Source organism: Roseococcus sp. SYP-B2431 (assembly GCF_004336745.1).
Taxonomy (GTDB): Bacteria; Pseudomonadota; Alphaproteobacteria; order Acetobacterales; family Acetobacteraceae; genus Roseococcus.
On sequence record NZ_SJXD01000025.1, the window covers coordinates 1 to 110,468 of the forward strand.

The 110,468-nt window shown below is 70.9% G+C and carries 109 protein-coding genes and 1 tRNA gene (1 of these 110 running past the window's edge); 50 read left to right on the plus strand and 60 right to left on the minus strand.

From position 1 onward, the window contains the following. From EJV46_RS22805 to folP, 7 genes are all read left to right on the plus strand, one after another. A partial coding sequence (locus tag EJV46_RS22805; RefSeq protein ID WP_165585483.1) for a cell envelope integrity protein TolA occupies positions 1–712 on the plus strand: 712 nt, incomplete at its 5' end. Between the two features lie 128 nt (positions 713–840). Beyond that, on the plus strand, positions 841–2,166 hold the full coding sequence (tolB, locus tag EJV46_RS11290; protein WP_131549325.1) for a Tol-Pal system beta propeller repeat protein TolB: 1,326 nt from the start codon (positions 841–843) through the stop codon (positions 2,164–2,166). 211 nt (positions 2,167–2,377) lie between these two features. After that, positions 2,378–2,857 (plus strand): peptidoglycan-associated lipoprotein Pal, encoded by a 480-nt coding sequence (pal, locus tag EJV46_RS11295; RefSeq protein ID WP_131548766.1) that lies wholly within the window; start codon positions 2,378–2,380, stop codon positions 2,855–2,857. A gap of 12 nt (positions 2,858–2,869) precedes the next feature. After that, positions 2,870–3,706, plus strand: a complete 837-nt coding sequence (locus tag EJV46_RS11300) for a hypothetical protein (protein ID WP_131548767.1) — start codon at positions 2,870–2,872, stop codon at positions 3,704–3,706. A 1-nt stretch (position 3,707) separates the two neighbouring features. Continuing rightward, positions 3,708–4,895: a tRNA lysidine(34) synthetase TilS gene (gene tilS / locus EJV46_RS11305; protein WP_131548768.1), complete on the plus strand. Its 1,188-nt coding sequence runs from the start codon at positions 3,708–3,710 to the stop codon at positions 4,893–4,895. Between the two features lie 91 nt (positions 4,896–4,986). Then, complete coding sequence (ftsH, locus tag EJV46_RS11310; protein ID WP_131548769.1) at positions 4,987–6,909, plus strand: ATP-dependent zinc metalloprotease FtsH; 1,923 nt, start codon at positions 4,987–4,989, stop codon at positions 6,907–6,909. Between the two features lie 77 nt (positions 6,910–6,986). Then, positions 6,987–8,012 (plus strand): dihydropteroate synthase, encoded by a 1,026-nt coding sequence (gene folP, locus EJV46_RS11315; RefSeq protein WP_131548770.1) that lies wholly within the window; start codon positions 6,987–6,989, stop codon positions 8,010–8,012. 11 nt (positions 8,013–8,023) lie between these two features. Here folP and EJV46_RS11320 read toward each other — a convergent pair whose 3' ends face one another. Both EJV46_RS11320 and EJV46_RS11325 read right to left on the minus strand, forming a co-directional pair. Continuing rightward, entirely contained in the window at positions 8,024–8,710 is a 687-nt protein-coding gene (locus EJV46_RS11320) for a bifunctional 2-polyprenyl-6-hydroxyphenol methylase/3-demethylubiquinol 3-O-methyltransferase UbiG (RefSeq protein ID WP_131548771.1), read from the minus strand. 41 nt (positions 8,711–8,751) lie between these two features. Then, the gene (locus tag EJV46_RS11325) at positions 8,752–9,186 is read right to left on the minus strand and encodes a cupin (RefSeq protein WP_131548772.1); all 435 of its coding nucleotides are present in this window, start codon (positions 9,184–9,186) and stop codon (positions 8,752–8,754) included. A 318-nt stretch (positions 9,187–9,504) separates the two neighbouring features. Here EJV46_RS11325 and EJV46_RS11330 point away from each other — a divergent pair, with 318 nt between their 5' ends. Then, entirely contained in the window at positions 9,505–11,091 is a 1,587-nt protein-coding gene (locus tag EJV46_RS11330) for an ABC transporter substrate-binding protein (protein ID WP_131548773.1), read from the plus strand. Positions 11,092–11,178: 87 nt separating this feature from the next. Here EJV46_RS11330 and EJV46_RS11335 read toward each other — a convergent pair whose 3' ends face one another. Together EJV46_RS11335 and EJV46_RS11340 are read right to left on the minus strand one after the other, a co-directional pair. Next, complete coding sequence (locus EJV46_RS11335; RefSeq protein WP_131548774.1) at positions 11,179–11,673, minus strand: cupin domain-containing protein; 495 nt, start codon at positions 11,671–11,673, stop codon at positions 11,179–11,181. Positions 11,674–11,781: 108 nt separating this feature from the next. Then, on the minus strand, positions 11,782–13,023 hold the full coding sequence (locus EJV46_RS11340) for a CaiB/BaiF CoA-transferase family protein (RefSeq protein WP_131549326.1): 1,242 nt from the start codon (positions 13,021–13,023) through the stop codon (positions 11,782–11,784). A gap of 210 nt (positions 13,024–13,233) precedes the next feature. On the opposite strand from EJV46_RS11340, the gene EJV46_RS11345 reads away from it, so the two are divergent. Beyond that, the gene (locus EJV46_RS11345; protein ID WP_131548775.1) at positions 13,234–16,704 is read left to right on the plus strand and encodes a PAS-domain containing protein; all 3,471 of its coding nucleotides are present in this window, start codon (positions 13,234–13,236) and stop codon (positions 16,702–16,704) included. A gap of 137 nt (positions 16,705–16,841) precedes the next feature. Here the strand turns inward: EJV46_RS11345 and EJV46_RS11350 are convergent, their stop codons facing one another. After that, positions 16,842–17,555 (minus strand): winged helix-turn-helix domain-containing protein, encoded by a 714-nt coding sequence (locus tag EJV46_RS11350; protein ID WP_131548776.1) that lies wholly within the window; start codon positions 17,553–17,555, stop codon positions 16,842–16,844. Positions 17,556–17,717: 162 nt separating this feature from the next. After that, a complete protein-coding gene (locus EJV46_RS11355) occupies positions 17,718–18,956 on the minus strand; it encodes an Hsp70 family protein (RefSeq protein WP_206020783.1) in 1,239 nt (412 codons plus the stop codon). A 253-nt stretch (positions 18,957–19,209) separates the two neighbouring features. Here EJV46_RS11355 and EJV46_RS11360 point away from each other — a divergent pair, with 253 nt between their 5' ends. Genes EJV46_RS11360 through EJV46_RS11370 form a run of 3 tightly spaced genes read left to right on the plus strand, consistent with a single transcriptional unit; the run spans position 19,210 to position 22,312 of the window. Further along, positions 19,210–20,202 carry a tripartite tricarboxylate transporter substrate binding protein gene (locus EJV46_RS11360; RefSeq protein WP_165585484.1) on the plus strand — a complete coding sequence of 331 codons (993 nt, stop codon included), beginning with the start codon at positions 19,210–19,212 and terminating at the stop codon, positions 20,200–20,202. A 26-nt stretch (positions 20,203–20,228) separates the two neighbouring features. Next, entirely contained in the window at positions 20,229–21,923 is a 1,695-nt protein-coding gene (locus EJV46_RS11365; RefSeq protein ID WP_131548779.1) for an FAD-binding protein, read from the plus strand. Further along, on the plus strand, positions 21,923–22,312 hold the full coding sequence (locus tag EJV46_RS11370) for a 2Fe-2S iron-sulfur cluster-binding protein (protein ID WP_240782517.1): 390 nt from the start codon (positions 21,923–21,925) through the stop codon (positions 22,310–22,312). The genes EJV46_RS11365 and EJV46_RS11370 overlap by 1 nt, the downstream gene beginning before the upstream one ends. 63 nt (positions 22,313–22,375) lie before the next feature. Here EJV46_RS11370 and EJV46_RS11375 read toward each other — a convergent pair whose 3' ends face one another. The 14 genes from EJV46_RS11375 to EJV46_RS11440 form a co-directional block, all read right to left on the minus strand. Then, complete coding sequence (locus EJV46_RS11375; RefSeq protein WP_131548780.1) at positions 22,376–23,290, minus strand: polysaccharide deacetylase family protein; 915 nt, start codon at positions 23,288–23,290, stop codon at positions 22,376–22,378. Positions 23,291–23,341: 51 nt separating this feature from the next. Then, positions 23,342–24,028: a response regulator gene (locus tag EJV46_RS11380; protein ID WP_131548781.1), complete on the minus strand. Its 687-nt coding sequence runs from the start codon at positions 24,026–24,028 to the stop codon at positions 23,342–23,344. Beyond that, entirely contained in the window at positions 24,025–26,709 is a 2,685-nt protein-coding gene (locus EJV46_RS11385; protein ID WP_131548782.1) for a sensor histidine kinase KdpD, read from the minus strand. Before EJV46_RS11385 ends, EJV46_RS11380 begins: the two co-directional genes overlap by 4 nt. 25 nt (positions 26,710–26,734) lie before the next feature. After that, positions 26,735–27,274 carry a potassium-transporting ATPase subunit KdpC gene (gene kdpC, locus EJV46_RS11390; RefSeq protein WP_131548783.1) on the minus strand — a complete coding sequence of 180 codons (540 nt, stop codon included), beginning with the start codon at positions 27,272–27,274 and terminating at the stop codon, positions 26,735–26,737. A 2-nt stretch (positions 27,275–27,276) separates the two neighbouring features. Continuing rightward, entirely contained in the window at positions 27,277–29,310 is a 2,034-nt protein-coding gene (kdpB, locus tag EJV46_RS11395; RefSeq protein WP_131548784.1) for a potassium-transporting ATPase subunit KdpB, read from the minus strand. 5 nt (positions 29,311–29,315) lie between these two features. Next, a complete protein-coding gene (gene kdpA / locus EJV46_RS11400; protein ID WP_131548785.1) occupies positions 29,316–31,010 on the minus strand; it encodes a potassium-transporting ATPase subunit KdpA in 1,695 nt (564 codons plus the stop codon). A gap of 1 nt (position 31,011) precedes the next feature. Further along, complete coding sequence (kdpF, locus tag EJV46_RS11405; protein ID WP_131548786.1) at positions 31,012–31,101, minus strand: K(+)-transporting ATPase subunit F; 90 nt, start codon at positions 31,099–31,101, stop codon at positions 31,012–31,014. 238 nt (positions 31,102–31,339) lie between these two features. Then, positions 31,340–32,308, minus strand: a complete 969-nt coding sequence (locus tag EJV46_RS11410) for a tripartite tricarboxylate transporter substrate binding protein (RefSeq protein ID WP_131548787.1) — start codon at positions 32,306–32,308, stop codon at positions 31,340–31,342. Next, a complete protein-coding gene (locus EJV46_RS11415; RefSeq protein ID WP_131548788.1) occupies positions 32,305–33,201 on the minus strand; it encodes an NAD(P)-dependent oxidoreductase in 897 nt (298 codons plus the stop codon). Before EJV46_RS11415 ends, EJV46_RS11410 begins: the two co-directional genes overlap by 4 nt. Before the next feature lie 118 nt (positions 33,202–33,319). Next, complete coding sequence (locus EJV46_RS11420) at positions 33,320–34,339, minus strand: LacI family DNA-binding transcriptional regulator (protein WP_131548789.1); 1,020 nt, start codon at positions 34,337–34,339, stop codon at positions 33,320–33,322. A 13-nt stretch (positions 34,340–34,352) separates the two neighbouring features. After that, positions 34,353–35,117 carry an SDR family oxidoreductase gene (locus EJV46_RS11425; RefSeq protein WP_131548790.1) on the minus strand — a complete coding sequence of 255 codons (765 nt, stop codon included), beginning with the start codon at positions 35,115–35,117 and terminating at the stop codon, positions 34,353–34,355. Next, entirely contained in the window at positions 35,118–36,077 is a 960-nt protein-coding gene (locus EJV46_RS11430) for a tripartite tricarboxylate transporter substrate binding protein (protein WP_165585485.1), read from the minus strand. A gap of 50 nt (positions 36,078–36,127) precedes the next feature. After that, a complete protein-coding gene (locus EJV46_RS11435) occupies positions 36,128–37,087 on the minus strand; it encodes a tripartite tricarboxylate transporter substrate binding protein (protein WP_165585486.1) in 960 nt (319 codons plus the stop codon). Positions 37,088–37,115: 28 nt separating this feature from the next. Beyond that, positions 37,116–37,907: an SDR family NAD(P)-dependent oxidoreductase gene (locus EJV46_RS11440; protein ID WP_131549328.1), complete on the minus strand. Its 792-nt coding sequence runs from the start codon at positions 37,905–37,907 to the stop codon at positions 37,116–37,118. Between the two features lie 149 nt (positions 37,908–38,056). On the opposite strand from EJV46_RS11440, the gene EJV46_RS11445 reads away from it, so the two are divergent. Together EJV46_RS11445 and EJV46_RS11450 are read left to right on the plus strand one after the other, a co-directional pair. Then, positions 38,057–39,016 (plus strand): tripartite tricarboxylate transporter substrate binding protein, encoded by a 960-nt coding sequence (locus tag EJV46_RS11445; RefSeq protein ID WP_165585487.1) that lies wholly within the window; start codon positions 38,057–38,059, stop codon positions 39,014–39,016. Positions 39,017–39,028: 12 nt separating this feature from the next. Further along, positions 39,029–40,366: an MmgE/PrpD family protein gene (locus EJV46_RS11450; protein ID WP_131548794.1), complete on the plus strand. Its 1,338-nt coding sequence runs from the start codon at positions 39,029–39,031 to the stop codon at positions 40,364–40,366. A gap of 13 nt (positions 40,367–40,379) precedes the next feature. On the opposite strand, the gene modC is transcribed toward EJV46_RS11450, so the two are convergent. From modC to EJV46_RS11470, 4 genes are read right to left on the minus strand one after another with little or no spacing between them, the layout of a single operon-like run. After that, positions 40,380–41,468 carry a molybdenum ABC transporter ATP-binding protein gene (gene modC / locus EJV46_RS11455; RefSeq protein WP_131548795.1) on the minus strand — a complete coding sequence of 363 codons (1,089 nt, stop codon included), beginning with the start codon at positions 41,466–41,468 and terminating at the stop codon, positions 40,380–40,382. Continuing rightward, entirely contained in the window at positions 41,468–42,163 is a 696-nt protein-coding gene (modB, locus tag EJV46_RS11460; RefSeq protein ID WP_131548796.1) for a molybdate ABC transporter permease subunit, read from the minus strand. The genes modC and modB overlap by 1 nt, the downstream gene beginning before the upstream one ends. 54 nt (positions 42,164–42,217) lie before the next feature. After that, positions 42,218–42,973, minus strand: coding sequence for a sulfite exporter TauE/SafE family protein (locus EJV46_RS11465; protein WP_240782518.1), 756 nt, complete (start codon positions 42,971–42,973; stop codon positions 42,218–42,220). Next, complete coding sequence (locus EJV46_RS11470) at positions 42,970–43,116, minus strand: DUF3553 domain-containing protein (RefSeq protein WP_131549330.1); 147 nt, start codon at positions 43,114–43,116, stop codon at positions 42,970–42,972. The genes EJV46_RS11465 and EJV46_RS11470 overlap by 4 nt, the downstream gene beginning before the upstream one ends. A gap of 255 nt (positions 43,117–43,371) precedes the next feature. Here EJV46_RS11470 and EJV46_RS11475 point away from each other — a divergent pair, with 255 nt between their 5' ends. The 6 genes from EJV46_RS11475 (at position 43,372) to EJV46_RS11500 (ending at position 49,421) form a co-directional block, all read left to right on the plus strand. Continuing rightward, positions 43,372–43,968, plus strand: coding sequence for a histidine phosphotransferase family protein (locus EJV46_RS11475; protein ID WP_165585488.1), 597 nt, complete (start codon positions 43,372–43,374; stop codon positions 43,966–43,968). Positions 43,969–44,091: 123 nt separating this feature from the next. Beyond that, positions 44,092–46,629: a chemotaxis protein CheW gene (locus EJV46_RS11480; protein ID WP_131548798.1), complete on the plus strand. Its 2,538-nt coding sequence runs from the start codon at positions 44,092–44,094 to the stop codon at positions 46,627–46,629. Between the two features lie 14 nt (positions 46,630–46,643). Continuing rightward, a complete protein-coding gene (locus tag EJV46_RS11485) occupies positions 46,644–47,129 on the plus strand; it encodes a chemotaxis protein CheW (protein WP_131548799.1) in 486 nt (161 codons plus the stop codon). 11 nt (positions 47,130–47,140) lie between these two features. Further along, positions 47,141–47,518, plus strand: coding sequence for a PleD family two-component system response regulator (locus EJV46_RS11490; RefSeq protein WP_131548800.1), 378 nt, complete (start codon positions 47,141–47,143; stop codon positions 47,516–47,518). Next, complete coding sequence (cheB, locus tag EJV46_RS11495) at positions 47,515–48,588, plus strand: chemotaxis-specific protein-glutamate methyltransferase CheB (RefSeq protein ID WP_240782519.1); 1,074 nt, start codon at positions 47,515–47,517, stop codon at positions 48,586–48,588. The genes EJV46_RS11490 and cheB overlap by 4 nt, the downstream gene beginning before the upstream one ends. Then, positions 48,585–49,421: a protein-glutamate O-methyltransferase CheR gene (locus EJV46_RS11500; RefSeq protein WP_131548801.1), complete on the plus strand. Its 837-nt coding sequence runs from the start codon at positions 48,585–48,587 to the stop codon at positions 49,419–49,421. Before cheB ends, EJV46_RS11500 begins: the two co-directional genes overlap by 4 nt. A gap of 44 nt (positions 49,422–49,465) precedes the next feature. Here the strand turns inward: EJV46_RS11500 and EJV46_RS11505 are convergent, their stop codons facing one another. The 3 genes from EJV46_RS11505 to EJV46_RS11515 all read right to left on the minus strand — a co-directional run bounded on the left by EJV46_RS11505 (position 49,466) and on the right by EJV46_RS11515 (position 51,659). Then, positions 49,466–50,308 carry a LysR family transcriptional regulator gene (locus tag EJV46_RS11505; protein ID WP_131548802.1) on the minus strand — a complete coding sequence of 281 codons (843 nt, stop codon included), beginning with the start codon at positions 50,306–50,308 and terminating at the stop codon, positions 49,466–49,468. A gap of 66 nt (positions 50,309–50,374) precedes the next feature. Further along, positions 50,375–51,133: a DUF2076 family protein gene (locus EJV46_RS11510; protein ID WP_131548803.1), complete on the minus strand. Its 759-nt coding sequence runs from the start codon at positions 51,131–51,133 to the stop codon at positions 50,375–50,377. Positions 51,134–51,242: 109 nt separating this feature from the next. After that, positions 51,243–51,659, minus strand: a complete 417-nt coding sequence (locus EJV46_RS11515; protein WP_131548804.1) for a CoA-binding protein — start codon at positions 51,657–51,659, stop codon at positions 51,243–51,245. Between the two features lie 48 nt (positions 51,660–51,707). Here EJV46_RS11515 and EJV46_RS11520 point away from each other — a divergent pair, with 48 nt between their 5' ends. Then, complete coding sequence (locus EJV46_RS11520) at positions 51,708–52,538, plus strand: S49 family peptidase (RefSeq protein WP_131548805.1); 831 nt, start codon at positions 51,708–51,710, stop codon at positions 52,536–52,538. Here the strand turns inward: EJV46_RS11520 and EJV46_RS11525 are convergent, their stop codons facing one another. Together EJV46_RS11525 and EJV46_RS11530 are read right to left on the minus strand one after the other, a co-directional pair. Further along, positions 52,539–52,949 carry a ketosteroid isomerase-related protein gene (locus tag EJV46_RS11525; protein WP_131548806.1) on the minus strand — a complete coding sequence of 137 codons (411 nt, stop codon included), beginning with the start codon at positions 52,947–52,949 and terminating at the stop codon, positions 52,539–52,541. Next, positions 52,946–53,617 (minus strand): aspartate/glutamate racemase family protein, encoded by a 672-nt coding sequence (locus EJV46_RS11530; RefSeq protein ID WP_131548807.1) that lies wholly within the window; start codon positions 53,615–53,617, stop codon positions 52,946–52,948. Before EJV46_RS11530 ends, EJV46_RS11525 begins: the two co-directional genes overlap by 4 nt. A 70-nt stretch (positions 53,618–53,687) precedes the next feature. Between EJV46_RS11530 and EJV46_RS11535 the strand changes: the two genes are divergently transcribed. From EJV46_RS11535 to mtnA, 3 genes are all read left to right on the plus strand, one after another. After that, positions 53,688–54,107, plus strand: coding sequence for a DUF983 domain-containing protein (locus tag EJV46_RS11535; RefSeq protein WP_131548808.1), 420 nt, complete (start codon positions 53,688–53,690; stop codon positions 54,105–54,107). A gap of 4 nt (positions 54,108–54,111) precedes the next feature. Continuing rightward, positions 54,112–54,582 (plus strand): UPF0262 family protein, encoded by a 471-nt coding sequence (locus EJV46_RS11540; RefSeq protein ID WP_131548809.1) that lies wholly within the window; start codon positions 54,112–54,114, stop codon positions 54,580–54,582. Positions 54,583–54,734: 152 nt separating this feature from the next. Continuing rightward, positions 54,735–55,814, plus strand: coding sequence for an S-methyl-5-thioribose-1-phosphate isomerase (gene mtnA / locus EJV46_RS11545; protein ID WP_131548810.1), 1,080 nt, complete (start codon positions 54,735–54,737; stop codon positions 55,812–55,814). Here mtnA and EJV46_RS11550 read toward each other — a convergent pair. Further along, positions 55,796–56,020: a hypothetical protein gene (locus tag EJV46_RS11550; RefSeq protein ID WP_165585489.1), complete on the minus strand. Its 225-nt coding sequence runs from the start codon at positions 56,018–56,020 to the stop codon at positions 55,796–55,798. The two genes, mtnA and EJV46_RS11550, sit on opposite strands and share 19 nt — an antisense overlap. A 159-nt stretch (positions 56,021–56,179) precedes the next feature. Between EJV46_RS11550 and EJV46_RS11555 the strand changes: the two genes are divergently transcribed. The 3 genes from EJV46_RS11555 to EJV46_RS11565 all read left to right on the plus strand — a co-directional run bounded on the left by EJV46_RS11555 (position 56,180) and on the right by EJV46_RS11565 (position 58,484). Beyond that, a complete protein-coding gene (locus EJV46_RS11555) occupies positions 56,180–57,019 on the plus strand; it encodes a transporter substrate-binding domain-containing protein (protein WP_131548812.1) in 840 nt (279 codons plus the stop codon). Positions 57,020–57,056: 37 nt separating this feature from the next. Then, the gene (locus tag EJV46_RS11560) at positions 57,057–57,737 is read left to right on the plus strand and encodes an amino acid ABC transporter permease (protein ID WP_131548813.1); all 681 of its coding nucleotides are present in this window, start codon (positions 57,057–57,059) and stop codon (positions 57,735–57,737) included. 72 nt (positions 57,738–57,809) lie between these two features. After that, positions 57,810–58,484: an amino acid ABC transporter permease gene (locus EJV46_RS11565; RefSeq protein ID WP_131548814.1), complete on the plus strand. Its 675-nt coding sequence runs from the start codon at positions 57,810–57,812 to the stop codon at positions 58,482–58,484. On the opposite strand, the gene EJV46_RS11570 is transcribed toward EJV46_RS11565, so the two are convergent. From EJV46_RS11570 to EJV46_RS11580, 3 genes are all read right to left on the minus strand, one after another. After that, positions 58,471–59,325: a MaoC family dehydratase gene (locus EJV46_RS11570; RefSeq protein ID WP_131548815.1), complete on the minus strand. Its 855-nt coding sequence runs from the start codon at positions 59,323–59,325 to the stop codon at positions 58,471–58,473. The genes EJV46_RS11565 and EJV46_RS11570 overlap by 14 nt on opposite strands. Beyond that, entirely contained in the window at positions 59,322–61,418 is a 2,097-nt protein-coding gene (locus tag EJV46_RS11575) for an acetate--CoA ligase family protein (protein WP_131548816.1), read from the minus strand. Before EJV46_RS11575 ends, EJV46_RS11570 begins: the two co-directional genes overlap by 4 nt. A gap of 95 nt (positions 61,419–61,513) precedes the next feature. Continuing rightward, a complete protein-coding gene (locus EJV46_RS11580; protein WP_131548817.1) occupies positions 61,514–62,593 on the minus strand; it encodes a M20/M25/M40 family metallo-hydrolase in 1,080 nt (359 codons plus the stop codon). 12 nt (positions 62,594–62,605) lie between these two features. Between EJV46_RS11580 and EJV46_RS11585 the strand changes: the two genes are divergently transcribed. Genes EJV46_RS11585 through EJV46_RS11605 form a run of 5 tightly spaced genes read left to right on the plus strand, consistent with a single transcriptional unit; the run spans position 62,606 to position 67,587 of the window. Beyond that, the gene (locus EJV46_RS11585) at positions 62,606–63,760 is read left to right on the plus strand and encodes a pyridoxal-phosphate dependent enzyme (protein WP_240782520.1); all 1,155 of its coding nucleotides are present in this window, start codon (positions 62,606–62,608) and stop codon (positions 63,758–63,760) included. Continuing rightward, positions 63,757–65,256, plus strand: coding sequence for a M81 family metallopeptidase (locus tag EJV46_RS11590; RefSeq protein ID WP_131548818.1), 1,500 nt, complete (start codon positions 63,757–63,759; stop codon positions 65,254–65,256). Before EJV46_RS11585 ends, EJV46_RS11590 begins: the two co-directional genes overlap by 4 nt. Next, positions 65,253–66,344, plus strand: a complete 1,092-nt coding sequence (locus EJV46_RS11595; protein ID WP_131548819.1) for an alanine racemase — start codon at positions 65,253–65,255, stop codon at positions 66,342–66,344. Before EJV46_RS11590 ends, EJV46_RS11595 begins: the two co-directional genes overlap by 4 nt. Beyond that, entirely contained in the window at positions 66,341–66,751 is a 411-nt protein-coding gene (locus EJV46_RS11600; protein ID WP_131548820.1) for a (Fe-S)-binding protein, read from the plus strand. Before EJV46_RS11595 ends, EJV46_RS11600 begins: the two co-directional genes overlap by 4 nt. Next, on the plus strand, positions 66,748–67,587 hold the full coding sequence (locus EJV46_RS11605) for a heterodisulfide reductase-related iron-sulfur binding cluster (protein WP_131548821.1): 840 nt from the start codon (positions 66,748–66,750) through the stop codon (positions 67,585–67,587). The genes EJV46_RS11600 and EJV46_RS11605 overlap by 4 nt, the downstream gene beginning before the upstream one ends. A gap of 230 nt (positions 67,588–67,817) precedes the next feature. Here EJV46_RS11605 and EJV46_RS11610 read toward each other — a convergent pair whose 3' ends face one another. Both EJV46_RS11610 and trxB read right to left on the minus strand, forming a co-directional pair. Next, the gene (locus EJV46_RS11610) at positions 67,818–68,711 is read right to left on the minus strand and encodes a LysR family transcriptional regulator (RefSeq protein WP_131548822.1); all 894 of its coding nucleotides are present in this window, start codon (positions 68,709–68,711) and stop codon (positions 67,818–67,820) included. Then, positions 68,711–69,718: a thioredoxin-disulfide reductase gene (gene trxB, locus EJV46_RS11615; protein WP_131548823.1), complete on the minus strand. Its 1,008-nt coding sequence runs from the start codon at positions 69,716–69,718 to the stop codon at positions 68,711–68,713. The genes EJV46_RS11610 and trxB overlap by 1 nt, the downstream gene beginning before the upstream one ends. A gap of 123 nt (positions 69,719–69,841) precedes the next feature. Between trxB and EJV46_RS11620 the strand changes: the two genes are divergently transcribed. The 4 genes from EJV46_RS11620 to EJV46_RS11635 all read left to right on the plus strand — a co-directional run bounded on the left by EJV46_RS11620 (position 69,842) and on the right by EJV46_RS11635 (position 73,304). Beyond that, positions 69,842–70,300, plus strand: coding sequence for an Lrp/AsnC family transcriptional regulator (locus tag EJV46_RS11620; RefSeq protein WP_131548824.1), 459 nt, complete (start codon positions 69,842–69,844; stop codon positions 70,298–70,300). Between the two features lie 99 nt (positions 70,301–70,399). After that, positions 70,400–71,392, plus strand: coding sequence for a TRAP transporter substrate-binding protein (locus EJV46_RS11625; protein WP_131548825.1), 993 nt, complete (start codon positions 70,400–70,402; stop codon positions 71,390–71,392). 83 nt (positions 71,393–71,475) lie between these two features. Then, entirely contained in the window at positions 71,476–71,985 is a 510-nt protein-coding gene (locus EJV46_RS11630) for a TRAP transporter small permease (RefSeq protein ID WP_131548826.1), read from the plus strand. Beyond that, complete coding sequence (locus EJV46_RS11635; RefSeq protein ID WP_131548827.1) at positions 71,985–73,304, plus strand: TRAP transporter large permease; 1,320 nt, start codon at positions 71,985–71,987, stop codon at positions 73,302–73,304. The genes EJV46_RS11630 and EJV46_RS11635 overlap by 1 nt, the downstream gene beginning before the upstream one ends. A 12-nt stretch (positions 73,305–73,316) precedes the next feature. Here the strand turns inward: EJV46_RS11635 and EJV46_RS11640 are convergent, their stop codons facing one another. From EJV46_RS11640 to carA, 9 genes are all read right to left on the minus strand, one after another. After that, entirely contained in the window at positions 73,317–74,519 is a 1,203-nt protein-coding gene (locus EJV46_RS11640; RefSeq protein ID WP_131548828.1) for a threonine ammonia-lyase, read from the minus strand. A gap of 4 nt (positions 74,520–74,523) precedes the next feature. Then, positions 74,524–74,994, minus strand: coding sequence for a transcription elongation factor GreA (greA, locus tag EJV46_RS11645; protein WP_131548829.1), 471 nt, complete (start codon positions 74,992–74,994; stop codon positions 74,524–74,526). Positions 74,995–75,099: 105 nt separating this feature from the next. Continuing rightward, positions 75,100–78,357 (minus strand): carbamoyl-phosphate synthase large subunit, encoded by a 3,258-nt coding sequence (gene carB, locus EJV46_RS11650; RefSeq protein ID WP_131548830.1) that lies wholly within the window; start codon positions 78,355–78,357, stop codon positions 75,100–75,102. A gap of 5 nt (positions 78,358–78,362) precedes the next feature. Continuing rightward, positions 78,363–78,659 carry a hypothetical protein gene (locus EJV46_RS11655; protein WP_131548831.1) on the minus strand — a complete coding sequence of 99 codons (297 nt, stop codon included), beginning with the start codon at positions 78,657–78,659 and terminating at the stop codon, positions 78,363–78,365. Next, positions 78,656–78,913, minus strand: coding sequence for a hypothetical protein (locus EJV46_RS11660; RefSeq protein ID WP_131548832.1), 258 nt, complete (start codon positions 78,911–78,913; stop codon positions 78,656–78,658). Before EJV46_RS11660 ends, EJV46_RS11655 begins: the two co-directional genes overlap by 4 nt. Beyond that, positions 78,913–79,560 (minus strand): LysE family translocator, encoded by a 648-nt coding sequence (locus EJV46_RS11665; protein WP_131548833.1) that lies wholly within the window; start codon positions 79,558–79,560, stop codon positions 78,913–78,915. The genes EJV46_RS11660 and EJV46_RS11665 overlap by 1 nt, the downstream gene beginning before the upstream one ends. Then, positions 79,560–80,189 (minus strand): LysE family translocator, encoded by a 630-nt coding sequence (locus EJV46_RS11670; protein WP_131548834.1) that lies wholly within the window; start codon positions 80,187–80,189, stop codon positions 79,560–79,562. The genes EJV46_RS11665 and EJV46_RS11670 overlap by 1 nt, the downstream gene beginning before the upstream one ends. Before the next feature lies 1 nt (position 80,190). Continuing rightward, on the minus strand, positions 80,191–80,940 hold the full coding sequence (locus tag EJV46_RS11675; protein ID WP_131548835.1) for an SDR family NAD(P)-dependent oxidoreductase: 750 nt from the start codon (positions 80,938–80,940) through the stop codon (positions 80,191–80,193). Between the two features lie 16 nt (positions 80,941–80,956). Further along, positions 80,957–82,318: a glutamine-hydrolyzing carbamoyl-phosphate synthase small subunit gene (gene carA, locus EJV46_RS11680; protein WP_131548836.1), complete on the minus strand. Its 1,362-nt coding sequence runs from the start codon at positions 82,316–82,318 to the stop codon at positions 80,957–80,959. A 95-nt stretch (positions 82,319–82,413) separates the two neighbouring features. Between carA and EJV46_RS11685 the strand changes: the two genes are divergently transcribed. Continuing rightward, positions 82,414–82,866 carry a GatB/YqeY domain-containing protein gene (locus EJV46_RS11685; protein ID WP_131548837.1) on the plus strand — a complete coding sequence of 151 codons (453 nt, stop codon included), beginning with the start codon at positions 82,414–82,416 and terminating at the stop codon, positions 82,864–82,866. Position 82,867: 1 nt separating this feature from the next. Here the strand turns inward: EJV46_RS11685 and EJV46_RS11690 are convergent, their stop codons facing one another. Continuing rightward, positions 82,868–83,083 (minus strand): DUF3126 family protein, encoded by a 216-nt coding sequence (locus tag EJV46_RS11690; RefSeq protein ID WP_131548838.1) that lies wholly within the window; start codon positions 83,081–83,083, stop codon positions 82,868–82,870. Between the two features lie 121 nt (positions 83,084–83,204). On the opposite strand from EJV46_RS11690, the gene EJV46_RS23430 reads away from it, so the two are divergent. Beyond that, on the plus strand, positions 83,205–83,339 hold the full coding sequence (locus EJV46_RS23430; RefSeq protein ID WP_255466040.1) for a hypothetical protein: 135 nt from the start codon (positions 83,205–83,207) through the stop codon (positions 83,337–83,339). On the opposite strand, the gene EJV46_RS11695 is transcribed toward EJV46_RS23430, so the two are convergent. The 3 genes from EJV46_RS11695 to EJV46_RS11705 are packed head-to-tail and all read right to left on the minus strand — an operon-like array spanning position 83,340 to position 86,331. After that, complete coding sequence (locus EJV46_RS11695; RefSeq protein WP_165585490.1) at positions 83,340–83,972, minus strand: DUF2459 domain-containing protein; 633 nt, start codon at positions 83,970–83,972, stop codon at positions 83,340–83,342. Next, positions 83,969–84,979, minus strand: coding sequence for a cytochrome d ubiquinol oxidase subunit II (locus EJV46_RS11700; protein ID WP_131548840.1), 1,011 nt, complete (start codon positions 84,977–84,979; stop codon positions 83,969–83,971). The genes EJV46_RS11695 and EJV46_RS11700 overlap by 4 nt, the downstream gene beginning before the upstream one ends. Positions 84,980–84,984: 5 nt before the next feature. Then, a complete protein-coding gene (locus EJV46_RS11705; protein ID WP_131548841.1) occupies positions 84,985–86,331 on the minus strand; it encodes a cytochrome ubiquinol oxidase subunit I in 1,347 nt (448 codons plus the stop codon). Positions 86,332–86,521: 190 nt separating this feature from the next. On the opposite strand from EJV46_RS11705, the gene dnaG reads away from it, so the two are divergent. From dnaG to EJV46_RS11720, 3 genes are all read left to right on the plus strand, one after another. Beyond that, complete coding sequence (gene dnaG / locus EJV46_RS11710) at positions 86,522–88,306, plus strand: DNA primase (protein ID WP_131548842.1); 1,785 nt, start codon at positions 86,522–86,524, stop codon at positions 88,304–88,306. A gap of 70 nt (positions 88,307–88,376) precedes the next feature. After that, a complete protein-coding gene (rpoD, locus tag EJV46_RS11715) occupies positions 88,377–90,290 on the plus strand; it encodes an RNA polymerase sigma factor RpoD (RefSeq protein ID WP_131548843.1) in 1,914 nt (637 codons plus the stop codon). Then, positions 90,287–90,859: a GNAT family N-acetyltransferase gene (locus EJV46_RS11720; RefSeq protein WP_131548844.1), complete on the plus strand. Its 573-nt coding sequence runs from the start codon at positions 90,287–90,289 to the stop codon at positions 90,857–90,859. Before rpoD ends, EJV46_RS11720 begins: the two co-directional genes overlap by 4 nt. A 10-nt stretch (positions 90,860–90,869) precedes the next feature. Here EJV46_RS11720 and EJV46_RS22810 read toward each other — a convergent pair whose 3' ends face one another. The 4 genes from EJV46_RS22810 to ppa all read right to left on the minus strand — a co-directional run bounded on the left by EJV46_RS22810 (position 90,870) and on the right by ppa (position 92,140). Further along, positions 90,870–91,040 (minus strand): hypothetical protein, encoded by a 171-nt coding sequence (locus EJV46_RS22810; protein WP_165585491.1) that lies wholly within the window; start codon positions 91,038–91,040, stop codon positions 90,870–90,872. A 148-nt stretch (positions 91,041–91,188) separates the two neighbouring features. Then, positions 91,189–91,374 carry a hypothetical protein gene (locus EJV46_RS11725; protein ID WP_131548845.1) on the minus strand — a complete coding sequence of 62 codons (186 nt, stop codon included), beginning with the start codon at positions 91,372–91,374 and terminating at the stop codon, positions 91,189–91,191. Positions 91,375–91,481: 107 nt separating this feature from the next. Further along, a tRNA-Ile gene (locus EJV46_RS11730) sits at positions 91,482–91,555 on the minus strand. A gap of 51 nt (positions 91,556–91,606) precedes the next feature. Further along, positions 91,607–92,140, minus strand: coding sequence for an inorganic diphosphatase (ppa, locus tag EJV46_RS11735; RefSeq protein WP_131548846.1), 534 nt, complete (start codon positions 92,138–92,140; stop codon positions 91,607–91,609). Between the two features lie 169 nt (positions 92,141–92,309). Here ppa and EJV46_RS11740 point away from each other — a divergent pair, with 169 nt between their 5' ends. After that, the gene (locus EJV46_RS11740) at positions 92,310–94,424 is read left to right on the plus strand and encodes a sodium-translocating pyrophosphatase (protein ID WP_206020818.1); all 2,115 of its coding nucleotides are present in this window, start codon (positions 92,310–92,312) and stop codon (positions 94,422–94,424) included. 132 nt (positions 94,425–94,556) lie between these two features. Here the strand turns inward: EJV46_RS11740 and EJV46_RS11745 are convergent, their stop codons facing one another. After that, the gene (locus tag EJV46_RS11745) at positions 94,557–95,729 is read right to left on the minus strand and encodes an OmpA family protein (protein ID WP_131548847.1); all 1,173 of its coding nucleotides are present in this window, start codon (positions 95,727–95,729) and stop codon (positions 94,557–94,559) included. 172 nt (positions 95,730–95,901) lie between these two features. On the opposite strand from EJV46_RS11745, the gene EJV46_RS11750 reads away from it, so the two are divergent. The 4 genes from EJV46_RS11750 (at position 95,902) to EJV46_RS11765 (ending at position 101,152) form a co-directional block, all read left to right on the plus strand. After that, on the plus strand, positions 95,902–97,956 hold the full coding sequence (locus tag EJV46_RS11750; RefSeq protein WP_131548848.1) for a protein-disulfide reductase DsbD: 2,055 nt from the start codon (positions 95,902–95,904) through the stop codon (positions 97,954–97,956). Positions 97,957–98,054: 98 nt separating this feature from the next. Next, positions 98,055–98,690, plus strand: coding sequence for a redoxin domain-containing protein (locus EJV46_RS11755; RefSeq protein WP_131548849.1), 636 nt, complete (start codon positions 98,055–98,057; stop codon positions 98,688–98,690). Between the two features lie 245 nt (positions 98,691–98,935). Then, a complete protein-coding gene (gene ettA, locus EJV46_RS11760) occupies positions 98,936–100,615 on the plus strand; it encodes an energy-dependent translational throttle protein EttA (RefSeq protein WP_131548850.1) in 1,680 nt (559 codons plus the stop codon). Between the two features lie 15 nt (positions 100,616–100,630). Beyond that, positions 100,631–101,152 carry a GNAT family N-acetyltransferase gene (locus tag EJV46_RS11765; RefSeq protein WP_131548851.1) on the plus strand — a complete coding sequence of 174 codons (522 nt, stop codon included), beginning with the start codon at positions 100,631–100,633 and terminating at the stop codon, positions 101,150–101,152. Position 101,153: 1 nt separating this feature from the next. On the opposite strand, the gene EJV46_RS11770 is transcribed toward EJV46_RS11765, so the two are convergent. The 6 genes from EJV46_RS11770 to EJV46_RS11795 form a co-directional block, all read right to left on the minus strand. Then, entirely contained in the window at positions 101,154–101,609 is a 456-nt protein-coding gene (locus tag EJV46_RS11770; RefSeq protein WP_131548852.1) for a hypothetical protein, read from the minus strand. Between the two features lie 187 nt (positions 101,610–101,796). Continuing rightward, positions 101,797–103,740 carry a DNA/RNA helicase domain-containing protein gene (locus EJV46_RS11775; RefSeq protein ID WP_240782522.1) on the minus strand — a complete coding sequence of 648 codons (1,944 nt, stop codon included), beginning with the start codon at positions 103,738–103,740 and terminating at the stop codon, positions 101,797–101,799. Further along, complete coding sequence (locus EJV46_RS11780) at positions 103,737–104,603, minus strand: DMT family transporter (protein WP_131548853.1); 867 nt, start codon at positions 104,601–104,603, stop codon at positions 103,737–103,739. Before EJV46_RS11780 ends, EJV46_RS11775 begins: the two co-directional genes overlap by 4 nt. A 9-nt stretch (positions 104,604–104,612) precedes the next feature. Beyond that, the gene (locus tag EJV46_RS11785) at positions 104,613–105,761 is read right to left on the minus strand and encodes a GNAT family N-acetyltransferase (RefSeq protein WP_131548854.1); all 1,149 of its coding nucleotides are present in this window, start codon (positions 105,759–105,761) and stop codon (positions 104,613–104,615) included. A 99-nt stretch (positions 105,762–105,860) separates the two neighbouring features. Continuing rightward, the gene (locus tag EJV46_RS11790; protein WP_131548855.1) at positions 105,861–106,325 is read right to left on the minus strand and encodes a RidA family protein; all 465 of its coding nucleotides are present in this window, start codon (positions 106,323–106,325) and stop codon (positions 105,861–105,863) included. A gap of 11 nt (positions 106,326–106,336) precedes the next feature. Then, complete coding sequence (locus EJV46_RS11795) at positions 106,337–107,836, minus strand: TSCPD domain-containing protein (protein ID WP_131548856.1); 1,500 nt, start codon at positions 107,834–107,836, stop codon at positions 106,337–106,339. A 137-nt stretch (positions 107,837–107,973) separates the two neighbouring features. On the opposite strand from EJV46_RS11795, the gene EJV46_RS11800 reads away from it, so the two are divergent. From EJV46_RS11800 to EJV46_RS11815, 4 genes are read left to right on the plus strand one after another with little or no spacing between them, the layout of a single operon-like run. After that, entirely contained in the window at positions 107,974–108,327 is a 354-nt protein-coding gene (locus tag EJV46_RS11800; RefSeq protein WP_131548857.1) for an NADH-ubiquinone oxidoreductase subunit NDUFA12 family protein, read from the plus strand. A 52-nt stretch (positions 108,328–108,379) separates the two neighbouring features. After that, on the plus strand, positions 108,380–108,901 hold the full coding sequence (gene mlaD, locus EJV46_RS11805; RefSeq protein WP_131548858.1) for an outer membrane lipid asymmetry maintenance protein MlaD: 522 nt from the start codon (positions 108,380–108,382) through the stop codon (positions 108,899–108,901). Beyond that, positions 108,898–109,110, plus strand: coding sequence for a hypothetical protein (locus EJV46_RS11810; RefSeq protein ID WP_131548859.1), 213 nt, complete (start codon positions 108,898–108,900; stop codon positions 109,108–109,110). Before mlaD ends, EJV46_RS11810 begins: the two co-directional genes overlap by 4 nt. After that, positions 109,107–109,469, plus strand: coding sequence for a DUF2155 domain-containing protein (locus tag EJV46_RS11815; protein WP_131548860.1), 363 nt, complete (start codon positions 109,107–109,109; stop codon positions 109,467–109,469). The genes EJV46_RS11810 and EJV46_RS11815 overlap by 4 nt, the downstream gene beginning before the upstream one ends. A gap of 38 nt (positions 109,470–109,507) precedes the next feature. Here EJV46_RS11815 and EJV46_RS11820 read toward each other — a convergent pair whose 3' ends face one another. Further along, positions 109,508–110,468, minus strand: partial view of a tripartite tricarboxylate transporter substrate binding protein gene (locus EJV46_RS11820; RefSeq protein ID WP_131548861.1) — the 3' portion only. It continues 11 nt past the right edge of the window; 961 of the gene's 972 nt are visible here — the last part of the coding sequence; its start codon lies off the right edge, out of view; its stop codon occupies positions 109,508–109,510.

Below are 110,468 nucleotides of genomic sequence, written 5' to 3' on the forward strand. Positions count from 1 at the left end.
GGCCGCGCCGCCGGCCCCGCAGCCGCCGCGCCCCACGGCCGCGGCGCCGCCGCCCGAGCCCGCGCCCTCGCCCGTTCCCGTACCGCCGCGCCCGCAGCAGCAGGCCCAGGCGCCGACGCCGCCCACCCCGGCCGCGCCCACGCCGGCGCCCCAGCGCCCGACGCCGCCTTTGCCGCTGCCGCCGCCCCCGGTGCCGCCGCCGCCCGAGCCCTCGCAGGCGCCCGGCACCGGCCGGACCCCGCCGGTCGCCCGGCCGCAGGAGCGCAGCCAGTCGGTCCTGAACACGCTCGAGCGCCTGCGCCAGGCGCAGCAGCAGCAACAGCCGCCGACGGCGCGGGCCAATCCACGCGCGGCCAGCGCGCCCGACCGGACCGGCGGCACGCCCACCGGCGTCGCGAACCTGACCGCCGCCGAACGCACCGGCCTCGCCGACAAGATCGGCGAGTGCTGGGCCGTGGACGCCGGCGCGCCCAATATCGCGAGCATCGTGGTCGAGCTGCGGGTCCAGGTGGATGCCGGCGGCGTGGTGCGGCAGGTGACGCCGAATGGCGGCTCGCCGCCCAGCGAGCCGCGGGCCCGCATGGTCTACGAGGCGGCCCGCCGCGCGCTGCTCGACCCCCGATGCAACCCGCTGCCGCTGTCGCGCGATAGGCTGGAGGCACTGCGCAACACTGTCTTCCGCTTCAACCCGCGCGAGCTGGGGCTGCGGTGAGGCTTCCACCCTTGACCCGGCCCTCGCAAAGGCCAAGGTGCGCCCCGGAGGGGCCCAGGTAACCGGAGAATCCGATCGTGACGCTCAACGTGAATCGCCGCTCGCTGCTGGCCGGCGGCGCCGCCGCCATGGTGGCGCCCGGCATCTGGACCACCCCGCTTCCGGCCGCGGCCCAGGGGACGGGGGGCGGCAATCCGCCGACCATCGTGGACATCACACGTGCGCGGACAGAGCCCATCCCCATCGCCATCCCCGACATGGCGGGCACGGGCGGCGAGGGCGCGCGGCTCGGCCAGCAGATCTCGCGCGTCATCACCAACAACCTGCGCAATTCCGGCCTGTTCCGTCCCGTGGACCGGCAGGCCTTCATCCAGACGGCCGAATCCGCGGCCGCGACGCCGCGCTTCCAGGACTGGCGCGTCATCGGCGCCGTGGCGCTCGTGACCGGGCGGGTGGACGGCAGCGGCGACCGGCTGCGCGTGGAATTCCGCCTCTGGGACATCCTGCCGGAGCAGCAGGCGCTCGGCACGGCCTACAACGCCACCAGCAGCAACTGGCGGCAGATCGCCCACATCATCTCCGACGACATCTACAAGCGCATGCTGGGCGAGACCGGCTACTTCAACACGCGGATCGCCTATATCGCAGAGACCGGCCCGCGCGACCGGCGCGTCCGCCGCCTCGCCATCATGGACCAGGACAGCGAGAACAACCGCTTCCTGACCGACGGCCAGTTCGCCGCGCTGACGCCGCGCTTCCATCCGGACGCGACCCGCATCGCCTTCATGTCCTACCAGCGCAACGAGCCGCGCGTGTACCTGTTCAACCTGGACAGCGGGCGGCAGGAGGTGCTGGGCAATTTCGGCGGCATGACGCTCTCGCCGCGCTTCTCGCCGGACGGGCGCTCGGTGGTGCTCTCGGCCGTTCGCGGCGGCGACGCCAACATCTACTCCGTGGACCTGGGCTCGCGGCGCGAGCGGCAGCTCACCAGCGGCGCCGGCCTCGACGTCTCGCCCTGCTACTCGCCGGACGGCACGCAGATCGTCTTCAATTCCGACCGGGGCGGCGACCAGCAGCTCTATGTCATGGATGCGGGCGGCGGCGGCGCGCGGCGCATCAGCTTCGGCAACGGGCGCTACGCCACGCCGGTCTGGTCGCCGCGCGGCGACCTGATCGCCTTCACCCGCATCGGACGCGGCCAGTTCGCCATCGGGGTGATGCGGCCGGACGGCTCGGGCGAGCGCATCCTCTCCGAGGGCTGGGGCATGGAGGGGCCGACCTTTGCGCCCAATGGCCGCGTGCTCATGTTCTATCGGGAGTCCCCGGCGCGGGACAATCGGGGCGGCGGCTATTCGGCCCGCATCTCGTCCATCGACATCGCCGGCTTCAACGAGCGGCCGATTGTGACGGCGACGGATGCAACCGACCCGAGTTGGTCGCCGTTGATCAGCTGACGCGGCGGCGGGTCGTTTCGGCAGGCTATCGACTTGTGCCCGAATTCGGCCTTTCGCCGGTAGAGTATAGAATAGTCGCTCTGCAAATGGCGCGTGGCGCTACGCCTTGATTGCGCCATGTGGGAGAGTTAGTCGTGAGCCGTGATGCTGCGCCGCGAAGACGCGGGGCAGCCGCAAAGATGAACAGATCCCAAGGCAGTAGGAGAACACCATGGCCGCCACGAAGACCTTCCTAGCTGCCGTCGCGGCCGCAGGGCTGCTCGCCGCCTGCTCGTCCGATCCGGAAACCACGGCCAGCACGGGCGGCGCCGGCGCCGGCAGCGGGTCCGTCCGCCCCGGCAGCCAGGAAGACCTGGTCGCCAATGTCGGCGACCGCGTGTTCTTCGATACCGCCCTCAACGGCATCCGCCCCGACCAGCGGCCGGTGCTGGTGCGCCAGGCCCAGTGGCTGGGCCAGTACCCGCAGAACCAGGTCATGGTCGAGGGGCATGCCGACGAGCGCGGCACGCGCGAGTACAACCTCGCCCTCGGCCAGCGCCGCGCCAATTCCGCGCGCGACGTGCTGGTGGCCAGCGGCGTGGCCGGCTCGCGCATCCAGACCATCAGCTACGGCAAGGACCGTCCGGACGCGCTGGGCTCCAACGAGGACGCCTGGGCGCGCAACCGCCGCGCCGTGACCGTCGTCCGCTAAGCGGCCCGCACCGTGCGGCGCATCGCGCTCCTGCTCGGCCTGACGCTGCTGGCGGCACAGCCCGCCGGCGCCCAGATGGACAGCCGCGAGGGCATCGCGCTGCAGAACCAGATCCTGCAGCTGCGGCAGGAGATGGAGCAGCTGCGCCGCGGCGGAGGCGGAAGCCTGCCACCGCCCGCTCCCTCGCGCGGCGGTTCCGGCGGCGGCAGCGAGCTCATGGGCTCCCTGCTCGACCGCGTGAACACGCTCCAGGACGAGGTCAGCCGCCTGCGCGGCCGGGTGGACGTGCTGGAGAACCAGAACCGCCGCCTCCGGGAGGAGTTCGAGAAGTACCAGGGCGACATGGAATTCCGGCTCGGCCAGGGTGGAGGCGGGGGCGCTCCGGCATCCGCTCCGGCCCGCGCCCCTGCGCCCGTCGCGCCGCCGCTCGCGCCGCCCGCGACCAGCACCGGCGCGGCGCCGCCCCGCACGCCCGACCGGGCCCTGGCGGAGGGCAATGCCGCGCTCGGGCGGCGAGACTATGCCACCGCGGAGACCGCGGCCCGTGAGGTGCTCGCCAGCCGTTCCGGTGCGAATGCGGTGGCCGGCCAGATGCTGCTGGCCGATGCCCTGGCCGGCAGGCGCGACTTCGGCAATGCGGCGATCGCCTATAACGATGCCTTCAGCCGCGCCCGCACCGGGCCGCGCGCGCCCGAGGCGCTGATCGGCCTCGCCAACTCCTTCCAGGGCCTCGGCAACAAGCGCGAGGCCTGCGACACGCTGAACGACCTGCGCAGCCAGTTCCCCAACCTGCGCCCGCCGCTGGCGGCCCAGGCCGCGGCGGCGCGGCAGCGCTCGCAGTGCAGGTAGCTTGACCGGCGCCCTGCCGGTCGCCGGAGCGGAATTCGCCGCGCTCATGGCCCCACTGGGGCCTTTCACCGATCTGATCGCGGTGGGCTGCTCCGGCGGCCCGGATTCGCTGGCGCTGACGCGGCTCGCCGACGGCTGGGCGCGCGGGCGCGGCGGCTCGGTGCTGGCGCTGATCGTCGAGCACGGGCTGCGCGCGGAAAGTGCGGCGGAGGCCGCGGCGCTGGCGGCGGGGCTGGCCGCCCTGGGCATCACGGCGCGCATCCTGCCGCTCGGGCTGCCCTCCGGCCCCGGCCTGCAGGAGCGGGCGCGGCGGGCCCGCCGGGCGGCGCTCCTCGCGGCGTGCCGGGAGGCGGGCGCCCCGCACCTGCTGCTCGGCCATCATGCGGAGGACCAGGCGGAGACGGTGCTGTTCCGGGCGCTGCGCGGCAGCGGCGATGCGGGCCTGGCGGGAATGGCGCCGCTGGCCGTCGCGCCCGAGGCGCTGATCCTCCGGCCCCTGCTGGCCATCCCCAGGGCGCGGCTGGCCGCCAGCCTCGAGGGCTGGCCCCTCCGGCCCGTCCAGGACCCTTCCAACGCCGACCCGCGCTTCGCCCGGGCGCGGCTGCGCGCGGCCGGCGGCACGGTCGCGGCCGGGGGCTTCTCCCGCCGCCGCGCCCGGATGGCCGCGCGCGTGGCCGCGCGGCTGGCGGCTTCCGTCCGCCTCCTGCCCGAGGGCTGCGCGGAGATCGCGCCGGAGCGGCTGGGGCGCGACGCAGTGGCGCGCCAGCTCATGGCCGCGCTCATCCGCGCCGTGGGCGGCGGCGAGCACGCGCCGGCCGCATCGGCCGTGGCCGCCCTGCTGGCGCGCGGCTCCGGCTCGCTGGGCGGCGCCACCTGGCTGCGCGGGGGCCGCTGGCTGGTCCCGGAGGCCGGCGCCGGGCTGCGCCGCTTCCGCTTCGCCGTGCCGGAGGGCTTCGCCGCCGGCCCCCTCGGTCCGGACCTGGCGGCCCTCCGGTCCCGGGCGCGGCACCTCCCCGCCGCGGCCCTGGCGGCGCTTCCGACCCTTCGTCGGTCCGCGGACGGCATGCTGGTCCCGCCGCCGCACTTGGCCTATCTTCTTCCTGAAATGGCGGTAAGTTTCCCGCCGGCCTTCGCTCCGATCTTCGTTCCCTTGGGCGGTCCCGTCACCGAATGTCACTTCGCGGGATGAATTCTCTTCGGCTCCCGGGATTTTTTGGGGCGATGGACACCCTATGTTCACCAAGCGCCGGCTCAATGGCAGGCGAAGGGGATATCGCGACGTGAGCAATTTCGGCCGGAACCTGGCCCTGTGGGTGATCGTGGCGCTGCTGCTGGTGGCGCTGTTCAACCTGTTCCAGCCCTCGGGCACGGGCAGCCGGGCCCAGACGCAGGTCGCCTACAGCGATTTCGTCAACGAGGTGAACGCCGGGCACGTCCGCGACGTGGTGATCCAGGGCCGCACGGTCTCCGGCCAGCTCACGGACGGCCGGTCCTTCAGCACCTATACCCCCGAGGATCCGCAGCTCGTCTCGCGCCTGACCGAGAAGGGCGTGCGCGTGGTGGCGCGTCCGGAGGAGAGCGAGGTGAATCCGCTCTTCCAGATCCTCATCTCCTGGTTCCCGATGCTGCTGCTGATCGGCGTCTGGATCTTCTTCATGCGCCAGATGCAGGGCGGCGGCGGGCGCGCCATGGGCTTCGGCAAGTCCAAGGCCAAGCTGCTGACGGAAAAGCATGGCCGCGTGACCTTCGAGGACGTGGCCGGCATCGACGAGGCCAAGGCCGAGCTCGAGGAGATCGTGGACTTCCTGCGCGATCCCGCGAAGTTCCAGAAGCTGGGCGGCAAGATTCCCAAGGGCGTGCTGCTGGTCGGTCCTCCCGGCACCGGCAAGACGCTGCTGGCGCGCTCCATCGCGGGCGAGGCGAACGTGCCCTTCTTCACCATCTCGGGTTCCGACTTCGTCGAGATGTTCGTGGGCGTCGGCGCCAGCCGCGTGCGCGACATGTTCGAGCAGGGCAAGAAGAACGCGCCCTGCCTGATCTTCATCGACGAGATCGACGCCGTCGGCCGCCATCGTGGCGCGGGCCTGGGCGGCGGCAATGACGAGCGCGAGCAGACGCTGAACCAGATGCTGGTCGAGATGGACGGCTTCGAGTCCAACGAGGGCGTCATCATCATCGCGGCCACCAACCGGCCCGACGTGCTCGACCCCGCGCTGCTGCGTCCCGGCCGCTTCGACCGCCAGGTCGTGGTGCCGAACCCCGACGTGAACGGCCGCGAGAAGATCCTGCGCGTGCACATGCGCAAGGTGCCGCTGGCCTCCGACGTCGATCCGAAGACGATCGCGCGCGGCACGCCGGGCTTCTCCGGCGCCGACCTCGCCAACCTCGTGAACGAGGCCGCGCTGCTGGCCGCGCGCACGGGCCGCCGCACCGTCGGCATGGCCGAGTTCGAGGCCGCCAAGGACAAGGTGATGATGGGCGCCGAGCGCCGCAGCCTCGTCATGTCCGACGACGAGAAGCGGATGACCGCCTATCACGAGGCGGGCCATGCCCTCGTCGCCATGCACGAGGAGGAGTGCGATCCCGTGCACAAGGCGACTATCATTCCGCGCGGCCGCGCGCTGGGCCTGGTGATGAGCCTGCCGGCCGGCGACCGCTACTCCAAGCACAAGTCCAAGATGCAGGCCGAGCTCGCCATGGCGATGGGCGGCCGCGTCGCGGAGGAGATCGTCTTCGGGCGCGACAAGGTGAGCAACGGCGCCTCGGGCGACATCAAGATGGCCACGAACATGGCCCGCATGATGGTCACCGAATGGGGCATGAGCGACAAGATCGGCATGGTCGCCTACGGCGAGAACAGCCAGGAGGTCTTCCTGGGCCACTCCGTCACGCAGTCGAAGAACCTCTCCGAGGAGACGGCGCGGATCATCGACAGCGAGGTGCGCAGCATCATCGATGTCGCCTATGCCCGCGCCACCCAGCTTCTCACCGACAACCGCGACGAGCTGGAGCGGCTCGCCAAGGGGCTGCTGGAATACGAGACGCTGTCCGGCGACGAGATCCGCACCGTGCTGCGCGGCGAGCCGGTGGTGCGCAGCCGCCCCGACGAGCCGGCTTCCGCGGGCCGCGGCAGCGTGCCCACCTCGGGCCGCACGCCCCGGCCGGACACCGGCGGCGGCCTGAACCCGCAGCCCGCGGGCTGATGGCCACTGCGTCGCTCCATGGATGAGGAATCCGGCCGCGAGGCGGCCGGCGCCGCCGCCCCGGGCCTGAGGGCCCAATGACTCCTGAATGGCTGGAGCCGCTGGGCCTGCTGAATGGCCCGGCGGCTTTCGCCGCCATCCGTGACGGGCTCGCCCTGCCGCTGCAGGGCGGGCCCATCGCGTTCTCGCTAGTGCGGGGGCCGGAAGGCTCGATCCTGCCGCCGCCGGAGGATCACCCGGCGCTGGAACGGCTGACGCGGACCCTGCCGGACTTCGCCGGCATCGCGCGGCATCGCGCGCGGCCGCTGGTCATGGGGATCGTGAACTGCACGCCGGACAGCTTCTCCGGCGACGGGCTGGGCGAGGGCCATGCGGCGGCGATCGCGCGGGGGCACGCCATGCTGGAGGCCGGCGCCGACATCCTGGACATCGGCGGCGAGAGCACGCGTCCCCATGCCGCGCCCGTGACGGTGGAGGAGGAGATGGCGCGCGTGCTGCCGGTGATCCGCGCGCTCGCCACCTCCGCGCCGGTCAGCATCGACACGCGCAACGCCCGCACCATGGCCGCGGCCCTGGAGGCGGGCGCCGAGATCGTCAACGACGTGAGCGGGCTGCGGCACGATGCCGCGGCGCTGCGGGTCGTCACGCAGGCGCGCTGCCCCGTGGTCCTCATGCACGCGCTCACCACCGATCCGCGCACCATGCAGCGCGACATCCGCTACGAGGATGCCGCCATGGAGGTGGCCCGCTTCCTGGAGGCGCGGGTGGAGACGCTGGAACGGCTGGGAATCCCGCGCAGCCGCATCGCGGTGGATCCCGGGATCGGCTTCGGCAAGCGGGCGCGGGACAATCTGGAGCTGGTGGCGAGGCTGCCGCTGCTGGCGAATATCGGCTGCACCATCCTGCTCGGCGCCTCGCGCAAGGCCTTCATCGGGCGCGTCACTGGCGTGGAGGAGCCTGGTCAGCGCGTGGCGGGAAGCCTCGCCGTCGCGCTCGCGGGGGCGGCGAACGGCGCGCATATCCTGCGCGTGCACGACGTGGCCGAGACCGTGCGGGCGCTGCGGATGGCCGAGGCGCTGGCCGCCGGCTTCGAGGAGGACTGAGCCTCGCGAGGCTACCAGGCGGTCATGGCGGTGGCCGTCGGGAATTCGACATGGTTGATCGTCACCTGCTCGAATCCCGCGCGCAGGACATAGGTCCAGACATCGGCGCCGAACTCCGTCTCGACCCGGAAGTCGTGCAGGTCGTCGCCGGGCGCGCCGTGATAGCTGGGCGGCAATCCCTCGCGGCTTCGGGACAGGCGCTGGACGACCGTGGGCACGGTGAAGCAGAGGCGCCCGCCCGCTGCCAGCACGCGCCGGCACTGCTCCAGGGCGACGATGGGCCGGGGGATGTGCTCCAGCGTGTCGGAATGGATCACGAGATCGAAGCTGCCGCCCGGATAGGGCAGGGCCTGGGCATCGACCTCAGGGTAGTCGGCGCGCCGGTAGAAGGGCAGGGCCTGCATGGCCTGCGAGATTCCCTCCACCCCGTTCAGGTCCAGCACGCGGAGGGTCTGCGTGGCCGGATCCGCGACCATCTCGCGCAGCGTGCCCTTGTGGCCGCAGGCGGCGAGAACGGCGCGGCCGAGCGCGACGATCCGGAGGTTGGCGCCGCAGGCCGTGCAGATCCTGCCCTGCTGGCGGTCGATATAGGCGGCCTCCTCCTTACTGAGCCCCCATTCCGCGATCAGGGCCGGCCAGATGACCGGGACATCCTTGAAGGCGTCTCCGCCGCAGACCGAGCAGGTCAATTGGGTCATGTGCCGCGAATCCTCAGCATGGCGGGACTCGCCGGCCCGCCTCACGGCCGACCCATATAGCGGGGCCCGGCGGCAGGCGAGAGGCCCGCCGGCGCTAAGGCAGGATCGTAGCTGTGGCACTCGTAGAGGATGCAGCCGCCCTCGCTGCGGAAGGGGCCATGCCAGGCGCCGGGCGGGCGCGAGGCATAGGTCATCGGCCCGAATTTCTCGCCGCCCCTGCCCTGCGCGTCGTTGCCGACCCAAAGGTCGCCGCTGACCAGGAAGACCTCCTCCCAATAGTCGTGCACGAAGGGCGCGGTGGTGAAGGCGCCCGGCTGGAAGCGCAGCAGCCGCGTGCGGCAGCCGCGCCCGTTCGCCTCGTCCAGCTCGCCGGCCAGGATCTTCTGCTGGATGCCGGCGGGGTAGCCGGCCGGGGTCTCCCAGCCCGTGTCGAGGTCCAGCGCGTGGAATTCGAGATGGGCCTTGTTGATCGCCACGTGCTGCTCCTCCTCGGCTGCCTGTACCCCCGGCCGCGGAAGGCCGCCGCGGCCGCCGGACGGCAGGCGCGAGCCGGAAACATCGGCCTGGGACAGCCGGGTAGTTAAACCGGCCCGCCGGGAAGGCAAGGCGGAATCGCCGGTCCCGGGGGCGCGAGCCGGCGCCGGCTGCCCCGCCCGGGCCACGCATGAAGTGAAAACCGGGCTTGCGGCGCCAGGCGCCGCAAGCCATCCTATGTCCGGTTGAGGAGACAAAATCTCGCATGGATCGGCCGGCCCCCTTGGTGCCGGCCCTAGTGTCGTTCCAGGAGAATCCCGATGTCGATTGCCCGCCGTCACCTCGCCGCCGCGCTCGCGGCTCCCGGCTTCCTCAGCGCCGCCACGCGCGAGGCCATGGCCCAGGATCGCCGCAAGGTGATCCGCTCCGTCCCGATCGGGGACCTTCGCTCGCTCGATCCGATCTGGACCACCGCCTATCTCGTGCGCAACCACGGCTACCTGGTCTTCGACACGCTCTTCGCGCTCGACGCCGCGAACAAGCCGCAGCCCCAGATGGTGGGCGCCTACGAGGAAAGCGGCGACGGCCGGAACTGGACCTTCCAGCTGCGCGAGGGTCTGCGCTGGCATGACGGTGCGCCGGTCACGGCGGCGGATTGCGTGGCCTCGATCCGGCGCTGGGGCGCCCGCGACACCATGGGCCGCGCGCTGATGTCCGTCACCGAGGCGCTGGAGGCGCGCGACGCCCGGACCTTCGTGCTGACGCTCCGCCGGCCGGTGGGCTTCGTGCTGGAGGCGCTCGGCAAGATCGACAGCAACGTGCCCTTCATGATGCCGGAGCGCCTCGCCCGCACCGATCCCAACACCGCGGTGACCGAGATGGTCGGCTCGGGTCCCTTCCGCTTCCTGCGCGATCAATGGGTGCCGGGGGCGCGCACCGTCTATGAGCGTTTCGCCGACTACGTTCCGCGCAGCGAGCCGGCCAGCCAGGCGGCCGGCGGCAAGGTCGTGAAGTTCGACCGGCTGGAATCCGTCTACACGCCGGATTCGGCGACCGCCGCCGCTGGCCTCACCACGGGCGAGTTCGACCTGCTGGAAAGCCCCGCGCCCGACCTGATCCATCGTCTCTCGCGCACACGCGACGTCGTCGTCACGCCGAACGATCCGCTGGGCTACACGCTGTTCTGCGTGCTGAACCACCTGCACCCGCCCTTCGACAAGGTCGAGGCTCGGCGCGCGCTGATGACGATCATCAAGCAGTCGGACATGATGAACGCGACCGTCGGTGACCGCACGCCGTGGCGGGAATGCGGCGCGCCCTTCGGCTGTTCGGGCAACGAGGAGCCGCAGTTCCAGCAACTCGGCTGGCCGCGGCAGGACGACGCGGCCGCGCGCGAGCTCTTCCGCGCCTCGGGCTATGACGGGCGCCCCGTCGTGGTGATGGATCCGGCCGACAATGCGACCCTGCATCCGCCTGCGCTGGTGCTGGCGGACGCGCTGCGACGGCTGGGCGCCAACGTCGATCTCGTCTCGATGGACTGGGCCACGCTCGTGCAGCGACGTGCCTCCCGGAATCCACCAGGGCAGGGCGGCTGGAACTGCTTCATCACCAACGCCACCATCACAGGTACGCAGAACCCCCTGCTCAACAGCTTCGTGACGCATTGCGAAGGTGCCTATTTCGGCTGGCCCTGCGACCGCCGCGTGCCGGAGATGACCACGGCCTGGGCCGCGGAGACGGACGCGGCGAAGCGGGGCGAGATCCTGAAGCAGCTCGAGCGCGTGCATGTGGAAAGCGTGACCAATATCCCGCTCGGCCAGTACCGCAGCGTGATCGCGCATCGGCGCAACCTGCGCGGGCTGATCCCGGCCCCGGCGCTGTTCTACTGGAACATCGAGCGGGTTTAGAGCACGATCCGCTGAGGCGGAATCGCCGAAGCGGTGAATCGTCCTCTCAGGCGCGATGACGAGGCGCGCAGATATGAATCGCGCGCCTCAACGCCCCGGCGGGAGGGCGCCGAACACGGTCTCCGCCTCGATCTGCAGCACGTCGGCGGGGCGGGGGAAGGGGGCGGGCTGCGCGTCGTCCTCCTGACGCGCGCGGCCGATGCGCTCGAAGAAGATGTCGAGCCCGCCCGGCATCATCAGCCACAGGAAGACCAGGGGGGCCTCCGGCGCCGCCTCGAAGCGGTGCAGACGCCCCTTGCCCAGGAAGAAGCAGGCGCCCCTCTCCATCGGGTGCCGCGTCGCGCCGTCGAGCAGCGCCTCGCCGCGCCCCTCGAGGACGAAGATGACCTCCTCGTTGTCGGGATGCCGATGCTCACGCACGAAGCAGCCGGGATCGACCGTCTGCGTGCCCATGGCGAAGGGGGTTTCGGCGCCGATCTCCTGCGCGGCGAGCAGGCAGCGCACGAAGCCGTTGGCCGGCACGGGCTGCCAGAAGGAACGGCCGCCCTCGGGCGGCACGACGACGAGCGGGGCTTGCGGCATGGCGTCGATCCTCCGCGACGGGAGGCCGGCGATGCAAGCGTCAAAGGGGCGGCCCGGGGGGAATTCCGGCTTGCGCCGCGCGCGCAGGCGACAGGCCCGGCTCCGCCCTCAGGCGGCGGCTGCGCCGTGCAGGATCACGCCCTCGGCGCGCAGCCGGGCCAGCTCCTTGCCGCCGAGCAGCGGCAGCAGCAGCGCGTCGTTGTCCTCGCCAAGGGCGGGGGCGGGGTTGCGCAGGATGCCGGGCGTCCTGGACAGGCGCGGGATCTCCCCATGCATGGGGAGCCAGCCGCCGGGCATCTCCTCGTCCGGCACCTCGATCAGCGCCTCGCGCTCGGCGACGTAGCGGTCCTCGTCCAGCCCGGCGACATCCATGATCGGGCCGATGGTCACGCCGTCGCGATCGAACTGCTCCAGGGCTTCGGCGAGGGTGATGCCGGCGATGTAGTCGCGCACCACGCCGTCGATCTCGTCGAGGTGGCGGATGCGGTCCGAATTGGTGCGGAAGCGCGGATCCTCGAGGAGCTCCGGCCGGCCGAGGCTCTTCATCAGCTTCGCGAACATCGCCTGGGTGGAGCTGGAGAGGCCCACCCAGCCGCCGTCCTTCGTCCGGTAGGCGTTGCGCGGCGCGGTATTGGTGCTGCGGCTGCCCGTCCGCGGCTTCTTCTTTCCGGAGATGCGGTAGTTGGCCATCTGCGGCTCGAGCATCGCGAAGATGGGCTCGAAGAGCGAGACGTCGATCACCTGGCCCTCGCCGGTGGCCCTGGCGTGGTGCAGCGCGATCATCGCGGCCGAGGCGCCGTAGAGCCCGGCATAGGCGTCGGCCATGAACATGGGCGGCAACACCGGCTCGCGGTCGGCGAAGCCGTTGATGGCGGCGAAGCCCGAATAGCCCTCGACCAGCGTGCCGAAGCCCGGCTTGTGCGAGAAGGGCCCGGTCTGCCCCCAGCCGGAGATGCGGACCACCACCAGCGCGGGATTCAGCGCCAGGAGCACGTCGGGCGCCAGGCCCATCTCCTCCAGCACGCCGGGCCGGAAGCTCTCGACGAAGATGTCGGCGGTCGCGGCCAGCTTCCGCACCACCTCGATGGCAGCGGGATTACGCAGCTCCAGGCAGAGGCTGCGCTTGTTGCGGCAGAGCGTCTTCCAGGAGGTCTCGACGCCGCCGGTCTTCCAGGCGCGGAGGGAATCCCCGGCCGGGGGCTCCACCTTGATCACCTCGGCGCCGTGGTCGCCCAGCACCTTGGTCAGGACATTACCGGCCACCAGGCGCGAGAGGTCCACCACGCGGAGGGCGTCCAGGGCCCCCTTCGCCTGCGCGTCGAAGGGGCGCCGGCGCAGCTTCGCAGTCATCGTCACAAACCCTTCCCAGGGCGCAGACGCTATGGGCCGGGGCGGGGCGGGTCAATGCGGGCGCGGAACGCGCCGGGGGGCTGCGGGCTTTGGCCTCGTCCATGGCATCGGTCAGCAAGACCGACGCCACCGGCCGCGCGACAGACGCGACAGAAGCCCCGGCCCGTCCTATGGCACGCTTCCTCCAGACATGTCCCCTCGTGAGACTCCGTGAACGAAGACGCCAATCTCCTGGCTTGCCTCCTGGACCAGATGCCCTCCGGCCTGCTGCATGCCGGTCCCGATGGGAGGGTGCGGCGGGCGAACGCCAGGCTCGGCGAGATCTTCGGCACCGCGCCGCCGCGCGAGGGCAGCGCGGTGTCCGACTGGCTCGATCGCGTGGCGGCCGCGGGGCGCCTGTACCCTCCGTCCGACCGTGCCGCGATGGAGGCGCCCTTCGCCGGCCCCGCCGGCAAGGCGCGCTGGCCGCTCGCGGGCGGCGGCATGCTGGAGCTCTCGGTGCAGGCGCTGCCCGACGGCGGTCGCCTCTGCCTCTGGACCGATGCTCCCACCGACGAGGCGCTGACCGAAGAGCGCGCGCGGATGGCGCATATGCTGGAGAACATCACCGACAGCGTGGTGCTGATGGATGCCGACGGCCGGATCCTGCAGAACTCCAGGAACAGCGGCGAGCTGCTGGACATGCCGGACCACCTGGCCCAGGCCGGCAGCACGCATCAGGAGATTCTCCGCTTCCTCTACCGCCGCGGCGATTTCGGCTTCGCGCAGGACGAGGAGAGCTTCATCGCCGAGCGCCGCGCTCGCATCCAGGCCGCCGGCCGCCTCACCTATTCCGAGCGCATCCCCAACGGCCGCTGGGCCGAGTACAACTTCCGGCCGCTGCCCAATGGCGAGCTGCTGGTCATGGTCCGCGACGTCACCGAGCTACGGGAGGCGCTCTCCCGGCTGGAGGCCGAGCGCGCCGACCGCGAGGAGGACCGCCGCCGCGCCAACCTCCTGCTGGAGAACACGCGCGACATCGTGATCCTGACCGGCGGCGACGGGCGGATCCTCGAGAGCTCCAGCCGCAGCAACGCCATGTTCGGCCTGCCGCCCGAGCTCTTCGCCCCCGGCGCCCATCGCCGCGACATCCTGCGCGCGCTCTACCGCCGCGGCGATTTCGGCTTCGAGATGGGCGAGGAGGAGTTCATCCAGGACGTGCGCGAACAGCTCGCCGCGCCCACCCCGCTGCAACGCACGCGCCAGATGCCGGACGGGCGCTGGGCCGAGTTCAACCTCATCACGCGCGAGGACGGCATGTTCGTCATCAGCGTGCGCGACGTGACGGAGCTGAAGGAGGCGCAGCTCGCGCTGGAGCGCGAGCAGGAAAAGCTGCGCCTGGTCGTGGACAACATGTCCGACGGCGTGATGCTCTTCGATTCCGACATGTGCTGGCGCATGCTCAGCCGGCCGCTGATGAAGTTCCTCGACCTGCCGGAGAAGTTCTACCGGCTGGGCACGAGCGCGCGCGAGGTCATCGGCTGGCAGATGCGGCGCGGCGATTTCGGCCCGCCGCCGGAGGACCCGGAGGAGTTCGACGAGGCGCTGGATTCGCGCATCGCGAACCTCCGGCGGCTCGACGGCGTGCAGTACATCCGCAAGACCCATGCGGGCTACTGGCTCGACGTTCGGATGCAGCAGCTGCCCAATGGCGGCATGCTGGCCTTCTACCGCGACGTCACCGGCCTCAAGCGGCAGGAGGAGCAGACCGAGGCCGAGCGCTCCCTGCTGCGCGAGGTGCTGAACAGCATGGAGGAGATGGTCGTCCTGCTCGACCCCGAGGCGCGGATCCTCCTCTCCAACGGCTGGGGCCGGAACCTGCTCGACCTGCCGGAATCGCTGGTGCAGCCCGGCGCCATGATGGCCGACGCGATGGCGCATATGTACCGCCGCGGCGATTTCGGCTTCGAGCTGACCGAGGAGCAGGTCGTGCAGGGCCGGGTGGGGGACGTGCTGACCGGCCCGCTCCATCTCACGCGCCGCACCACCTCGGGCAAATGGCTGGAGTTCAACTACACGCCGATCTCCGGCGGCCGCGTCGTGACCGTGGGCCGCGACGTGACCTCGCTCAAGGAGAGCGAGCAGGCGGCCCTGGCCGCGCGCGACGCGGCCGAGGCCGGCGCGCGGGCCAAGGCGAACTTCCTCGCGGCCATGAGCCACGAGATCCGCACGCCGATGAACGGCGTGCTGGGCATGCTGGAGATCCTCTCGCGCAGCGAGCTCAGGCCCGATCAGGCGCGCAGCGTGCAGGTGATGCGCGAGAGCGCCGAGGGGCTGCTGCGCATCGTCGACGACGTGCTGGACTTCTCCAAGATCGAGGCCGGGCGGCTGGAGATCGAGGAGCTGCCCTTCTCGCTGCGCGGCCTGATCGAGGGGACGGTGGAGACGCTGGCGCCGGCGGCGGCCACGCGGGGCCTGAAGCTCTTCGCGGACCCGCCAGCGCCGGGGCCGGACTGGCTCTCGGGCGACCCCACACGCGTGCGGCAGATCCTGTTCAACCTGATCGGCAATGCGCTGAAGTTCACCGAGCGCGGCTATGTGCGCATCTCGGCCGAGACGCGGGTCGAGGGGGGCGCCGCCCTCATGACCCTCCAGGTCGAGGACAGCGGGATCGGCATGGATCCCGGCACGCTGGCGCGGCTGTTCCAGCCCTTCACCCAGGCCGACAGCTCGACCACGCGCCGCTTCGGCGGCACCGGCCTCGGCCTTTCCATCGTGCGGCGGCTCGCGGAGCTGATGGAGGGCGAGGTGAGCGCCGAGAGCGAGCTCGGTCGCGGCAGCCGCTTCACCGTGACGCTGCGGCTCGGCCTCGCCTCGCAGAGCGCGAAGGCGGAGCGGCCCCGGGGCGGGGACACGGACGAGGCGCCCGGCGCGGCGCCGCGCGCCGGGGCGCCGGGCGGCCAGGACGGCGTGCTGGTGGTGGACGACCATCCGGTGAACCGCGAGGTCATCGGCCGGCAGCTGGAGCTCATCGGGCTGCAATCCGACATGGCGCAGGGCGGCGCCCAGGCGCTCGAGCTCTGGCGCGCGCGGGGGCACGGCATCGTGCTGCTCGACATCCACATGCCGGGCATGGACGGCTTCGATCTGGCGCGGGCGATCCGCCAGGAGGAGCAGGCCCGCGACCTGCCCCGCACCACGCTGGTCGCGGTCACGGCGAATGCGCTGAAGGGGGAGGCGGAGCGCTGCTACGCCGCCGGGATGGACGGCTTTCTCGCCAAGCCGGTGACGCTGGACGGGCTGTCGCGCATGCTGGCGCGCTGGCTCCCCGGCCTGCCCGGGGCGCATCAGGGCGGCACGCTCTTCGACCCGGAGGCGCTGCGCAGCCTCTTCGGCCAGGATCGCGAGCGGCTGTCCACCATCCTCGAGAACTTCTCCCAGACCGCGGCGCGGGATCTGGCGTCGCTGCAGGCGGCCCAGGGGCTGGAGATCGTCGTGGAGATCGCGCACCGGCTGAAGGGCGCGGCGCGCATGGTGGGCGCGCGGCTGCTGGCCGAACAGGCGCAGGGCGTGGAGCATGCGGCGCGGGCCGGCGGGCTGGGCGCGGCGCAGGCGGCGGCGTCGCAACTGCCGGCGCTGCTGGAGGAGACGATGCGGGTGGCGAAGCCGGCGCTGGCGCCGGCCGAAGAGGCGCCGCCCTAGAGACTTCGCCGTTCGCGAGGGCTCACTGCAAAGTCTCTAGCCGTTTGCTTTTCGAGCATCTTTATCCGACCAGACGATTCCGTCTGGTCGGATGATGCTCTCGATCAGGACCTTGCCGGGCCTTCGATCGGCTCGCTTCAATCCGCGGGGGGCACGAAGATATAGCCCACGCCGCGCACCGAGCGGATCGCTTCCGGCTTGGACGGATCCGCCTCCACCTTGCGCCGCAGGCGCATGATGCGGTTGTCGATCGCGCGGTCGAAGACCTCGGCCTCGCGATGGGCCGCCGTCTCCAGGAGCCATTCGCGGGTGAGCGGGCGGTTGGGGTGCTTCACCAGCAGTTGCAGCAGGTCGAACTCGCTGGCCGAGAGCTGGTCCTCGCTGCCGTCGGCCATGATGAGGACGCGCCGCTCCAGGTTGAGCCGGGCGGTCCCGACCCGGATCTCGGTCAGCAGCGGCGGGGGCGGGCGCGACTCGGAGGCGCGGCGGAGCAGGGCCTTGATGCGGGCCAGCAGCTCGCGCGGCTCGAAGGGCTTGGTGACGTAGTCGTCGGCGCCGGATTCCAGCCCCACCACGCGGTCCACCGTGTCGCCGGCGGCGGTGAGCATGATGATGCCGATCCGGCTGGAGCGCGAGCGTGCCCAGCGGGCCAGCGCGAAGCCGTCCTCCACCTCGTTCAGGTGAACGTCGAAGAGCGCGAGATCGGGCAGGGACTGCGCATGGGCGCGCTTGAAGTCGGCGCCGGAGGCATAGGGCTGCGGCCGCAATCCATGCTGTGCGAGGTATTCCGAGACGATGCGCCGCTGGATCGGATCATCCTCAACGAGCGCAAGGCGAAGCGGGCCGCTCATCTGCGACTTCCCTGCAACGGCTCTCCTGCGACTCGCCCTCTCGACATGGCGCGCAGGATGACAAGCGCGAGCGGGATTGCAAGTATTGAGGTGAAATTCCGGCGGGGTGTTGTTCCGCCGCTGCGCGTCCGGCCCGGGAGCGCGACGATCCGGCCCGCTTCCTCAGTGCTGCCCCATCAGCGCCAGGCCCTCGGCCACCGAGACGAACTCGCCGCCGGCCACCACGCGCTCCGCCCCGAAGCGGTCCTCGAAAAGCCGGCGGACGGCGGGGACCAGCGAGGATCCGCCGGTGAGGAAGACGCGGTCCACCTCCCGCGGTGCCAGGGCGGCATCGCGCAGGGCCGCGTCCACGGCGCCGGCGATGGCGGCGAGCTCGGGCGCGATCCAGGCCTCGAAATCTGCGCGGGCGATGTCGGTCTCCACGCTGAAGCCGGCGTGGCGGAAGCTGAGGCGGGCCTGGTCGGCGCCGGAGAGCGCGGCCTTCACGCCCGAGACGGCGCGGTAGAGGGCATAGCCGGCCTCGTCCTCGATGAGCGTGACGAGATGCGCGAGGCGTTCCGGCTCGGCCGCGGTCCGGGCGACATCGGCGATGTCGCGCAGGGTCTTCGGCGCGCGCATGAGCGAGAGCAGGTGCCAGCGCGCGAAGGCGATGTACCAGCCGGGCGGGATGGGCAGGTCGTTGCCCCAGGGCCGGTAGGTGCCGCCCTTGCCCAGCAGCGGCGAGACCACGTGGTCCATGATGCGGAAGTCGAAGGCGTCGCCGGCGATTCCCACGCCGGAATGGCCGAGCGGCGTGACGCGGCGCGGCGGCCCCGGATCGAAGCGCAGGACGGAGAAGTCGCTGGTGCCGCCGCCGAAATCGGCGACGAGGACGGTGGCCGGCGCGTCGAGGGACTGCGCGAAGCGGTGGCCGGCGGCCGCGGGCTCGAAGGCGAGCTGGACCTCCGGCAGGCCGGCGGCGGCGAAGGCGTCGGTGAGGCGCCGGTGGCCGAAGGCGTCGTCGGCCGTCTCGCCGACGAAGCGCACGGGACGGCCGACGACGACCTGCGCGCCGGCGAGCTCGTCCTGGAAGGGGGCCAGCAGATGGCCCAGGAAGGCCGCGATCAGCCTCTCCAGGTTCCAGGATCGGCCGAGGATGCGCGTCTCGGAGAAGCTGCGCTGCGCGAGGTAGCTCTTCATGGACATGATGAGGCGCGCGTCGAAGGGATCGTCGAGATAGGCTTCGATGGCGCGCGGGCCCGCGGCATTCCGCGGGCGGCCCTCGGCATCCTGCCAGAAGCAGAGGACGGACCGGAACACCTCGGCGGTGTCATGCTGGAGCACGGCGACGCTGCCGTCGGCGCGCCGGGCGGCGACCACGCTGTTCGTGGTGCCGAAATCGATGCCGATGACGGAGGACATGGGTTCAACCGGAAGGAGAGGGGCGCGCCTTGAAGCCTGGGCGCGCCCGCTTGGCAACCCTACCGGCCCACGAGGCCCCGATCGCGTCATCCGGAGCGCCGGAGCGGGGCCGTCACGGAAGCGAATGGCCGGGCTCCCATCGCGCGGAATCGATCATCGCGAGAGGCTCTATCGCCATCCGGCTTCCTCTGCTCATATCCCGCCGGGAGAACAAAACGCTGGCCTTATACTCATTGGAGGAAAGATGCCTGTTTTGTTCCGTCGATCCCTGGCCAGGCTCGCCTGCTGCCTCTCCGCCTCGGGTCTCGCCACCTCGGGCCTCGCCGCGCCAGCGCTCGCCCAGTCGCCGCTGCCTTCCGGCACGGTACGCCTGGTCGTGCCCTACAATCCGGGCGGGATCACCGACATCCTCGCGCGCGGACTCATGCAGCCGATGACGGCGACGCTCGGCAACTCCGTCGTCGTCGAGAACCGTCCGGGCGCCAATGGCAGCATCGGCGCGACGCTGGTCGCGCGCTCGCCGGCGGATGGGCTGACCATGCTGGTCGGCGTCACCGATACCCACGCCGTCAATCCGGCGGCGATGCGCAACCTGCCCTATGTGCCGGAGCGCGACTTCGTCCCAGTCAACCTCATCACCCGCGTGCCGCTGGCGCTGGCCGTGGGGCCGGCGCAGCGGGGCATCCAGGACCTGCGCGCCTTCGTCGCGGCGGCCAAGGCGCGGCCGGGCGGGCTGACGCATTCCAGCTGGGGCGTGGGCAGCACCTCGCAGATCGCCATGCTGCGGATCGGCGAGACGGCGGGGATCGAACTGCTGCACGTGCCCTTCACCGGCGCCGCGCCGGCGGCCCAGGCGCTGGCCGCGGGCCAGGTGGATTCGATGATCCTGCCCGCCGGCGCGGCCGAGGCGCTGGCGCGCGACGGCAATGTCCGCGTGCTCGCGGTGCTCTCGCCCGAGCGGCTGCCGCTGCTGTCCGGCGCGCCGACGATGAAGGAGCAGGGCGTGGACCTCTCGGTCAGCATCTTCCAGGCGATCTTCGCGCCCGCCCGCACGCCGGCGCCGGTCGTGGCGCTGCTCAACCAGGCCGTGGCGCGCGGACTGCAGGACCCGCAGATGCTGGAGATCCTGCGCGGCCAGGCCTCGGTGGGCGAGCCGATGACGACCCCGCAGCTCGCCGAGCTCGTGAAGCAGGAGCAGGAGGCCTGGGGCCGCGTGGTGCGTGGCGCGAATATCCGTCTCGACTAGGCACGCGCAGGGGCAGGGCTATGAACATGACGACGAAAAGCGCCGCCGATGCGCGGCATCTGGAAGCCGACGTGCTCGTCATCGGCGCGGGCGGCGCGGGCATGTATGCCGCCATCGAGGCGGCGCGGCGCGGCGCCGGCCGCGTGCTACTGCTGGACCGCAGCCTGATCGGCCGCGGCGGCGCAACGGTGATGGCGCAGATGACCGTTGCCGCCGCGGTTGGACCGGACGACCATTGGGAGCACCACCTCGCCGACACGCTCGCGGCGGGGCGCGGGCTTTCCGATCCGAAGCTCGCGGCGCTGCTCTGCGAGGTGGGCGCCGATTGCATCCTGGAGATGGATGCCTGGAAGGTCGGCTGGGCGCGCAGCGGTGACGGCTTCGCCGCGGTGCAGGCGCCGGGGCACGACCGGCCACGCTGCGTCTATGTGGACTTCCTCTCGACCGGACCGGCGGTCTCCCGCGCCCTGCGCGCGCAGGTGCAGCGCGTGGGCCCGGCGATCCGCCGCATCGGGGAGGTCGCGGTGACCGACCTCGTGGTGCAGGACGGCGCGGTGACCGGCGCGGCCGCGCTGCATGTGGCCACGGGCGAGGCGCTGACCATCGGCGCCGCCGCCACCATCGTCGCGACGGGCGGCCTCACGCGGCTCTACGCGCGCAACAGCGCCAGCCTCAACATGTCCGGCGATGGCTATGCCCTGGCGCTGCGCGCGGGGGCGGTTCTGCAGGACATGGAGTTCGTGCAGTTCTTCCCGATCGGGCATCTGGCACCGCGGCTGATCGGCATGGACCCGATCATGTGGGATCCCTTCCGCTACAAGCTCGGAGGGCGGCTGCTGAACGGCGCGATGGAAGACTTCCTCGGCCGCTGGGGCGGCGATGCGGAGAACGGCAGGTACAGCACCACGCGCGATCTCGCGACTTACGCCATCACCAAGGAGGCCGAGGCGGGACGCGGCTCGCCCTCCGGCGGCGCCTGGCTCAGCTTCACCCACGTGCCGGAAGCCGAGCTGCGCGGCGCCTTCGGTCCGGTGATCGACCGGCTGGCGGCCAATGGCATCGACCTGACGCGCGATGCCGTCGAGGTCTCCCCCATCGCGCATTACCACATGGGCGGCGTGCGCGTGGACACGGCGATGCGCACCAACGTTCCGGGCCTGCTCGCGGCGGGCGAGGCGGTGGGCGGCGCGAACGGCGCGAACCGGCTTTCCGGCAATGCGATCACCGAGGCGCTGGCCTATGGGCGCATCGCCGGGGCGGAGGCGGCGCGCATCGCCGCCTCGGGCGAGACGCCGGCCTTCTCGCCGGCGGCCGCGTCGGAGGCCGTCGCTCGGCTTGTGGCGAGCTCCAGGCCCATGAACACGGCCGGGATGGTCGCGCGGCTGCAACGGCTGATGTCCCGGGATGTCGGCCCCTTCCGCACCGCGGCCGGGCTGGCGCGGGCCTCGCAGGCGCTGGGAGCGCTGCGCGCCGAGGTCGGCGAGGCGCCGCCGGGCGCTCCCGGCGTGGCGCACGACCTCGCCCGGCTCGACTGGTTCGACCTGCGCCAGATGATCCCGGTGGCCGAGGCGGTGGTGCAGGCGGCGACGGCGCGCACCGAGAGCCGCGGCGCGCATCAGCGCGAGGATTTTCCGGAGACGGACGAGGCCTGGCGCCTCAACCAGCTCCTGGAGCTGCGCGGCGAGACGACCACCCTGTCGCGCCTGCCGGTGGCCGCCTGATGCCGATAGCGACGCTCTCCATCCACCGCGGCGGCCTCGGCGAGGCCCCGCGGCGCGACGCCTTCGAGATCGGCTTCGAGCCGGGCGAATCCATCCTCGACGCCCTCCGGCGCCTGCGCGTCGACCGCGACCCGACGCTGGCCTTCCGCTATGCCTGCCTCAACGCGAATGCGTGCAAGGAGTGCATGATGCTGCTGGACGGCAAGGTCGTCTACGCCTGCACCGCCCGCCTCGAGCCGCGCGAGATGCGGCTGGACCCGCTGCCCAACAAGGCCCTGCTGCGCGACCTCGCCACCGTCATCGCGCCGCCCGACGAGAGGCTGGCCGAGGGAGGATCGGCCAGGGAGGGATTGGCCAGGGAGGGATTGGCCAGGGAGGGATTGAAATGAGCACGCTTCCCGGATCGGGACGTGGCGCTGGAGCGCGGACCGTTTCCGGCCCGCGCCGTGCAATCACTTCGCCTGGTAGGGGTGCGTCGCCACCCAGTGCTTCGCGATGTCCACCCGCCGCGTGATCCAAACATCGGGCTTGCTGGCCATGTGGTCCAGCAGCCGCTGCAGTCCCATCGCGCGCGCCGGGTGGCCGATCAGCCGCATGTGCAGGCCCACCGACATCATCTTCGGCTGGCCCTTCGCCCCCTCGTCATAAAGCATGTCGAAGGCGTCGCGGATGTAGGAGAACCACTGGTCGGAAGTCCCCATCCAGCCCGCATACTTGCCGTCGTTGTTGGTCAGCGAATAGGGCACGACGAGATGCGGCCTGCCATCCACGGTCAGCCAGAGCGGCAGCTCCTCGCCGTAATAGTCGCTGTCGTAGAGGAAACCGCCCTCCTCGACGACGAGGCGGCGCGTGTTCACCGAGGGCCCGTAGCGGCAGTACCACCCGTCCGGGCGGTGGCCGACGGTCTTCCGCAGGCTCTCGACGGCGAGGCGGATATGCTCGCGCTCCTCCTCCTCGCCGAGCTCGAAATGCTTCACCCAGCGCCAGCCATGCGAGCAGACGTCGAAGCCGGCGGCGCGGATCGCGGCTGCGGCCAGCGGGTTGCGCTCCAGCGCCATCGCGCAGCCGAAGACCGTGAGCGGCAGGTTGCGTTCCTGGAAGAGGCGCAGCAGCCGCCAGAAGCCCACGCGGCTGCCGTATTCGAACATGCCCTCGCCGGCGAGGTCGCGCCCGGACTTCACCTGGCTGCCGCCGAGCGCTTCCGTCAGGCCCACCTCCGTGACGCCGTCGCCATGCTCGAAGGAAAGCTCCGAGCCCTCCTCGTAATTGATCACGAAATTGACGGCGAGCTTCGCGCCGGCTGGCCATTGCGGATCGGGCGGGTTCCCGCCGTAGCCGATGAAATCGCGCTGAACCTCGTAGGGCATGGAACCTCGTCCGGATGAAGCGGGGATTAATCCCGGCAATCCCGGATGGGTTCAAGCCTCCTCCAGCAGCCGGTAGCCCACCCCCGGCTCGGTGCGCAGCAGCCGCGCCGCCTCGCCGAGCTTCTGCCGCAGCTGGCCGACATAGACGCGCAGGTATTGCGTGTCCTCGGCATGGGCGGGGCCCCAGACCTCGGTGAGCAGACGCCGCTGCGTCACCACCTTGCCGAGGTCGCGCGCCAGCGCGGCCAGCAGCTCCCATTCGCGCGGCGTGACGGCGATCTCCTGGCCCTCCACCCGCACCATGCGATGCTCCAGATCCACCCGCAGCGGGCCGGTGGCGACGGTCGGCGCAGGCGTCTCGGTCAGCAGGGCCCTGCGCGTGGCGGCGCGCAGCCGGGCGAGCAGCTCCGCCAGTCCGAAGGGCTTCTCGACATAGTCGTCCGCGCCGGCGTCGAGCGCCGCCACCTTCTCCGCCTCGCGGTCGCGCGCGCTGACGACGATGACCGGGATCTGGCTGAAGGCGCGCAGCCGCTCCAGCACCTCCTTGCCGTCCAGGTCCGGCAGGCCGAGGTCGAGCAGGATGCAGGCCGGCCCGCGCGCGGCGGCCAGGCGGAGCCCCTCGCGCGCATTGTCCGCGCGCAGCGGCGCATAGCCGGCGGCCTCCAGCGCGGGGCCGAGGAAGCGGTGGATCTGCGGCTCGTCGTCGATGACGAGGATGGCGGGCGGGGCAGGGCTCATATCGGGAATCGCAAGGTGATGCGGGTGCCGCGGCCCGCGGCGCCGGGACTTGCGACAATCGGGCTTTCCGCGGCGATGCGGCCGCCCATGGCGCCGACCAGCCCCTTGCAGATGGAGAGGCCGAGGCCGGAGCCGGCGGCGACGCTGTCGCTGCGGTTGGCGCGGAAGAAGGCGTCGAAGATGCGCGGCAGGTCGGCCGGCGGAATGCCGGGGCCCTCATCCTCCACGGCGAGCACGACCTGCGCGCCGTCCTGCCGCGCGCCGAGGCGGATCGCGCCGCTGGAATACTTCAGAGCATTGTCCACGAGATTCTCCAGCACGCGGTCGAGCAGCGAGGCATCGAGGCCCGGCCACGGCAGACGCTCGGGGATATCGAGCGTGATGCGGCGGCCGGGATGGAGCTTTTCCGCGCGTGCCGCCGCGTTTTCCAGCGCCACGCCCAGGTCCACCGGCTCGCGCCGGGGCGTGAGCTGGCCGGTCTCTAGCCGCACGATGTCGAGGATGGCCGACATCCAGCGTGCGAGACGCGTCGCCTCCTCCTCGATGCTGGCCAGGAGATCGGCGCGCGTGGCCTCCGGCAAGGTCGAGATGCGTAGCGTCTCCGCCGCGCCGCGGATGACGGTGAGCGGCGTGCGCAGGTCGTGCCCCAGGCTCGTCAGCAGCGCGGTGCGCAGCGCCTCCGTCTCGCCGCGGGCCCGGTCGCGGGCGGCGGCGTCGGCGAGGCGCGCGCGCTCCAGCGCGACGGCGACCTGATCCACCAGCGCCTCCAGCGCGCGATGGGCCTCGGGATCGGGACGGTCCTGCTCGGGCCGGATGCCGAGCAGGCCCAGCATCACCGCCTCGCCGTCGCGCAGGGCGGTGAGGGGGAGGAAGCGCCAGGCGCTGTTGGGCAGCGTCGCCGTGCCGCGCCCGGCTTCGCGCCGGTTGGCCATGGCCCAGCGGGCCGAGGCCATGGCGCTGTCGTCCAGCGTGGCGTGGCCGGGCGTGATGGCGCGCAGCACGGGCTCGTCGGTGGCCGCGTCGCGCGCGAACTGGCCGGGAAGCGCGGCGGCCAGCGCGTCGTCCAGGGGCAGCAGCAGGCAGGCCGGGCCGCCGGCGATGCGCGAGGCCTCCTCGACCACGGCGGTCTGCAATTCCGGCAGGGTGGCCTGGGCGTTCAGCCGCCGCGAGAGCGCCGCCAGACGGCGCAGGGCGGCCAGGCGCGAGGCCGCCATCCGCACGTTGCGGCCGAGGCGGCCCGTGGTCCCGGTCAGCAGCGCGGCGACAGCGCCGAAGATGACGGCGCCCAGCACGTCCTGCGCGGAATCGATGGTCAGCGTGTAGCGCGGCGGCAGGAACAGGTAGTTCCAGGCGAGGAAGGAGAGCGCGGCGCCGAGGCTGGCCTGGGTCGGCCCGGTGATCGCGGCGATCGCCACGATGGCCGCGAGGTAGACCATGCCCAGCCCCGCATCGGGCACGCGGCCGTCCAGCGCGTCGCAGATCAGCGTGGCGGCGCCGACCAGCAGCGGGATGGCGAACCAGCTCGTCCAGGCCGGCCAGGGCCGCTCGGGCGCGGCAGGCCGCGGGGCCGCGTTCGGCACGACATGCAGCGTGAACTCGGTCGCGCGGCGGGCCAGCGCCAGGATCAGCGTGCGGCCGAGCCAGCGCCGCCAGAGCGGCGGGTGCCCACGGCCGACGATGATGTGCGTGGCGTTGCGCATCCGCGCATGGGCGAGGATCGCGGCGGGCAGGTCGCTGGCCGTCGTCACCTCGGTCTCGGCGCCGAGCTGCTGCGCCAGCGCGAGCCCTGGGCCGGGGTCGCCGGACTGTCCCGGCTGCTCCACATGCAGCGCCAGTAGCGGCGCGCGCAGCGCCACGGCGATGCGCTTGGCCTGGTGCAGCACCGCATCCGCCGGCCCCTGGCCGGGCACCAGGGCCAGCACGCGGTCGCCCACCGGCCAGGGACCGGTGACCGCGTTGCGGCGCATCCAGCCGGTGACGTCGGCATCCACGCGATCGGCGGTGCGGCGCAGCGCCAGCTCGCGCAGCGCGGTGAGCGCGCCCTCCTTGAAGAAGCCGCGCATGGCGCGCTCGGCCTGCTCGGGCCGGTAGATTTTTCCCGCACGCATGCGTTCGAGAAGTTCCGCCGGCGGGATGTCCACCAGCTCCACGGCGTCCGCGCCGGCGAGCACGCTGTCCGGCACCGTCTCGACCACGCGGATGCCGGTGACGCGCGCCACGGCCTCGGCGCTGCTCTCCAGGTGCTGGACATTCATGGTCGTCCAGATCTCGATGCCCGCGTCGCGCAGCTCCTCGACATCCTGCCAGCGCTTGGGGTGGCGGCTGCCGGGCGCGTTGCTGTGCGCGAGCTCGTCGAGGAGCAGGATGGCCGGGTGGCGTGCCAGGGCCGCGTCGAGGTCGAACTCCTGGAGCACCTGGCCGCGATAGGCGATGGCGCGCAGCGGCAATAGCGGAAGCGGCGCGACCGCCGCCTCGGTCTCGGCGCGGCCATGCGTCTCGACGAGGCCCACCAGAACGTCGCGCCCGGCGGCCAGGAGGCGCTTGCCCTCGGCCAGCATCTCGACGGTCTTGCCCACGCCGGGGGCGGCGCCGAGGAAGACCTTGAGGCGGCCACGCCCCTCGCGCGCCGCGAGCTCGGCCAATGCGTCGGGGTCGGCTCGGGCGGATTCGGTCTCGGGCATCCGCCCGACTATAGCGCCAACACGGCTAGCGGAGCTGCCGCAGCGCCAGGTTGAGGCGCAGCACGTTCACGCGGGGCTCGCCGAGCAGGCCGAGCTCGCGCCCCTCGACGGAGCGCTCGACGAGCGCCGCCACCTGAGTCGCCGGCAGATTCCTCGCGGTGGCGACGCGCTGGACCTGGGCTCGCGCGTTCTCCGGGCTGATATGAGGATCCAGGCCCGAGCCGCTGGCGGTCACGGCATCGGCCGGCACGTTCCTGCTGTCGCCGAGCCGCTCCCTGATCGCGTTCAGCAAGGTTTCGCTGGTCGGACCCTGTTGCGACGCGGCCGAGGAGGAGGCGTCGTAGGGCGCCGTCGAGGTCGCCGAGGGGCGCGGGTGGAACCACTCGTCGCCCTCGAAGTTCTGACCGATCAGGGCCGAGCCGAGGACGCGGTCGCCCTGGCGGATGAGGCTCCCGCCGGCCTGCTCGGGCATCACGCGGCCGGCGACGGCGGTGACCGCCAGCGGCGCCGCGACGCCCAGCAGCAGCGTGGAGCCGAGCAGCAGCGAGAGAAGGGGGCGCAACATGTTCAGGCAACTCCCAGGAGGGTAAGGATCACGTCGATGATCTTGATGCCCACGAAGGGCGCGACGATCCCGCCGACGCCATAGATCAGCAGGTTCCGCCGCAGCAGCGACGCCGCGCCGACGGGCGCGTAGGACACGCCGCGCAGCGCGAGCGGCACCAGGCTCACGATGATCAACGCATTGAAGATGACGGCGGAGAGGATGGCGCTCTGCGGGCTCGTGAGGTGCATCACGTTCAGCGCCATCAGCCCCGGATACTGCGCGACGAAGATGGCCGGCAGGATCGCGAAGTACTTCGCGACGTCGTTGGCGATGGAGAAGGTCGTCAGCGCGCCGCGCGTGATGAGCAGCTGCTTGCCGATCTCCACCACCTCGATGAGCTTGGTGGGGTCGCTGTCGAGGTCGACCATGTTGCCGGCCTCGCGCGCGGCCTGGGTGCCGGTCTGCATGGCCAGGCCGACATCGGCCTGGGCGAGGGCGGGCGCGTCGTTGGTGCCGTCGCCGGCCATGGCGACGAGGCGGCCTTCGGACTGCTGGGCGCGGATGTAGTCCAGCTTGTCCTGCGGCTTGGCCTCGGCCAGGAAGTCGTCGACCCCCGCTTCCGCCGCGATGGCAGCCGCCGTGAGCCGGTTGTCACCCGTGACCATGACGGTCCGGATGCCCATCCGGCGCAATTCGAGAAATCGCTCGCGGATGCCGGGCTTCACGATGTCCTTCAGCTCGATCGCGCCCAGGATCCGGCCGTCCTTCGCGACGGCCAGCGGCGTGGCGCCGGCGCGGGCGATGCGGTCGATGCCGGCGGCGAGCGCCGGCGTCACAGCCTGCTTCAGCGCCGCCGCCAGGCTGTCCACGGCGCCCTTGCGGTAGGAGCCCTGCGGCAGGTCCATGCCCGAGAGCCGGGTCTGCGCGGTGAAGGGCACGAGGCGCGCCTCGGCCGGCATCGGCGGGGCCACGACGCCGTGCTTGTCCCGCGCGAAGGCGACGATGCTGCGGCCTTCCGGCGTCTCGTCGGCGAGGCTGGCTAGCACGGCGGCCTCGGCCACCTCCTGGATGTTCACGCCGGGCGCCACGATGAAGGAGGCCGCGGCGCGGTTGCCGAAGGTGATGGTGCCGGTCTTGTCCAGCAGCAGCACGTCCACGTCGCCCGCGGCCTCGACGGCGCGGCCGGAGGTGGCCAGCACGTTGAAGCGCACCAGCCGGTCCATGCCGGCGATGCCGATGGCCGAGAGCAGACCGCCGATCGTCGTCGGGATCAGCGTCACCAGCAGGGCCGAGAGCACGACCACGGAGGCCGCGGCGCCGCTATAGGCCGAGAAGCCGACCAGCGTGGCCACGGCGATCAGGAAGACGATCGCCATGCCCGCCAGCAGGATGTCCAGCGCGATCTCGTTCGGCGTCTTCTGGCGCGAGGCGCCCTCCACCATCGCGATCATGCGGTCGAGGAAGGTGCTGCCGGGCTCGGCGGTGATGCGGACGAGGATGCGGTCGCTCACCACCAGGGTGCCGCCGGTGACGGCGCTGCGGTCGCCGCCGGCCTCGCGGATGACGGGCGCGCTCTCGCCGGTGACGGCGCTCTCGTTCACGCTGGCGATGCCCTGCACCACCTCGCCGTCCGAGGGGATGATCTCGCCCGCCGCGACCAGCACGTGGTCGCCGCGGCGCAGCTCCGAGGCCGTGCGCGGCGCCGTGATGGCGAGGTCGGCCGGGTTCGGGACCCAGCGCGCCACCGTCTCGCCGCGCGAGGCGCGGAGCGAGGCGGCGCGGGCCTTGCCGCGGCCCTCGGCGACCGCCTCCGCGAAAGTCGCGAAGAGCACGGTCAGCCAGAGCCAGAGCGCGACGCCGGCCTGGAAGCCCCAGGCCTGGCCGAGCGCGGCGTCGCGGATGGCGAGCAGCGTGACGAGGATGGAGACCACCTCCGTCACGAAGATCACCGGGTTTCGGATGAGGTGCGGCGGGTTGAGCTTTTTGAATGCGTCCCAAACGGCGGCCCGGATGATGGGCCCGTCCAGAAGAGCGGGTGCGGTTGTCATCGTCATGGCTTTCAGAAGGTCGTGCCGGCGATCATCGCGAAGTGTTCCGCGATGGGGCCGAGGGCGAGGGCGGGCAGGTACTGGAGCCCGCCGAGGATCAGGATCACGCCGGCCAGCAGCCCGGCGAAGAGCGGCCCATGGGTGGGCAGCGTGCCCGGGCCTTCCGGCGCGCGCGGCTTGGCCGCCAGGCTGCCGGCGATGGCGAGCACCGGGATCGCATAGGCGAAGCGGCCGAGCATCATCGCGATGCCGAGCGTCGTATTCAGCCAGGGCGTGTCCGCCGTCAGCCCGCCGAAGGCCGAGCCGTTGTTGCCTGCCGCGGAGGTGTAGGCGTAGAGCATCTCGGTCAGGCCGTGCGGGCCGGCATTCGCCAGCGAGGAGGAGCCGATCGCGATGTTCAGCGCGGCGGCGGAAAAGCCCAGGATCACCGCCGGCAGCACCAGCACCGCCAACATGGCGAGCTTGATCTCACGCGCCTGGACCTTCTTGCCGAGATATTCCGGCGTGCGGCCGACCATCAGCCCGGCCACGAAGACGCTCAGCAGCGAGAAGATCACCATGCCGTAGAGGCCCGAGCCCACGCCGCCCGGCACGATCTCGCCGAGCTGGATGAGGAAGAGCGGAATCGCGCCGCCCAGCGGCGTGAAGCTGTCCAGCATCGCGTTCACCGCGCCGCAGGAGGCGCCGGTGGTGGTCGCGGTGAAGAGCGCGGCCAGGGCCTGGCCGAAGCGGACGTCCTTGCCCTCCATGTTGCCGAGCTCGGGCGCGACGCCGGCCGCGAGGTGCAGCGGGTTGCCGCCCGCCTCGGCCGCGTAGATGCCGAGCGTCGCGACCAGCACGAAGCCCACCATCACGGCGAGCAGCGCGCGGCCCTGCCTGACGTCGCCGACGATGCGGCCGAAGGCGACGCAGAGCCCGAAGGGGATCACCACCTGGAGAATGATCTGGAACGCGGTGGCGAGCGCCGAGGGGCCCTCGAAGGGATGCAGCGAGTTCACGCCGAAGAAGCCGCCGCCATTGGTGCCCAGATGCTTGATGGCGAGCTGGAAGCCGACGGGGCCGAGCGGGATGGTCTGCCCGGCGCCGCCCAGTGTCGTCGCCGTGACGCCGGCGTCCAGCGTCTGCGGCACGCCCATCGCGACGAAGGCGAGGCCGGCGACCAGGGCGACCGGCAGCAGCACGTAGAGCGTGACGCGCGTCATGTCCGCCCAGAAATTGCCGAGCTGCTGAAGTCCGCCCCGCACGAAGGCCCGCGCCACTGCGAAGGCGAGCGCAATGCCGGTCGCGGCCGACAGGAAGTTCTGCACCGCGAGGCCGGCCATCTGGCTGAAATGCGACATCGCCGCCTCGCCGGAATAGGCCTGCCAGTTGGTGTTGGTGACGAAGGAGATCGCCGTGTTGAAGGCCAGGAAGGGCGGCACGCCGGCGAAGCCCTGCGGGTTCAGCGGCAGCACGTCCTGCAGCCGCAGGATGGCGTAGAGCAGCGCGAAGCCAGCCGCGTTGAAGGCGAGCATGGCGAGCAGGTAGCGCTGCCAGCTCTGGCCCGCGGGATCCACGCCCGCCGCCCGCAGCAGCGCGCGGTCGAAGGTGGCGAGGAAGCCCAGGCGCCCCTCGGCGATGGCGGCGAGCCATCGCCCGATGGGCACCGCCGCGATCACGGCGATGCCCAGCACGAGCGCGATCTGCGCCCAACCGATGAGGGTCATGTCAGAGACTTTCAGGCCGCAGCAGGGCCCAGAGGAGATAGACGAGCAGGCCGAATGCGACGGCGCCGCCGAGCCACAATTCGAGCGTCATGGTCACACGCGCTCGCAGGCATGAACGTAGAGGGCGAGCACGGCGAAGAGGCCGAGCCCGCCCGAAAGAAGCAGGATGTCCAGCATGGCTGTCCCTATGGGTTCAGGGCGCAGAACATGCCGCCGCGGCGCGTAGCACCGCGATATGGAAGGCGGGGCCGCCGTGTAAGGGCGGCGTAAAGCCAGCGTCCGATCGCTTCAGGCGTCTTCCGCCTGGAGCGTGAATCGGCCGCCAGCGATCACTCGATCTTGATGTCGAGCGCCCGCACCGGCTCTTCCCAGCGCGCGCGGTCTTCGGCGATGAAGCGACCGAAGGCTTCGGGCGCATTGGTGCTGAGCACCGCTGCCTGGGCCCGGAACACCTCCATCACGGCCGGCACGCGCGTGGCCTCCGCGATGGATTGGGCGAGCTTGTTGGCCGCCTCCATCGGCGTCCGCGCCGGGGCGAGCAGGCCGAACCAGTTGCCGCCCTCGACGGCGACTCCGGCCTCGCGCAGCGTCGGCACCTCGGGCAGCAGCGGCACGCGCTCCGCCGAGGAGACCGCCAGGAGCTTCACGCGCCCGTCGCGCGCGGCGGCCTCGGCGCCGCCGGCGGTGAGGAACATGCTGTCCACCTGGCCCGCGATGACGGCCGTGATGCCCGGCGCCTGCCCAGTAAAGGGCGCGTGCAGCGCCTCCAGGCGGGCGGAGCGGAGCAGCAGCTCCATCGTGAGGTGCGAGGTGCTGCCCACGCCCCAGGAGGCGAAGGAGACGCGGCCGGGCTGCGCGCGCAGCTTCGCGAGGAAGCCCGCGAGGTCGGTCACGCCCAGCCCCTGGTTCACCGCCAGCGCGAAGGGCGCGCGGGCGAAGAGGCTGACGGGCTGGAAGTCCGCCGGATTGTAGGCCAGCCGGCGATAGACGAGCGGGTTGATCGCATGGGTCTCGGCATTGCCGAGGATGAGCGTGTGCCCGTCCGGCGCCGAGCGCGCGACGAATTCCGTGCCCAGCGCGCCGGTCGCCCCCGGCCGGTTCTCCACCACGACGGGCTGGCCGAGCGAGCCCGGCATGTGCTGGGCCAGGGCGCGCATGACGACATCGGCCAGGGCGCCCGGCGGCCAGGGCACGATGATGCGCACGGGCCGGTCCGGGAAGGCGGCCAGCGCGGGCGCGGCGAGCGCGGTCGTGCCGGCCATCGTCAGCAGCGCGCGGCGGTTGATGTTCGTGCTCATGGCTTCCTGATCTCCACCCCTGCCCAGTTTTCCAGGATCTTCGCGACGGACGTGAAGTCGCTCTCCTTGCCGTAGGTGGCCGCGGTGACGCCCAGCATCTGGAGCACCGCGCTGCCCACCAGCATCGGGACGCCCATCCCCTCGGCCTCGCTCACGCAGAGGCCGACATCCTTCATCGAGAGGCCCGTGGTGAAGCCGAAATCGAAGCTGCGGGGGATGACGGCGCGCGGGAACTTGTCCTGCGTCGCGGAGTTGCGGCCGCTGCTGGCGTTGATGACCTCGCACATCAGCGCGGGGTCGAGCCCGGCCTTCACGCCCATGGCGATGGCCTCCGACGAGGCGACCAGCGCCGTGGCGGCGAGCATGTTGTTGCAGAGCTTCATCACCTGCGCCGAGCCCGGCTTCTCGCCGCAGAAGAAGGGCTTGCCGAAGACCTTCAGCACCGGCTCCAGCGCGTCGTATTCGCCGCGTGGCCCCGAGACCATCAGCGCCAGCGTGCCGGCGGCCGCGCCGGATTTTCCGCCGCTCACCGGGCAGTCGAAGGTGGTGCGGCCCGCCTCGGCGAAGCCGGCGGCGACCTCGCCGGCGACGCGCGGGCCGGTGGTGGAGAGGTCCACGAAGCAGCGGGCCCGCTGGCCGGCGATCACGCCGTCCGGGCCCAGGGCCACGTCGCGCAGGATGGCCGGGGTGGGGAGGCTGGCAAAGACGAGGTCCGCGCGGTCGCCCACCTCGCGCGGGCTGGCCGCTTCGGTGGCGCCCTTTGCCACCAGCTCGGCGACGATGCCGGGCACCCGGTCGCAGACGACGACCTTGTGGCCGGCCTCGAGCAGCCGGGCCGCCATGCGGCTGCCCATCTGGCCGAGGCCGATGAAACCCAGAACTTCGTCCGTCACGCGCGGCTCTCCCTTTTAGCGATCCTTGGACGGCAGGGCTCTTCAAGCGGACCCGTGCGTCTGTTCACCTTGAAATGATACCGATACCATAAACGCGGCGCGGGTCCTGTCCAGCCTGTCAGGTGCTGCCGCGATGGATGATCTCGAAGCGCAGATCCACCGATATGGCCGCGGAGGAGCGGCCCTGGATGCGGTCCAGCAGCACCTCGGCGCTACGCCGGCCGATCTCGAGCCGCGGCAGCTTGAGCGTGGTGACGGGCGGCACGAGATGGCCGAGCAGGTCGAAATTGTCGAAGGCCGCGATGGCGACCTTGCCGGGCACCGGCCAGCCGCGCCGCGCGCATTCCAGCGAGGCGCCCATGGCCAGCACGTCGCCGGCGAAGAAGATCGCGTCCGGATGGCCGCCGCCCTCCATCAGCCGCAGCAGCGCTTCTGCCCCGGAGGCGAGGCCGGGCGGCATCTCCAGCATCAGCCGCGGGTCGAAGCCGTGGCCCAGCTCCTCCAGGGCCGCCTTGTAGCCGCGCTGGCGGTCGCGGCTGCGCTGGTTTGCGGAAGCGGGCAGGCTGACGAAGGCGATGCGCTGATAACCGAGCCGCGCCAGGTGCTGCGTCATGGCCCGGGACGCGTCGTGGTTCGAGTAGCTCACCACCATGTCGAGCGGCTCCGGCGTCAGCGTGCCGTTCTCCACCACCGGCACGCCGGAGCGCCGGATCATGCTCACCGCGTCGGGCGTGTGCGTGGTGTCGTGCAGGATGAGGCCCGCCACGCGCTGCTCCAGGAAGGCGCGGATCGCGGCTTCCTCGGCCTCGGCGCTGTAGCCGGAATCGGCGATCATGAGCTGGTGGTCATGCCGCCGCAGCACGTCGGAGATGCCCTGGATCGTGCTGGCGAAGAGGGAGTTCTCGATGCTCGGCACCACCAGCCCGATCACCTTGGACCGGCTGGAAGAAAGGCTGCCCGCGACCTTATTGGGCACGTAGCCCACGGCGGCCACCGCCTCGGCGACGCGGGCGCGAACCTCCGGCGAGACCTTGCCCGGATCCATCAGCGCGCGCGAGACGGTCATGGTCGAGACCTGCGCCACGCGCGCCACGTCGCGCATGCGGGCCGCGCCCCTGCGGGTATCGTCGAGGGCCATCGGCAAGGCGCCGTCAGACGGCGCGGACCCAGCCGCCGTCCACGTCCAGGATCGCGCCCTGGACGTAGCTGGCGCCAGGCCCGGCCAGGAAGGCGACGATCTCCGCGATTTCCTCCGGCTCGCCGAAGCGCGCGACGCCGGTGTCGGCGGCCAGTGCCGCGGCGGCCTGCCCGGCGTCGAGGCCACGCTCCTTCATCACCGTCTCGATGCGGCCCGTCAGGCGATCGGTGCGGATGCTGCCCGGGTTCACGCAATTCACGCGCACGCCGTCCCGCACGCCGCGATCGGCCATGGCCTTGGTGAAGTTCATCAGCGCGGCATTGACCGATCCGCCGATGGTGAAGTCCGCGCTGGTGACGCGGCCGCCGACGCCCGCGATCAGCACGGCATTGCCCTGCGCCTTCACCAGATGCGGCCAGGCCGCGCGCAGCAGCCGCACCGCGCCGAAGAGCTTCAGCGCGTAGCCATCCTCCCAGGCGTCGTCGCCCAGCTTGAGGAAATCCCCCCGCTGCGTGGCCCCGGCGCTATGCGCGAAGATGTCGAGTTGGCCGAGCCGCGCGACGGTCTCTTCCACCGCCTTCGCGCAGGATTCCGCGTCGCGCAGGTCGGCCGCGATGGCGATGGCGCCGCGCAGCTTCGCCGCCTCCGCCTGCAGCGCCTCGGCCGAGCGCGCGACCAGCGCCACCTGCGCGCCGCCCGCCGCCAGCCGCCGCGCGATCGCAAGCCCGATGCCGCGGCTCGCGCCGCTGACCAGCGCCACCTTTCCCGAAAGCGCCATCTATTCCATCCGGATATCGGCGGCCCGCACGACGCGGCCGATTTTGTCCACCTCCTCGCGCATGAAGCGCGCGAAGTCGTCGGCGCTGCCCGCGACCACCTCGGCGCCCATGTCGAGCAGCCGCGCGCGCTCGGCGGGCTGGGTGACGATGCTGTTCAGCCCCGCATTCAGCCGCTCCACGATGGGCCGAGGGATCCCGGCGGGGCCGACGAAGGCGTACCACTCGTCGATCACCACGCCCGGCAGCCCGGATTCGGCGACGGTCGGCACGTTCGGCAGATAGGGCGCGCGCTGAGCCGAGGTCACCGCGATGGCCCGGAGCTGGCCGTCCCGCACGAAGGGCAGGGTGGAGCTGGCATTGCCGAACATGAGGTTGAGGTGCCCGCTCACCAGGTCGGTCAGCGCGGGTCCGCCGCCGCGATAGGGCACATGCGTCATCTCCACCCCGGCGGCCAGGGCGAACATGGCGCCCGCGATGTGCACGGAGGTGCCGATGCCCGGCGAGCCGTAGGTGAGGCCGGGATTGCGCTTCGCATGCTCGACCAGGTCGCTCACCGTGCGGATCGGCGAGGACATGGGCACCACCAGGATATCCGCCACCCGGGCCAGCAGCTGGATGGGCGTGAGGTCGCGCAGGGCGTCATAGGGCTGGCGGGAGATCAGCGTGGAGGAGATGACCGTGCTGATCACCATGCCGAAGGTGTGCCCGTCCGGTGCCGAGCGCGCGATCTCGACGGTGCCGATGGCGCCCGAGGCGCCGCTGCGGTTCTCGACCACCACGGGCTGGCCGAAGAGCTCGGACATCTTGGGCTGCAACTGGCGGGCCAGGATGTCGGTGGTGCCGCCCGGCGGGAAGGTCACGACGAGCCGTATGGGCCGCGAAGGAAATCCCTGCGCCGAGGCGAGGGGCGGCGCCGCCAGCGCCAGCCCGCTGCCCAGGAGGCCGCGTCTTCTCATCATTCTGTGCTTCCCTTTCGTTGACGGCCTCCCGCCTCCGGCGGGTTCGGCCGTCATTCCACCCGGATCCGCGCCTCGCGTACCACGCGGCCGATCTTCTCGACATCCTGGGCCATGAAGCTGGCGCAGTCCTCGGCCGTGCCGCCCACCACCTCGACGCCGAGGTCGAGCAGCCGCGCGCGCTCGGCGGGCTGGCCGACGATGCCCATCAGGGCCGAGTTCAGCTTCTCGACCGCCGGCGCCGGCATGCCCGCGGGGCCGAGGCAGGCGTACCACTCGTCGATGGCGAAGCCGGGCAGGCCGGATTCCGCGACGGTCGGCACGTCCGGCAGATAGGGCGCGCGTTGCGCCGAGGTGACGGCGATGGCCCGGAGTGAGCCGTTGCGCACAAAGGGCAGGGTGGAGCCGGCATTGCCGAACATGGTGTGGACATGGCCGGCGACCAGATCCGCCGTGGCCGGCCCGCCGCCGCGATAGGGCACGTGCACCATGTCCACATGGGCCATCAGCTTGAACATCTCGCCGGAGATATGCACGGCCGAGCCGAGGCCCGGCGATGCGAAGGTCAGCGCGCCGGGGCGCCGCTTCGCCGTGTCGATCAGGTCTTGCACCGATCGAATCGGCGAGGAGACGGGCACGGCGAGGATGTTCGCCACGCGCGCGATCAGCAGCAGCGGCGTGAAGTCGCGCAGCGGATCATAGGGCTGCCGAGTGAGCAGCGCGGCGGAGATCACCGTGCTCGTCACCATGCCGAAGACGTGGCCGTCATTGGGCGCGCGGGCGATCTCCGTCGCGCCGATGGCGCCCGAGGCGCCGCCGCGGTTCTCGACGACGACCGGCTGGCCCAGCGCGGCGGAGAGCGGCGGCTGGAGCTGGCGCGCGAGGATGTCCGTCGTGCCGCCCGGCGGCCAGGTCACGATCAGCCGCACGGGCCGGGAGGGAAAGCCTTGCGCCGAGGCCACCGCCGGCATCGCCAGCGCCAGTCCGGCGCCCAGGACGTCACGTCTTTTCATTGTTGCTGTCCTCCCGTGTTGCGTTCTTCTAGCTGGCCGACCAGCCGCCATCCATCGGGATCACGGAGCCGGTGATGTCGCGTCCCGCCTCGCCGCAGAGGAGCGCAGCCATGGCGCCTATCGCCTCGGCCGTGACGAAGCGGCCGCTGGGCTGCTTGCCGGCGAGGAAGCGGGCGCTGGCCGCCTCATGGTCGATGCCGGCGGAGTCCATCGTCGCGCGGATGCGGCTCTCGATATTGGGCGTAAGGGTGGAGCCGGCGCAGATGGCGTTGCAGGTGACGCCGCTCTGCGCCGTCTCCAGCGCGACGGCGCGCGTCAGGCCGATCAGCGCGGTCTTGGTGACGACGTAGCCGACGCGGCCGGTCGCGCCGATCAGCCCGTAGATCGAGGACATGTTGACGATGCGCCCCCAGCCGCGCGCCTTCATGCCGGGCAGGGCGAGGCGGCAGAGGTGGAAGGGCGCGGAGAGGTTGACCGCGAGGTCCTTCTCCCAATCCGCCCGCGGCGTCTCCTCGACGAGGCCGAAATGCCGGATGGCGGCGTTGTTCACGAGGATGTCGACGGGGCCGAGGCGCGCCATCATGGCCTCGATGCCGGCGGGATCGGCGAGATCGGTGGCGTCGAAGCGCGCCTGGACGCCCTGGCGCTCGATGCCGGCCAGGGACGGCGCGGCCTCCCCGGCGGAGGCGAGACCATGCAGGATCACGTCGCAGCCCTGGCTGGCGAGCGCCGTGGCGACCGCGAGGCCGATGCCGCCGACCGAGCCCGTGACGAGGGCGACGCGGCCGCGCAGGCCACTTCCGACCCGCGAGGACGCCATTTCTGTGACCGATACCATCCATGGAAGCTAATCTGCGCAAAGGCTTTGCCGCAAGGCCGGTGCGGACGGGTTTACTGGGCAGAGGGTCTGCGTTACCGATACCAGGAATGGCGCGGCCCCGAGCCCGCGCGCTTCGGGAAGGGATCTCCATGCTCGCCTCACGCCGATCGCTGGCCCTGGGCGCCGCGGTGCTCGCCGCTCCGGCCCTGGCCCAATCCTGGCCGCAACGCCCCGCGCGCCTCATCGTGCCCTATGCGCCCGGTGGCGGCACCGACGTCTTCGCGCGCGCCCTGGCCGAGGGGCTTCGGCCGCTGCTCGGCCAGCCGGTGCTGGTCGAGAACCGCGCTGGCGCGAGCGGCATCGTGGGCTCCGAGGTGGTGGCCCGCGCCGAGCCGGACGGCCAGGTCTTCCTCGTCGACACCGGCAGCCACGCGCTCAACCCCCATGTGATGCCGAGCCTGCCCTACAACACGCAGCGCGACTTCACGCCCGTCGCGCTGCTCTCGCGCTTTCCCATGCTGCTCGCGGCCGGCGCGACCCAGCCCTTCCGGACGGCGATGGAGCTCGTCGCGGCGGCGAAGGCGGCGCCCGGCACCATCGGCTTCGGCACCTCGGACGCGGCGATCTCCTATGCGGGGAACCTCTTCGCGCGGCTCGCGGGCATCCAGATGGTGGAGGTCTCCTACCGCGGCGCCGGACCCATGCTGAACGACCTGATCGCGGGCCATCTGCCGACGAGCTGGAACAGCACCGTCGCGGCCCTGCCGCATATCCAGTCCGGCCGGATCCGCGCGCTCGGCGTCTCGACCAGGGAGCGGACGGCGCTGCTGCCCGAGGTGCCCACCCTCGCGGAGGCGGGAATCGCCGGCTACGAGTTCGCCGGCTGGTACGGGATGCTGGGCCCCGCGAACCTGCCCACTTCTATCGCCGCACGGATGGGCGCCGCCATCGAGGAGGCGCTGCGCGACCCCGCCATCCGCCAGCGCCTGCTGGGCATCGGCGCCGACCTCAAGCCGCTGGGGCCCGACGAGTTCCGCACCTTCCTCGGCGAGGAGGAGGCCCGCTGGTCAAGGGCCGCGCGCGAGGGTCTGATCGTCCGCGCGCAATAGGAGGGAATCGACATGAGCACGGGTTTCGCCAGCGAGGTGCTGGGCCGCTTCGTCGCGGAGTCGCGGTGGGACGACATCGCGCCCGTGCTGCGGCAGGAGGCGAAGCGCTCCATCCTGAACAATCTGGGCTGCGGGCTCGGCGTGGCGAAGGATCCGGCGGTGACGACGGCGCTCGCCGTGATGCGCAACTTTTCCGGCGCGCCGGTCGCCACCGTGATCGGGCAGGGCGTGAAGCTCGACCCGATGGCGGCGTCCTTCGTGAACGCCATCGCCTGCAACCTGCTGGATTACGACGACACGCATCTCCAGACGGTCATCCACCCGACCGCGCCCGTGGCGCCGGCGCTTCTCGCGCTGGCCGAGCAGCGCGGCTTCCCGGGCGCGGCCGTGCTGCACGCCTTCCTGCTGGGCGGCGAGGTGGAGTGCCGCATCGGCAACGCCGTCTCGCCGGGGCATTACGCGCGCGGCTGGCATATCACCTCCACCTGCGGGACCTTCGGGGCGGCGGCGGGCTGCGCGAAGCTGCTCGGGCTTTCGGCCGAGCAGACGGCGCATGCCATCGGCATCGCGGCCTCGCAGGCGGCGGGCCTCGTCGAGAACCTGCCGACGGCGGCGAAGAATGTCGGCGTCGGCAATGCGCCGCGCAACGGCATCCTGGCCGCGCTGCTGGCCGAGCAGGGCTACAAGGCCGCGCCGGCCTCCATCGAGGGGCCGCTCGGCTTCGCGCGCGCCACGGGCGACGCGCCGGACCTTGCGCAGATCACGGAGGGGCTCGGCGCCCGCTGGGAGATCGCGCGGAACACCTACAAGCCCTATCCGGCCGGCATCGTCTTCCATGCCGTCATCGATGCCGCCCTCGCACTCCGCGAGGAGCTGAGCGCCGCGCCGGATTCCATCGCCTCCGTCACCGTCGCCGGCGATGCGCTGCTGCTGGCCCGGGGCGACCGCGTGGTGAACAACGAGCGTGACGCGCGTGTGAGCATCCACCACGGCGCCGCGCTCGGGCTGGTGCGCGGTCGCGCCGGTGTGGCGGATTTCGAGATGCCGGCGGTGACCGATCCCGCCCTGGCCGCCTTCCGCGCCAAGGTGGCGGCGAAGCTGGACGAATCCCTGCCGCGCGGCGCCGCGAGGGTCACGCTGCGCCTCGCGGACGGCCGCGAGTTCCAGCGCACGGTCCTCCATCCGCGCGGCAGCTTCGAGCGGCCGATGAGCGATGCGGAGCTGGAGGGGAAGTTCCGCGACAATGCGGCGATCGGCGGCTTCCACGCCCGCGCGGATGCGGGCATCGCGGCGCTCTCGGGTCTGGACGGCGCGCCCGACGTGACCCGGCTCATGGCCAGCCTGGCTTAGGCGGGCAGGGCGGCTAAGCGCCGCCTCTCGCGTGGTCGAAGGTCACGGATTTGACCATCGCCCAGAGGCCGAGCCCCGGCGTGAGTCCGAGGCGCTCCATCGCGTCCCGCGTGACGCGCGCCAGAAGTGCAGTCTCGCCGATCGCGAGGTGAAGAAAGACCTCGTGCGGCGACCCCGTGGGCGTGATGGAGCGCAGCACCGCCGGCAGCACGTTCTGCATCGAGATGCCCTCCGGCGGCGTGAGCGCCACCGAGACGTCGCGCGCGCGCAGCCGCAGCCGCAGCCGCGTGCCCACCGGCTCGGGATTCAGCGGCGCGAGCAGGCTGCCCCCGGCGAAGTCGAAGCGCGTCAGGCCACGTGCCGCGTCCTGCGCCGCGATGGTGCAGGGGATCACCACGCCCGCGTCGCGCCGCGCGGCGAGCGGCAGGTCGGTGCGGGCGGTCAGCTCCTCGACGCTGCCGGCCGCGAGGACGCGGCCCGCCTCCATCAGCACGAGGCGGTCGGCCAGCGCATCCACCTCGTCCAGCGCATGGGTGACGTAGAGGATCGGCAGCCGCGCCGCCTCGCGCAGCCGGGCGAGGAAGGGGAGGATCTCGGCGCGGCGCGCGGCGTCCAGCGCAGCCAGCGGCTCGTCCATCAGCAGCAGCCGGGGCCGCATGAGCAGCGCGCGGCCCAACGCCACGCGCTGGCGCTCGCCGCCGGAGAGCCGGGCCGGGCGGCGGTCCAGCAGGGGCGCGATGCCGAGCAGGTCCAGCACCTCCTCGAAGCCGGGGCCGGCGGCTCCGGCCGGCGCGCGGCGCAGGCCGTAGCGCAGGTTGCCCGCCACGCTCATATGCGGAAACAGCCGCGCGTCCTGGAAGACCAGCCCGCAGCGGCGGCGCTCGGGCGGCAGCATGAGGCCGCGCGCCGTGTCGAGCAGCTTCTCGCCGTCGAGGAGGATGCGTCCCTCCTGCGGCCGCAGCAACCCGGCGACGGCGTTGAGCACGGTGCTCTTGCCGCAGCCCGAGGGGCCGAACAGCGCGGTCACGCCTTCCGGCGCGGCCGTGAAGGCCATGTCGAGCGCGAAGCCGCGGAAGCCATGCCGCAGCGCGACCTCCAGCATCAGAAGCGTCCCAGCAGACGGTGCATGCGCCGGGCGATGAGCTCGGCCAGCATCAGGCCGGCGAGCGCCAGCGCGAAGGAGATCAGCGCGAGCCGCGCCGCCACGGGCTCCCCGCCGGGAGTCTGCGTGGCCGCATAGATGGCGAGCGGCAGGGTCTGCGTCTCGCCGGGGATGTTCGAGGCGAAGGTGATGACGGCGCCGAACTCGCCGAGCCCGGCCGCGAAGGCCGTCACCGCGCCGGCCAGGATGCCGGGCGACATCAGCGGCAGGGTGACGGTGAGGAAGCGGTCGACGGGTCGCGCGCCGAGCGTGCTCGCCGCCGCCTCCAGGCCGGGATCGACCTGCTCCAGCCCGAGCCGCACCGCGCGCACGATCAGCGGGAAGGACATGACGGCCGTGGCGAGCGCGGCGCCGCCGGTCGTGAAGACGAGGCGGATGCCGAACCACTCCATCAGCGGCGCGCCGATCGGTCCCCGGACGCCGAAGAGCAGCAGCAGCGCCCAGCCCACCACCACCGGCGGCACGACAAGCGGCAGGTGGACGAGGGCGTCGAGCAGGAAGCGGCCCGGAAAGCGCCCGCGCGTCAGCAGCCAGGCGATGCCGATCGCGGGCAGCAGCGAGACCAGCACGGAGCGGGAGGCGACGTCGAGGCTGAGGCGAACGGCCTGCCATTCCTCGGCGCTGAGCTGGATCATGTAACCGTTATAGTCGGCCAAAAATATCGGGGGCAAGCGCCCGCCGCCCGGGCGCTAAACCAACAAGGCGAAGCTGCCGCTCGCGAGCAGCACGGCCATGGCGAAGGGCTTGTAGAGGCGGATCGGGACCACGTGGAACAGCCCCGCGCCGATGCGGACGCAGAGCATCTGGATGGGCAGGATCCAGACGACCTTCGCCAGCACCGCCCAGGTGAAGAGCCCGCCCAGGGCAGGGCCCAGCACCGAGACGATGGCGATCAGCCCGAAGAAGAGGATCAGGTTCGCGCGGTGCTGCCGGGCCTCCTCGGGGCCGGAAAGGAGATAGAGGATCACCGGCGGCCCGCTCATGCCCGTGGCGCCCTTCAGCAGGCCCGCCGAGGTGCCGACGGCGACGTTCAGCGGCAGCGGGCGGGTCCCGTGGTAGCGCCAGCCGGACATCAGCAAAGCCCCGAAGACCAGCACGAAGCCGCCGATGAAGCGGCGCAGCAGGTCGGGATCGGCGGCGAGCAGGACGAAGGTGCCGATGGGCGTCGCCAGGCAGGCGGCGCCGCCGATCGGCAGGATCACCCGGCGGTCCGCATCCTTGAAGGCGCGCGGGAGGAGCTGGATCGAGACCACCAGCTCCAGCAGCAGCAGCACGGGCACGCCGGCGCGCGGCTCCCAGAGCGCGGAATAGACGGGGGCGAGGATGATCGCAGTGCCGAAGCCGGCATAGCCGCGCATCAGCCCGGCAATGGCGGTGGCGAAGAGGGCCGCCCAGAGCTGCCAGCTGCCGGGCAGGGCCAGGACGGCGGCCAGGAAGTCGCTCAATCCCCGACAGGCTCCAGCGTGACCACCGCGAGGTTCAGCAGAAGCTTTCCGGCGTGCTCGAAATTCACGGTGACGCGGTTGCCGATCACGGACTGCACCTGGCCGAGGCCCCAATCCGGCCGGTCGGGCTGGCGCACGCGCATCCCCGGCTCGATCTCGCTCACCTGGCGTCCTCCGCTTCTCCCTCCCTTGAACTGCAATCGGGGCGCCGTGGGAAGATGCCCGCCCGAAAGGGCGGTGACGGGCCATCCTGGAGCCTAAAGAATCCGGCAACCCTCGCGGTGCTAGGGGAGGTGAGGCACGGTCACGGGTGCCGGCCGGTTCTGGCCTGGATCTTGCGCGGGAATGCTTTGCTTGGGCCACCCCCGGGGCCCGTTCAGATGGAAGAGAACCTTTTCATGTCGACCGACCCGCGCCTCGCCGAGCTGCTCGCCTCGCGGATCTGCCACGACCTCGGATCGCCGGTTGCCAGCATCACGGCCCTGCTGCCCCAGGCGGCCGATCCCGCCGCGCACGAGATCCTGGCCGAGACGACGGTGGAGCTCGGGGCGCGGCTGAAGCTCTTCTCCGCGGCCTTCGGCGCCAGCGACGAGCTGGCCTGGGGCGATCTGGCGCCGCTGCTGCTGGGTGCGCCGATGGCCCACCGCGTGCGGTTCGAGGTGGCGGAAGCCGTGGGACAGCTGCAGCCCGGGCGCGTCCGGCTGCTGCTGGCGGCCGCGCTCCTGGCCGCCGAGGCGCTGCCGCGGGGCGGCGCCGTGCGGATCTCCCGCGATCCGGACGGCTCCGTGGCGCTCCTGCCCGAGGGACGGGACGCTCAATGGTCGCCCACGCTGGTCCGGCTGCTCTCCGGCGGCAGCATGGAGATGGCAATCGCCGAAGGGCCGCGTCGCGTCCTGGCGCCCTGGGTTGTGGCCCAGGCCGCCGCCGAGGGGGCCGAGCTGGGCTTGGCCCTGTCGGCCGCCATCGCGATGCCGCCGCTGCTGATCGGCGGCTGATTCTCGGCCTGCCTCGCAAATTGCAGCGCGAATTCCGGCGCCGCCTTTACCCTTTCTTCGGAACCCGCGGCCCATCCTTCGAGCCGACGCCCCCGGTCGGGCGCCGCATCGAAGGGACCGCCGATGGACGACCTGCTCGCCGATTTCCTGACCGAGACGAACGAGGGACTCGCCAGCCTGGACGCGGCGCTGCTGCAGCTGGAGCGGAACCCGGCGAACAGCGCCGTCCTTTCGGAGGTCTTCCGGACGGTCCACACCATCAAGGGCACCTGCGGCTTCCTCGGCCTGCCGCGCCTCGAGGGCGTCGCGCATGCCGCCGAGAACGTGCTTGGCCTGTGGCGCGACGGGACCCTGCCGGTCACCCGGGGCGGAGTCACGCTGATCCTCTCCGCGGCGGACCGCATCAAGCAGATCGTGGCCGGGCTCGAGGCCATGGGCAGCGAGCCCGCCGGCGACGACGCGCCGCTGAAGGCCGCACTGGACGCGGCTGCCGCGGGTGAGGCGCCCCCCAAGGCGGCCGTCCAGGCGGAGGCGCGGGCGCCCGTGGCGATGGAGGCGCTGATCGCTGCCGAGGCGCCAGCCGCTGCGCCGCCCGACGCGGCACCCGAGATTTCCGCGGGTGGCGTCAATGCGCCGCAGACCATCCGCGTCGCCGTGGACGTGCTGGAGGATCTGATGGTCCTGGTCAGCGAGCTGGTGCTGACGCGCAACCAGCTCCTGCAGCTCGCCCGCTCCGAGGAGAACGCGGCCTTCGCCGTGCCGCTGCAGCGCCTGTCGCAGATCACCTCGGATCTGCAGGACGGCGTGATGAAGACGCGCATGCAGCCCATCGGCAATGCCTGGGCGAAGCTGCCGCGCCTCGTGCGCGACCTTTCCAACGACCTGGGCAAGCGCATCGAGCTCGACATGCGCGGCGCCGACACCGAGCTGGATCGCCAGGTGATGGAACTCATCAAGGACCCGCTGACGCATATGGTCCGCAACAGCGCCGATCACGGGCTGGAGACGCCCGAGCAGCGCCGCGCCGGGGGCAAGAGCGAGACCGGCCGCATCCTGCTCAACGCCTTCCACGAGGGGGGCCATATCGTGCTGGAGATCGGCGACGATGGGCGCGGGCTGAACACCGAGCGGATCAAGGCGAAGGTGGTGGCGCAGGGCCTCGCGACCGAGGCCGAGCTCGCCACCATGAGCGACCGCGAGATCCATCGCTTCATCTTCCGCGCCGGCTTCTCGACGGCGGCCGAGGTCACCTCGGTCTCGGGCCGCGGCGTCGGCATGGATGTGGTGAAGACCAATATCGAGCGCATCGGCGGCATCGTGGATCTCCGCTCGCGCGAGCACCGCGGCACCACCTTCACCATCAAGATCCCGCTCACCCTGGCCATCGCGGCGGCGCTGATCGTCGAGGCGGGCGGCGAGCGCTTCGCCATCCCGCAGGCGGGCGTGCTGGAGCTGGTGCGCGTGGGCTCCGGCGACGGGCCGAAGGTGGAGCTGATCAAGGAGGCGCCGGTGCTGCGCCTGCGCGACCAGCTCCTGCCGCTCATCCCGTTGAAGCGCCTGCTGCGCCTCGAGACGGAGGCGGAAAAGCCCGATGCCGAGAGCTTCGTGGTCGTGACGCAGCTGGGCTCGCAGCTCTTCGGCATCGTCGTGGACCGGGTCTTCGACACGGAGGAGATCGTGGTGAAGCCGGTGGCGCCGATCCTGCGGCACATCACCATCTTCTCGGGGAACACGATCCTGGGCGACGGCAGCGTGATCATGATCCTCGATCCCAGCGGAATCGCGCGCGCCACCGGCCTCGGCGTCGAGACCGCCGCGGACAATGGCGCGATGCAGGCCCAGAGCAGCCGCCATCTGGGCCGCCACACTTCGCTGCTGCTTTTCCGGGCCGGGGAGGGGGCGCCCAAGGCGGTGCCGCTCTCGCTGGTGGCGCGGCTGGAGAACCTGGAGGCTGCGCGCATCGAGCGCGCGGGCGACAGCCTGGTGGTGCAGTATCGCGGCAGCCTGATGCCGCTGGTGCCGCTGCACGGCCTCATGGCGCTGCCGGAAGCCGGCAGCCAGGCCGTCCTGGTCTTCGGCGACGGCGTGCGCGCCATGGGCCTGATGGTGGATGAGATCCTCGACGTGGTGGACGCGTCGCTGGACATGGACACGGCCGGCGTCCGGCCGGGCTTCCTCGGCAGCTGCGTGGTGGCCGGCAAGGTCACGGAGATTCTCGACACCGCCTTCTGGCTCAAGCGGGGCCAGGCGGACTGGTTCGAGCCGGCCACGGCCGGCGGCGGCCGGCCGAGCGTGCTGATCGTCGAGGACAGCGGCTTCTTCCGCAACCTGATCGTGCCCTCGGTGATCGCGGCTGGCTTCGACGTCACGACGGTCGTGAACGGCCGCGAGGCGCTGCGCCTGCGCGATGCGGGCGAGCGCTTCGACGTCATCGTCTCCGACATCAACATGCCGGAGCTCGACGGCTTCGGCCTGGCCCGCGCGGTGCGCGAGGGCGGGATCTGGGCCGACCTGCCGATGATCGCGCTCTCCGGCCGGTCCGAGCCGCGCGATGTGGAGCGCGGCCGCGCCGCCGGCTTCAGCGACTACATCGCCAAGTTCGACCGCGAAGCGCTGCTCACCAGCCTGCAGCAATGCCTGCAGCCGGCGCTCGTGCGCTGACCGGAGGAACATCCATGCCAGCCAGTCCGTCGCCCTCCCTCGAAACCCGTCCGGCGGGGGCCTTCAGCGCCGACGCCGCCGGCATGATGCTGACGCTGACCGTCGCGGGGCAGCTCTGCGGCGTCCAAGTTCTCTCGGTGCGCGACGTGCTGGGCGTGCAGGTGATCACGCGCATCCCACTGGCGCCGCGCGAGGTGGCGGGCAGCCTGAACCTGCGCGGCCGGATCGTGACGGCCGTCGACCTGCGCAGCCGCCTCGGCCTGTCGCCGCGCGAGGCCGGCAAGGGCGCGATGTCCGTCGTGGTCGAGGTCGGCGGCGAGCTCTACAGCCTGCTGGCCGATCAGGTGGGCGAGGTGCTTTCGCTCGATGCCGGGGAGCGGTCCCCCAATCCGCCGACGCTCGATGTCTCCTGGCGGGAATTCTCGCTCGGCGTGCACCGGCAGGGCGACAGGCTCCTCGTCCTGTTGGATGTCGAGCGGCTGCTCGAACTCGGCGCGTGAGGGCGGACCCGATGGCCAACGGCACCTGCCTGGTGGTGGATGACAGCGGTGTGGTGCGCAAGGTCGCGCGCCGCATCCTGGAGCGGCACGGCTTCACCGTGCGCGAGGCGGAGGACGGCCGGCAGGCGCTGGAGGCCTGTCGCCGCGAGATGCCGCGCGCGGTCCTGCTCGACCGCAACATGCCGGTGCTGGACGGCATCGGCTTCCTGCGCGCTCTGCGGGCGGAGTTCGGACCGGACGAGCCGGTGGTCGTGATGTGCACCACCGAATCCGGGGCGGAGCGGATCCTCGAGGGGCTGGAGGCCGGCGCGCAGGAATATGTGATGAAGCCCTTCGACGAGGAGATTCTCTGCGGCAAGCTCGCCCAGGTCGGGCTGCTCGCGGCATGAGCCTCATGTCGTCCTCCAAGCTGCGGGTGATGCTCTGCGACGACAGCTCCACCGTGCGCTCGGCGCTCGGGCGGCTGCTGGAGAGCGACCCCGGCATCCACGTCGTCGCGCGCGTCGGCGACGGCGCGCAGGCGCTCGCGGCGCTGGACCATGCATCCCCGTCGGAGCGCGCCGAAGTCGTGCTGCTGGACCTCGAGATGCCGGTCATGGATGGGATGACGGCGCTGCCGCTGATCCTGAAGCGCGAGCCGCGGCCTGTCGTCATCGTCGCGAGCGCCCTGACCCAGCGCGGGGCGGGGGCCACCATGGCCGCGCTGCGCGCCGGCGCCTCGGACTACATCCCGAAGCCAGGGGCGGCGGGCGGCGGCCTGGCGGACCCGCATTTCCGCGGCGAGCTGCTGGCCAAGGTGAAGGGCTGGGCGCGGCTCCGGCAGCAGCCGGCCCCGGCGCGGCCGCCTGCCGCCGTGGCGCGGCCCGCGCAGCGCGGCGCCGTGCCGAAGGCGGTCTGCATCGGCAGCTCCACCGGCGGGCCGCAGGCATTGGCCGCGCTGGTGCGGCGGCTGCCGCGGCAGATCGCGGTGCCCATGGTCATCGTGCAGCACATGCCGGCGGGCTTCACCGCGATGCTCGCGCAGCATCTCGACACGCTCGGCGGGCCGCGCGTGGCCGAGGCCCGGGATGGTGACGTGCTGGAGGCCGGACGCATCTTTCTCGCGCCCGGGGACCGGCATCTCCTGGCGAAGCCGGAGGGCGACCGGGTCGCCCTGCATCTCTCCGACGCACCGCCGGAGAATTTCTGCCGGCCCGCGGTGGATCCCACGCTGCGCAGCCTCGTCGGCGCCTATGGGCGCGCCGTCCTGGCCGTGATCCTCACCGGCATGGGGCATGACGGGCTGGCCGGCTGCCGCGCCGTGGCGGAGGCGGGCGGCCTGGCCTGGGCGCAGGACGAGGCCTCCTCCGTGGTCTGGGGCATGCCCGGCGCCATCGCGCGCGCGGGCCTCGCCTCTGAGCAGGGCACGCCCGAAGCCCTGGGCGACGCCCTGGCCGGCCTCTGCGGGAGGCGTCCTTGATCGCTTCGACCTTCGAGTTCCTCGCCGGCATCGTGAAGGCGCGCTCCGGCGGCATCATCGGCCCGGATCAGCACTACATGCTGGAGACGCGGCTCGCGCCGCTGCTGAAGCGGGAGGCCATGCGCGACCTCGACGCCCTGGCGGCGCGGCTGAAGGCGCCGCGCGGCGAGGCCCTGGCGCAGGAGGTGACCGAGCTCCTCACGACCAACGAGAGCAGCTTCTTCCGCGACGGAAAGCCCTTCGAGCATCTGCGGACGCTGCTGCCGGCGCTGCACGCGGCGCGCCCACCGGGCCAGCCGCTGCGCATCTGGTCGGCGGCCTGCTCGACGGGGCAGGAGGCCTATTCCATCGCGATCATCGTCGCCGAGCTCGGCGAGGCCGATCCGGGGTTCCGGGCGCGGCGCGTGGAGATTATCGGGACCGACATCACCACCGCCGTGCTGGAGCGGGCGCGCGCCGGGATCTTCACTCAGTTCGAGGTGCAGCGCGGCCTGCCGATCCGCACGCTGATGAAGCGCTTCACGCAGGAGGAGGCGCGGTGGCGCATCAGGCCGGAGGTGGCGGCGCCCTGCCGCTTCGAGAAGGCCAATCTGATGGGCGACCTGCGCGGTCTCGGCCGCTTCGACGTGATCTTCTGCCGCAACGTGCTCATCTATTTCGACGTGCCGACCAAGGCGCGCGTGCTGCGCGCCCTCGCGCAGCAGCTGACGGCGGATGGCTCGCTGTTTCTCGGCGCGGCGGAGACGGCCATCGGCATCACCGACGTCCTCGCGCCGCGAGGCGCGGAGCGCGGCGTCTATGGGCTGGCCGAGCCTCAGCGCCTCTCGGCCTGAGGGGACGCGGGCGCCAGCGGAGGCCGGCCGTGCCGCCCGCGGCGTCAGCTCACGGCCCGCAGGTCGCTCAGCAGCGGCTCCACCAGCGGCGACTGGCCGGCCGCGTCGCCGAACAGGCACATCTCCGCCGTGCCGAGCGGCGGCAACCCTTCCAGCTCCACCAGCCCGTCCGGCAGGCCGGTGCGGCCGATGACCGTCACCGCGAAGCCCGCCTGCGCCGCCGCCGCGATGCCCATCAGGCTCGGCGAGGTATAGACCACCTCGTAGCCGATCCCGGCCCGGGCCAGCGCCGCCAGGGCGCGGTCGCGGAACATGCAGCCCTGCGGCAGCATGGCCAGCGGCAGCGGCCGGTCGCGCGGGACGAGAAAGTCCGGCCCAGCCGCCCAGACCACCGCCTCGGTGAAGATGACCCGGCCTTCCGTCTCGCCGTCGCGGCGCTTGCCGAGCACCAGGTCCAGCTCCTCCCGGGCGAGCGAGGCCCGCAGCTCGTGGCTGCGGCCCACCTCCACCTCGATGCGGACTTCGGGCCAGGTGCGGGCGAAGCGCGCCAGCGTCGGCGCCAGGTGCCGCGGCACGAAATGGTCGGCGACGCCGAGGCGCAGCCGGCCCGAGACCGGCGGCGCCACGAACTGCCGCACCGCCTCCTCGTTCAGGGCCAGCATGCGGCGGGCATAGGCCAGCAGGGATTCGCCCTCGCGCGTCAGGGCCACCTGCTTGGCGCCGCGCGTGAAGACCGGCTTGCCGAGCAGCTCCTCCAGCCGCTTCACCTTCAGGCTGATCGCCGATTGCGTGAGGCCCAGCGCCTGGCCGGCCAGGGTGAAGCCGCCGCGCTCGGCCACGGTGACGAAGCCGCGCAGCAGGTCGAGATCGAGATCGGGAACGCGCATCGGGCTGTTATCGGCCTCCCGCCGCGCAAAAAAAAGGGCGGCCGGAGCCGCCCTTTCCTTCAGGCCTCAGGCCTGGTCGTCGTAGCCGCCGCCATCGTCGTAGCCGCCGGAGGCGTCGTTGTCGTAGCCCGCGTCCATCGCCCCGTTATCCGTGTTCGCGCCGTCGTAGCCGGCGCCCGTGGCGTCCTGCGTGCCCCAGCCGGAGGAGGCGGCCGCCGCGCCCGGATCGGTCCAGGCGGAGGAGGCCGGCACCGCCTCGTTGCCGAAGCTGCCGGCGGCGCCGGTGGCGGCCGAGGCGGCGCCATGGCTGCCGCTGAAGGCGTTCATCAGCATGTTGCCCACCACGAGGCCGCCCGCGACGCCGGCCGCCGTGGTCAGCGCGGTGCCGAGGAAGCCCGAGCCCTGCCGGCCCTGGATGGCCTGCGGATTGTAGTTCGGCGGATACTGCGGCTGCGGCGGCGGCGGCATCGGCGCCGGGCGCGAGCCGCCCATGCCGAAGAAGCCGCGATTCTGCGCGGCCTGGGCCTGGCGCGTCTGGTTCTCCAGCTCCCATTCGAGTTGCTGGATCCGGTTCTGCGCTTCGACCAGCGCGTGCTCCTGCACGAAGGCGGTCTGCGTGATGCGGAACCGCGCCTCGGGGTAGCGGTTGAACAGCTCGGTGATCAGCGCATCGGCCTCAGCCTCGACGGGCGGCAGGGGGGCCTGCTGCGGGCCGGTCTGCGGGACGCGGCCTCCCCAGGGGCCGCTGGACGCCGGCGCCGCCCGGGATGCACCGGCAACGCGGGTGACGTATTCCGTGATGATCCGGCGTTCTTCTTCCGTCATGGGATCCTTGCCTCCGAAGGGGCGATGCAGGCGGCCCCTCTCCGGGATGAGACGTGGCCCGATTCGACGCCGAATTCAAGAAGTGTGCTATCCGTAATCCATTCTCCACCTAGCCGACCCGCGCCGGCAGGCCGAGCCGGCCCCATTCTATGGCCGGGCAGCGGTCCATCACCACCTCGACGCCCTTGGCGCGGGCGCGTCCGGCGGCCGGCTCGTTCACCACGCCGAGCTGCAGCCAGACGGCGCGCGCCCCCAGCGTGACGGCCTCGTCCATGACCTTGCCGGCCTCCTCGCTGCGGCGGAAGACGTCCACCAGGTCGAGCGGGCCGGCCTCGGCGAGCTTGCCCACCACCTTGCGGCCATGGATCTCCTGGCCCTCGAGGGTCGGGTTCACGGGGGTCACGTCATAGCCGCGGTTCAACAGGAACTTCATGACGCCATAGGAAGGGCGGTCCGGCCGGTCGGAGGCGCCGACCAGCGCGATGCGCCTCGTGGTCAGGAGCAGGTCCTTGATGTCCATCGTCATTCCTCCTGGGTCTTGTGCCGTCGCGGCGGGTCCGCATGTCTTGCCACCATGTGGTATCCCTTCCGCCCCCGCCCACCCCTCGTCGCGCTCGTCCGGCTGGAGGGGGTGATCGCGGCCCGCGCCGGCCCCTTCGCGGGTCTGAACGCCGCTGGCGTGAACCCCATCCTGGAGCGTGCCTTCGGGCTGAAGCGCCTGAAGGCCGTGTTCCTCGCCATCAACTCGCCGGGCGGCTCGCCGGTGCAGTCTTCGCTGATCGCGCGCCGCATCCGGCAACTCGCCGAGGAGAAGAAGGTGCCGGTGATCGCCGTGGCCGAGGACGCGGCGGCCTCGGGCGGCTACTGGATCGCCTGCGCGGCGGACGAGATCATCGCCGATCCGGCCTCCATCCTGGGCTCGGTCGGCGTGATCTCGGCCGGCTTCGGCTTCCAGGAGGCGATCGGGCGCCTCGGCATCGAGCGGCGGGTTCGGACGGCGGGGACGCAGAAATCCCTCAATGATCCCTTCCGGCCGCAGGCGCCGGAGGACACCGCACGCCTGGAGGAGCTGCTCGTCCAGCTTCATGTCGAGTTCAAGGACTGGGTGCGGAGCCGGCGCGGCGCGCAGCTGAAGGCGCCGGAGGACGAGCTCTTCACCGGCCGCTTCTGGATCGGCCGCCGCGCCCTGGAGCTGGGCCTTTGCGATGGGCTCGGCGATGCGCAGGGCGAGGCCAGGCGCCGCTTCGGCGACAAGGTCCGGGTGGTGACGGTCGGTGCCCGCCGCCGGCGCTTCCCGATGAGCCTGCTGCCGGGCGCCGGCGCCATGGTGGATGCGGGGAGGCTGGCCGCGGGGGCGCTGGAGGCGGCGGAGGAGCGGGCGGCCTGGGGCCGGCTCGGGCTGTAGCTACTCCCGCAGGGGAATCCGCACCTGGGCCAGCCAGTTCTCCAGGTTGTAGTAATTGGTCACCCGCGAGATCTTGCCGTCCCGGATGGCGAAGAAGGCGCCGACCGGCAGCACGTAGCTCTGGCCTTCCGCCCGCGGCAGCCCGTCATCGGCGGCGAGATAGGTGCCGCGGATGGTGAACTCGGCGGCGGCGCGGTGGCCGTCGGGCGTCGCCATTACGACGAGATCCTCGACGCGCTCGCGGTAGCTGCGCTCCATCCGGACGAGGAAGGCGCGGAAGGCCTCCACGCCATGCTCGCGCCTGCCCTGGTTGATGTCGTGCACCACGTCCTCGGTCAGGCATTCCAGCATGCCCGCCCAGTCGCCCGCGTCGAAGGCGGTGTAGTAGCGGCGGACCAGGGCCTCGCTCATACGGAGACGGTCGCCGGCACGCGGGCGCCCATCACGGCCAGGATCGCGGCCACCGCAGCGGCCTGGCAGGGTTCGATGACCGGCAGGCCGCTCGCCTCGGCCGCCACGCCCACATGCCCTGCCATGCCGGCGCAGCCCAGGACGATGACCTCCGCCCCCTGCGCCTTCAGCTCGCGCGCCGCCGCGGCGATGCGGGCCTGCGGCGCCACCGGGTCGGTCAGGACCTCCATCGGCAGGTCCAGCGGGATCCAGGCGGCCATCTGCCCCTCGACGCCGAGGCTTTGCAGCGCCCGGCGCTGGCGCGGCAGGGACTTCTGCGTGAAGCCGATGACGCCGAAGCGCTCGGCCCGCGTCAGCGCCGCGGTCACGGCGCAGCGGAACATGCCGAGCACCGGCTTGTCGGTCACGGTGCGGACGGCCTCCAGCCCGGGGTCGCTGACGCAGCCGATGACATAGGCATCCGCCGCCTCGCGCTCGACCTCGCGGCAGAGCGGCTCGGCCACGCCGAACCAGTCGCGCCAGGTGACGATGGCCGGCGGCCCCTCGGCCAGCCGGGTCACGTCGATTCGCGGCAGCCCGGGGCCGGCGAAGGGGGCGACGGCCTCCACGATCCCGTCGGTGCAGGAGCGGGAGGAATTGGGATTGATGATCAGGATGCGGCTATGCATTTCGGGAGCATGGCAGAAAGCGGTTTTTGTTGCCATCTTGGAGCTCGCAACAGCATTAGTGCGGTGCACCATGCCCGATATCGCCCCCTCCGCCTGGGAACCGGATCGCCGTGCTCCCGAGGCGCTTTACGCCGCTCCTCCGCTGAAGACGGCGCTGTGGCGCGGCATGCGCAACCGCTGCCCGATCTGCGGCGAGGGCAAGGTGTTCAAGGGCTTCCTTCGCGTGGTGGACCAGTGCGAGAACTGCGCCGCCCCCCTCGGCAGCCTCCGCGCCGACGACGCGCCGCCCTATTTCACGATCTTCATCGCGGGCCATCTCTTCATCCCCCCGGTGCTCATGATCGAGCGGCACTTCTCGCCGCCGATGTGGATCCAGATGGTGGTCTGGGTGCCGCTCTTCGCGATCGCGACCACCCTGCTGCTGCGTCCGGTCAAGGGCGCGACGGTCGGGCTGATGAGCCGCTTTGGTTTCAACCAGCCGCGAAGCTGACGCCGTGGGCGAGCGCCGGCTGATCCGGATCGAGCTGCCTGACGCCCCGCCTCCGCCCTCCACCTATGCCGAGGCCGACCGGCGCCAGGCCATCGACGACCTGCTGCGCGGCAACAGCTTCGCGCCCGCCGGGCTGGGCCCCGGCCCCTTCTCGCTGCATCTGATGGTGCGCGAAGGGCGGCTGGTCTTCGACATCCGCGATGCCGACGACCGGCCCTTGCGGGCCATCATCCTGGTGCTCGGGCCCTTCCGGCGTCTGATCAAGGACTATCTGATGCTGGTCGCGAATCATGAGGAGGCGGTGACCACGGGCGCCATGGACGCCCGGGTCCAGGCCATCGACATGGGCCGGCGCGGCCTCCACAACGAGGCGGCAGAGCTGCTGACGCTCCGCCTCGAGGGCAGGATCGACGTGGATTTCGAGACGGCGCGGCGGCTCTTCACGCTGGTCGCCGCCCTGCATCAGAGGGTTTGAGCGGGTGGCCGACCTTTCCCCGAGGGGCGGCCTCACGCAGGATCCGGCCGGGACTGCGGCCGGCGCTGCCCAACCGAGTTTCCACCCGGCGCGCTCGTCGCGCAGCGAAGCCGGACGCGCGGCGCGCGCGCCCGGCGTTTGAGGGCAAATGCATGAAGATCAACGGCGTCTCCTATCGTAGCGTCTGGCTGGATTCCGACGGCTGGTCCGTGAACATCTTCGACCAGACGAAGCTCCCCTGGCAGGTGGAGGTGATCCGCCTCACCGGTTGGGAGCAGGCCGCCCACGCGATCCGCTCCATGCAGGTGCGGGGCGCGCCGCTGATCGGCGCCGTCGCGGCCTATGGCGTGGCCCTGGCCATGCGCGAGGACCCCGCGAAGCTCGACGAGATCCTGGAGGCGCTGAACGAGACGCGCCCCACCGCGATCAACCTGCGCTGGGCGCTCGACCGCCAGCGCGCCCGGCTGCACAACCTGCCGCTGGAGGCCCGCGCCGCCGAGGCCTATGCCGAGGCGGCCGCCATCGCCGACGACGATGCCGAGACCTGCCGCCGCATCGGCGAGAACGGCCTGCCGCTGCTCGCCGCCATCGCGGAGAAGAAGGGGCGGGTGAACGTGCTCACCCATTGCAACGCCGGCTGGCTCGCGACGGTGGACTGGGGCACCGCCCTCTCGCCCATCTACCAGGCGCATGATGCCGGCATCGACGTGAGGGTCTGGGTGGACGAGACCCGCCCGCGCAACCAGGGCGCGGCGCTCACCGCCTTCGAGCTCGGCGCGCATGGCGTGAAGCATACGGTGATCGCCGACAACGCCGGCGGCCACTACATGCAGCATGGCGAGGTGGACATCGTCATCGTCGGCACCGACCGCGTGACCCGCACCGGCGACGTGGCCAACAAGATCGGCACCTATCTCAAGGCCCTGGCCGCCAAGGACAATGGCGTGCCCTTCTGGGTCGCGCTGCCCCATTCCACCCTCGACATGCGGGTGCGCGACGGCGTCGCGGAAATCCCCATCGAGGAGCGCAGCGACGCCGAGGTGACGGACATGACCGGCCGCACCGCGGATGGGCGCATCGAGACGGTGCGGGTGGTCTCGGCCGGCAGCCCGGCCGCGAACCCGGCCTTCGACGTGACGCCGGCGCGGCTGGTCACCGGCCTCATCACCGAGCGCGGCCGCTGCGCCGCGACCGAGCAGGCGCTGCTGGAGCTCTACCCCGAGAAGGGCTGAGACCCGCCGAGGCGGTGGATGTCCGTCCGGCCGCGCTCGAGGAACTGCAGGCCCAGGACGATGAGCACGCCGCCCGCCGCCGCGGCGACCGCGGCCGAGCCCGGCGCGACCCGGCCCGGCGCCATGCCGTCGGTCAGCAATATGCCGACGACGCCCAAAATCAGGGCGAGGCCGAAGAGGACGAGGCTGAAACCGAAGCGCTGCATGGTGGTGATCTCCTGAGCTTCCTTCTCGCTCCGGTCCGGGGCGGCAAGACGGAGGAAGCAGGGCATTTTCGGGGCAGCGCTGCTTACCCCGAAGGCAAGTTGCGTCGCGGCGCGAAGCCATGGAAGCTGGCGCCGCAAGTTTCAGAAGGTCACCCCCTCATGCGACGTTTCCTCCTCGCCGCAGCCCTGGCGGCCACGGTCTCGGCTCCCGCTCTGGCGCAGTCCCAGCCGCCCCTGCGATGCGGCGTGGACGGCACCTTCGCGCCCCACGCCTTCCCCTCGCTGCAGGGCGGCGTGCAGGGCTTCCAGATCGACCTCTTCCGCGAGGTCGCGCGCCGGATGGGCCGGGAGATCGTGATCGACAGCGCGAGCTTCTCGGGCCTCATCCCCGCGCTCAACGCCGGCCGCTACGACTTCCTCTGCGCGCCGACGACCGTGACGCCCGAGCGCGCGGCGGCGCTGCTCTTCACCGAGGGCTATATCTGGACCGAGCTGCAGTTCGGCATCCGTCGCGGCACGTCTCCCATCCGCTCCGAGGAGGATCTGCGCGGCAAGACCATCAGCGTGAACAAGGGCACGCCCTACGAGGCCTGGGTGCGCAACAACGCCGAGCGGCTGAACCTGACGCTGCTTGCCTTCGACACCCAGCCCGACGCGGTGCAGGCCGTCATCCAGGGCCGGGCCTATGCCAACCTCTCCGGCAACACCGTCATCCGCTACAGCGCGAGCCGCACGCCGCAGTTCATCGCCGACTTCGCGCTGCCGGGCACGCGCTTCCACTGGGGCACGCCCTTCCGGCAGGATTCCGGCGCGCTGCGCAACCAGGTCGAGGACGTGATCGTCTGCATGAAGCGCGACGGCACCATCGCCCGGATGAGCGAGAAGTGGTTCGGCAGCCGGCCGGGGCCCGACCAGGCGGAGGTGATCACCTTCCCCGGCTACGGGCCGCCCGATCTGCCGGGCTACGACCCGACGCCCCAGAACCCCACTTGCGGTTGAGGGCAGGCGAGGGGCGCCGCCCCTCGACTCCGTTTCCATGAGCAACTGGGACAAGTTCACCGACAGCTTCTTCAACGCGCGCGTGGCCTGGGAATACGCGCCGAAGATCCTGGACGGGCTCTGGCTGACCATCCTGCTGGCGGCCTGCATCATCATCGCCGGCGTTCTCGCCGGGCTGGTGCTGGCCGTGATTCGCGCCATGGGCGTCCGGCCGCTGAACTGGCTCATCATCTTCACGGTGGACCTGTTCCGGGCCCTGCCGCCGCTGGTCATCATCGTGCTGATCTTCTTCGGGCTGCCCGCGGCCGGCATCTCCATGTCCGGCTTCGTCGCGGCCTGGCTGGCGCTATCGCTCGTGCTGATGGCCTTCTCCGAGGAGATCTTCTGGGCCGGCATCACCGCCGTGCCGACGGGCCAGTGGGAGGCCTCGCGCAGCCTGGGCCTGCCCTTTCTCGTGACCTTCGTGCTGGTCATCCTGCCGCAGGCGGTCCGCATGGTGATCCCGCCGCTGGTGAACCGCACCATCTCCATCACCAAGGGCACGGCGCTGGCCTCGGTGGTGGCGGTGCCGGACATCCTGGGCGCGGCGCAGGCCGGCGTCTCCTTCTCCTTCAATCCGACGCCGCTCACGCTGGGCGCCGTGGCCTATCTGATCCTCTTCCTCCCTGTCGTGATCGTCGGCCGGTGGGTCGAGGCGCGCTTCGCGTGGAAGCGCTAGCGCCATGCGATCTTGGAGCGCCGGAGCGCGTGAGCCCGAGGAGCGGAGCGTGAACCGCCTGGTCCAAAGCTGATGCAGGACTTCATCGAGGCCTTCTTCAACTTCGGGATCCTGGCCGAGGCCTGGCCGATCCTGCTCGACGGGCTGTTGCAGACCCTGCTGATCTCCGCCCTCGTCGTGCCGCTCGGCATCCTCGGCGGGCTGATCCTGGCCCTGCTCTCCACCGCGAAGACGCGCTGGATCCGCTGGCCGCTGATGGCCTGGGTGGACGTGTTCCGCTCCCTGCCGCCGCTGGTGCTGCTGGTCTTCATCTATGCCGGCCTGCCCTTCGCCGGCTTCGAGGTCTCGGCCTTCACCGCGGTCGCGATCGGCTTCTTCCTCAACACCGGCGCCTATTACGGCGAGATCATGCGTGCCGGCATCCAGAGCGTGCCGGCCGGACAGATGGAGGCGGCGCGCTCGCTGGGGCTTTCCCGCGCGCAGGGGATGCGGCTGGTGGTTCTGCCGCAGGCCTTCCGCAACGTGCTGCCCGACCTCATCTCCAACACGCTGGAGGTGGTGAAGCTCACCTCCATCGCGGCGGTGGTGGCGCTGCCGGAACTGCTCTTCCAGGCGCGCCAGGCGCAGAGCGTGACCTTCAACGCGACGCCGATCATGGCGGCCGCGGTCGCCTATTTCATCCTGCTCTGGCCGGTCGTCCGGCTGCTGTCGAAGCTGGAGAACCGGCAGCTCGCTAGGCGAACTTGAAGAGGCCGTTGCTCACCACGACCACGGCGCGCTCGACCACGCGCGCCCGGAAGGACGCGCCGCCGGCCTCGCGCCAGATCTCCGTGCGGATGGTCTCGCCCGGATAGACCGGCGAGGAGAAGCGCAGGTCCATCCGGCCGAATTTTTCCGGACTGTAGTCGCAGAGTTCGCGCATCAGGGCGTGGCACACCACGCCGAAGGTGCAGAGCCCGTGCAGGATGGGCGCCTTGAAGCCGGCCGCGCTGGCCACGCCGGGATCGATGTGCAGCGGGTTGTGGTCGCCGTTCAGGCGGTAATAGGCGGCCTGCTCGGGCCGGGTCGCGAGGTCGAGCGTGATGTCCGGCGTGCCCTCCGGCTCCGGATGCGGCTTCTTCACCGGGCCGGGCTGGCCGCCGAAGCCGCCGTCGCCGCGGGCGAAGGTGGTCTGCTCCAGCGTCGCGAGCTTCTCGCCGGTCGCGGCGTCCACCACCACGCGCTCGGAGTAGATCATGGCGCCCTTGCCGGGGCCCCGATCCACGATGCCGGTGACCTTCGTCGTGCCCAGGATCTCGCCGGAGGCGGGCAGGGGCTTGTGCAGGATCAGCGACTGCTCGCCATGCACGACCTTCACCCAGTCCACGCCGGTCGCCGGGTCCTTCACCCAGAAGCCGGGATAGCCGAGCACCACGGCCATGGAGGGCATGGCGCGCAGCTCCGGCTCATAGGTGAAGGGCAGCTGGCGCAGGTCCAGCGGGTCCTGGCCGAGGCCGATGGAGAGGTTGTAGAGCGCCGTGTCCTGCCAGCGGATCGTGCTGCGGATCTCCGGGATGGGGTGGGCGAGGAGCTTCTTCTCGTCGATCACTTGGAGGAGATCTCCAGCACGGCATCGGCGGCGAAGGCGCCCTCGCCCTCCGGCAGCACCAGCAGGGGGTTGATGTCGATGGAGGCGAGCTGCGGCCCCGCCGCCGCGGCGAAGGTGGAGAGATTGGCCAGCGCCTGCGCCAGCGCCTTCACGTCCGCCTTCTTGCGGCCCCGCACGCCGTCGAGGAGGGGAAAGCCCTTGAGGCCGCGGATCATGACCTCGGCCTCGGCGGCATCGAAGGGGCAGCGGCGGAAGGTCACGTCCTTCAGCACCTCGATGAAGATGCCGCCCAGCCCGACCATGGCCACCGGGCCAAAGACGGGGTCGCGCACCATGCCGAGCGCCATCTCGACCGCACCCTTGATCTGCTTCGCGACCAGCACGCCTTCCAGACGCGCGCTGGGGGCCCGCTTCGCGGCGCGGTCCAGCAGCGTGGCGAAACCCTCGCGCACGGCGGCCTCACTGTCGATGTCGAGCAGCACGCCGCCGATCTCGCTCTTGTGGAGGATGTCGGGGCTCAGGATCTTCAGCACGACGGGGAAGCCGAACTTCTTGGCCGCCGCCAGCGCGGATTGGACATCGGCGCAGGCGCGCTCCGGCACGGCGGGGACGCCGGCGGCGGACAGGATGCGCTTGCTTTCCGCCTCCGAGGGCGTGTCGCTCGGCAGCGTCACCTGGGGCAGCAGCCCGGCCACGGTCTGGGCCTTGGCGAAGGCGTCGCCGAAGCGGCCCATGGCATGCAGCGCGTTCACCGCACGGGTGGGATCCTCGAAGACCAGGAAGCCGTCCGCCTCCCATTCGCGGACCATGTCGGGCGGCGCGATGATGGAGAGTGCCCAGAGCCGGTCCGGATGCTCGGCCATCACCGCCTTGAGCTGCGCGCGGATCTTCGGCGCCACGGTGCGCGAGCCGCCCACCTGCGAGAAGAAGATCAGGCAGGACTTGTACTGGCCGTCGATCACCATGCTGCGGGTGAACTCGCCCACCATCTCGATCTGGTTGATGGCCTGGGCGGTGCAGTCCACCGGGTTCCGCGGCGCGCAGAAGGAGATGAGGCTGCGCAGCTTGTCCTGCGCGTCCTGCGGCATGGGCGGCATGGGCAGGCCCACCGCATCCGCCGCGTCGGAGATGAGCACGCCGGCGCCGCCCGAGACGGTCATCACGCCCAGCGTGTTGCTCGCGGGATAGATGCGCTTGGTCGCCGCATAGGCGATGTCCAGCAGCTCCTCCGTGTTGCGCGCGCGGATGACGCCGAATTCCTGCAGCACGGCGTCGGTGATGGCGTCGTCGCCGGCGATGGAGGCGGTGTGCGACTGGGCGGCGGCGCCGCCGAGCTCGCTGCGGCCCACCTTCATCATCACGATGGGCTTGCCCTTCTCCCGCGCCAGCTTCAGCGCGGCGAGGAACTTCTCGCTCTCGCGGATGCCCTCGGCATAGGCGCAGATCACGTCGATATCGGGCGACTGCGCCATCCATCCCAGCACGTCGCCCAGCGCGACCTCGGCCTCGTTGCCGGTGGTGACGACGATGTTCGCGCCGATGTTGCGGTCGCGCGCCAGCGAGAAGAGGTGCGTGCCATAGGCGCCGGATTGGCTGGCGATGCCGATGCGCCCGCCGGGGACGGGCCAGCCGCTGTCGAAGGAGGCGGTGAAGGTGGCGTAGAAGCCGATGGCGTCGTTGAACAGGCCGAGGCAGTTGGGGCCGAGCAGGCGCATGCCGTGCTTCTTCGCGGCGGCGACCAGACGGTCCTGCTCGGCGGCGCCGGCATCGTCCACCTCGGCATAGCCGGCGGTGAAGACGACCACGGCCTTGCAGCCCTTTGCGCCCAGCGCCTCGATGGCGTCCAGCGCGGCCGCGCCGGGCACGGCGACGATGCCGACATCGGGCACGGCGGGCAGGCTCGCCACGTCGGGATAGGCGGTCAGGCCCTGAACGGTCGGGCGCTTCGGGTTCACCGGATAGATGGCGCCCTTGAAGCCGCGCTCCTTCATATAGGCGATGGGCCGGCCGCCGATGCGGGTGGGCTCGTCGGAAGCGCCGATGATCGCGATCGAGCGGGGGCTGATGACCGGATCGAGCGAAGAGAAGTCCATGATGATGCCGTTTCCTCCGAGGCGCCAACCGATCGGTCGGGCTCGTGAGCATGATGGCCGAAGGCGTTGCCGCCGTCGACCTCAGGCCCCTGGATTCAGGCGTCCAGCATGCGCCGGAACACGCCGACCGCCTGCGCGAGCTGGTCGAGCGGAACCTGCTCGCGCGGCGTATGCGCATACTCGATGCTGCCGGGGCCGAGGATGACGCAGGGCGCCACGGCCTGGAGCTCCGAGGCGTCGGTGCCGTAGGGCGCGGTGCGCGGCGCCTGGCCGGTGATCTCGGCGGCCAGCCGGATCAGCGGATGATCCGCCGGCAGCTCGGGCGGGCGTCCCTCGCGCATCTCCTCCAGGGTGAGGCCATTGGCCTTCGCGGATTCCCGCATGGCGGCGACCACGGGCGCCGGATCGATGCGATGGCTGTAGCGGAACTTGATGCGCGCGGTGGCCTTGGCCGCCGTCACGTTCACGGCCGTGCCGTGATTGTCGATGACGAGGTTGAAGTCGCTGAAGGGCGGGTCGTAGGCCGGGTCCTGCAGCGAGGTGTCGTGGCGCAGCCGCTCGAACATGGCCTTCACCTCGACCAGGAAGGGGATGAGCGCCCAGTTGGCGTTCAGCCCCTTGCCGGTGGAGGAATGCGCCTGCACGCCCTCGGCCGTCGCGGTGAAGGCGATATGGGCGCGATGGCCGCGCACCGGGATCAGGCTGGTCGGCTCGGCGACGATGGTGCCGCGCAGCCCGGCGCGCTGCGCGAGCTTCGAATGCTCGGCGATGGTGCGGGCGCCCTGCTTGGTCGTCTCCTCGTCGGTGGTGATGAGCAGCGTGGCGCGCTTCGCGGCCCTGGCCGCCATGATGCAGGCGGCGACATTGGCCTTCATGTCCACAGAGCCGAGCCCGTGCAGGATGCCGCCGGCGACGCGGCCGCTCCAGGGGTCGTCCGTCCAGCCGGTGTCGGGCACCGTGTCCATGTGGCCGGAGAGGGCGAGGCCCCCAGGGCCGCCGCGATGCGCCACCAGGCAGCGCTTCGCGACCCCGGCGGCGTCCGTGTAGTCGAGCCGCTCGATCTCGAAGCCGTCCAGCTCGGCCTCGATCCGGTCGGCGACGGGAATGTTCGAAAGGGGGCTGCGGCTGTCGATCCGCACCAGATCGACGGCGAGACGAACGAGGTCATTTTCCATGGCGGCCCAGGCTTGCCCGAAGCGGGCGCGCGCGCAACCCTGGCCGGCATGGCTTCCTATATCGACCCGCGCTCCGGCCGCCTCTATCCTATTGAAATCCCACGCTGGTGCGGCGAGGACGGCGCACCGCTGCTGGTGAGCGACCTGCCCGGCATCGGGCGGGACGACATCGAGCGGGGCCTCCGCAGCATCTGGCGCTACGCCGCCGCGCTGCCCTTCCTGCCCGTACGGCCCATCACCATGGGGGAGGGCTGCACGCCCCTGGTGGAGCATGAGGTCGGGGGCACGACGACCCTGCTGAAATGCGAATGGTTCATGCCGACCGGCAGCTTCAAGGACCGCGGCGCCTCGGTGATGCTGTCCCTCCTGCGGGAGCAGGGCGTCACGGCCGTGCTGGAGGACAGTTCCGGCAATGGCGGCGCGGCGGTTTCGGCCTATGCGGCGGCGGGCGGCATGGCCGCGACGATCTTCGTCCCCGCCAGCACCAGCCCGGCAAAGACGGTGCAAAGCCGGGCGGCGGGGGCCGCGATCACCCTGGTCCCTGGCTCGCGGCAGGATTGCGCGGATGCGGCGGAGCGCGAGGCGGAGAAGATCTTCTATGCCAGCCACAACTGGCAGCCCTTCTTCCTCCAGGGCACCAAGACGCTGGCCTATGAGCTTTGGGAAGACCTGAACTTCACCGCGCCCGACAATGTGGTCGTGCCCTGCGGCGCGGGCTCCAACGTGCTGGGCGCCTATATCGGCTTTTCGGAGCTGCTGCGGGCGGGGCAGATCGCGAAGCTGCCGCGCATCTTCGCCGCCCAGCCGGCCCATTGCGCGCCGATCGCCCGCGCCGCCCTGGGCCTCGATCCCGTGGAGGCGAAGCCCACCATTGCCGAGGGCACCGCGATCTCCAAGCCGCTGCGCACGGCCGAATGCCTGCGCGCCATGCGCGAGAGCGGCGGCGGCGCGGTGATGCTGAGCGAGGAGGAGATCGCCGCGGCCGCGCTGAACCTGGCGAAGCGCGGCGTCTATGTGGAGCCGACCTCGGCCCAGGCGGCGGCCGCCGTGCCGAAGCTCATCGCCTCGGGCAAGATCGCTGCGCGCGAGACGACGGTGGCGGTGCTGACCGGCACCGGCCTCAAATCCACGCCGCGCTATGCCGAGATGCTGGGGGTCGCGATATGAAGAACCCGCGCATCGCGCTGCTGGGCTTTTCCATCGAGTGCAACCGCTTCGCGCCGGTCGCGACGGAGGCCGACTTCGCCTATCGCTGCCTGCTGCGCGGCGAGGCCATCGTCACGGACTCCCGCAGCGCCTCGCCCCAGGCGTTGGGCGAGATGCCCGGCTTCGTCACCGACATGGACGCGGCGGGGCGCTGGCAGCCGCGCCCCGTCCTGCTCGCCATGGCCGAGCCGAACGGCCCGGTGGACCACGCCTTCTTCGAGACGCTGATGGCCGAATGGCAGGCCGGGCTGCGCGCGCTGCGCGGACAGGTGGACGGCGTCTTCTGCGTCATGCACGGCGCGGGTCTGACGACGGTGCTCGACGATCCGGAGGGCGCCGTTCAGGCACTGGTCCGCGCCGAGCTGGGCGAGCTGCCCTTCATCTGCAGCTACGACCTGCATGCCAATGTCTCCGACGCCAATGTCGCGCTGAACGACGCCTATGTCGGCTACCTCACGAACCCGCATATGGACATGCGCGAGCGCGGTGCCGAGAGCGCCCAGCTCATGCGCCGCCTCCTGGCCGGCGAGCGCTTTTGCCGCGCGCATCGGCGCCTGCCCATCGTCGCGCCCACGGTGTCTCTTCTCACCGCTCAGGGGCCCTATGCCGAGGTGATCAACCTCGGCCAGGAGCGCCGCGCCGCCGATCCGCGCATCGCCAATGTCTCCGTCATGGCCGGCTTCGCCTATGGCGACACACCCTTCAACGGGATGACGGCCGTCGTCACCGGCACGCATCAGGGCGCGGTGGATCGCCTGGCCGATGAGCTGGCGGCGGCCGCCTGGGCGCGGCGCGATCGCTTCGTCGCCAAGCTCACCAGTCTGGAAGAAGCGACGCAGCGCGCACTGACCAGCGAGACCCCGCTCGCCTTCGCCGATGTCGCCGACAATCCCGGCGGCGGCGGGAGCGGCAACACCATGTGGCTGCTGGAATCCTTCCATCGCGCGGGCGTGCAGGGCGCCGTCTTCGGCGTGATCCACGATCCGGCGCTGGCGGCCGAGGCGCATGGCCTGGGCGTCGGGCAGAGTTTCGAGGCCCGCTTCAACCGCGCCGCCGAGCAGGACCCCTTCCGCCGCCCCTTCGCGGCGCAGGCCAAGGTGATGGCCCTCTCGGACGGCAAGGTCGCCGGCCGTCGCGGCATCTTCGCCGGGACCGCGATGCAGCTGGGCGAGACCGCCTGGATCCAGATCGACGGCATCGCCGTCGTCGTCATCAGCCAGCGCACCCAATGCGCCGACCCCGCCTTCCTCGAGCATCTCGGCATCGACGTGCGCAAGGCCCGCGCCGTGGTGGTGAAGTCGCGCGGGCATTTCCGCGGCGGCTTCGACGAGTTCTTCCAGCACGAGCAGATCGTCGAGGTGGACGCCCCCGGCCTGACCTCGCCCATTCTCACCCGTTTCGACTGGCAGAAGCTGCCGCGGCCCGTATTGCCGATCGACCAGGACACCGACCGATGAACCTCGACGACATTCAGACGCCCGCCCTCGTGCTCGACCTTGGCGTGCTGAGGCGCAACCTGAAGCTGATGACGGACGCGCTGGCGCGCCACCCCGGCGTGGTGCTGCGCCCGCATATGAAGACGTCGAAGTCCGCCGAGGTGGCGAAGCTGGCCGCGCCCGATTTCGGGCCCATCACCGTCTCAACCCTGGCGGAGGCCGAGTATTTCGCGAAGGCCGGCTGGATCGACCAGATCTACGCGGTCGGCATCACGCCGCAGAAGCTGGAGCGGGTCGCTGCCCTGAACGCGGCGGGCGCCCGCATCAAGATCATCACCGACGACGTGGAGATGGCGGGGAAGATCGCGGAGCATCCCGGCCTGCTGGCTGCGCTGGTCGAGGTCGATAGCGGCGAGCATCGCGGCGGCATCGTCCCTGAGAGCGCCATGGAGGTGGCGAAGGCGCTCGGCGGAAAAATGCTCGGCACCTTCACCCATGGCGGCCATTCCTATGCGGGCCGCTCCCAGGCCGAGATGGAAGAGGTCGCGGAGGCCGAGCGCAAGGCCGTGGCCGACACCGCCCAGGCGATGCGAGGCGCCGGGCTGAAGGTGAAGATCGTGTCCATGGGCTCTTCGCCCACGGCGCTCTACGCGAAGAGCCTGGAGGGCGTCACCGAGGTGCGCGCCGGCGTCTATATGTTCGGCGACCTCTTCCAGGGCCAGATCGGCACGCATCCGCTGCGGGACATCGCCGTGACCGTGCTGGCCAGCGTCATCGGCAAGCGCCCCGATCGCGGCACGGTGCTGCTGGATGCCGGCGCAATGGCCATGAGCAAGGACCGCAGCACCGAGGCGGCGCCGAAGGATTACGGCTTCGGCCTGATGCTCGATATCGATGGCCAACCGACCTTCGGCGATGCCATCATGCGGCGGGCCTATCAGGAGCATGGCGAGGTGCTGGTGCCCGGCGGCAAGACCTTCCGGATCGGCGACAAGGTGCGCGTCGCGCCGAACCACACCTGCATGACCGTTGCGGCCCACACGCAGTACCACGTGGTGGATGGCGGCCGGAAGGTGATCGGCGTTTGGGACAGGGTGAACCACTGGTGACACCACGGCACGCCGACCTGCTGGCCCTGCGGGAAAGCGAGACGGCGCGCATGCTCGCCGCCTGCTCGCATTGCGGCGCCTGCTTCGAGGCGTGCCCGATGGTCCCCTACGCCCCGGACGCGAAGGGCGCGGAAAAATCCGAGACGGTGCGCGGCGTGCTCGACGTGCTGACGGGCGGGCAGGGGGATGCCGCGGCCCGCGCCTGGATCGCCGTCTGCACCCGCAGCGCGAGCTGCAACGAGGCCTGCCCGGAGGCGGTGAATCCCATGCTGATGCTGCGCCTCGCCAAATGGCGCGCCAATGAGACGGGCGTGCTGCCCAAGCGCGACGCGGCGGAAACCATGTCGCGCGTGAAGGTCTTCGCGCGGCTTTCCTTCTCCGAGGACGAGCAGAGGGACTGGCTATGACCGAAGTTCGGAAGAGCGTCTTCTGGTACGGCTGCAACATGACGCGGCACGGCGAGATCATCCGCCTGAGCGAGCGCATCCTCCAGGCCGTCGGCGTCGAGGCCGCGCCGGTGGGCGGGCCCAGCGCCTGCTGCGGCAGCCCCAAGGAGAGCACCCCCAGGATCGCCGAGGGCATGGGCGACCGCACCATGAAGACCTTCAACGCGAGCGGCACGCCCCGGGTCATCACCTGGTGCCCCTCCTGCCACATGAACCTCGACGACTTCATGGGGCAGACGAACGACCGGAACTTCGACAGCCGGCACCTTTGCGAGGCGCTGCACGAGCAGCGCGACCGGCTGGCACCGCTGCTGACGCAGACGGTGGAGGCGCGCTTCTTCGTGGACCGCCATGTGGGCTTCCACGGCCGGGTGCCGGTGAACGACATCATCCCGCAACTGCTGTCGATGATCCCTGGCGCGACCTTCGCGGACCACTCGTTCCGCGCGCCGAGCTACATGTGCTTCGGTCTCGCCCCGATCCCCGGCGCCCTGGCCGACGCCCAGCGCGCCACCCTGGCGGCGATGCGCGAGACGGGGGCGGACACGCTCGTCACCATCTTCCACTCCTGCCACCGCGAGATGATCGGGCTGGAGCGGGACCATGGCATCCGGGTGGTGAACTGGGTCCACCTGCTCGCGGAGGCGATGGGGATCCCCTACGAGGACGAGTACAAGGCCTGGCGCAACGCCGGGGACCCGCTGGCCGCCATCGGCCCCGAGCGCGTCGCGGCCGCCGGCGAGGTCGCCGTGCAGAAGCTGGTGCTGCCGGAGCTGACGCGGCCGCGGCTGGTCTGAAAGACACGCACATGCTTAGATTGTGGATGCCTGCCTGCCCGGACAAAAAGAAGCCCCGCGAGGCTTTCGCCAGGCGGGGCAGTCATACAGGGAGACTTCACGTCTGAAAGACGCAGGATCGGGAGACCCTATCGACGCCAAAGCGCCGATGCCCCTGAATTTAGGGGTTTTGCTGCCATGCGAAAGATAGCTTTGCTAGCATCAGCATTGCAGGAAACGCATGCGCCGGCCTAATGCGAATTGGAGGCCAGTTCCGTGACGAGGAAATCGCGGAAGACGGAAACCCGCTTCGAGGACCGCATCTCCTCCGGATAGACGAAATAGGCGTTGATCTTCGGCGCCTTCAGCTCCGGAAGCACCGTCACCAGCCCCTCCAGCTCATGCCCCATGTAGTCCGGCATCGCGGCCAGGCCGAGGCCCGACTGCACCGCGCGCAGCATGCCGGTGAGGCTGTTCACCTCCACCGTGCCGCGCCGCGCCTGGCCGGGCCGGCGGCCCACCTCGGCGAGCCAGTTGATTTCCTCCACCGGCGGCCGGTAGTCGCCCCAGATGATCAGGCGGTGCGCGTCGAGATCCTCCGGCCGCTGCGGGATGCCGTGCTTCTTGAGGTAGTCGGCGCTGCCCACGATCCGCCAGCCGAAGGTCGCGATGTGGCGCTGGATCAGGTCCGGCTGGCGAGGCGGGTGCATGCGGATGGCGACGTCGGCCTCGCGCATGGCGAGGTCGAGATCGGCGTCGTCCAGCACCACGGAGACGTTGATCTCCGGATAGGTTTCCAGGAAGCGGTGCAATCGGGGCGAGAGCCAGGAGGCGCCGAAGCCCGTCGTGGTCGTGACCTTGAGCCGGCCGGCCGGGCGTTCGCGCCCCTCGGTCAGCAGCGCCTCGGTCATGGCGAGCTTGGCGAAGACCTCGCGGACGGTGCGGTTCAGCGTCTCGCCGGCCTCGGTGAGGATCAGGCCGCGCGCGTGGCGGTGGAAGAGCGGCACCGAAAGGGCCTCCTCCAGCGCCTGTATCTGCCGCGAGACGGCCGATTGCGAGAGCGCCAGCGTCTCGCCCGCATGGGTGAAGCTTCCAGCCTCGGCAACGGCGTGGAAAACCCGGAGCTTGTCCCAGTCCAATGGCATCAGGCTGCGGCCTTCTCTTGGGCATGTTCCTGTTCGGCCAGGAATTCTTCGGCGTCGAGGGCTGCCATGCAGCCGGTGCCCGCGGCCGTGACGGCCTGGCGGTAGATCTTGTCCGCAACGTCTCCGGCGGCGAAGACGCCTGTGACATTGGTGCGCGTGCCGCCCGGCTCGACGACCAGATAGCCGCTCTGGTCCATGTCGAGCTGGCCGCGGAACAGGCTGGTCGCGGGGTCATGGCCGATCGCCACGAAGATGCCGTCCACCGGCAGCTCCCGGCGCTCGCCGGTCTTCATGTGGCGCAGGGCCAGGGCGCGGGCGACGGGGCGGGCGGCCTCCGTGCCGATCATCGCCTCGGTCGCCATGTCCCAGAGCACGGTGATGTTCTCCCTGGCGAAGAGGCGCTGCTGCAGGATGCGCTCGGCCCGCAGCGTGTCGCGGCGATGCACCAGAGTGACGTGCTTCGCGAGATTCGCGAGGTAAAGCGCTTCCTCCACGGCGGAGTTGCCGCCGCCGATGACCGCGACCTCCTTGCCGCGGAAGAAGAAGCCGTCGCAGGTCGCGCAGGCGGAGACGCCGAAGCCCGAGAGCTCCTGCTCGCCCGGGATGCCGAGCCAGCGCGCCTGGGCGCCGGTCGCGACGATCAGCGCCTCGGCGAGGTAGACGTCGCCGCTGTCGCACTCGGCGCGGAACGGGCGGCGGGACAGGTCGACCCTGGTGACGATGTCGTATTTCAGCTCGGTGCCCACATGCTCGGCCTGGGCGCGCATCTGCTCCATGAGCTCCGGGCCCATGATGCCCTTGGCGAAGCCCGGGTAGTTTTCGACATCGGTCGTGATGGTGAGCTGCCCTCCCGGCTGCATCCCTGCGACCAGAACGGGCCTGAGCCCGGCCCGGGCAGCATAGATGGCGGCCGTGTAACCGGCGGGACCAGCGCCGATGATCAGAAGGCGGGTCGGAAGGGTAGTGGGCACGGGCAAAATCCAAGCGACGGCGTGTGTTGGACGCATATCTGCCCATCTTGCCCTGCGGGACAAGACTGCCGCTTGCATATCCTTGCTTCCGCAATGATATTGCGCCGCAGCTTAAAATCGGGCAACGAATCAACGCGCCGCAAACCAACTTGGGGACACATGGCAGAGCTGGACGCGATCGATCTGCGGATTCTCGCGGAACTACAGGCAGATGGGCGAATCACCAATGTGGAGCTCGCGAGTCGCGTCGGCCTCTCGGCGCCGCCCTGCCTGCGCAGGGTCCGGCGGCTCGAGGAGGCCGGCGTGCTGCGGGGCTACCACGCCGATGTGGAGCCGGGGGCTCTCGGCTTCGAGGTCACCTTCTTCGCCATCGTCGGGCTGGAGAGCCAGAAGCAATCCATCCTCGACGCCTTCGAGGCGGAGGTCATCGCCTGGCCGGAGGTGCGCGAATGCCACATGATCCGCGGCGGCGGCGATTTTCTTCTCCGCCTGGTCGCGCGGAGCACGCCGCATGAGAACGAGCTGACCAGCCGGCTCACCGGCGCCGCCAATGTGCTGAAGGTGCAGACCCTGCAGACGATCCGAACGGCCAAGAACGCGGCCGGCGTGCCGTTCTGAGGCGGCGGAGAACAGAATTCTTCCCTTTCGTGACGCGAGCGTCATAGGCTCGGCCCCCTAGGGCGCGAGACAGCGCCCGGGGACGACCGGGAGGACAACATGGAACGCCGAGTATTCGCGGCCGGCGCCGCTGCCGGCCTTTTGGCCGCGCCCACGGTTCTGCGTGCCCAACAGCCCATCACCCTGAACGGCGCGGTTCAGTTCAACGACGATCATGTCTTCAACCGCGCCCTGCTCCGCTTCGAGGAGCTGGTGAAGCAATACGCCAACAGGCCGATCAACTTCATCCTGCATCGCAACTCCAGCCTCGGGCTGGAGAAGCAGTACTTCGAATACATGTCGGCCGGGCGCGCGGTGGATTACGGGATCGTATCGCCCGCGCATATGTCCACCTTCAGCCGCGCCGCGCCCTTCATCGACGCGCCCTTCCTGTTCCGCGACCTGAACCACTGGAACCAGGTGATCGACCAGGACCTGCTCTCGCCGGTCGCGACGGAGATCGAGCGCCGGGCGCGCGTCATGCTCATCGGCTATGCGGGCGGCGGCGTGAGGAACATCTTCGCCAACAAGCCGGTGTCCAGCGTCGCCGAATTGCGCGGCCTGCGCGTGCGCGTTCAGGGCGCGGCGATCTGGAACCGGACCTTCCAGGCGGCCGGGATGGCGCCGCAGGTCATCGCCTATAACGAGATCTACAACGCCATCCAGAACAACGTGCTGGAAGCCGGCGAGAACGAGGCGGCCGGCGTGCTGCACATGCGCTTCTTCGAGGTGGCGCCGCATCTTGCCCTCACCCAGCATGCCATCACCATCCGGCCGATCTGCTTTTCCGCGCAGACCTTCGCCCGGCTGCCGCGCGAGGTGCAGGAGGCGGTGCGCCGCGCGGGCCGCGAGGCCGGCGCCTTCGGCCGCCAGGCCGAGAGCACCGAGGACGAGGCGACGCTCGTTCGCCTGGAAGGCGAGGGGCGCCTGCGCCGCATTCCCTTCTCCGGACGCGACCAGATGCAGGCGGCGGTGGCGCCCGTCATGGCCGCCTATGCCCGCGAGATCGAGGCCGAGAACATCCTCAGCCGCATCAACGCGGTGACCGGCTAGCCACACGCCTCGTGATCCGCGCGGCCGCCTCCGGCCGCGCGGGCCATCCCGCGCGATCCCCATTCTTCCCCGAACGGAACGACATGCCCCCTTCCACGGCCCGCGGCGCGTTCCGCCGCATGACCACCGCCTATAGCCGCGCGCTCGAGTTGCTGCTGGTCGCGACGGTGGCGATCCTCATCGTCCCGGTCACGCTGCAGATCTTCTCCCGCTTCACCGACTTGCTCCCGCGCTATCTCTGGACGGAGGAGGCCGCGCGCTTCCTGCTGGTCTGGATGATCATGATCGGCGCCATGATCGGCGTGCGGGAGGGCACGCATTTCGTGGTGGACCTCTTCCCCTCCGCCGAGGGGCGGAAGAAGGCGGCGCTGGACATCCTCTCCGGGGTCTTCGTGCTGATCTTCGCCGGCGTCTTCCTCTGGTGGGGCATCGAGTTCACCGAATTCGCCTGGTACCGCATCAGCGAGCTCGCCGAATGGCCGCTCTGGGTGATCCACATCGCCTGGCCGATCGCCGGCTTCACCTGGCTGGTCTTCGCCGGCGAGCGCATGTGGGACGATGTCCGGATCCTCCTCGGCCGGGGAGAGACGTGATGGGCAGCGCCGTCCTCTCGGCGGGCCAGGCGGCCTGGATCCTCTTCGGAATCTTCTTCGGGCTGCTGGCGCTGCGCGTGCCGGTCGCCGTCGCGCTGGGGCTGGCCTGCCTGCCCATCCTGCTGATCGAGCCGCATCTCTGGCCGATGGTCCTGCTGCAGGAGACCTTCAACGCCTATAACAGCTTCATCCTGCTCGCCGTGCCGTTCTTCCTGCTGACGGCCAACCTGATGAACATCGGCGGCATCACCGACCGGCTGCTGCGCTTCTCCCGCGCGCTGGTCGGGCACTTCCCGGGTGGGCTCGCCCAGGTGAACGTGGTGCTGTCGATCTTCTTCGCGGGCATCTCGGGCAGCTCCACGGCGGATGCGGCGAGCCAGGCGAAGCTCTTCATCGAGGCCCAGCGGAAGGAGGGCTATGACGACAGCTTCTCCGTCGCCATCACGGCCGTCTCCGCGGTGCTGGCCGTGATCATCCCGCCCTCCATCCTGATGATCGTCTGGGGCGGCGTGCTGACGGTCTCGATCGGCGCGCTGTTCCTGGCGGGCATCCTGCCGGGGCTGCTGATCGGCCTGGCGCAGATGGGCACGGTGCACGCCTACGCGAAACGGCGCGGCTATCCGACCTATCCGCGCGCCACGCTGCGCGAGGTGGGCGCGTCCTTCCTGGTCTCGATCCCGGCGCTGATGACGCCCTTCATCATCATCGGCGGCAAGGTCTTCGGCTGGTTCACCGCCACGGAGAGCGCCTGCATCGCCGTGCTCTATGCGGGCTTCCTCTCGCTCGTCTTCTATCGCGAGATGGGCGGGCGGCAGCTTTACGAGGCCTTCAGCGAGACGGGGAAGCTCTCCGCCATCACGCTCTTCTGCGTGGGCACGGCGAGCGCCTTCGGCTGGATGCTGGCCTTCTACAACATCCCCCAGGCGCTGATGCAGGGCGTGATGGCCTGGGGGATGGGCCCGATCGCGACGGGCTTCTTCATCGCGGCCGTCTTCCTGGTGGTGGGCTGCTTCCTGGACGCGATCCCGGCGATCATCATCGTGGGCGCGATCCTGCAGCCGATCGCGATGCAGGCGGGGCTGCACCCCGTGCATTTCGCGATGATCGGCATCGTGAGCCTGGCCTTCGGGCTGGTGACGCCGCCCTACGGGCTGTGCCTGCTCATCGCTTGCGCGGTGGCGAAGATGCGCGTGATCGACGCGCTGAAGGACACCGGCATCATGCTGATCCCGATGCTGGCGGTGCTGGCGCTGCTGATCGTCTGGCCCGACATGGCGCTGCTGCTGCCGCGGCTGATCGAGCCGGATTTCATGCGTTGAACCGCGGCGAGGTCACCCGCGCCGGACGACGTATTCCCCGGCTTCCAGCTCGGCCACGATCGCATCCGCCTGCGCCCGGTCGCGCACCTCGATCATGAGTTCGAGCTCGGCCGTCTGCACGGAGGGCGCGGCGAAGAGCCGCTGGTGGCTGACCTCGATGACGTTGCCGCCGGCCGCCGCCACGCGCGTGGCGATATCGGCCAGCACCCCCGGCCGGTCCGGAATGTCCAGGTGGAGCCGGAGCAGGCGGCCGTCGCGCAGCAGGTTGCGCAGCAGCACGTTGGAGAGGATGCGCGGGTCAATGTTGCCGCCGCAGACGGGCGTGGCGATGCGCCTGCCGGCGAAAAGCTCCGGATAGCTGAGGATCGCCGCCACGCCGGCGGCGCCGGCCCCTTCGGCGACGGTCTTGGCGCCCTCGGCCAGCAGGGCGATTCCCTGTTCCACGGCGCGCTCCGTCACCGTCAGCACCTCGATGCCATGGCGTTGCAGGATCTCGACGGGCCGCTCGCCCACGTCGCGCACGGCGATGCCTTCCGCGATGGTCGGGCCGCCCACGCTGACCGGCTGGCCGGCCAGGCGCTGGCGCATGGCCTGGTAACCCTCGACCTCGACGCCGAAGACCTTCACCTCCGGCCGCAGCGCGGCGGCCACCACGGCGCAGCCCGCGACCATGCCGCCGCCGCCGACCGGCAGGATCATGGCGTCGAGCTCCGGCGCGTCCTCGAGCATCTCGAGCGCCATGGTGCCCTGCCCGGCGATCACCGCGGCATCGTCATAGGGATGGATGAAGGTGAGGCCCCGCTCGCGCGCGAGCTGGTGGGCATGCGCCGCCGCTTCGGCCAAGGTCTCGCCGTCCAGGACGACATGCGCGCCGAAGCCCTCGGTGCGCATGATCTTCGTCGCGGGTGTGAACTTCGGCATCACGATGGTGGAGGCGATGCCGAGCAGCGTCGAATGCCGCGCCACCGCCTGGGCATGGTTGCCGGCCGACATGGCGATGACGCCGGCGATGCGCTCGCGCTCCGTCAGCAGGGCCAGCCGGTTGGCCGCGCCGCGCTCCTTGAAGGCGCCGACGGCCTGGAGGTTGTCGAGCTTGAGGAAGACCGAGGCGCCGCATGCGCTGTCCACCGCGGGACTCTGGATGCTCGGCGTGCGCAGCACGCGCCCATGGATGCGCGCCGCCGCAGCGCGCACATCGGCCAGCGAAACGGGCATCGTCCTAGAAATCGACTGCGGTGATCTCGATCGCGCGCGCGCCGCCGGGTGCGGGCACCTCCACGCTGTCGCCGACCTTCTTGCCCATCAGCGCCTTGGCGAGCGGGGAGGAGAGCGAGATCGAGCCCGTCTTCATGTCCGCCTCGTACTGGCCGACGATGCGATAGGTCGTCTCCTTCTCCGTCTCCTCGTCGACGATCGTCACCCGCGCGCCGAAGCGCACCTGGCTGCCGCTCAGCTTGGAGACGTCGATGACCTCGACGGAGGGGATGATGGATTCGAGCTCCGCAAGGCGGCCCTCGATGAAGGACTGACGCTCGCGCGCGGCATGGTACTCGGCATTTTCCGAGAGATCGCCATGGGCGCGCGCTTCCGCGATCGCCACGATGATCGCGGGGCGCTCGACGGACTTCAGTTGCTTCAGTTCCTCTTCCAGCTTCGCCAGCCCCTCGGCGGTCATGGGGAACTTCTGCACGGCAGGGTCTTCCTTCGCAGCAATGCCTCTCCCGCCGGCAACCCCGTTGCGTAAAACGCCGGCGAGCGAGGAGATGGGGGGAGGCCTGATCGCCTCCCCCCGGTGTCAGAACGACGCAGTAGAGTAGGATTGGAGTGGCGCTACATCAAGTGTTCCCGCACGCAGGGCCGCTATGGCCCCCGCCGCCGCCCGGGCGCCGGCGATGGTGGTGTAGTGCGGCACCCCCTGGGTCAGGGCCGAGCGGCGGATGTCGAAGCTGTCGGTCACGCTGCGCCCGCCGCCCGAGGTGTTGATCACGATCTGGATCTCGCCGGACTTGATGGCGTCCACGCAATGCGGGCGGCCCTCCAGCACCTTGTTCACCACGGCGACGTCCAGACCGGCCTCGCGCAGGCGCGCCGCCGTCCCGCGGGTTGCGATGATCCGGAAGCCCAGCCCGGCCAGCCGCCTTGCAATGGTGACGGCGGCCGCCTTGTCGCCCTCGCGCACGGAGACGAAGGCCGTGCCGCCCTCGGGCAGCTTCACGCCGGCGCCGAGCTGCGACTTCAGGAAGGCGCGCTCGAAGCTGGTGTCGAGGCCCATGACCTCGCCGGTCGATTTCATCTCCGGCCCGAGCAGCACGTCCACGCCGGGGAAGCGGTTGAACGGGAAGACCGCCTCCTTCACCGCGACATGCGTGGCGACCGCGTCGTCGTCCAGGTTGAACTCGGCCAGCTTCGCGCCGGCCATGACGCGGGCGCCGATCTTGGCGACCGGCACGCCCGTCGCCTTGGCGACGAAGGGCACGGTGCGGCTGGCGCGCGGATTGACCTCGAGGACGAAGATGTCGCCATCCTTGACGGCGTACTGGGTGTTCATCAGGCCGCGCACCTTGAGCGCGCGCGCCATCGCCTCGGTCTGCGCCTTGAGCTCGGTGACGATGGCCGGCGGCAGCGAATAGGGCGGGAGCGAGCACGCGCTGTCGCCGGAATGGATGCCGGCCTCTTCGATATGCTCCATAACGCCGGCCACATAGACCGCGCCGTCGGCATCGGCGACGCAGTCCACGTCCACCTCGATGGCGTCCTGGAGATACTGGTCGATGAGGATGGGGTTCTCGCCCGAGACGCGCACGGCCTCGGCGCCGAAGCGGCGCAGCTGCTCGGCATTGTAGGCGATCTCCATGGCGCGGCCGCCGAGCACGTAGCTGGGACGCACGACCACCGGATAGCCGATGCGCGCGGCCTCGGCCTCCGCCTCGTCCAGCGTGCGGGCGATGCCGTTGCGCGGCTGCTGCAGGCCGAGGCCCTTCAGCAGAAGCTGGAAGCGCTCGCGGTCTTCGGCGATGTCGATGGCCTCGGCGGAGGTGCCGAGGATGGGGATGCCCGCCTTGTCCAGCGCCTGGGACAGCTTCAGCGGCGTCTGCCCGCCATATTGCACGATGCAGCCGAGCAGCGTGCCGTTCTGCTGCTCCTTGCGGATCAGCGCGATCACGTCCTCATTGGTCAGCGGCTCGAAATAGAGGCGGTCGGCCGTCTCCGGATCGGTCGAGACCGTTTCCGGATTGCAGTTGACCATGATGGTCTCGAAGCCCGCTTCCTTCAGCGCGTAGCAGGCGTGGACGCAGCAATAGTCGAACTCGATGCCCTGGCCGATGCGGTTCGGCCCGCCGCCGAGGATGACGACCTTCTGGCGGTCCGTCGGGCGGGATTCGCAGATGGGTCCGCCCCCGGCGGCGAAAAAGCCGCCCTCATAGGTCGAGTACATATAGGGCGTGTCGGAGGCGAACTCGGCCGCGCAGGTGTCGATGCGCTTGAAGACCGGGCGCACGCCCAGCTTCTCCCGCGCGGCGAAGACGGCGGTCTCGGCCTGGCCGGTGAGCTTGCCGAGCTGCTTGTCGGAGAAGCCCAGCGCCTTGGCCGCGCGCATCGTCTGCGCGGTGGCGGGCAGGCCCTGGGCCTTGATGACCTTCTCGGCCTTCACGATCCGCTCGATCTCGCGGATGAACCAGGGGTCGAACTTGCAGGCCGCGTGGATGTCCTCGACCGAGATGCCGGCGCGCAGCGCCTGGGCGACGGTGAGGATCCGGTCCGGCCGGGGGATGGCGAGCGAGGCGTGGAAGGCCTCCTTGCTGCCGTCGCCGGGGGCGGCTTCCTCGTCGAGACCGGAGAGGCCCGTCTCCAGGCTGCGTAGCCCCTTCTGCAGCGCCTCGGCGAAGGAGCGGCCGATGGCCATGGCCTCGCCGACCGACTTCATGGCGGTGGTCAGCGTGGCCGGGGTGCCGGGGAACTTCTCGAAGGTGAAGCGGGGGATCTTCACGACCACATAGTCGATCGTCGGCTCGAAGCTGGCCGGCGTGACCATGGTGATGTCGTTCTTGAGCTCGTCCAGCGTGTAGCCGACGGCGAGCTTCGCCGCGATCTTGGCGATGGGGAAACCCGTGGCCTTGGAGGCCAGAGCGGAGCTGCGCGAGACGCGCGGGTTCATCTCGATGACGACCATGCGGCCATCCACCGGGTTGATGCCGAACTGCACGTTGGAGCCGCCGGTGTCGACGCCGATCTCGCGCAGGCAGGCGATGCTGGCGTCGCGCATGCGCTGGTATTCCTTGTCGGTCAGCGTCAGGGCCGGCGCGATGGTCACGCTGTCGCCGGTGTGCACGCCCATCGCGTCCAGGTTCTCGATGGAGCAGACGATGATGCAGTTGTCCGCCGTGTCGCGGACGACCTCCATCTCGTATTCCTTCCAGCCCAGCACGCTTTCCTCGACCAGCACCTCGCTCGTCATCGAGGCGGCGAGGCCGGCGCCGACGATCTGCTCGAACTCCTCGCGGTTGTAGGCGATGCCGCCGCCCGTGCCGCCGAGGGTGAAGGAGGGCCGGATGACGCAGGGCAGGCCGACGATGGCGAGGCCGGCCCAGGCCTCCTCCATCGTGTGCGCGATCTCGCTCTTCGGGCTCTCGATGCCGATCTTCGTCATCGCATTGCGGAACTTCTGCCGGTCCTCCGCCTTGTCGATGACCTCGGCCTTGGCGCCGATCAGCTCGCAGCCGTACTTCTCCAGCACGCCGGCCTCGGCCAGCTTCAGCGCGGTGTTGAGCGCGGTCTGGCCGCCCATGGTGGGCAGCAGCGCGTCGGGGCGCTCCTTGGCGATGATCTTCTCGACGATCTCGACCGTGATCGGCTCGATGTAGGTGGCGTCGGCCAGGCCCGGATCGGTCATGATCGTGGCGGGATTCGAGTTCACCAGGATGACGCGATAGCCCTCGGCGCGCAGCGCCTTGCAGGCCTGGGCGCCCGAATAGTCGAACTCGCAGGCCTGGCCGATCACGATGGGACCGGCGCCGATGATGAGGATGGACTGGATGTCGGTGCGCTTGGGCATGGGGATCAGGGCCTTTTGGGCGAGAAGAACAGGAGGGGGATGAGCACGGTCACGAGCTGAAAGGCCGCGGAGAACATGACGGCGAAGAGCACCGTCTCCTCCAGCCGGTGCCCGGCGAAGGCGAAGGGAATGGCGAGCAGGCCGGAGAGGCCGATGCAGCAGAGATAGGTCGCAAGGGCGCGTCCGGCATGCGGCAGCGTGCCGAGCAGCCGCCAGGCCGCGGGCGTGCCGAGCAGCGCCACGAAAACCGCGATGGCCAGGCCGTAGAAAAGGCCGTCCATGTTGAGGCTGATGCTGCTCATGCGCCGCGGATCCTCCCGCGCTGCCAGATGGCCCAGCCGGCGACGGCGTGGCTCACGGCGACGATGAGGAAGACCGGCCAGGGGCCGGAGCCGGTGAAGAAGCCCGACATGTGCAGCGCGAAGCCCATCGCGAACATGGAGAGGCCGAGCGCGGCCTCCAGCATGGGCAGCACGCGGCGGATCGCCGTAGTCAGCACAATGGCCGCGAAGATCGCGACGAGGATCCCGCCGATCCAGGCGAAACCGGCGGCCATCAGCCGCGCTCGCCCTGGAAGCCGTCGCCGAAGGCCAGCTTGGCGGCGATGAGCGCGAGCGCGACGCCGAGAACGTAGCGCTGCGCGGCGAGCCAGACCGGGCGCGTCGCGAGGAAGCGCGCGGCCCCGGCGGCGCCATAGACCAGCAGCGCGTCGAAGACCGCGCCGATGCCGACCTGCAGCGCGCCCAGCACCGCGCCCTGCAGCAGCACGTGGCCGGCGGAGGCGTCGATGAAGGGCGGCAGCACCGCCATGTAGAAGAGCGCGACCTTGGGATTGAGCGCCGCCGTGGCGAAGCCCACCGCGAAGAGCCTGCCGTCCGGCTCGCGCGGCAGGGCGCGAGGAGAGAATAGCGGCTCGGCGCCGGGCTTCAGGCATTGCCAGGCCATCCAGGCCAGATAGGCCGCGCTGCCGATCCGCAGCGCGTCCCAGGCATAGGGGATGGCCAGCAGCGCCGCCGTGATCCCCGCCGCCGCGCAGAGCATGATCGTGGCCGAGCCGAGCGCGCAGCCGGCCATCGAGATCATTCCCGCCCGCGTCCCCTGCGCCAGGGCGCGGCTGACGAGATAGAGCATGTTCGGCCCCGGCGTGACCGCGAGGCCGATCGACAGGGCGGCAAAGACCAGCAGGGATTCGATCGAGGGCATCAGGGCCGGGCCTCGCCGGCCATGCGCGCCGCCAGCCCGGCCAGCACCGTGCCCATGACCCAGCGCTGGGCGCGCGCGAAGAGCGGGCGCCCAGCCAGGAAGGAGGCCACATGCGCCGCCGCCATCACGATCACGGCGTTGACGGCGACGCTCACGCAGATCTGCGTGAAGCCCAGCGCCACCGCCTGCCCGAAGACCCCGCCGCGCGCGGGGTCGATGAACTGCGGCAGCAGCGAGAGGTACATCACCGCGATCTTGGGATTGAGCAGATTGGTGAGGAAGCCCATCGCCACCAGCCGCCGCGCGTCGTGGCGCGGCAGGTCGCGCGGGGCGAAGGGCGAGGAGCGGCCGGTGAAGGCCTGCCACGCCAGGTAGAGCAGAAAGGCCGCGCCCGCGAAGCGCACCGCGTCATAGGCGAGCGGCACCGTGGCCAGGAAGGCCGTGATCCCGAGCGCCGCCGAGAGCATGTAGAAGACGAAGCCCAGCGCCACGCCGATCAGCGACAGCAGCCCCGCGAGCCGCCCCTGCGAGATGGAGCGGCTGACGAGGTAGACCATGTTCGGCCCTGGCGTGAGCACCATGCCGAGCGAGATGGCCGCAAAGACCAGCAGGGTTTCGGGCGAGGGCATGTCAGCCCTGCGTCGAGAAGCCGCCATCGATCGGGATGGCGGTCCCGGTGATGAAGGCGGCCTCGTCGCTGGCCAGGAAGGCCGCGATGCCGATGAAGTCGGAAGGATCGCCCCAGCGGCCCCTCGGCGTGCGGTTCAGCACGCTGTCGTGCAGGGTGCTGGAATATTGCCGCGCGCGGCGCGTGAGATCGGTGTCGATCCAGCCGGGCAGGATGGAATTGGCCGTGATGCCGTCCTTGGCCCAGGCCACCGCCAGCGACTTGGTGTACTGCACCACCGCGCCCTTGCTCGCGCCATAGGCCGGCGAGAAGACCACGCCGAAGATGGAGAGCATCGAGCCCGTGTTGATCACGCGGCCATGCCCGCTCGCCTTCAGCGCCGGATAGGCCGCGCGCGTCAGGCGCATCATGGCGTTGAGGTTGATCTCGAGCACCGTGTTCCACTGCTCGTCCGTCACCTCGTCGGGCGGGGCGCGGAGGTTGGTGCCGGCGTTGTTCACCAGGATGGCGAGGCCGTCGCCCAGCGCCAGCGTCTCCGCCAGCACGCGATCGGTCTCGCCGGGCGCGGAGAGGTCGGCCGCGATGGCGTGCGCCTTGCTGCCCAGCACCTTCAGCGCGGCGTCGTTCTTGTCCTTGTCGCGGCCGGTGACGACGACGCGCGCGCCGCAGGCCGCCAGCCCCTTCGCAAGCCCAAGCCCGATGCCGCCATTGCCGCCGGTGACGAGCGCGACGCGCCCGCTGAGATCGAACATCCCGTTTCCTTCCCTGCTAGGCCGCTTTGGCCTTGTCCATCATCCCCACGAAACGGTGGAACAGGTAGTGGGAATCGCTCGGGCCGGGGCTGGCCTCGGGGTGGTACTGCACGGAGAAGGCCTGCTTCGCGGGCGCCGCGATGCCCTCGTTGGAGCCGTCGAAGAGGCTGACATGGGTGACCGTCACGCCCTCCGGCAGCGTCTTGTCGTCGACCGCGAAGCCGTGGTTCTGGCTGGTGATCTCGACCTTGCCGGTGGCGAGGTCCTGCACCGGCTGGTTCGCCCCGCGATGGCCGCGGTCGAGCTTGTAGGTCTTGGCGCCCAGGGCCAGGGCCAGCAGCTGGTGGCCGAGGCAGATGCCGAAGACGGGGATCTTCGCGTCCAGCACGCCCTGGATCGCGGGCACGGCATAGACGCCCGTCGCCGCCGGATCGCCGGGGCCGTTGGAGAGGAAGACGCCGTCCGGCTTCTCGCGCAGGATGTCCTCGGCGGTCGCCGTCGCGGGCAGCACCGTCACGGCGCAGCCGGCATCGGCGAGGCAGCGCAGGATGTTGCGCTTGGCGCCGTAGTCCACCGCCACCACGCGATGCGTCGGCGCGACCTGCTTGCCGAAGCCCTTGCCCCAGGACCAGACCGTCTCGTCCCATTGATAGGACTGGCGCGCGGTCACTTCCTTGGCGAGGTCCATGCCCTTCAGCCCCGGCCAGGCCTTGGCCTGGGCGACCAGCGCCTCGATGTCGAAGCGGCCGTCGGCGGGGAAGCTCAGCACGCCGTTGGGGGCGCCGCCGTCGCGGATGCGGGCGGTCAGCGCACGCGTGTCGATGCCCGCGATGCCCGGGATGTTGTGGCGCTTCAGCCAGTCCTGCAAGGACAGGGTGTTGCGGTAGCTGGCGGGGTCGGTGACGTCCTGCTTGACGACCAGGCCGCGGGCGACGGGGGTCGTCGCCTCCATGTCCTCGACATTGGTGCCGACATTGCCGATATGCGGAAAGGTGAAGTTGATGATCTGCCCGGCATAAGACGGATCGGTCAGCGTCTCCTGGTAGCCGGTCAGCCCCGTGTTGAAGCAGATCTCGGCGACCTGCGTGCCATGGGCGCCGAAGCCGAGCCCCCAGAAGACGGCGCCGTCGTCGAGCACGAGGCAGGCGGTGGCGCCATCGGGCGGAAGATTCGGCATGGGGGTATCCTGAGAGGGGGCGGGCGATCCGGCCAGGTCGGAGAGGGAGAGGCCGGTGGCGGCCAGGATGGCGGGCCAGTGCTTGGCCGGGATGGCCCGGGACTGGCGCCATTTGCGGATGGCCTCGGTGCCGACCTTGAGCTGGCCGGCCGCGGCCTCGGCCCCGCCCAGGAGGGCAAGGATGTCTTCCACGCTGCGCATGGGCTAGACTATGTGGGAATTCTTTTCCCAGTTCAAGCGAAAGTCGATCAGGCTGGGAACTTCGCTACAGAACCATGATTTGAAAAGGATTTAAGATGGACTTGCGGAGCCGTTTCACCGCCGAGCTCAAGACCGCCATGCTGGCGCGCGACGCCGCGACCACCGGGACGCTGCGCATGATCACGGCCAAGCTGAAGGACACGGACATCGCCGCCCGCCCCGGCCCGCCGATCGAGGAGCCGGCGATCGTCGCCATGCTCCGCGGCATGGCGAAGTCGCGTCGGGAGTCGGTGGAGCTCTATCGCCAGGGCGGCCGCGAGGAGCTGGCCGCCAAGGAGGAGGCCGAGATCGCCGTGATCGAGAGTTTCCTGCCGGCCCAGATGGACGAGGCCGGGCTGCAGGCCGCGGTCGCCGCCGCCGTTGCGGAGACGGGCGCCGCCACGATCAAGGACATGGGCAAGGTGATGGCCGCGCTGAAGGCGAAGCATTCGGCCAGCCTGGACATGGCCAAGGCCGGCCCGGCCGTGAAGGCCGCGCTCGGCGGCTGACTTACTGGTTCGGAAGATCCTCGGCGAGCACGGTGATGGTGACGTGGTAGGCCACCTCGCCATCCTCGGAGTCGCGGTCCACCGTCCCGATCGTCTCGGCGCCCGCCAGCACCTCGACCGGACCGTTGCGGGTCTGGGCCGCGCGGATCATGAGGTTCGGGCTGCCGAGCAGCTTGCGGAGATGGGCCTGGACGGCCTGGATTTCGGCGGGCTTCATGCGGGCCGCTTAGCCCTCCGGCCGCGGCTTGGCAATCGAAAGGCGCGGCGCTCGTTCCGATCCGGTGCAACCTTCGCGTCGGGTGGGAATTCCCCCGTCAATCGCTCATGGGAGAATGCAGATGATCCGTATCCGTGCCGTGGCGCTGCTTGCCGGCCTGCTCCTCGTCTCCGCCTGCAGCCCGAGCCTCAGCTTCGGCTCGGCCCCCTCGCCCGCGCATGTGGTGATGGCCTCGGGCCCCGCGCCGACCCGCTGATCAGCTCCGGGCGAGGGTGGGGCGGCAGGCGGCGGGCAGCGCCGCGACCTGCCGCATGACCTCGCCGGCCAGGACCGCGCCCTCGGACCGGACGGGAAACCCCGCGGTGGCCAGCTTCCGCGCGGTCCAGGTGTTGCAGGTGTGGTCCAGGCTGTAGCCCTCCGCGGCTTCGTAGAAATCGCTGCCGCGCAGATGGCTTACGAAGGCGGGATGGCCCTCGCCGGTCAGCCGGAAGCTGTCCCAGAGCGAATCCGCCAGCCGCATCAGCCCCGCATCGTCGAGCGGGAGGGTGAGGACGGTCGCGGCCATCGCCTCCTCGGGCGGGACGGAGAGCGCTGTGACCTGCATGATCCCCGGCCCGGCAAAGGGGCCTGCCAGCCATTCCGACAGCCCGCGCGCCGGCGCGGTCATGAAGTTCCGCTTGCCGAAGCCGAGCATCAGCCAGGCCGCGCCGCGATAGGTGGCCGCGAAGCTGCCCATGGATGCGGCCGGCACCGCGATCTCCGTGTGCCAGGAGCGCGACACCACCCGGATGCGGCCGCCGGCGGCCGGGCAGGATCGCGGCTCCGGCAGGGCGGCGCAGCCGGCGAGGCCTGCCGCGCCGACCAGGAACGCCCGGCGCGGCAGGCTCAATAGTATTTCAGCTCCTGCGCCTTGCCGCCGAAGATGCGCCAGATGAGGAAGGTGTAGACGCCGATCAGGGGCAGCACCGCGACCGCGCCCACCAGGATGACGATCAGCGATTCCGGGGCGCTCGCGGCCTCGAAGATGGTGAGCCGGTCGGGCACCACATAGGGCCAGAAGCTATAGGCCAGCCCCTGCACGCAAAGCGCGAAGATGGCCGCCGTCGCCACGAAGGGCACCCAGTCGAGCGAATGGTCCGGACGGGGATAGCGCCGCAGGAAGATGTGCAGCAGCAGGAAGAGCGCGCCGCTGGCCAGCGGGATCGTGCCCAGCCCGAAGATCTCCGGGAAGCTGAACCAGCGATCGAAGATGCGGGGGCTGACCAGCGGCGTGACGGCGCTGACCACGACGACGCCGATCCAGGTGGCGTAGAGGGCGCGCCGGGCCCAGCGCGTGGCCATCTGCTGCAGGTCGTGCTCGCAGCGCCAGACCAGCCAGGCGCCGCCGATCAGCGCATAGCCTGCGACGACGAAGACGCCCGTCAGCATGCCGAAGGCGAAGGTCTGCCAGCCGGGTTCGAAGCCCAGGATATATTCGCCGAGCATCCAGCCCTGGCAGAAGGCGGCTAGGATGGAGCCGCCCTGGAAGGCCATGTCCCAGCGCAGCTTCTGGGCCGGCGGCGCCTTGGCGCGGAACTCGAAGGCCACGCCGCGCAGGATCAGGCTGAACAGCATCAGGAAGACGGGGATATAGAGCGCCGTCAGCACCACCCCATGGGCCTTGGGGAAGGCGGTGAGCAGGATGCCGACGCCCAGCACCAGCCAGGTCTCGTTGGCGTCCCAGAAGGGGCCGATGCTGGCGATCATGCGGTCGCGCGTGGCCTCGTCGGGCGTGGAGCGCAGCCAGATGCCGACGCCGAGATCCGCGCCGTCCAGGATGGCATAGGCCAGCATCGAAATGGCCATCAGCGCGGCGAAGGTGATCGGCAGCCAGGCGCCGTCGGGAAGGGTCTCCATGGCCGTCACTCCGCCGGGGCCGGGTTGAGGGGATCCTGCCCGCCGACCTGTTCGGGCTCCGGCGCGTCGGGGCGGCGGGCGAGGTACATGAGCGTGAGGATGTAGGCCAGCAGCAGCCCCGCATAGAGCAGGATATAGCCGGTCAGCGAGGCGAAGATCGTCGTTGCCGGCACCGGGCCCGCCGCGTCGGCGGTGCGCAGGATGCCGGAAACCAGCCAGGGCTGCCGGCCGATCTCGGTGACGTACCAGCCCGCCAGCGTCGCCACCCAGCCGGAGAAGGTCATGGGGATCAGCAGCCGCGCGAGCCAGGGCGTGACGCCGCGCCGCCGCAGCGTCCAGACGCCGAACCAGGAGACGAGGAGCATCAGCATGCCCAGGCCCACCATGATGCGGAAGGCGAAGAAGACGGGCGCGACGGGCGGGTGGTTGCCCTCGAACTCGTTGAGGCCGCGGATGGTCCCGTCGGCCGAATGGGTCAGGATCCAGCTCGCCAGCGTCGGGATCTCGATCACGTAGCGGTTGGTGCGGGCGGCCTCGTCGGGCCAGGCGAAGAGGCGCAGGGCGGCGCGGCTCTCCGTCTCCCAGATCGCCTCCATGGCGGCGACCTTCTGCGGCTGGTGCTCCAGCGTGTTCAGCCCATGCGCGTCACCCGCGAAGATCTGGATGGGAATGAGGATGGCGCCCAGGATCACGCCCGTCTTCAGCGCGCGCTCCACGCCGGGCGCGCGGTCGCCGCGCAGCCATCGCCAGGCGGAGAGGCCGGCCACCAGGAAGGCGACGGTCAGCCCGGAGGCCAGCAGCTTATGGGCGAGCCGGTAGGGGAAGGAGGGGTTGAAGATGACCGCGGCCCAGTCCGTCACGAAGGCGACGCCGTCGCGCATCTCGAAGCCCGCGGGCGTCTGCATCCAGGAGTTCAGCGCGAGGATCCAAAAGGCGGAGAAGGTGGTGCCGCCGGCCACCAGCACGGTGGCGGCCGTATGGGCCCAGTTCGGCACGCGGCCGTAGCCGAAGAGCATGACGGCGAGGAAGGAGGCCTCGAGGAAGAAGGCGGTGATGACCTCATAGGCCAGCAGCGGGCCCGCGATATTGCCCACGCGCTCCATGTAGCCCGGCCAGTTGGTGCCGAACTGGAAGCTCATGGTGACACCCGAGACCACGCCCAGCGCGAAGGAGAGGGCGAAGACCTTCACCCAGAACCTGTAGGCCTCCATCCAGGACGCCTCCTTCGTGGCGTCGAAGCGCAGCTTGAAGAAAAGCAGCACCCAGCCCAGGGCGATGGTGATGGTGGGGAAGAGGATATGGAAGGAGATATTGGCCGCGAACTGCATCCGGGCCAGCATGATCGCGTCCATCGGTCGGGGCGTCCTTCTTTTCGGCCGGCTGCTTCCGGCGGGTTCTGCCGGCGACGGGGACCGAACTATGAGAAAGCATGTTCAGGAATTCCTGAAAGTTCAAGATGACGGAAAGGCCCTGCCGGCGGCCGGCGCGGCCCGCACCCGAGTCGGATTCGCGGCGCAAGCGATGTAGATTGGGCGGGCGACCATGGCGCTTCCCCCCACCTTCCTCGACGAGCTTCGCGCCCGGACCCCCATGCCCGGGCTGGTCGGCCGGCGCGTGCGCCTGTCCAAGTCCGGCCGCAACTGGAAGGGGCTCTGTCCCTTCCACAGCGAGAAATCGCCCTCCTTCTACGTCTATGACGACAGCTTCCACTGCTTCGGCTGCGGCGCGCATGGCGACGCCTTCGCCTATGTCATGCGCGCCGAGGGCGGCGGCTTCATGGAGGCCGTCGAGCGGCTGGCCGGCGAGGCCGGGCTCGACGTCCCCAAGCCCACGCCCGAGGCCGCCGCCCGCGATCGCCGCGCGCGCGACCTCCATGGCGTGCTCCAGGCGGCCGAGGCCGCCTATGCGCGCCGCCTCCGCATGCCGGAGGGCGCCGAGGCGCTCGCCTACCTCCGCAACCGCGGCCTGACGGACGAGACGATCCGGAAGTTCGGCCTCGGCTGGTCCGGCGCCGGCCGCGGCGCGCTCGCCGCCGAGCTGCGGGAGGAGGGGATCCAGCAGGCGCAGCTTCTCGAAGCCGGACTGATGCAGGAGCGGGAGGAGGGCCGCGCGGTCGATCTCTTCTTCAACCGCGTCATGTTTCCGATCCGCGACCGGCGCGGGCGCGGCGTCAGCTTCGGCGGCCGCATCCTCGGCGACGGCCAGCCCAAATACGTGAACGGGCCGGAGACGGCGCTCTTCTCCAAGCGCCGCAACCTCTATGCGCTGGACCTCGCGCGGGAGGGCGTGTTCCGGGGCGCCAGCCTGATCGTCGCCGAGGGCTACATGGACGTGATCGCGCTTCATCAGGCCGGCTTCGCCGGCGCGGTCGCCCCCCTCGGCACAGCGCTCACCGAGGAACAGATGAAGTCCCTCTGGCAGGTCAGCCCCGAGCCGGTGCTCTGCTTCGACGGCGACGCCGCCGGCATCCGCGCCGCGGCCCGCGCGGCCGAGCTGGCCCTGCCCCTGCTTGCCCCCGAGCGCACCCTCCGCTTCATGACCCTGCCCGCCGGCGAGGATCCGGACACGCTGATCCGCAAGGGCGGCCCGCGCGCCTTCCAGGCCGCGCTCGACGCGGCGCAGCCGCTCTCCCAGGCACTGTTCGGACTGATCGTCGGCGGCAAGGTCCCCGAAAGCCCCGAAGGCCGGGCCGCCCTGCGCAACCGCCTCGCAGCCGCTGCCCAGACCATCCCGGACAGGGCGCTGGCCGCGGAATTCCGCCGTTCCTTGCTCGACCGCTTCTTCTCGCTGACCAAGCGGCCGGGCCTGCGCGCCGCGCCGCGCCACCCCCGCCCGGAGCCCGATCGCGAGGCGGCCCAGGCCAAGCGCGCCCGCATCCTCCTGGCGATCTGCATCCATCATCCGGAGCTCCTGCACGACATAGAGGAGCCGCTGTCGCTCCTGGACCTTCCCGCGGGCGCGCCACAGCAGGTGAGGAATGCGCTGCTGGCCTGGGTTCCAGAGGCCTCACGCCTTGACTCCGGAGAGTTGATCGCCCACCTCGCGAGCGGTGGGGCCGCATCAGCCAGCCAATGGGTCTTGAAGGTTCCGGACCTGCCGCGCGAGGCAGGGCCGGGGGGGCAGCCCAAGGAGGCGCTGGATGCGTTCTGGCAGTTCTTTGGTTTCTTGCGAGGCGAGGCGGAGCTGGCCGAGGATGCTCGGGCAGCTCGCGAAGCGTTCGAGGCCCAGGGCGACCTGGCCACCCAGACCCGGCTGATCCGGCTGACCGAGGCGCTCGATGCGCTGCGGCGTGGCGAGGCCGAGGCCGAGCCGAATGAGATGAGTTAGTATGGGGAGGGGGGTTCCCTCTTCCCGGTGCGATGATGACCGGTACGGCTTACTGGCGATGGAGCAGCGGATGGCGAGCAAGACGGCGAATGGCAGCGAGACGGCCGAGGCCCGCGAGGAAGCGGTCGAGGGCGTGCTGCTCGATATCACCTCCGCCGCCGTCAAGAAGCTCATCGCCCGCGGCAAGGAGCGCGGCTACGTCACCTATGACGAGGTGAACGCGGCCATGCCGCAGGAGACCGTGAGCTCCGAGTTCATCGAGGACACCCTCTCCTCCCTCTCCGAAGCCGGCATCAACGTCGTCGAGGCCGAGGAGTCCGAGGAGGGCGAGACCAAGGCCGCCAAGCCCGAGGGCGAGGGCGAGGAGAAGGAAGAGGAGGAGTCCGGCGGCAACGTCGACGAGGAAAGCCTCGGCCGCACCGACGACCCCGTCCGGATGTACCTGCGCGAGATGGGCAGCGTGGAGCTGCTCTCCCGCGAGGGCGAGATCGCCATCGCCAAGCGCATCGAGGCCGGCCGCGACATGATGATCGGCGGGCTCTGCGAAAGCCCGCTCACCTTCAAGGCCATCGTCGCCTGGCACGACGCGGTCAAGGAAGGCCGCATGCTGCTGCGGGACGTGATCGACCTCGAGGCCACCAACAACGCCGACAACCCCGAGGGCACGCCCCCGGAGCCGGAGGAGTTCGAAGAAGGCGAGGAGGGTGAGGGCGTCGGCCTGTCGCTCTCCGCGCTCGAGGAGAAGCTGAAGCCGGAGGTCCTCGCCAATTTCGAGGCGATCCAGACCATCTTCACCAAGCTCAACAAGCTCTCCTCGAAGCGGATGGACGCCTATACCTCGGGCGAGGAGCTGGTGGGCCGCTCGGAGAAGACCTACGAGAAGTCGCGCCTGGAGCTGGTGCAGCTCGTGGAGAAGGTCCACCTCCACAATAACCGCATCGAGGAGCTGGTCGAGCAGCTCAAGGCCCTGAACCGCAAGCTGAACACGCTGGACGGCCAGGTGCTGCGCATGGCGCTGGCCCAGAAGGTCCGCCGCGAGGAGTTCCTGGAGAACTGGATCGGCAGCGAGCTCGATCCGGGCTTCATCGACCGCGTGGCGAAGCTGAAGGGCAAGGCCTGGCCCGCCTTCGCGCTCAAGGCCCGTGACGACCTGGAGCATGTGCGCGTCGAGATCGGCGCCATCGCGGGGGCGACCGGCCTGCCGGTCGGCGAGTTCCGCCGCGTCTACAAGACGGTCTCCGCCGGCGAGCGGGACATGAACCAGGCGAAGAAGGAGATGATCGAGGCCAACCTGCGCCTCGTGATCTCCATCGCCAAGAAGTACACCAATCGCGGCCTGCAGTTTCTGGACCTGATCCAGGAGGGCAATATCGGCCTGATGAAGGCGGTGGATAAGTTCGAGTACCGCCGCGGCTACAAGTTCTCGACCTATGCCACCTGGTGGATCCGGCAGGCCATCACGCGCTCGATCGCCGATCAGGCGCGGACCATCCGTATTCCCGTGCATATGATCGAGACCATCAACAAGCTGGTCCGCACCTCGCGCCAGATGCTGCACGAGATCGGCCGCGAGCCCCAGCCGGAGGAGCTCGCCGAGAAGCTCGGCATGCCGCTGGAGAAGGTCCGCAAGGTCCTGAAGATCGCCAAGGAGCCGATCTCCCTCGAGACGCCGATTGGCGACGAGGAGGACAGCCATCTGGGCGACTTCATCGAGGACAAGAACGCGATCATCCCGCTCGATGCCGCGATCCAGTCCAACCTGCGCGAGGCCACGACCCGCGTGCTCGGCAGCCTCACGCCCCGCGAGGAACGCGTGCTGCGCATGCGCTTCGGCATCGGCATGAACACCGACCACACGCTGGAAGAGGTCGGCCAGCAGTTCAACGTGACGCGCGAGCGCATCCGGCAGATCGAGGCCAAGGCGCTGCGCAAGCTCAAGCACCCCAGCCGCTCCCGCAAGCTCCGCAGCTTCCTGGAAACATGATCCGTCTGGTCGAGCCGACCACCCGGATCGCGGTGGATGTGACGTTCCTGCGCATGGAGCGGCCCCCCGCCAGGCGCGGCCCGGCCCTGCCGGCCGGCCTGGAGGTCGAGCGGCTCTTCCCGCGCTGCAGCGTGCCGCATTACCGGCAGCTTTATGCGGCGGTCGGCCATGATTATGTCTGGTGGCTCCGCCGCACGCTGAGCGACGGTGAGCTGGAATCGATCCTCGATGACCGGGCGATCAGCATCAGCGTGCTGCGCAACGCCGAGGGCGAGCTGGGCTTCTACGAGCTCGACCGGCGCGCCTGGCCTGTGATCAACCTCGCCTATTTCGGGCTGATGGGCCGGGGGATCGGCCTGGGCGTCGGCATGCCCTTCCTGCATCACGCCATAGCGGCGGCTTGGTCCGAGGGCTGCACGGCGATGACGGTGAACACCTGCACGGCCGATCATCCGCGCGCCCTGCCCAATTACATCAAGGCGGGTTTCCGGAAACTTCGCACCGTGCGCGAGGAATGGCCCGTGCCCGACCGGCTGGGCCTGCCGATCCCGGACCGCCTGCGGATCTAGCCGGCGGTTCTCAATTCAGCAGCCAGCCGAGCGCGACGATTCCGCCGATCAGCAGAGCGACCGCCCGGGCGACCACCCAGAACTCCCCCTCGATGAAGCCTTCCTCGGCTGCGCTCGAGCGCGTGACGGGAGAGCGGCGGGAGCCGGGGGCCATGAGCGGGGCGGAACGCAGCCGGGGCATCGCAATCGGACCTCTCCAGGGGGAGCGGAAAGCGAGAAGGGCTGTGCTCCCGTGGCGGGCGGGGGCCCTGCCGTCGATCTGATCCCAGTTAAGATACCGCAGGTTGTATGTCTACGAAAATTTCCCGAGCTGCGTGCAGGTGCCGCCGTCAGCTGTCGATGGTCATCATCACGTAGCTGACGATGGCGATCCCGCCCAGGATGAGCAGCAGGGCCCGGATCACCATCCAGCCCTCGCCCCTGGCCGGCCCTTCCTCGGGCCTGGCGGTGGAGAGCACCTGGGGCGGCTGCGGCTCCGTTCCAGGAGCCATGCTGTCGATATGCCTGTCGCTCATGCGGCCCTCCGATGGTTCGGGCGCATCCGGCGCGCGCCACCGGGGTCAACCCGGCAAGGCGGCGAAAGTTGTCGCGAGGGCTCGCGGGAAGCCGCCTTGAATCCCCCTGCGCCCGGCAGGACTTGAACCCGCAACCAAGCCGTTATGAGCGGCCCGCTCTAACCAGTTGAGCTACGGGCGCGAAGGGAGCTTGTTTGTGGAGCGATTCAGGGCAGGCCGGCAAGACGCCGCGTCAGCCGGCCTTCCTGGCCCGCTCGATCGCCTCGCGGACGAGCGCCTTGGCCTCGTCCGCGCCGCCCCAGCCCAGGACCTTGACCCACTTGCCGGGCTCCAGGTCTTTGTAGTGCTCGAAGAAATGGCGGATCTGGTCGAGCGTGATCTGCGGCAGGTCGGTGATCGTGTGGACGTTCACGTAGCGCTTGGTGAGCTTGGGCGAGGGCACCGCGATGATCTTCTCGTCGCCGCCGCCGTCGTCCTCCATCTTGAGCACGCCGATCGGGCGGACGTTGATGACCGCGCCCGGAACGATGGGGCGCGTATTGGCCACCAGCACGTCGATCGGGTCGCCGTCGTCGCTCAGGGTGTGCGGGACGAAGCCGTAATTCCCCGGGTAGCGCATCGGCGTGTAGAGGAAGCGGTCGACGAAAAGCGTCCCGGCCTCCTTGTTCATCTCGTATTTGATGGGCTCGCCGCCAATGGCCACCTCGATGATCACATTCAGGTCGTCCGGCGGATTCTTGCCGAGGGGAATCGCATTCAGGTTCATCTGGAGGCTCCAGGCAGGCGGATGACGTCGGTGGCAGCGTCAAACCACAAAAACCGCCGGGGCGCGAGGGCAGGGCGCGCTTGTTGCGCCGCGGCCGGAGCGCGGCCTAACCTCAGGCGAATCGCCGCCAGAAGGCGGCGAAACCAACGGGAAGAGGGGAGTCTAAGTGATCACAGTGACGTTGTTGCTGGTGATCCTGCTGGGGGCGACGTCGCTCGCCTATGGCTGGATCACCACCAAGGAAATCATGGCCAAGCCGGCCGGCAATGCCCGCATGCAGGAGATCGCGCAGGCTATCCAGGAGGGCGCCTCCGCCTATCTGAAGCGGCAGTACATGACCATCGGCGCGGTCGGCCTCGTGCTGTTCATCCTCGTTTTCGCCCTGCTGGGCGGGACGGTGGCCATCGGCTTTCTGATCGGCGCGGTTCTGTCGGGGCTTGCCGGCTTCATCGGCATGAACGTCTCGGTCCGCGCCAATGTCCGCACCGCCGAGGCCAGCACGCACGGCCTGGCCGCCGGGCTCGACCTCGCCTTCAAGTCCGGCGCCATCACCGGCATGCTGGTGGCCGGCCTCGCGCTGCTGGGCGTGGCCATCTACTTCTTCGTGCTGGTGGTGATCGGCGGATATGCGGTCAATGACCGCGTCGTGATCGACAGCCTCGTGGCGCTCGGCTTCGGCGCCTCCCTCATCTCCATCTTCGCCCGCCTCGGCGGCGGCATCTTCACGAAGGGCGCCGACGTGGGCGGCGACATGGTCGGCAAGGTCGAGGCCGGCATCCCCGAGGACGACCCCCGCAACCCCGCCACCATCGCCGACAACGTGGGCGACAACGTGGGCGACTGCGCCGGCATGGCGGCCGACCTCTTCGAGACCTATGCGGTGACGGCCGTCGCCACCATGGTCCTGGCCGCGATCAGCTTCACCGAGGCGGGGCGCGTCAATGCGATGCTCTTCCCGCTGGCCATCGGCGCGGTCTGCGTGCTGACCTCCATCGTCGGCACCTATTTCGTGAAGCTGCCGGCGAACCAGTCGATCATGGGCGCGATGTATCGCGGGCTGATCGTGACGGGCGTGCTGAGCCTGGCGGCGCTGCTGCCGCTCTCCTTCATCTTCTTCGGCACCGGAACTTCGGTCGTCGGCGGGCACAGCTTCGGCGCCTTCAGCCTGTTCCTCTGCGGCGCGGTCGGCCTCGCGGTGACGGCCTGCATCGTCATCATCACCGAATACTACACCGGCACGCAGTTCCGGCCGGTGCAGAGCATCGCCGAGGCCTCGCAGACCGGCCACGGCACCAACGTGATCCGCGGCCTCGCCGTCAGCATGGAGAGCACCGCGATCCCGGCGCTCATCATCATCGCCGGCGTGATCTGCTCCTACAGCCTCGCGGGCCTCTACGGCATCGCCATCGCCACGACGACCATGCTGGCGCTGGCCGGCATGATCGTCGCGCTCGACGCCTTCGGCCCGGTGACGGACAATGCCGGCGGCATCGCTGAGATGGCCGGGCTGCCTCCCGAAACCCGCGTCACCACCGACGCGCTGGACGCGGTGGGCAACACGACCAAGGCGGTCACCAAGGGCTATGCGATCGGCTCGGCGGGCCTCGGCGCGCTGGTGCTCTTCGCGGCCTATACGCAGGACCTGGCCTACTTCATCGCCAACCCGGCGCTCTATCCCTACTTCGCCGGGATCGGGGCGATCGACTTCTCGCTGGCCAATCCCTACGTCGTGGTCGGGCTGCTCTTCGGCGGGCTGCTGCCCTATCTCTTCGGCGGCATGAGCATGACGGCGGTGGGCCGCGCGGCGCAGGCCGTGGTCGAGGAGGTCCGGCGCCAGTTCCGCGAGAAGCCGGGCATCATGGCGGGCACCGACAAGCCGGATTACGGGCGCGCGGTGGACATGCTCACCAAGGCGGCGATCAAGGAGATGATCGTCCCCTCGCTGCTGCCGGTGCTCAGCCCGATCGTCTGGTACTTCCTGATCTATGCCATCGCGGGCAAGGCCTCGGCCTTCTCGGCGCTGGGAGCGATGCTGCTGGGCGTGATCGTGACGGGCTTCTTCGTCGCCGTCTCGATGACCACGGGCGGCGGCGCCTGGGACAACGCCAAGAAGTACATCGAGGAGGGTCATTACGGCGGCAAGGGCAGCGACGCCCACAAGGCCGCGGTGACGGGCGACACGGTGGGCGACCCCTACAAGGACACTTCGGGCCCGGCCGTGAACCCGATGATCAAGATCACCAACATCGTGGCGCTGCTGCTGCTGGCCATCCTGGCGCATTGAGCCAGGCGGGACGAGGGCTGGCCGGGGAAACCTGGCCAGCCTTTTTCATGAGCCTCTTCTCCATTCACGGGGCCCGGAACGAGAAAAGGGCCGCCGGTTTCCCGGCGGCCCTCTTCGTTTCGGCCTCGCTGGTTAGCGCAGGACGATTTCCACGCGGCGGTTCTGCGGCTCGCGCACGCCCATCGCCGTCGGGACCAGCGGGCGATCGAAGCCGAAGCCCTGGACCGAGATCTGGTCGCGGGCGACGCCCTGACGCACCAGCTCGCCGGCCACGGCTTCGCCGCGACGCACCGACAGGCGCTGGTTGTAGACGGCCGTACCGGTGCGGTCGGCGTGGCCGGACACCTCGATGCGCGTCGCGCCGACGGTGCGCGAGTTCTGCGCCGCGTCGCCGATGATCTGGCGCGCACGGTCGGTCAGATCCGCCCGATCCCAGTCGAAGAAGACCAGGTAGGTGCGGGCCGGGGCCGGAGCGGCGGCGACGGGCGCGGCCACCACGGGAGCCGGGCGGGGCTGGTTAAAGGCATAGCGCAGGCCGACCAGCACCGAATGGTTCTCATTGCTGGCCCGCAGCTGGCCGCCCGCCACACCCGCACCGGTGCCGGGACCCGACGTCCGGATGACGCGCGTGTTCATGTCATTGAAGTCGGTGGCGAAGTAGCGGTACTCGGCCGTGACGGCGAGGCCCGGCACCTGGGCGATCGGGAAGGCGAAGCCGCCGATCGCCTGATAGGCGAAGGAGCCCTCGGACGCGCGCGAGATCGCCGCGGCGCCGGTGCCCTGGAAGCGCAGCGTATCCCAGTCGCGCCAGGCATAGCCCGCGCCACCACCGATATAGGGCACGACCCAGGGCATGCCGGGGATGCGGAAGTCGTAGAGGACATTGGCCATGGCGCCATAGGTGCGCTGGACGCCGCCCGCGGGGCTGCGCGCGCCGAAGCCCGGGAAGCCGCCGACCTTGTCGACGTCGTTCTGGCGGTAATTGCCCTCGACCTCGACGCGGAGGCCGTTGCCGAATCCCCAGCCCATGGAGAGCGCGCCCGTGAAGCCCGGCTCGTAGATGATCCGGCCGCGGCCGCCGGCCCCGCCGGCGCGCAGCCCGGAGGCCAGGCTCGGATTGCTGCGGAGCGTGCCGTTCTCGAGGAAGTTCGCGCCCGCTCCGGCACCGATATAGAGGCCGGTGACGGTCTGCTGCGGGGCCAGGCGGAAGTTGTCGAAAAAGCCCATCGAGCCTTGAGCGCTCGCCAGGGACGGGGCGGCCAGCAGCGCGGCGCCTGCCAGCAGACTGGTCTTGAAGGTGGTCATCGTGGTTCTCCGGAAACGATATGGTCCGTGCGTCTCAACCGGGTTGCATGTGGGCAGTTTCGGACGCCCGGAAAGTCGTATGCCACGTGATCTTTCAGCAACACTATTCATTTGCTAATGAACGGAAAATTTGACACTTGCCGGCTTGGTCCGAGGGGAGTAGCAGTCCCCGATGCGCATGCTTCTCGCCGTTCTCGGCGTGCTGGCCCTCGTCTGTCCGGGGCAGGCGATGGAGTCCGCGCCGGTCGTCTCCCCACGCGCCACCGTGACGCTGCTATCGGACGCGGCGGCCATCGCGCCGGGCCAGCCCTTCCGGGTGGCGCTCCGCCAGAAGATGGCCCCCGGCTGGCACACCTATTGGCGCAATCCGGGCGATGCCGGCCAGCCGCCGGAGATGCGGCTGGATCTTCCCGAGGGCTGGAACGCCGGCGAGCTGCAATTCCCCGCGCCGCACCGCATCCCCTTCGGCCCGCTGGTGAATTTCGGCTACGAGGAGGAGGCCATCTTCCTCATGGAGGTCCGCCCGCCCGCGAACCTCGTCCCCGGCCAGACCCAGCGCATCGGGGCCGATGCCGACTGGCTGATCTGCGAGCGGGTCTGCATCCCGGAGGAGGGGCGCTTCACCCTCGACATCCCGGTCGAGGCGACGGCCCGGCCGGCCGCTCCGGTGCTCTTCGCCGCGGCCGAGGCCGCCCTGCCCCGCGCCTCCGCCTTCGCCGCCCGCATCGGCTTCGAAGGCGGCCGCGGCGCGATCAGCCTGGAGGGGCCGGGCCTCTCGGCCGCCTCCCTGCGAGAGGCCTTCTTCTTCCCGCTGGAGCAGATGGTCGTCGAGAACGCGGCCCCCCAGGCCATGACGGCACGCGAGGGCGGCTTCACCCTCGGCCTGACCCGCGCGGCCGGACCGGTGCCCGCCACCGTCGAGGGCGTCGTGGCGATCACCGACGCCGCCGGGGTGCGCGGCGCCTATTGGGTGAGCGCCGTCCCCGGCCCGATGCCCAGCGCCGAGGCCGCGCTGCCGCTCTGGCAGGCGCTGGCCTTCGCCGCGCTGGGCGGGCTGATCCTCAACCTCATGCCCTGCGTCTTCCCGATCCTGGCCATGAAGGCCATCGCCGTGGCGCGGCTGGCGGGGGCGGCGCAGAGCGTCGTGCGCGCCCATGCGGCGAGCTACACGGCCGGCGTGGTGCTCTCCTTCCTGGCGATCGGCGGGGCGCTGATCGGCGTCCGGGCGGCCGGCGCGGTGGCGGGCTGGGGCTTCCAGTTCACCTCGCCCTTCTTCGTGGCCGCCATGGCCTGGCTGATGCTGGCGGTGGGGCTGAACCTCTCGGGCGTCTATGCGATCGGCGGGCCGGTCAATGCCGGCTCGGGGCTGGCGGCCAAGGGCGGCAAGGCGGGCAGCTTCTTCGCCGGCGTGCTGGCGGTGCTGGTGGCGACGCCCTGCACGGCCCCCTTCATGGCGGCGGCGCTCGGCGCGGCGCTCGCCATGCCGCCGGCGGCGACGCTGGCGATCTTCGCGGCCATGGGGCTCGGCCTCGCCTTGCCCTATGCGCTGCTGGGCGTCTTCCCCGGCTTCGCGCGGGTCCTGCCACGGCCCGGCGCTTGGATGGACCGGCTGAAGCAGTTCCTGGCATTCCCGATGTATCTCGCCGCGGCCTGGCTGGTCTGGGTCGTCGCCCAGCAGGCGGGGCCCGACGGCACGCTGATGGTGTTGGTCGGCGGCGTGCTGGTGGGCATGGCGGCCTGGGCGCTCGGCCTCGCGCAGCAGGGCGCTACGCGGCGCTGGTTCCTGGGCGGGGCGGCGCTCTCGCTCGTCGCGGCCCTGGCCATCCTGCCGATGCTGCGGTCCGGAGCGGCTGGCGGCGTCACGGCCTCGGCCCAGATCGGCGAGCCCTGGACCGCCGCCCGGCTCGAGGCGCTGCGCGGGGAGGGCAAGCCCGTCTTCGTGAATCTCACCGCCGCCTGGTGCATCTCCTGCAAGGTGAACGAGCGCGTGGCGCTGGACACCACCGCCGTCCGCGCCGCCTTCGACGCCGCCAACGTGACCGTGCTCACCGGCGACTGGACCAATGGCGAGCCGGCCATCACCGCAATGCTCCGCGCCCATGGGCGCGATGGCGTGCCGCTCTACCTCATGTATCCGGCGGGGGGCGGCACTCCGTTGATGCTGCCGCAGATCCTGACCGAGGGCATGGTTCTGCAGGCCATCGCGGCGGCGACTTCGCGCGTCTAAGCACCTCGCATGTCATGAATTTCATAATTCGCTTGCAGGGGTTTGCAGCGGGGCGGTAACGGTCGGGCCCAACCCCCTATGACGAGGAGCACGAGAAGATGGTCCTGCTGACCCGCCGTGGCGCCGTGCTGGGCGCCGCCTCACTTCCGCTGGTTCCCGCATTCCTTTCCCGGCCGGCCTCGGCTGCGCCCGCGATCGGTGCCGCTGCGCCCGACTTCGCCCTGCCCGACCAGGACGGCACCACCCGCCGCCTCTCCGAGTTCCGCGGTCGCGTCGTGGTCCTGGAATGGACCAACCACGACTGCCCCTATGTGCGGAAGCACTACAACAGCACCAATATGCAGAACCTCCAGCGGGATGCGGCCGCCCGCAACATCGTGTGGCTCTCCATCGCCTCCTCGCCCCGGGGCGAGCAGGGCCATGTGACGGGTCCGGAGGCGAAGGCCCTCACCGCGAGCCGCAACGCCGCGCCGGCGGCCGTTCTCCTCGACCACCGCAGCCAGGCCGCGCGCGCCTATGCCGCGACGACCACGCCCGGCATGTATGTCATCGATGCCCAGGGCCGGCTGCGCTACATGGGCGCGATCGACAGCATCCGCTCCACCCGCGTCGAGGACGTGGCCCGCGCGGAGCCCTTCCTGCGCGACGCCATGGTCGCGGTGCAGGAAGGAAGGCAGATCGAGCGCGCCGTGACGCCGCCCTATGGCTGCGTCATCAAATACGTCGACGCCTGAGGCGGATCGGGGCGGCCGGCCAGCCCGGCTTCCGCATCTCGACCCGTTCTTCGTGGCGCTGTGCCACCGGGGCAGCGCCAGGTCTCCGGTACGCGGCCAGCGCGCGACCTTCGCCTCGTCGCCGGCCCAGCCATCATGTTGCGCCGCGGCAGGCGCCGCCCACATGACACGCGGCCGATGCTTTCCCGCTTGGCCCTCAGGCGGTAGAAGCGCCGCAACCTTTCAGCTCCGAGGCTCCGCGCGCCATGCCCGCATACCAATACGTCTACGTCATGAAGGACCTCACCAAGTCCTATCCGGGCGGCCGCGAGGTCTTCAAGGGCATCACCCTCTCCTTCCTGCCGGACGTGAAGATCGGCGTGCTGGGCCCGAACGGCGCCGGCAAGTCCACGCTGATGAAGATCATGGCCGGCATGGACAAGGATTTCGGCGGCGAGGCCTGGGCGGCCGAGGGGGCGCGCGTGGGCTATCTCGCGCAGGAGCCGCAGCTCGACCCCACGAAGAACGTCGGCGAGAACGTGCGGGCCGCCTTCGCGACGCTGGAGGCGCAGCTGAAGCGCTTCAACGAGATCAGCGAACGCTTCATGGAGGAGATGACCGAGGAGGAGATGAACGATCTCCTCGCCGAGCAGGGCACGCTGCAGGAGGCGATCGACGCCGCCGACGGCTGGGAGCTCGACCGCCGCGTGGACATCGCGCTCGATGCGCTGCGCTGCCCGCCGGCGGAATCCTCGGTGGAGCATCTCTCGGGCGGCGAGCGGCGGCGCGTGGCGCTGTGCCGCCTGCTGCTGGAGAAGCCCGAGCTGCTGCTGCTCGACGAGCCTACCAACCACCTGGACGCGGAGAGCGTCTCCTGGCTCGAGCACACGCTGCGCGACTATCCGGGCGCCGTGCTGATCGTGACCCACGACCGCTACTTCCTCGACAACGTGACCAACTGGATCCTCGAGGTCGATCGCGGCCGCGGCTTCCCCTATCAGGGCAACTACTCCGCCTATCTGGAGCAGAAGCGCAAGCGCCTGGAGCAGGAGAATCGCGAGGACACGGCCCGCATCCGCACCCTGGCCGCGGAGCAGGAATGGATCGGGCGCAGCCCCTCCGCCCGCCAGGCCAAGAGCAAGGCGCGCATCTCGCGCTACGAGGAACTGCTGGAGCAGAGCCAGGACCGGGGCCTGGGCGAGGTCGAAATCCTCATCTCCCCGCCGCCGCGCCTGGGCAATATCGTCATCGAGGCCGAGGGCCTGCGGAAGGCCTATGGCAATCGCCTCCTGATCGACGACCTGACCTTCAAGCTGCCGCCGGGCGGCATCGTCGGCGTCATCGGGCCGAACGGCGCGGGCAAGACCACGCTGTTCCGGATGATCACGGGCAACGAGACGCCGGATGCCGGCACGCTCAAGGTCGGTGATTCCGTGCGCCTGGGCTATGTCGACCAGTCGCGCGACAGCCTCGACGACAGCAAGACCGTCTGGCAGGAGATCTCGGGCGGCGACGACCAGATCAACATCGGCAAGCGCAGCATCGCCTCGCGCGCCTATACGGCCGCCTTCAACTTCAAGGGCAGCGACCAGCAGAAGCGGGTGGGCGTGCTCTCGGGCGGCGAGCGCAACCGCGTTCACCTCGCGAAGATGCTGTCCGTGCCGCACAACGTCCTGCTGCTCGACGAGCCGACCAACGACCTCGACGTCGATACGCTGCGCGCGCTCGAAGAGGCGCTGATGGAATTCGCCGGCTGCGTGGTGGTCATCAGCCACGACCGCTGGTTCCTCGACCGCCTGGCCACGCATATCCTGGCCTTCGAGGGCGACAGCCACGTCGAGTGGTTCGAGGGCAACTTCCAGGCCTATGAGGCCGACAAGAAGCGACGACTCGGCGCCAACGCGGATCAGCCCCATCGGATCAAGTACCGGCCGCTCGTCCGGTAGCGCGGAGATGCGCCCATGCACCCCAGCCTGCTGAGCTCTCCGCGGATCATCACGACCGAGCGGCTGTCCCTGCTGCCGCCTGGCCTGGAGCAGCTGCCGGACCTGGTGCGCCTGAAGACCGACGAGTCGGTCTTCGGCTACATGCTGCACGGCGCCCGCTCGCCCGAGCGGGTGCGTGAGGAGCTGGAGGACGACATCGCCTTCTGGCAGGTGCGCGGCTATGGCACCTGGAGCGTCTTCCTCCGCGAATCGGGTGAGTTTCTCGGCATCGCCGGGCTTATGGAGCGGCCGGATGGGCGTGGCGTCGCGGTGCGCTTCGCGCTCTGGCCGGCCTGCCGGGGCCAGGGCTATGCCCGCGAGGCGGCGCGGGCGGGGCTGGATTTCGGCCATGCCGGCGGTTTGCCGCGCATCATCGGCGTGGCGCGCGAGACCAACCATGCCTCGCGCGCCGTGCTGACCGATATCGGCATGCGCGAATGCGACGAGTTCGAGAACCGTGGCCATCGCATGCTCGTCTTCGAGAGCCTGGCTGCCTGATTCAGCCCGCGACCGCGAGGGGCGCGGGCGCTCCCAGGGACGGGGGCGCGGGCTGCGGCCCCATGCCGCCGCGGTGACGGTCGAATTCGGCGAGCAGGAGCATCGTGTTGCTCCGGAGGCGCCGGATGATGAAGCCCCAATGCGGCGCGTCCTCCGTCCGGAAGGCCGCCAGCGCGTCGAGATCCGCGTGCAGCATGCGGATCGCGGCGGCCGCCGGACTTGCGGAGGCGTAGCCCTGCGGCCGCAGGCGAAGCCGGAGCGCCTGCGCGCGGAACAGCAGAGGCGGCCCTTCGCGCCGCAGCAGCGCGATGACGCGCGACACGGTCGCGCGCGTGCCGGACAGAAGCTCCGTCGGCCCATCGGGCGAAGGGTCCATCCGCTGGAGACGGAGAAGCACGCTATCCAGCGCGCCCAGGCTCGCGACCATGGCCTGGAGCGCCTGGCAGGTCCGTTGCACCAGCTCTGGAAGGCCTGCCGTAGGGGTGTCTTCCAGGGAGCGCGCGGCGGCCCGCGGCCGGGGGTGATGGGACATGGGCTCTTCCCGCTTCGCCCGGAGGCCGGATTGCCTCCATAGGTGCCGCCCTTTTGCGGCCCGGCCTGAATGCGCCACCAGCGGTTAACGAAGGGTTACCGCGGCGGATGTCCTATGCATGGTCGGGAAGGGGCTCGGCGGGCGCTGCCGCCGCTCCGTGCGGAAGCTCGCCGGCGCCGCAGCGCTGCAGATAATCGGCGACGGCGTCGAAGGCCGCGCGCGGCCGGGTGGCGTCGTGGAAGGGCTCGGCCGGGTCGCTGCCGCGGGGCACCCAGATCACCGTCTCGTAGCGCGCGCGGGTCAGCAGCACGCGATACTTGTTGAGGAAGAAGCCGCGCGTCTCCGGCCTGTGGACCGTCCTCCACCGCGTGCCGCCGAAGCGCTGGACCAGCCAGCCGCGCGGCCCGCGCAGCAGGTCGCCGCCCCAGCAGAGGCCCACGACATCCAGTTCCAGGCCCTGGCAGTCATATTCGGTCGCGGTCGTCTCCAGCGCGTCGGAGGCGCGGATGTCGGGCCAGCGATCGAGGAACCAGTTTTCGACCTCCGGCAGCTGGGTGCCGAGGCCTTCCGCGCGCAGCCGCTTCGCGCCGGAGGAGGCGACCAGCCCGGCTCGTCGCTGGCCGCGCGCATAGCCGCGAAGGGCGGTCCGCATCGCTTCCAGGTCGCGTGTGACCTGGAAGGGAAGGCCGTCCCGCGCGATCTCCGCCGCTTCCGCCGCCTCGCCGCGCAGCATGGCATCCACCCAACGCGCGCCGTGGCCGTGCCGCACTGAGCGCATCGGCACCGTCAGGTCCAGCGCGTCATCCAGCGCCAGCCGATCGCCGGAAATGTGCCCGGGCGCTGCCAGCGCCCGCCATTCCGGCCGTTCGGCGATGACGCGCGCCCATTCGGCCAGCCCGGCCTCGCCCGTGTTGATCTCCTGGCCCTGGCCGATCAGCGCCACCAGCGCGCACCAGCCCTCGTGCCGCGCCAGGATGTCCAGCATATGCGCGGGCTCGCTGCGGGTGAGGCGGCTCACGCGCCGCTGGGTGTCGCGCGTGGCCTGGGTCTGGTCCCAGGCGCGCTGGGCCTCGTCGAAGACGATGATGCGCGCCTCGGGGACCTCCTCGGGCCGAAGCACATGATGCTCGAGGAAGCGGTGCACGTTCTGCAGCGCGGTGCGGGCCTGGTCGGTCCTTCCGCCGCTGCGCCGGCGCAGATCCTCGCGCAGGACGGCGACGAGCGGCGCGTTGCCCGTCAGGAAGGCCGCGCCGGATTCGCGCAGCGCGCCGAAGACGATGTTGAGGCCGCACAGCGTCTTGCCGGCTCCGGGAATGCCGGTGACGAAGATCACCACGCGCTCGTCCTTCGCACGCGCCTCGCCGATGGCGCGCAGCACCGCATCGGTGGTGCGCGTGAGGTTGGCGGCGTCGGCGCGCGCCTCGACCATCGCGGCGCTGCGATGCCGGTCGAAGAGCATGGCCGCGGCTTCGAGCACGCCCGGCACCGGGCGATAGGGCGCGGCGAGCCACGCCTCGGCCCGCATCGGCTGCGGCGGGGCGCCGATGGACCGCAGGATCTCCAGCAGCCGCCCGCCGAGCTGCCGGGCATTCACGGCCAGAGGTGGCGGCACGCCCTGCCAGATCAGCGGCGGCGCGAAGCGGGTGTCCGGCGCCACCGCTGCCACCAGGACCGGCACCACCGGATGCGCGCGGCAGCCGGCGTGGAAATCGTGCAGATCAAGCGCGTAGTCCTCGACCTGCCGCCGGTCGGCCGAGGCGAAGCGCGCCGCGCGGTCCTTCCATTCCAGCACGATAACCGCGCGATCGGTCAGCAGGACCGCGTCGATGCGCTTTTCCAGCCGCAGCAGGTCGTATTCCAGCAGCAGCGTCCAGTCCGCCGCCTCCGGCATGGCGAGCGCCCCGCGCAGCCCCACCGCCATCGCGACCCAGGCGTTGCGCTGCGCCAGCTCCAGCGTGGCGTGGCGGCCGGCCTGGGCATAGGCGAGCCGCGCTGCCACATCCTCCGCGGAGAGGGCAAGGAACTCCGGGACCGTGAGCTGGAGCCAGGCTCTCACCGGCGAGGCCAGGTCGCGAGGATCACGCTCGTCATCATCAGCGCGAAGCCGGCGACGTGGATGGCGCCGAAGCTTTCGCCGAGGAACAGGACCGCCGTGACCGCGGCGCTCGCCGGCAGGAAGGCGGTGAACACCCCCGCGGTGCCGGCCGGCACGCGCCTCAGCCCATAGTACCAGAGCATCAGGGCGATCACGCTTGCCGACAGCGCGTGGAAGAGCAGCAGCGACAGCAGCGCGGGATCGGCCAATGCCGCAGCCGCACCGAAATCCGGCGTCGCAAAGGGCAGCAGGACCAGCGCGGAAAAGATCTGCATCCAGAGCGAGGCAGTCATCACCGGCATTGTCGCCGCGATGCGCTTGGCCAGCAGCACATAGACCGCCTCGCCGCAGACCCCGAGGAGGATGAGCAGGTTGCCCAGCGCCGAGCCATGCCCGCCGCCCTCCACCCGCGCCAGCGTGATCGCCGCCATCCCGAACCCCGCCAGGGCGGCCGCGATCCATTGCCGGCCGGAGAGCCGCTCCCGCAGCCAGCAGAAGCTGCCGATCGCCACCACCGCCGGCAGGGTCGCCAGCACCATCCCGCCCTCCAGCGCCGAGGTCAGCCGCAGCCCAGCCAGCAGCGCGGCATTGTAGAGCGCGGTTCCGAACAAAGCCTGAAGGGCCAGGTTACCCAGCACCTGACGCGGGAGCCGCGCGGGCCCCTCCAGCCAAAGGGCAAGCGGCCAGAGCACGATGATCGCCATCACACAGCGCAGGAAGAGGATGAGCGCGATCGGCAGCGTCGCGGCCAGCAGCTTGCCGACCCCGACATTCGCGCCCACGAGGATCATCGAGAGCGCCAGCTGCGCATAGGCGAGGCGCATGGGATGCCGTCAGGCCTCGCCGTCGCGCCGGTAGGGCGAAAGGGTCGCGAGTTCCTCCATGCGCTCGCGGATCGCGGGCCGCTCGGCCTCCAGGAAATCCGCGACGGCGCGCGAGAGGCCGCGATGCGCGATGAGATGCGCCGAATAGGTGGGCGAGGGGAGGTAGCCGCGCTGGATCTTGTGCTCGCCCTGCGCGCCGGCCTCCACGCGGGGGACGCCATGCTCGATCGCGAAGTCGATGGCGCGCAGGTAGCAGAGCTCGAAATGCAGGAAGGGCACCTCCTCGTCGCAGCCCCAGTTGCGGCCGTAGAGCGCGTCCTCGCCCAGCAGGTTCAGCGCGCCGGCGACGGGTTGCCCGTCGCGCTCCGCCCACATCAGCACCACCCGGTCGCCGAGCTTCTCGCCCATCAGCGGGAAGAAGCCCTTCGTGAGATAGGCGCCGCCCCAGCGACCATCCACTGTATTGCGGTAGAAGCGATAAAAGGCCTTCCAATGCGCCGGCGTGATCTCGGCGCCGCGCAGCGTCCGGAGCGTCAGGCCGGACTCCTCGACCGATCTCCGCTCCTTGCGCAGGGCCTTGCGCTTGCGGCTGCTGAGGGCGCCGAGGAAGGCGTCGAAATCCTTGTAGCCCTGATTGTGCCAGTGGAACTGCAGGCCGAGGCGCTGCAGCCATCCGGCCTCACCCAGCGCTTGCCATTCCTCCTCGGTACAGAAGGCGACGTGGACCGAGGAGCAGTCGATGGCCCGCATCGCCTGGGCCAGCCCCTGCGCCAGCGCGGCGACCGGGATGCCCGGCCGCCGCAGCAGCCGCGGCCCCGGCACCGGGCTGAAGGGCACCGCCACCTGGAGCTTGGGATAGTAGTTCCCGCCCGCGCGCTCGAAGGCGTTCGCCCAGCCATGGTCGAAGACGTATTCGCCCTGGGAATGCGACTTCGCATAGCAGGGCGCGCAGGCCACGAGCTGCCCGCCGGCATCCCGCAGCGCCGCGTGCTGCGGCAGCCAGCCGGTCTCGGCCGAGACGCTGCCGCTCTCTTCCAGCGCGGAGAGAAAGGCGTGGGAGACGAAGGGGTTGTCCCCCGCGCAGGCGTCCCAATCCGCCGCGGGGATCGCGGCGATGGACCTGTGCAGCGAGAGGGTGAGCTCGGGGAGGGAGTCCATCGCCCGGATTATGGGCCCGATCGGCGGAAAAAGCAGTCGGGCGGACGGCATTCGGCCGGGCCTGCCACCCGACGCCTCCTTCGGCGCCTGGGCGGCGGGTCAGGCCAGCTCGAGGATCGCCTCGACCTCGACCGCAGCGCCGGCCGGCAGCGAGGCCACGCCCACGGCGCTGCGCGCATGCCGCCCGGCCTCGCCGAACAGCTCGACCGCGAGATCGGAGGCGCCGTTGATCACGCTCGGCTGGTCGCCGAAGCTCGACGCGGAATGCACGTAGCCGGTGACGCGCAGCACGCGCGCGACCTTGTCCAGGTCGCCGCCCGCGGCCGTCCTGGCATGGGCGATGATGGACAGCATGCAGTCCCGCGCGGCCGTCTTCGCCTCCTCGACCGAGACCTGCTCGCCGACCCGGCCGGTCGGGAAGATCTTGCCGTCCTTCCGGGGCACCTGGCCGGAGACGTAGACGATCTTTCCCGAAACGGTGAAGGGCACGTAGTTCGCGATGGGCGCGGTGGCCTCGGGCAGCGTCAGGCCCAGCTCGGCGAGGCGGGCTTCGATCTTGGACATCTGGAATTCCTTCAGGCGACGATGCGCAGGTTGCGGGCCCGCGGCGGGCCGGCCGGCAGGTCGAGCGGCAGCAGGGGCGACTGCTCGGCGGCGCGGGCCACGCTGTCCGGCGCCACGTCCTCGGCCTCGGGCTGCGGCAGCGCGCCGCCCAGATGGTCGATGGCCAGCCGCCGGAAGGCCCAGTCCAGCACCGAGGTGGCGCGGGGGATGTCGGGGTCGCCCTCGACCAGCCCGGCCGGGCCGAAGCGCGTATAGGCGAAGGCATCTACATAGTCGGCGAGCGGCACGCCGCGCGCGAGCCCCGCCGAGACCGACTGCGCGAAGGCGTCCATGAGGCTGCGATAGGCCGCGCCCTCCTTCGAGAGGCTGAAGGCGATCTCCCGGAGGGCGCCGTTCTCCTCGGAGGTCCGCAGCGCGACCTTGTGGCCGCCGACCGTGACATGCAGCGTCTGGCCGGAATGGCGGCGGAGGGCCGGCCGGGGCGCGGGGGCGGGGCGGGGCGGGGCCGGCAGCGCGACCGGGGCGGGGGGCGCCGCATGGAGGAAGGGCGTGACGGCGGCCAGCATGGCGCCGCGGGCGCGCTCGCCGACCGGGCCCAGCAGCGCGGCCACGCGGGCCTGCGGCGCGCGCATGGCGGCGCGCGTCGGCACGTCCACGATGCCGCCCTCCGTCTCGACGGCGCGCGTGGCGCCGGGGGCGGGGGCGAGGCCGGCCGTCTCGGCGCCCAGCAGGGCCTCGGCCGCATCGGCGGGCGCGAGGGCGACCAGCGCCGCATGGCGCAGCCCGGGCGAGGCCGCGGCCGCGTCCAGCGCGGCGCGAGCCGCGGCGGCCAGGCCGGGCAGGGGCGTCGAGGCGGGCGGGGCCGGCCAGATCAGCGCGATGGGCTCGCGCGCGCCCAGGCGGGCGGCAAGGCGGCCGCTCTGCGACTCGGCGGCGCCGCGGGTCAGCGCGGCGATGCCGGCGGCGACCTGGCGGCCTTCCGTGCTGTCATAGGCGAGGTTCAGCGTGGCCAGCAGCCCCGCGAGATCGGCGAAGCCCAGCCGCAGCCGCGTGGCCTTGCCGCCCGTGATCGCGTCCAGGAACATGACGCCGAGCGCGCAGGCCTCCGCATAGCCGTCCAGGTCGAAGCCGCCCTCGGGCTCGAGGAAGGCGGGCAGGTTCAGCACGAAGCGCGGCTCGGCCTTGCTGTCGCCGCGCCAGACCTCGGCGCCCGGAAGGCCGCGGCGGGTGAGCAGGAGGGCGCGCCAGCCTTCGGCCAGCTGCGGCGCCTCGCCGGGCGCGATCACCCCGGCCTTCTCGCCGCGGGTCAGCGCGCGCGCGATCCAGGCCTCGGCCGCGCGCGGCAGCGTGGTCGGCCCGGCGCCCGGAACGAGCGCGGCCAGCGCCGCGGCCGCCTCGTCCTCCCAGCTTGCGGGCAGCGCCAGGGCGCGAGGCGGCGCGTCGGGGTCCGCGCCGATGCGGGTGCGCCGGAGCGCCACCCCTTCCCACAAGGTTCCGTCGAGACGTGCCATGCCCGTGAGCCTAACGAGGCGGCTCCTCCAGGTGAAGCCGCATGATGTGGCCATAGGTCGAATCTGCCACAACATCTTGTGGAAAACTCGCGGAGGCTCCGGCTTTGCCGCGAGGCTGTTTCGTGCGATGCTGGGGCATGTCCTACCTGCAGCTCCTCGCCACGAAGCTCACCGCCCGCAAGGTCGGCCGCGACGCCGTCGGCAACACCTATTACGAGAGCCGCCGGCCGGATCCGGTCTATGGCCGCACGCGCCGCACGGTGTCGCTGGCCCAGGGGTCGGACAGCTCCATCGTGCCGCCCGAGTGGCACGCCTGGCTGCATCACACCACCGACGCGCCGCTGGATGGCCCGAAATATCCCTGGCAGAAGCCGCACCAGCCCAACCTCTCCGGCACGCCGATGGCGTGGCGCCCGAAGGGCCACGATTACGCCGGCGGCCAGCGCCGCGTGACCGGGGGCGACTACGAGGCCTGGACGCCCGGCGGCTGAAGCGCCATCTCTCCCGCGCCGACAGGGATGGGCTCATGAGGATCTTTTACGCATGAAGGGCCGCAGCATCGCGGAAATCGCCACGGGCGCCGTCGTCCTGGCCGCGGCCGCGATCTTCCTGGTCTATGCGGTCATGCATGGCGGCCGCACGCCGCAGATCAGCGGCATCGCGCTGACCGCGCAGTTCGACCGCATCGACGGGCTGAACGAGGGTGCTGACGTGCGCATCGGCGGCGTGAAGGTGGGCTCCGTCACCGACCTGCGCATCGATCCGCGGACCTTCCAGGCCGTGGTGGCGCTGCGCGTCCGCGCCGACATCGAACTGCCGAGCGACAGCTCCGCCGAGGTGACCTCCGAGGGGCTGTTGGGCGGCAAGTATATCTCCATCGTGCCCGGCGGCGGCGACCGCATGCTGCGCGACGGCGGCCGGATCACCGAGACCCAGGGCTCGGTGAGCCTGGAGAGCCTGCTTGGCCGCTTCATCTTCTCGGTGACGCAGATGAACTCGGCGAATGGCGGCGCCAATGGCGAGCGCCCGGCCCCCGCTCCCGCCACGGCCCCGGCCACGCGATGAGCGCCGCGCCCACGGTCTGGCCCGGCGCCGACGGCGCGCCGGTCTCGTGCCGGGAAAAGGTCAAGGTGCTGGCGGAGAACCACGCCGAGGCCGAGCAGGTGCTGCGCGACGCCTTCGAGGATGCGATCCTGATGGGCGTGGACGAGGCCGCGATGCGGCGCATCCTGGCGGAAATGGTCGCCGGCCTGCCGAGCCCGAAGCGCCGATGATCCGCGCGGCTCTGCTGGCCATGCTGCTGGCCTTCCCCAGCCTTGCGAGCGCCCAGGAATGGGTCCCGCGCCGCTTCGCCGAGATTCAGGCGCTCGACAAGGTGAATGCGCGCGTCCTGACCTTGCGCGCCACCGTGGGCGAGCCCGCGCGCTTCGGCACGCTGACGATCCTGGTCCGGGCCTGCCACGCCCGCCCGGCCGACGAGGTGCCCGATGCCGCGGCCTTCATGGAGATCAGCGACGAGCGCAGCGCGCCGGGCTCCGGCCCGGCCTTCCGCGGCTGGATGTTCGCCGATGCGCCGGCGGTGAACATGTTCGAGCACCCCGTCTACGACCTGCGGATCCTCGCCTGCAGGTAGGCGGCAGGCGGCGGCAGCGGGGGTCGGGCCGGCCTGTCCTATTGCAGCGCCATCCCCGAGCTGCGCACCACCTGAACCCAGCGATCCACATCCGCGGCGATCTGCCGCTGCATCGCCTCGGGCCCGCGCTGCGCCGGCGGGGGCATCGTGGCCGCCAGATCGGCGAAGCGCGAGGCGACGGCAGGGCTCGTCAGCGCCGCCTCGATCGCGAGCTGGAGGCGCTGCACCACCGTGGGCGGCATCCCCTTCGGCCCGGCGATGGCGTTCCAGATCACCATGTCGAAGCCGGGCACGCCGGCCTCCGCGAAGGTCGGCACGTCGGGCAGCTGCGCCGCGCGGGCGCTGCCGGTGACGGCGAGCGCCACGGCGGTGCGGCCCAGATGCGCCGGGATCATGGTGACGGTCTGGTCGATCACGACATCCACCGTGCCGGCCGCGAGGTCGCTCATCGCCGGGCCGGCGCCGCGATAGGGCACCAGCATGGCCTTGGCGCCGACGAGCGTGAACAGATAGGCCGGGGCGAGATGGCCGGTTGTGCCGGCGCCCGGCGTGCCGAAGGTGACGCCCTCGCCGCGCTCGCGGATTCGCGAGAGCAGGGTGGCGAGGTCGCGGATGCCGGAGCGGGGGCTGGCCGCGAGCACCATGGGGACGTTGGCGACGATGCTGATCGGCGTCAGATCCGTCCGGGGATCGAAGCCGAGGTCCCGGGTGGTCGCGACATTGGCGGCCATGGATCCGACATTGCCGAAGCCGATGACGTGGCCTTCCGGATCGGAGCGGACGAGGCGCTGCATGCCGACCAGGCTGCCCGCGCCGGTGACGTTCTCGATCACCACGCTGCGGCCCAGCTCCGGGCCCATCGCCTGGGCCATCAGCCGCCCCAGCGCGTCGAGCGTCCCGCCCGGCGCCGAGGGCACGATCATGGTGACGGTTCGCGTCGGATAGTCCTGCGCCAGGGCGGCACTGCCGCAGAACGCCAGGAGACAGCCCAGCCAGAGC

Coding starts and splice junctions, on each gene's coding strand:
- tolB (WP_131549325.1), top strand. CDS start 841: ATGGTGGCGCCCGGCATCTGGACCACCCCGCTTCCGGCCGCGGCCCAG.
- pal (WP_131548766.1), top strand. CDS start 2,378: ATGGCCGCCACGAAGACCTTCCTAGCTGCCGTCGCGGCCGCAGGGCTG.
- folP (WP_131548770.1), top strand. CDS start 6,987: ATGACTCCTGAATGGCTGGAGCCGCTGGGCCTGCTGAATGGCCCGGCG.
- EJV46_RS11320 (WP_131548771.1), bottom strand. CDS start 8,710: ATGACCCAATTGACCTGCTCGGTCTGCGGCGGAGACGCCTTCAAGGAT.
- EJV46_RS11330 (WP_131548773.1), top strand. CDS start 9,505: ATGTCGATTGCCCGCCGTCACCTCGCCGCCGCGCTCGCGGCTCCCGGC.
- EJV46_RS11335 (WP_131548774.1), bottom strand. CDS start 11,673: ATGCCGCAAGCCCCGCTCGTCGTCGTGCCGCCCGAGGGCGGCCGTTCC.
- EJV46_RS11340 (WP_131549326.1), bottom strand. CDS start 13,023: ATGACTGCGAAGCTGCGCCGGCGCCCCTTCGACGCGCAGGCGAAGGGG.
- EJV46_RS11350 (WP_131548776.1), bottom strand. CDS start 17,555: ATGAGCGGCCCGCTTCGCCTTGCGCTCGTTGAGGATGATCCGATCCAG.
- EJV46_RS11355 (WP_206020783.1), bottom strand. CDS start 18,956: ATGTCCTCCGTCATCGGCATCGATTTCGGCACCACGAACAGCGTGGTC.
- EJV46_RS11365 (WP_131548779.1), top strand. CDS start 20,229: ATGACGACGAAAAGCGCCGCCGATGCGCGGCATCTGGAAGCCGACGTG.
- EJV46_RS11370 (WP_240782517.1), top strand. CDS start 21,923: ATGCCGATAGCGACGCTCTCCATCCACCGCGGCGGCCTCGGCGAGGCC.
- EJV46_RS11375 (WP_131548780.1), bottom strand. CDS start 23,290: ATGCCCTACGAGGTTCAGCGCGATTTCATCGGCTACGGCGGGAACCCG.
- EJV46_RS11380 (WP_131548781.1), bottom strand. CDS start 24,028: ATGAGCCCTGCCCCGCCCGCCATCCTCGTCATCGACGACGAGCCGCAG.
- EJV46_RS11385 (WP_131548782.1), bottom strand. CDS start 26,709: ATGCCCGAGACCGAATCCGCCCGAGCCGACCCCGACGCATTGGCCGAG.
- kdpC (WP_131548783.1), bottom strand. CDS start 27,274: ATGTTGCGCCCCCTTCTCTCGCTGCTGCTCGGCTCCACGCTGCTGCTG.
- kdpB (WP_131548784.1), bottom strand. CDS start 29,310: ATGACGATGACAACCGCACCCGCTCTTCTGGACGGGCCCATCATCCGG.
- kdpA (WP_131548785.1), bottom strand. CDS start 31,010: ATGACCCTCATCGGTTGGGCGCAGATCGCGCTCGTGCTGGGCATCGCC.
- kdpF (WP_131548786.1), bottom strand. CDS start 31,101: ATGACGCTCGAATTGTGGCTCGGCGGCGCCGTCGCATTCGGCCTGCTC.
- EJV46_RS11410 (WP_131548787.1), bottom strand. CDS start 32,308: ATGAGCACGAACATCAACCGCCGCGCGCTGCTGACGATGGCCGGCACG.
- EJV46_RS11420 (WP_131548789.1), bottom strand. CDS start 34,339: ATGGCCCTCGACGATACCCGCAGGGGCGCGGCCCGCATGCGCGACGTG.
- EJV46_RS11425 (WP_131548790.1), bottom strand. CDS start 35,117: ATGGCGCTTTCGGGAAAGGTGGCGCTGGTCAGCGGCGCGAGCCGCGGC.
- EJV46_RS11430 (WP_165585485.1), bottom strand. CDS start 36,077: ATGATGAGAAGACGCGGCCTCCTGGGCAGCGGGCTGGCGCTGGCGGCG.
- EJV46_RS11435 (WP_165585486.1), bottom strand. CDS start 37,087: ATGAAAAGACGTGACGTCCTGGGCGCCGGACTGGCGCTGGCGATGCCG.
- EJV46_RS11440 (WP_131549328.1), bottom strand. CDS start 37,907: ATGGCGTCCTCGCGGGTCGGAAGTGGCCTGCGCGGCCGCGTCGCCCTC.
- EJV46_RS11445 (WP_165585487.1), top strand. CDS start 38,057: ATGCTCGCCTCACGCCGATCGCTGGCCCTGGGCGCCGCGGTGCTCGCC.
- EJV46_RS11450 (WP_131548794.1), top strand. CDS start 39,029: ATGAGCACGGGTTTCGCCAGCGAGGTGCTGGGCCGCTTCGTCGCGGAG.
- modC (WP_131548795.1), bottom strand. CDS start 41,468: ATGCTGGAGGTCGCGCTGCGGCATGGCTTCCGCGGCTTCGCGCTCGAC.
- modB (WP_131548796.1), bottom strand. CDS start 42,163: ATGATCCAGCTCAGCGCCGAGGAATGGCAGGCCGTTCGCCTCAGCCTC.
- EJV46_RS11470 (WP_131549330.1), bottom strand. CDS start 43,116: ATGCGCGTGCGCCAGCCCGACCGGCCGGATTGGGGCCTCGGCCAGGTG.
- EJV46_RS11475 (WP_165585488.1), top strand. CDS start 43,372: ATGTCGACCGACCCGCGCCTCGCCGAGCTGCTCGCCTCGCGGATCTGC.
- EJV46_RS11480 (WP_131548798.1), top strand. CDS start 44,092: ATGGACGACCTGCTCGCCGATTTCCTGACCGAGACGAACGAGGGACTC.
- EJV46_RS11485 (WP_131548799.1), top strand. CDS start 46,644: ATGCCAGCCAGTCCGTCGCCCTCCCTCGAAACCCGTCCGGCGGGGGCC.
- EJV46_RS11490 (WP_131548800.1), top strand. CDS start 47,141: ATGGCCAACGGCACCTGCCTGGTGGTGGATGACAGCGGTGTGGTGCGC.
- cheB (WP_240782519.1), top strand. CDS start 47,515: ATGAGCCTCATGTCGTCCTCCAAGCTGCGGGTGATGCTCTGCGACGAC.
- EJV46_RS11505 (WP_131548802.1), bottom strand. CDS start 50,308: ATGCGCGTTCCCGATCTCGATCTCGACCTGCTGCGCGGCTTCGTCACC.
- EJV46_RS11510 (WP_131548803.1), bottom strand. CDS start 51,133: ATGACGGAAGAAGAACGCCGGATCATCACGGAATACGTCACCCGCGTT.
- EJV46_RS11515 (WP_131548804.1), bottom strand. CDS start 51,659: ATGACGATGGACATCAAGGACCTGCTCCTGACCACGAGGCGCATCGCG.
- EJV46_RS11520 (WP_131548805.1), top strand. CDS start 51,708: ATGTGGTATCCCTTCCGCCCCCGCCCACCCCTCGTCGCGCTCGTCCGG.
- EJV46_RS11525 (WP_131548806.1), bottom strand. CDS start 52,949: ATGAGCGAGGCCCTGGTCCGCCGCTACTACACCGCCTTCGACGCGGGC.
- EJV46_RS11530 (WP_131548807.1), bottom strand. CDS start 53,617: ATGCATAGCCGCATCCTGATCATCAATCCCAATTCCTCCCGCTCCTGC.
- EJV46_RS11535 (WP_131548808.1), top strand. CDS start 53,688: ATGCCCGATATCGCCCCCTCCGCCTGGGAACCGGATCGCCGTGCTCCC.
- mtnA (WP_131548810.1), top strand. CDS start 54,735: ATGAAGATCAACGGCGTCTCCTATCGTAGCGTCTGGCTGGATTCCGAC.
- EJV46_RS11550 (WP_165585489.1), bottom strand. CDS start 56,020: ATGCAGCGCTTCGGTTTCAGCCTCGTCCTCTTCGGCCTCGCCCTGATT.
- EJV46_RS11555 (WP_131548812.1), top strand. CDS start 56,180: ATGCGACGTTTCCTCCTCGCCGCAGCCCTGGCGGCCACGGTCTCGGCT.
- EJV46_RS11560 (WP_131548813.1), top strand. CDS start 57,057: ATGAGCAACTGGGACAAGTTCACCGACAGCTTCTTCAACGCGCGCGTG.
- EJV46_RS11565 (WP_131548814.1), top strand. CDS start 57,810: ATGCAGGACTTCATCGAGGCCTTCTTCAACTTCGGGATCCTGGCCGAG.
- EJV46_RS11575 (WP_131548816.1), bottom strand. CDS start 61,418: ATGGACTTCTCTTCGCTCGATCCGGTCATCAGCCCCCGCTCGATCGCG.
- EJV46_RS11580 (WP_131548817.1), bottom strand. CDS start 62,593: ATGGAAAATGACCTCGTTCGTCTCGCCGTCGATCTGGTGCGGATCGAC.
- EJV46_RS11590 (WP_131548818.1), top strand. CDS start 63,757: ATGAAGAACCCGCGCATCGCGCTGCTGGGCTTTTCCATCGAGTGCAAC.
- EJV46_RS11595 (WP_131548819.1), top strand. CDS start 65,253: ATGAACCTCGACGACATTCAGACGCCCGCCCTCGTGCTCGACCTTGGC.
- EJV46_RS11605 (WP_131548821.1), top strand. CDS start 66,748: ATGACCGAAGTTCGGAAGAGCGTCTTCTGGTACGGCTGCAACATGACG.
- EJV46_RS11610 (WP_131548822.1), bottom strand. CDS start 68,711: ATGCCATTGGACTGGGACAAGCTCCGGGTTTTCCACGCCGTTGCCGAG.
- trxB (WP_131548823.1), bottom strand. CDS start 69,718: ATGCGTCCAACACACGCCGTCGCTTGGATTTTGCCCGTGCCCACTACC.
- EJV46_RS11620 (WP_131548824.1), top strand. CDS start 69,842: ATGGCAGAGCTGGACGCGATCGATCTGCGGATTCTCGCGGAACTACAG.
- EJV46_RS11625 (WP_131548825.1), top strand. CDS start 70,400: ATGGAACGCCGAGTATTCGCGGCCGGCGCCGCTGCCGGCCTTTTGGCC.
- EJV46_RS11630 (WP_131548826.1), top strand. CDS start 71,476: ATGCCCCCTTCCACGGCCCGCGGCGCGTTCCGCCGCATGACCACCGCC.
- EJV46_RS11635 (WP_131548827.1), top strand. CDS start 71,985: ATGGGCAGCGCCGTCCTCTCGGCGGGCCAGGCGGCCTGGATCCTCTTC.
- EJV46_RS11640 (WP_131548828.1), bottom strand. CDS start 74,519: ATGCCCGTTTCGCTGGCCGATGTGCGCGCTGCGGCGGCGCGCATCCAT.
- carB (WP_131548830.1), bottom strand. CDS start 78,357: ATGCCCAAGCGCACCGACATCCAGTCCATCCTCATCATCGGCGCCGGT.
- EJV46_RS11655 (WP_131548831.1), bottom strand. CDS start 78,659: ATGAGCAGCATCAGCCTCAACATGGACGGCCTTTTCTACGGCCTGGCC.
- EJV46_RS11660 (WP_131548832.1), bottom strand. CDS start 78,913: ATGGCCGCCGGTTTCGCCTGGATCGGCGGGATCCTCGTCGCGATCTTC.
- EJV46_RS11665 (WP_131548833.1), bottom strand. CDS start 79,560: ATGCCCTCGATCGAATCCCTGCTGGTCTTTGCCGCCCTGTCGATCGGC.
- EJV46_RS11670 (WP_131548834.1), bottom strand. CDS start 80,189: ATGCCCTCGCCCGAAACCCTGCTGGTCTTTGCGGCCATCTCGCTCGGC.
- EJV46_RS11675 (WP_131548835.1), bottom strand. CDS start 80,940: ATGTTCGATCTCAGCGGGCGCGTCGCGCTCGTCACCGGCGGCAATGGC.
- carA (WP_131548836.1), bottom strand. CDS start 82,318: ATGCGCAGCGTGGAAGACATCCTTGCCCTCCTGGGCGGGGCCGAGGCC.
- EJV46_RS11685 (WP_131548837.1), top strand. CDS start 82,414: ATGGACTTGCGGAGCCGTTTCACCGCCGAGCTCAAGACCGCCATGCTG.
- EJV46_RS11690 (WP_131548838.1), bottom strand. CDS start 83,083: ATGAAGCCCGCCGAAATCCAGGCCGTCCAGGCCCATCTCCGCAAGCTG.
- EJV46_RS23430 (WP_255466040.1), top strand. CDS start 83,205: ATGATCCGTATCCGTGCCGTGGCGCTGCTTGCCGGCCTGCTCCTCGTC.
- EJV46_RS11700 (WP_131548840.1), bottom strand. CDS start 84,979: ATGGAGACCCTTCCCGACGGCGCCTGGCTGCCGATCACCTTCGCCGCG.
- EJV46_RS11705 (WP_131548841.1), bottom strand. CDS start 86,331: ATGGACGCGATCATGCTGGCCCGGATGCAGTTCGCGGCCAATATCTCC.
- dnaG (WP_131548842.1), top strand. CDS start 86,522: ATGGCGCTTCCCCCCACCTTCCTCGACGAGCTTCGCGCCCGGACCCCC.
- rpoD (WP_131548843.1), top strand. CDS start 88,377: ATGGCGAGCAAGACGGCGAATGGCAGCGAGACGGCCGAGGCCCGCGAG.
- EJV46_RS11720 (WP_131548844.1), top strand. CDS start 90,287: ATGATCCGTCTGGTCGAGCCGACCACCCGGATCGCGGTGGATGTGACG.
- EJV46_RS22810 (WP_165585491.1), bottom strand. CDS start 91,040: ATGCCCCGGCTGCGTTCCGCCCCGCTCATGGCCCCCGGCTCCCGCCGC.
- EJV46_RS11725 (WP_131548845.1), bottom strand. CDS start 91,374: ATGAGCGACAGGCATATCGACAGCATGGCTCCTGGAACGGAGCCGCAG.
- ppa (WP_131548846.1), bottom strand. CDS start 92,140: ATGAACCTGAATGCGATTCCCCTCGGCAAGAATCCGCCGGACGACCTG.
- EJV46_RS11745 (WP_131548847.1), bottom strand. CDS start 95,729: ATGACCACCTTCAAGACCAGTCTGCTGGCAGGCGCCGCGCTGCTGGCC.
- EJV46_RS11750 (WP_131548848.1), top strand. CDS start 95,902: ATGCGCATGCTTCTCGCCGTTCTCGGCGTGCTGGCCCTCGTCTGTCCG.
- EJV46_RS11755 (WP_131548849.1), top strand. CDS start 98,055: ATGGTCCTGCTGACCCGCCGTGGCGCCGTGCTGGGCGCCGCCTCACTT.
- ettA (WP_131548850.1), top strand. CDS start 98,936: ATGCCCGCATACCAATACGTCTACGTCATGAAGGACCTCACCAAGTCC.
- EJV46_RS11765 (WP_131548851.1), top strand. CDS start 100,631: ATGCACCCCAGCCTGCTGAGCTCTCCGCGGATCATCACGACCGAGCGG.
- EJV46_RS11780 (WP_131548853.1), bottom strand. CDS start 104,603: ATGCGCCTCGCCTATGCGCAGCTGGCGCTCTCGATGATCCTCGTGGGC.
- EJV46_RS11785 (WP_131548854.1), bottom strand. CDS start 105,761: ATGGACTCCCTCCCCGAGCTCACCCTCTCGCTGCACAGGTCCATCGCC.
- EJV46_RS11790 (WP_131548855.1), bottom strand. CDS start 106,325: ATGTCCAAGATCGAAGCCCGCCTCGCCGAGCTGGGCCTGACGCTGCCC.
- EJV46_RS11795 (WP_131548856.1), bottom strand. CDS start 107,836: ATGGCACGTCTCGACGGAACCTTGTGGGAAGGGGTGGCGCTCCGGCGC.
- EJV46_RS11800 (WP_131548857.1), top strand. CDS start 107,974: ATGTCCTACCTGCAGCTCCTCGCCACGAAGCTCACCGCCCGCAAGGTC.
- mlaD (WP_131548858.1), top strand. CDS start 108,380: ATGAAGGGCCGCAGCATCGCGGAAATCGCCACGGGCGCCGTCGTCCTG.
- EJV46_RS11810 (WP_131548859.1), top strand. CDS start 108,898: ATGAGCGCCGCGCCCACGGTCTGGCCCGGCGCCGACGGCGCGCCGGTC.
- EJV46_RS11815 (WP_131548860.1), top strand. CDS start 109,107: ATGATCCGCGCGGCTCTGCTGGCCATGCTGCTGGCCTTCCCCAGCCTT.